General features: G+C 67.4%; 111 protein-coding genes (1 of these 111 running past the window's edge). 48 read left to right on the top strand and 63 right to left on the bottom strand.

Annotation, left to right across the window (positions count from 1 at the left end):
- Window positions 1–14: 14 nt before the first annotated feature.
- Window positions 15–1,040, bottom strand: a complete 1,026-nt coding sequence (locus HQ312_RS18130; protein ID WP_222640097.1) for a hypothetical protein — start codon at window positions 1,038–1,040, stop codon at window positions 15–17.
- A gap of 209 nt (window positions 1,041–1,249) precedes the next feature.
- On the opposite strand from HQ312_RS18130, the gene HQ312_RS18125 reads away from it, so the two are divergent.
- A complete protein-coding gene (locus HQ312_RS18125) occupies window positions 1,250–2,191 on the top strand; it encodes an alpha/beta hydrolase (RefSeq protein WP_222640095.1) in 942 nt (313 codons plus the stop codon).
- A 320-nt stretch (window positions 2,192–2,511) separates the two neighbouring features.
- Here the strand turns inward: HQ312_RS18125 and HQ312_RS18120 are convergent, their stop codons facing one another.
- Window positions 2,512–3,375, bottom strand: coding sequence for an NAD(P)H-binding protein (locus HQ312_RS18120; RefSeq protein WP_222640093.1), 864 nt, complete (start codon window positions 3,373–3,375; stop codon window positions 2,512–2,514).
- A 31-nt stretch (window positions 3,376–3,406) separates the two neighbouring features.
- Between HQ312_RS18120 and HQ312_RS18115 the strand changes: the two genes are divergently transcribed.
- Window positions 3,407–4,378, top strand: coding sequence for a cupin domain-containing protein (locus HQ312_RS18115; RefSeq protein ID WP_374198311.1), 972 nt, complete (start codon window positions 3,407–3,409; stop codon window positions 4,376–4,378).
- Between the two features lie 358 nt (window positions 4,379–4,736).
- On the opposite strand, the gene HQ312_RS18110 is transcribed toward HQ312_RS18115, so the two are convergent.
- On the bottom strand, window positions 4,737–5,585 hold the full coding sequence (locus HQ312_RS18110; protein ID WP_222640091.1) for an NAD(P)H-binding protein: 849 nt from the start codon (window positions 5,583–5,585) through the stop codon (window positions 4,737–4,739).
- Window positions 5,586–5,665: 80 nt separating this feature from the next.
- Between HQ312_RS18110 and HQ312_RS18105 the strand changes: the two genes are divergently transcribed.
- The 4 genes from HQ312_RS18105 (at window position 5,666) to HQ312_RS18090 (ending at window position 8,298) form a co-directional block, all read left to right on the top strand.
- Window positions 5,666–6,382, top strand: a complete 717-nt coding sequence (locus HQ312_RS18105) for a TetR/AcrR family transcriptional regulator (RefSeq protein ID WP_222640089.1) — start codon at window positions 5,666–5,668, stop codon at window positions 6,380–6,382.
- Between the two features lie 99 nt (window positions 6,383–6,481).
- Window positions 6,482–6,928, top strand: coding sequence for a hypothetical protein (locus tag HQ312_RS18100; RefSeq protein WP_222640082.1), 447 nt, complete (start codon window positions 6,482–6,484; stop codon window positions 6,926–6,928).
- A 27-nt stretch (window positions 6,929–6,955) separates the two neighbouring features.
- Complete coding sequence (locus tag HQ312_RS18095) at window positions 6,956–7,108, top strand: hypothetical protein (RefSeq protein ID WP_222640080.1); 153 nt, start codon at window positions 6,956–6,958, stop codon at window positions 7,106–7,108.
- Window positions 7,105–8,298: a PrsW family intramembrane metalloprotease gene (locus HQ312_RS18090; protein ID WP_222640078.1), complete on the top strand. Its 1,194-nt coding sequence runs from the start codon at window positions 7,105–7,107 to the stop codon at window positions 8,296–8,298. Before HQ312_RS18095 ends, HQ312_RS18090 begins: the two co-directional genes overlap by 4 nt.
- Before the next feature lie 41 nt (window positions 8,299–8,339).
- Here HQ312_RS18090 and HQ312_RS18085 read toward each other — a convergent pair whose 3' ends face one another.
- The 6 genes from HQ312_RS18085 to HQ312_RS18060 are packed head-to-tail and all read right to left on the bottom strand — an operon-like array spanning window position 8,340 to window position 15,331.
- Complete coding sequence (locus HQ312_RS18085; RefSeq protein ID WP_222640076.1) at window positions 8,340–9,116, bottom strand: hypothetical protein; 777 nt, start codon at window positions 9,114–9,116, stop codon at window positions 8,340–8,342.
- A gap of 27 nt (window positions 9,117–9,143) precedes the next feature.
- The gene (locus tag HQ312_RS18080) at window positions 9,144–10,214 is read right to left on the bottom strand and encodes a lipocalin-like domain-containing protein (protein ID WP_222640074.1); all 1,071 of its coding nucleotides are present in this window, start codon (window positions 10,212–10,214) and stop codon (window positions 9,144–9,146) included.
- Window positions 10,211–11,692: an aldehyde dehydrogenase family protein gene (locus HQ312_RS18075; RefSeq protein WP_222640072.1), complete on the bottom strand. Its 1,482-nt coding sequence runs from the start codon at window positions 11,690–11,692 to the stop codon at window positions 10,211–10,213. The genes HQ312_RS18080 and HQ312_RS18075 overlap by 4 nt, the downstream gene beginning before the upstream one ends.
- Window positions 11,689–13,002, bottom strand: a complete 1,314-nt coding sequence (gene hmgA / locus HQ312_RS18070) for a homogentisate 1,2-dioxygenase (protein ID WP_222640064.1) — start codon at window positions 13,000–13,002, stop codon at window positions 11,689–11,691. The genes HQ312_RS18075 and hmgA overlap by 4 nt, the downstream gene beginning before the upstream one ends.
- Window positions 12,999–14,243, bottom strand: a complete 1,245-nt coding sequence (locus tag HQ312_RS18065) for an oxygenase MpaB family protein (RefSeq protein WP_222640062.1) — start codon at window positions 14,241–14,243, stop codon at window positions 12,999–13,001. Before HQ312_RS18065 ends, hmgA begins: the two co-directional genes overlap by 4 nt.
- Entirely contained in the window at window positions 14,240–15,331 is a 1,092-nt protein-coding gene (locus HQ312_RS18060) for an alpha/beta hydrolase (protein ID WP_261782460.1), read from the bottom strand. Before HQ312_RS18060 ends, HQ312_RS18065 begins: the two co-directional genes overlap by 4 nt.
- A gap of 251 nt (window positions 15,332–15,582) precedes the next feature.
- Here HQ312_RS18060 and HQ312_RS18055 point away from each other — a divergent pair, with 251 nt between their 5' ends.
- The gene (locus tag HQ312_RS18055; RefSeq protein ID WP_222640059.1) at window positions 15,583–16,071 is read left to right on the top strand and encodes a hypothetical protein; all 489 of its coding nucleotides are present in this window, start codon (window positions 15,583–15,585) and stop codon (window positions 16,069–16,071) included.
- Window positions 16,068–16,640, top strand: a complete 573-nt coding sequence (locus tag HQ312_RS18050; RefSeq protein WP_222640057.1) for a hypothetical protein — start codon at window positions 16,068–16,070, stop codon at window positions 16,638–16,640. Before HQ312_RS18055 ends, HQ312_RS18050 begins: the two co-directional genes overlap by 4 nt.
- Before the next feature lie 9 nt (window positions 16,641–16,649).
- On the opposite strand, the gene HQ312_RS18045 is transcribed toward HQ312_RS18050, so the two are convergent.
- Genes HQ312_RS18045 through HQ312_RS18010 form a run of 8 tightly spaced genes read right to left on the bottom strand, consistent with a single transcriptional unit; the run spans window position 16,650 to window position 25,161 of the window.
- Window positions 16,650–17,936: an MCE family protein gene (locus HQ312_RS18045; RefSeq protein ID WP_222640055.1), complete on the bottom strand. Its 1,287-nt coding sequence runs from the start codon at window positions 17,934–17,936 to the stop codon at window positions 16,650–16,652.
- Window positions 17,933–19,075 (bottom strand): MCE family protein, encoded by a 1,143-nt coding sequence (locus HQ312_RS18040; RefSeq protein ID WP_222640053.1) that lies wholly within the window; start codon window positions 19,073–19,075, stop codon window positions 17,933–17,935. Before HQ312_RS18040 ends, HQ312_RS18045 begins: the two co-directional genes overlap by 4 nt.
- On the bottom strand, window positions 19,072–20,229 hold the full coding sequence (locus HQ312_RS18035) for an MCE family protein (RefSeq protein WP_222640051.1): 1,158 nt from the start codon (window positions 20,227–20,229) through the stop codon (window positions 19,072–19,074). Before HQ312_RS18035 ends, HQ312_RS18040 begins: the two co-directional genes overlap by 4 nt.
- On the bottom strand, window positions 20,226–21,281 hold the full coding sequence (locus HQ312_RS18030) for an MCE family protein (RefSeq protein ID WP_222640049.1): 1,056 nt from the start codon (window positions 21,279–21,281) through the stop codon (window positions 20,226–20,228). Before HQ312_RS18030 ends, HQ312_RS18035 begins: the two co-directional genes overlap by 4 nt.
- Window positions 21,278–22,261, bottom strand: a complete 984-nt coding sequence (locus HQ312_RS18025) for an MCE family protein (protein WP_308123924.1) — start codon at window positions 22,259–22,261, stop codon at window positions 21,278–21,280. Before HQ312_RS18025 ends, HQ312_RS18030 begins: the two co-directional genes overlap by 4 nt.
- A 35-nt stretch (window positions 22,262–22,296) precedes the next feature.
- The gene (locus tag HQ312_RS18020) at window positions 22,297–23,490 is read right to left on the bottom strand and encodes an MCE family protein (protein ID WP_222640044.1); all 1,194 of its coding nucleotides are present in this window, start codon (window positions 23,488–23,490) and stop codon (window positions 22,297–22,299) included.
- Between the two features lies 1 nt (window position 23,491).
- A complete protein-coding gene (locus HQ312_RS18015) occupies window positions 23,492–24,343 on the bottom strand; it encodes an ABC transporter permease (protein WP_374198309.1) in 852 nt (283 codons plus the stop codon).
- Entirely contained in the window at window positions 24,343–25,161 is an 819-nt protein-coding gene (locus tag HQ312_RS18010; protein ID WP_222640031.1) for an ABC transporter permease, read from the bottom strand. The genes HQ312_RS18015 and HQ312_RS18010 overlap by 1 nt, the downstream gene beginning before the upstream one ends.
- A 132-nt stretch (window positions 25,162–25,293) precedes the next feature.
- Between HQ312_RS18010 and HQ312_RS18005 the strand changes: the two genes are divergently transcribed.
- From HQ312_RS18005 to HQ312_RS17995, 3 genes are all read left to right on the top strand, one after another.
- A complete protein-coding gene (locus HQ312_RS18005) occupies window positions 25,294–26,088 on the top strand; it encodes a triacylglycerol lipase (RefSeq protein ID WP_222640028.1) in 795 nt (264 codons plus the stop codon).
- A 60-nt stretch (window positions 26,089–26,148) separates the two neighbouring features.
- Entirely contained in the window at window positions 26,149–26,787 is a 639-nt protein-coding gene (locus HQ312_RS18000; RefSeq protein ID WP_222640025.1) for a TetR/AcrR family transcriptional regulator, read from the top strand.
- 128 nt (window positions 26,788–26,915) lie between these two features.
- A complete protein-coding gene (locus tag HQ312_RS17995; protein WP_222640454.1) occupies window positions 26,916–28,703 on the top strand; it encodes a multicopper oxidase family protein in 1,788 nt (595 codons plus the stop codon).
- Window positions 28,704–28,731: 28 nt separating this feature from the next.
- On the opposite strand, the gene HQ312_RS17990 is transcribed toward HQ312_RS17995, so the two are convergent.
- The 4 genes from HQ312_RS17990 to HQ312_RS17975 form a co-directional block, all read right to left on the bottom strand.
- On the bottom strand, window positions 28,732–29,457 hold the full coding sequence (locus HQ312_RS17990; RefSeq protein WP_222640023.1) for a TetR family transcriptional regulator: 726 nt from the start codon (window positions 29,455–29,457) through the stop codon (window positions 28,732–28,734).
- 52 nt (window positions 29,458–29,509) lie between these two features.
- Window positions 29,510–30,295, bottom strand: coding sequence for an SDR family oxidoreductase (locus HQ312_RS17985; RefSeq protein ID WP_222640021.1), 786 nt, complete (start codon window positions 30,293–30,295; stop codon window positions 29,510–29,512).
- The gene (locus HQ312_RS17980; RefSeq protein ID WP_222640019.1) at window positions 30,292–31,284 is read right to left on the bottom strand and encodes an SDR family oxidoreductase; all 993 of its coding nucleotides are present in this window, start codon (window positions 31,282–31,284) and stop codon (window positions 30,292–30,294) included. The genes HQ312_RS17985 and HQ312_RS17980 overlap by 4 nt, the downstream gene beginning before the upstream one ends.
- 188 nt (window positions 31,285–31,472) lie before the next feature.
- Window positions 31,473–32,207 carry a GAF and ANTAR domain-containing protein gene (locus HQ312_RS17975; protein WP_051613020.1) on the bottom strand — a complete coding sequence of 245 codons (735 nt, stop codon included), beginning with the start codon at window positions 32,205–32,207 and terminating at the stop codon, window positions 31,473–31,475.
- A 363-nt stretch (window positions 32,208–32,570) separates the two neighbouring features.
- Here HQ312_RS17975 and HQ312_RS17970 point away from each other — a divergent pair, with 363 nt between their 5' ends.
- Window positions 32,571–32,945: an Lsr2 family protein gene (locus tag HQ312_RS17970; protein WP_081821111.1), complete on the top strand. Its 375-nt coding sequence runs from the start codon at window positions 32,571–32,573 to the stop codon at window positions 32,943–32,945.
- A gap of 49 nt (window positions 32,946–32,994) precedes the next feature.
- Window positions 32,995–33,678, top strand: coding sequence for a hypothetical protein (locus HQ312_RS17965; protein ID WP_222640011.1), 684 nt, complete (start codon window positions 32,995–32,997; stop codon window positions 33,676–33,678).
- 39 nt (window positions 33,679–33,717) lie between these two features.
- On the opposite strand, the gene HQ312_RS17960 is transcribed toward HQ312_RS17965, so the two are convergent.
- The 4 genes from HQ312_RS17960 to HQ312_RS17945 form a co-directional block, all read right to left on the bottom strand.
- Window positions 33,718–35,040, bottom strand: coding sequence for an FAD-binding protein (locus HQ312_RS17960; protein WP_222640009.1), 1,323 nt, complete (start codon window positions 35,038–35,040; stop codon window positions 33,718–33,720).
- A gap of 37 nt (window positions 35,041–35,077) precedes the next feature.
- The gene (locus HQ312_RS17955; protein ID WP_222640446.1) at window positions 35,078–36,076 is read right to left on the bottom strand and encodes a phosphotransferase family protein; all 999 of its coding nucleotides are present in this window, start codon (window positions 36,074–36,076) and stop codon (window positions 35,078–35,080) included.
- Between the two features lie 17 nt (window positions 36,077–36,093).
- Window positions 36,094–37,305: an acyl-CoA dehydrogenase family protein gene (locus HQ312_RS17950; protein WP_222640001.1), complete on the bottom strand. Its 1,212-nt coding sequence runs from the start codon at window positions 37,303–37,305 to the stop codon at window positions 36,094–36,096.
- 68 nt (window positions 37,306–37,373) lie between these two features.
- Complete coding sequence (locus HQ312_RS17945) at window positions 37,374–38,795, bottom strand: DUF1254 domain-containing protein (RefSeq protein ID WP_222639999.1); 1,422 nt, start codon at window positions 38,793–38,795, stop codon at window positions 37,374–37,376.
- 108 nt (window positions 38,796–38,903) lie between these two features.
- Between HQ312_RS17945 and HQ312_RS17940 the strand changes: the two genes are divergently transcribed.
- Window positions 38,904–39,953 carry an extracellular solute-binding protein gene (locus tag HQ312_RS17940; protein WP_222639997.1) on the top strand — a complete coding sequence of 350 codons (1,050 nt, stop codon included), beginning with the start codon at window positions 38,904–38,906 and terminating at the stop codon, window positions 39,951–39,953.
- A gap of 24 nt (window positions 39,954–39,977) precedes the next feature.
- Here HQ312_RS17940 and HQ312_RS17935 read toward each other — a convergent pair whose 3' ends face one another.
- Both HQ312_RS17935 and HQ312_RS17930 read right to left on the bottom strand, forming a co-directional pair.
- On the bottom strand, window positions 39,978–40,346 hold the full coding sequence (locus HQ312_RS17935) for a DUF202 domain-containing protein (RefSeq protein WP_222639995.1): 369 nt from the start codon (window positions 40,344–40,346) through the stop codon (window positions 39,978–39,980).
- Window positions 40,343–40,717 (bottom strand): YidH family protein, encoded by a 375-nt coding sequence (locus HQ312_RS17930; protein WP_222639993.1) that lies wholly within the window; start codon window positions 40,715–40,717, stop codon window positions 40,343–40,345. Before HQ312_RS17930 ends, HQ312_RS17935 begins: the two co-directional genes overlap by 4 nt.
- Before the next feature lie 81 nt (window positions 40,718–40,798).
- On the opposite strand from HQ312_RS17930, the gene HQ312_RS17925 reads away from it, so the two are divergent.
- From HQ312_RS17925 to HQ312_RS17915, 3 genes are read left to right on the top strand one after another with little or no spacing between them, the layout of a single operon-like run.
- Window positions 40,799–42,145, top strand: a complete 1,347-nt coding sequence (locus HQ312_RS17925; RefSeq protein WP_222639990.1) for a DUF1254 domain-containing protein — start codon at window positions 40,799–40,801, stop codon at window positions 42,143–42,145.
- Complete coding sequence (locus HQ312_RS17920; RefSeq protein ID WP_222639982.1) at window positions 42,142–42,483, top strand: helix-turn-helix domain-containing protein; 342 nt, start codon at window positions 42,142–42,144, stop codon at window positions 42,481–42,483. Before HQ312_RS17925 ends, HQ312_RS17920 begins: the two co-directional genes overlap by 4 nt.
- Entirely contained in the window at window positions 42,480–43,514 is a 1,035-nt protein-coding gene (locus tag HQ312_RS17915) for an NADP-dependent oxidoreductase (protein WP_222639975.1), read from the top strand. The genes HQ312_RS17920 and HQ312_RS17915 overlap by 4 nt, the downstream gene beginning before the upstream one ends.
- 24 nt (window positions 43,515–43,538) lie before the next feature.
- Here the strand turns inward: HQ312_RS17915 and HQ312_RS17910 are convergent, their stop codons facing one another.
- The 6 genes from HQ312_RS17910 to HQ312_RS17885 are packed head-to-tail and all read right to left on the bottom strand — an operon-like array spanning window position 43,539 to window position 49,725.
- Complete coding sequence (locus tag HQ312_RS17910; protein ID WP_222639968.1) at window positions 43,539–44,252, bottom strand: alpha/beta fold hydrolase; 714 nt, start codon at window positions 44,250–44,252, stop codon at window positions 43,539–43,541.
- Window positions 44,253–44,310: 58 nt separating this feature from the next.
- On the bottom strand, window positions 44,311–46,242 hold the full coding sequence (locus tag HQ312_RS17905; protein ID WP_222639966.1) for an FAD-dependent oxidoreductase: 1,932 nt from the start codon (window positions 46,240–46,242) through the stop codon (window positions 44,311–44,313).
- Window positions 46,239–47,840: an MFS transporter gene (locus tag HQ312_RS17900; protein ID WP_222639958.1), complete on the bottom strand. Its 1,602-nt coding sequence runs from the start codon at window positions 47,838–47,840 to the stop codon at window positions 46,239–46,241. The genes HQ312_RS17905 and HQ312_RS17900 overlap by 4 nt, the downstream gene beginning before the upstream one ends.
- Before the next feature lie 49 nt (window positions 47,841–47,889).
- Window positions 47,890–48,927 carry an ABC transporter substrate-binding protein gene (locus HQ312_RS17895; RefSeq protein ID WP_222639949.1) on the bottom strand — a complete coding sequence of 346 codons (1,038 nt, stop codon included), beginning with the start codon at window positions 48,925–48,927 and terminating at the stop codon, window positions 47,890–47,892.
- A 31-nt stretch (window positions 48,928–48,958) separates the two neighbouring features.
- On the bottom strand, window positions 48,959–49,330 hold the full coding sequence (locus HQ312_RS17890) for a hypothetical protein (RefSeq protein WP_222639947.1): 372 nt from the start codon (window positions 49,328–49,330) through the stop codon (window positions 48,959–48,961).
- Window positions 49,327–49,725, bottom strand: a complete 399-nt coding sequence (locus HQ312_RS17885; RefSeq protein ID WP_222639945.1) for a nuclear transport factor 2 family protein — start codon at window positions 49,723–49,725, stop codon at window positions 49,327–49,329. The genes HQ312_RS17890 and HQ312_RS17885 overlap by 4 nt, the downstream gene beginning before the upstream one ends.
- Window positions 49,726–49,811: 86 nt before the next feature.
- Between HQ312_RS17885 and HQ312_RS17880 the strand changes: the two genes are divergently transcribed.
- From HQ312_RS17880 to HQ312_RS17815, 14 genes are all read left to right on the top strand, one after another.
- The gene (locus HQ312_RS17880; RefSeq protein WP_222639943.1) at window positions 49,812–50,966 is read left to right on the top strand and encodes an acyl-CoA dehydrogenase family protein; all 1,155 of its coding nucleotides are present in this window, start codon (window positions 49,812–49,814) and stop codon (window positions 50,964–50,966) included.
- Window positions 50,967–51,035: 69 nt separating this feature from the next.
- Complete coding sequence (locus HQ312_RS17875; protein ID WP_042575769.1) at window positions 51,036–51,824, top strand: enoyl-CoA hydratase/isomerase family protein; 789 nt, start codon at window positions 51,036–51,038, stop codon at window positions 51,822–51,824.
- Between the two features lie 55 nt (window positions 51,825–51,879).
- Window positions 51,880–52,284, top strand: a complete 405-nt coding sequence (locus tag HQ312_RS17870; RefSeq protein ID WP_222639936.1) for a Zn-ribbon domain-containing OB-fold protein — start codon at window positions 51,880–51,882, stop codon at window positions 52,282–52,284.
- Entirely contained in the window at window positions 52,281–53,432 is a 1,152-nt protein-coding gene (locus tag HQ312_RS17865; protein WP_027504433.1) for a thiolase family protein, read from the top strand. The genes HQ312_RS17870 and HQ312_RS17865 overlap by 4 nt, the downstream gene beginning before the upstream one ends.
- Window positions 53,433–53,463: 31 nt before the next feature.
- Window positions 53,464–54,672, top strand: a complete 1,209-nt coding sequence (locus HQ312_RS17860) for an acyl-CoA dehydrogenase family protein (RefSeq protein ID WP_222639930.1) — start codon at window positions 53,464–53,466, stop codon at window positions 54,670–54,672.
- Window positions 54,669–55,640, top strand: a complete 972-nt coding sequence (locus HQ312_RS17855; RefSeq protein WP_222639922.1) for a phosphotransferase family protein — start codon at window positions 54,669–54,671, stop codon at window positions 55,638–55,640. Before HQ312_RS17860 ends, HQ312_RS17855 begins: the two co-directional genes overlap by 4 nt.
- 52 nt (window positions 55,641–55,692) lie before the next feature.
- Complete coding sequence (locus tag HQ312_RS17850; protein WP_042575773.1) at window positions 55,693–56,895, top strand: acyl-CoA dehydrogenase family protein; 1,203 nt, start codon at window positions 55,693–55,695, stop codon at window positions 56,893–56,895.
- Window positions 56,892–57,653, top strand: coding sequence for an SDR family NAD(P)-dependent oxidoreductase (locus tag HQ312_RS17845; protein WP_374198308.1), 762 nt, complete (start codon window positions 56,892–56,894; stop codon window positions 57,651–57,653). The genes HQ312_RS17850 and HQ312_RS17845 overlap by 4 nt, the downstream gene beginning before the upstream one ends.
- Before the next feature lie 13 nt (window positions 57,654–57,666).
- The gene (locus HQ312_RS17840) at window positions 57,667–58,449 is read left to right on the top strand and encodes an SDR family NAD(P)-dependent oxidoreductase (protein ID WP_222639919.1); all 783 of its coding nucleotides are present in this window, start codon (window positions 57,667–57,669) and stop codon (window positions 58,447–58,449) included.
- Window positions 58,449–59,543: an alcohol dehydrogenase catalytic domain-containing protein gene (locus HQ312_RS17835; protein WP_222639916.1), complete on the top strand. Its 1,095-nt coding sequence runs from the start codon at window positions 58,449–58,451 to the stop codon at window positions 59,541–59,543. Before HQ312_RS17840 ends, HQ312_RS17835 begins: the two co-directional genes overlap by 1 nt.
- Window positions 59,540–61,057 carry a class I adenylate-forming enzyme family protein gene (locus HQ312_RS17830; protein ID WP_222639905.1) on the top strand — a complete coding sequence of 506 codons (1,518 nt, stop codon included), beginning with the start codon at window positions 59,540–59,542 and terminating at the stop codon, window positions 61,055–61,057. Before HQ312_RS17835 ends, HQ312_RS17830 begins: the two co-directional genes overlap by 4 nt.
- 69 nt (window positions 61,058–61,126) lie before the next feature.
- Window positions 61,127–61,750, top strand: coding sequence for a TetR/AcrR family transcriptional regulator (locus HQ312_RS17825; RefSeq protein WP_027504426.1), 624 nt, complete (start codon window positions 61,127–61,129; stop codon window positions 61,748–61,750).
- A gap of 92 nt (window positions 61,751–61,842) precedes the next feature.
- Window positions 61,843–62,178 carry an EthD family reductase gene (locus HQ312_RS17820; RefSeq protein WP_027504425.1) on the top strand — a complete coding sequence of 112 codons (336 nt, stop codon included), beginning with the start codon at window positions 61,843–61,845 and terminating at the stop codon, window positions 62,176–62,178.
- Window positions 62,175–63,191 (top strand): MBL fold metallo-hydrolase, encoded by a 1,017-nt coding sequence (locus HQ312_RS17815; protein WP_374198307.1) that lies wholly within the window; start codon window positions 62,175–62,177, stop codon window positions 63,189–63,191. The genes HQ312_RS17820 and HQ312_RS17815 overlap by 4 nt, the downstream gene beginning before the upstream one ends.
- A gap of 3 nt (window positions 63,192–63,194) precedes the next feature.
- Here the strand turns inward: HQ312_RS17815 and HQ312_RS17810 are convergent, their stop codons facing one another.
- The 6 genes from HQ312_RS17810 to HQ312_RS17785 all read right to left on the bottom strand — a co-directional run bounded on the left by HQ312_RS17810 (window position 63,195) and on the right by HQ312_RS17785 (window position 69,658).
- Window positions 63,195–63,959: an SDR family NAD(P)-dependent oxidoreductase gene (locus HQ312_RS17810; protein WP_222626941.1), complete on the bottom strand. Its 765-nt coding sequence runs from the start codon at window positions 63,957–63,959 to the stop codon at window positions 63,195–63,197.
- A 10-nt stretch (window positions 63,960–63,969) separates the two neighbouring features.
- On the bottom strand, window positions 63,970–65,628 hold the full coding sequence (locus HQ312_RS17805) for an iron ABC transporter permease (protein WP_027504422.1): 1,659 nt from the start codon (window positions 65,626–65,628) through the stop codon (window positions 63,970–63,972).
- Between the two features lie 62 nt (window positions 65,629–65,690).
- The gene (locus HQ312_RS17800; protein WP_222639902.1) at window positions 65,691–66,857 is read right to left on the bottom strand and encodes an ABC transporter ATP-binding protein; all 1,167 of its coding nucleotides are present in this window, start codon (window positions 66,855–66,857) and stop codon (window positions 65,691–65,693) included.
- Between the two features lies 1 nt (window position 66,858).
- Window positions 66,859–67,644 carry an SDR family NAD(P)-dependent oxidoreductase gene (locus HQ312_RS17795; protein WP_222639900.1) on the bottom strand — a complete coding sequence of 262 codons (786 nt, stop codon included), beginning with the start codon at window positions 67,642–67,644 and terminating at the stop codon, window positions 66,859–66,861.
- A 52-nt stretch (window positions 67,645–67,696) separates the two neighbouring features.
- A complete protein-coding gene (locus HQ312_RS17790) occupies window positions 67,697–68,731 on the bottom strand; it encodes an ABC transporter substrate-binding protein (RefSeq protein ID WP_222639898.1) in 1,035 nt (344 codons plus the stop codon).
- A 240-nt stretch (window positions 68,732–68,971) separates the two neighbouring features.
- Window positions 68,972–69,658, bottom strand: coding sequence for a TetR/AcrR family transcriptional regulator (locus HQ312_RS17785; protein WP_222639896.1), 687 nt, complete (start codon window positions 69,656–69,658; stop codon window positions 68,972–68,974).
- 64 nt (window positions 69,659–69,722) lie between these two features.
- On the opposite strand from HQ312_RS17785, the gene HQ312_RS17780 reads away from it, so the two are divergent.
- Together HQ312_RS17780 and HQ312_RS17775 are read left to right on the top strand one after the other, a co-directional pair.
- Window positions 69,723–71,309, top strand: a complete 1,587-nt coding sequence (locus HQ312_RS17780) for an MFS transporter (protein ID WP_222639894.1) — start codon at window positions 69,723–69,725, stop codon at window positions 71,307–71,309.
- A gap of 14 nt (window positions 71,310–71,323) precedes the next feature.
- Entirely contained in the window at window positions 71,324–72,208 is an 885-nt protein-coding gene (locus HQ312_RS17775) for a LysR family transcriptional regulator (RefSeq protein WP_222639891.1), read from the top strand.
- A 19-nt stretch (window positions 72,209–72,227) separates the two neighbouring features.
- Here HQ312_RS17775 and HQ312_RS17770 read toward each other — a convergent pair whose 3' ends face one another.
- A complete protein-coding gene (locus HQ312_RS17770) occupies window positions 72,228–73,055 on the bottom strand; it encodes a helix-turn-helix transcriptional regulator (RefSeq protein WP_261781852.1) in 828 nt (275 codons plus the stop codon).
- Window positions 73,056–73,141: 86 nt separating this feature from the next.
- On the opposite strand from HQ312_RS17770, the gene HQ312_RS17765 reads away from it, so the two are divergent.
- The gene (locus HQ312_RS17765) at window positions 73,142–73,822 is read left to right on the top strand and encodes an SDR family NAD(P)-dependent oxidoreductase (protein ID WP_222639886.1); all 681 of its coding nucleotides are present in this window, start codon (window positions 73,142–73,144) and stop codon (window positions 73,820–73,822) included.
- Window positions 73,823–73,875: 53 nt separating this feature from the next.
- Here the strand turns inward: HQ312_RS17765 and HQ312_RS17760 are convergent, their stop codons facing one another.
- A complete protein-coding gene (locus tag HQ312_RS17760; protein WP_027504415.1) occupies window positions 73,876–74,730 on the bottom strand; it encodes a helix-turn-helix transcriptional regulator in 855 nt (284 codons plus the stop codon).
- 175 nt (window positions 74,731–74,905) lie between these two features.
- On the opposite strand from HQ312_RS17760, the gene HQ312_RS17755 reads away from it, so the two are divergent.
- The 5 genes from HQ312_RS17755 to HQ312_RS17735 all read left to right on the top strand — a co-directional run bounded on the left by HQ312_RS17755 (window position 74,906) and on the right by HQ312_RS17735 (window position 79,764).
- Complete coding sequence (locus HQ312_RS17755) at window positions 74,906–75,844, top strand: SDR family oxidoreductase (RefSeq protein ID WP_222639871.1); 939 nt, start codon at window positions 74,906–74,908, stop codon at window positions 75,842–75,844.
- 79 nt (window positions 75,845–75,923) lie between these two features.
- Entirely contained in the window at window positions 75,924–76,388 is a 465-nt protein-coding gene (locus HQ312_RS17750) for a hypothetical protein (protein ID WP_222639868.1), read from the top strand.
- A 113-nt stretch (window positions 76,389–76,501) separates the two neighbouring features.
- On the top strand, window positions 76,502–78,397 hold the full coding sequence (locus tag HQ312_RS17745) for a bifunctional diguanylate cyclase/phosphodiesterase (RefSeq protein ID WP_222639865.1): 1,896 nt from the start codon (window positions 76,502–76,504) through the stop codon (window positions 78,395–78,397).
- A 99-nt stretch (window positions 78,398–78,496) separates the two neighbouring features.
- Window positions 78,497–78,877, top strand: a complete 381-nt coding sequence (locus tag HQ312_RS17740) for a BlaI/MecI/CopY family transcriptional regulator (protein ID WP_222639852.1) — start codon at window positions 78,497–78,499, stop codon at window positions 78,875–78,877.
- A complete protein-coding gene (locus HQ312_RS17735) occupies window positions 78,874–79,764 on the top strand; it encodes a M56 family metallopeptidase (RefSeq protein ID WP_222639849.1) in 891 nt (296 codons plus the stop codon). Before HQ312_RS17740 ends, HQ312_RS17735 begins: the two co-directional genes overlap by 4 nt.
- A gap of 23 nt (window positions 79,765–79,787) precedes the next feature.
- Here HQ312_RS17735 and HQ312_RS17730 read toward each other — a convergent pair whose 3' ends face one another.
- The 4 genes from HQ312_RS17730 to HQ312_RS17715 form a co-directional block, all read right to left on the bottom strand.
- Complete coding sequence (locus HQ312_RS17730; RefSeq protein ID WP_222639846.1) at window positions 79,788–80,270, bottom strand: DUF2231 domain-containing protein; 483 nt, start codon at window positions 80,268–80,270, stop codon at window positions 79,788–79,790.
- Between the two features lie 48 nt (window positions 80,271–80,318).
- Window positions 80,319–84,731, bottom strand: coding sequence for a non-ribosomal peptide synthetase (locus HQ312_RS17725; RefSeq protein WP_222639830.1), 4,413 nt, complete (start codon window positions 84,729–84,731; stop codon window positions 80,319–80,321).
- Between the two features lie 117 nt (window positions 84,732–84,848).
- On the bottom strand, window positions 84,849–86,192 hold the full coding sequence (locus HQ312_RS17720; protein ID WP_222639811.1) for an MFS transporter: 1,344 nt from the start codon (window positions 86,190–86,192) through the stop codon (window positions 84,849–84,851).
- A 153-nt stretch (window positions 86,193–86,345) separates the two neighbouring features.
- Window positions 86,346–86,696: a VOC family protein gene (locus tag HQ312_RS17715; RefSeq protein WP_222639808.1), complete on the bottom strand. Its 351-nt coding sequence runs from the start codon at window positions 86,694–86,696 to the stop codon at window positions 86,346–86,348.
- Window positions 86,697–86,922: 226 nt separating this feature from the next.
- On the opposite strand from HQ312_RS17715, the gene HQ312_RS17710 reads away from it, so the two are divergent.
- A complete protein-coding gene (locus tag HQ312_RS17710) occupies window positions 86,923–87,159 on the top strand; it encodes a hypothetical protein (protein WP_222639806.1) in 237 nt (78 codons plus the stop codon).
- Between the two features lie 327 nt (window positions 87,160–87,486).
- Window positions 87,487–88,440 (top strand): ABC transporter substrate-binding protein, encoded by a 954-nt coding sequence (locus HQ312_RS17705; protein ID WP_222639803.1) that lies wholly within the window; start codon window positions 87,487–87,489, stop codon window positions 88,438–88,440.
- Window positions 88,441–88,493: 53 nt separating this feature from the next.
- Here HQ312_RS17705 and HQ312_RS17700 read toward each other — a convergent pair whose 3' ends face one another.
- The 4 genes from HQ312_RS17700 to HQ312_RS17690 form a co-directional block, all read right to left on the bottom strand.
- On the bottom strand, window positions 88,494–89,330 hold the full coding sequence (locus HQ312_RS17700; RefSeq protein ID WP_261782431.1) for a phosphoglycerate dehydrogenase: 837 nt from the start codon (window positions 89,328–89,330) through the stop codon (window positions 88,494–88,496).
- Window position 89,331: 1 nt separating this feature from the next.
- Complete coding sequence (locus HQ312_RS22045; protein WP_261782430.1) at window positions 89,332–89,493, bottom strand: hypothetical protein; 162 nt, start codon at window positions 89,491–89,493, stop codon at window positions 89,332–89,334.
- A gap of 6 nt (window positions 89,494–89,499) precedes the next feature.
- Entirely contained in the window at window positions 89,500–91,026 is a 1,527-nt protein-coding gene (locus HQ312_RS17695) for a DASS family sodium-coupled anion symporter (protein ID WP_222639788.1), read from the bottom strand.
- Between the two features lie 476 nt (window positions 91,027–91,502).
- The gene (locus HQ312_RS17690; protein ID WP_222639785.1) at window positions 91,503–92,666 is read right to left on the bottom strand and encodes a mandelate racemase/muconate lactonizing enzyme family protein; all 1,164 of its coding nucleotides are present in this window, start codon (window positions 92,664–92,666) and stop codon (window positions 91,503–91,505) included.
- Between the two features lie 98 nt (window positions 92,667–92,764).
- On the opposite strand from HQ312_RS17690, the gene HQ312_RS17685 reads away from it, so the two are divergent.
- Both HQ312_RS17685 and HQ312_RS17680 read left to right on the top strand, forming a co-directional pair.
- Window positions 92,765–93,460 (top strand): GntR family transcriptional regulator, encoded by a 696-nt coding sequence (locus HQ312_RS17685; protein ID WP_056443060.1) that lies wholly within the window; start codon window positions 92,765–92,767, stop codon window positions 93,458–93,460.
- A gap of 43 nt (window positions 93,461–93,503) precedes the next feature.
- Entirely contained in the window at window positions 93,504–94,577 is a 1,074-nt protein-coding gene (locus HQ312_RS17680; RefSeq protein WP_222639782.1) for a tartrate dehydrogenase, read from the top strand.
- 36 nt (window positions 94,578–94,613) lie between these two features.
- Here the strand turns inward: HQ312_RS17680 and HQ312_RS17675 are convergent, their stop codons facing one another.
- Window positions 94,614–95,450 (bottom strand): helix-turn-helix transcriptional regulator, encoded by an 837-nt coding sequence (locus HQ312_RS17675; protein WP_051613009.1) that lies wholly within the window; start codon window positions 95,448–95,450, stop codon window positions 94,614–94,616.
- 99 nt (window positions 95,451–95,549) lie between these two features.
- On the opposite strand from HQ312_RS17675, the gene ilvD reads away from it, so the two are divergent.
- Window positions 95,550–97,388, top strand: a complete 1,839-nt coding sequence (gene ilvD, locus HQ312_RS17670) for a dihydroxy-acid dehydratase (RefSeq protein WP_222639769.1) — start codon at window positions 95,550–95,552, stop codon at window positions 97,386–97,388.
- 13 nt (window positions 97,389–97,401) lie between these two features.
- On the opposite strand, the gene HQ312_RS17665 is transcribed toward ilvD, so the two are convergent.
- The 7 genes from HQ312_RS17665 to HQ312_RS17635 all read right to left on the bottom strand — a co-directional run bounded on the left by HQ312_RS17665 (window position 97,402) and on the right by HQ312_RS17635 (window position 104,325).
- On the bottom strand, window positions 97,402–98,451 hold the full coding sequence (locus tag HQ312_RS17665; protein ID WP_261782429.1) for an ABC transporter substrate-binding protein: 1,050 nt from the start codon (window positions 98,449–98,451) through the stop codon (window positions 97,402–97,404).
- A gap of 46 nt (window positions 98,452–98,497) precedes the next feature.
- Window positions 98,498–99,172 carry a hypothetical protein gene (locus HQ312_RS17660; RefSeq protein WP_222639761.1) on the bottom strand — a complete coding sequence of 225 codons (675 nt, stop codon included), beginning with the start codon at window positions 99,170–99,172 and terminating at the stop codon, window positions 98,498–98,500.
- Between the two features lie 150 nt (window positions 99,173–99,322).
- Window positions 99,323–100,510: an SGNH/GDSL hydrolase family protein gene (locus HQ312_RS17655; RefSeq protein WP_222639757.1), complete on the bottom strand. Its 1,188-nt coding sequence runs from the start codon at window positions 100,508–100,510 to the stop codon at window positions 99,323–99,325.
- A 53-nt stretch (window positions 100,511–100,563) separates the two neighbouring features.
- The gene (gene bla, locus HQ312_RS17650; RefSeq protein WP_222639754.1) at window positions 100,564–101,487 is read right to left on the bottom strand and encodes a class A beta-lactamase; all 924 of its coding nucleotides are present in this window, start codon (window positions 101,485–101,487) and stop codon (window positions 100,564–100,566) included.
- Window positions 101,484–101,753 carry a metal-sensitive transcriptional regulator gene (locus tag HQ312_RS17645; RefSeq protein ID WP_027504397.1) on the bottom strand — a complete coding sequence of 90 codons (270 nt, stop codon included), beginning with the start codon at window positions 101,751–101,753 and terminating at the stop codon, window positions 101,484–101,486. Before HQ312_RS17645 ends, bla begins: the two co-directional genes overlap by 4 nt.
- Before the next feature lie 60 nt (window positions 101,754–101,813).
- Window positions 101,814–102,233, bottom strand: a complete 420-nt coding sequence (locus HQ312_RS17640) for a DUF302 domain-containing protein (RefSeq protein ID WP_027504396.1) — start codon at window positions 102,231–102,233, stop codon at window positions 101,814–101,816.
- A 25-nt stretch (window positions 102,234–102,258) separates the two neighbouring features.
- Window positions 102,259–104,325: an MMPL family transporter gene (locus HQ312_RS17635; RefSeq protein ID WP_222640433.1), complete on the bottom strand. Its 2,067-nt coding sequence runs from the start codon at window positions 104,323–104,325 to the stop codon at window positions 102,259–102,261.
- A gap of 363 nt (window positions 104,326–104,688) precedes the next feature.
- Here HQ312_RS17635 and HQ312_RS17630 point away from each other — a divergent pair, with 363 nt between their 5' ends.
- Both HQ312_RS17630 and HQ312_RS17625 read left to right on the top strand, forming a co-directional pair.
- On the top strand, window positions 104,689–105,120 hold the full coding sequence (locus HQ312_RS17630) for a DUF6153 family protein (protein WP_222639751.1): 432 nt from the start codon (window positions 104,689–104,691) through the stop codon (window positions 105,118–105,120).
- An 85-nt stretch (window positions 105,121–105,205) separates the two neighbouring features.
- The gene (locus HQ312_RS17625; RefSeq protein WP_222639748.1) at window positions 105,206–105,832 is read left to right on the top strand and encodes a DUF305 domain-containing protein; all 627 of its coding nucleotides are present in this window, start codon (window positions 105,206–105,208) and stop codon (window positions 105,830–105,832) included.
- Window positions 105,833–105,889: 57 nt separating this feature from the next.
- Here HQ312_RS17625 and HQ312_RS17620 read toward each other — a convergent pair whose 3' ends face one another.
- The 3 genes from HQ312_RS17620 to HQ312_RS17610 are packed head-to-tail and all read right to left on the bottom strand — an operon-like array spanning window position 105,890 to window position 107,747.
- A complete protein-coding gene (locus tag HQ312_RS17620; protein WP_222639744.1) occupies window positions 105,890–106,300 on the bottom strand; it encodes a low molecular weight phosphatase family protein in 411 nt (136 codons plus the stop codon).
- Window positions 106,300–107,388 (bottom strand): ACR3 family arsenite efflux transporter, encoded by a 1,089-nt coding sequence (arsB, locus tag HQ312_RS17615; RefSeq protein ID WP_222639741.1) that lies wholly within the window; start codon window positions 107,386–107,388, stop codon window positions 106,300–106,302. Before arsB ends, HQ312_RS17620 begins: the two co-directional genes overlap by 1 nt.
- Window positions 107,385–107,747: a helix-turn-helix transcriptional regulator gene (locus tag HQ312_RS17610; RefSeq protein ID WP_222639738.1), complete on the bottom strand. Its 363-nt coding sequence runs from the start codon at window positions 107,745–107,747 to the stop codon at window positions 107,385–107,387. Before HQ312_RS17610 ends, arsB begins: the two co-directional genes overlap by 4 nt.
- 128 nt (window positions 107,748–107,875) lie before the next feature.
- Here HQ312_RS17610 and HQ312_RS17605 point away from each other — a divergent pair, with 128 nt between their 5' ends.
- Together HQ312_RS17605 and HQ312_RS17600 are read left to right on the top strand one after the other, a co-directional pair.
- Complete coding sequence (locus tag HQ312_RS17605) at window positions 107,876–109,381, top strand: SulP family inorganic anion transporter (protein WP_222639735.1); 1,506 nt, start codon at window positions 107,876–107,878, stop codon at window positions 109,379–109,381.
- A 79-nt stretch (window positions 109,382–109,460) separates the two neighbouring features.
- Window positions 109,461–109,844 carry a MerR family transcriptional regulator gene (locus HQ312_RS17600; protein ID WP_222640431.1) on the top strand — a complete coding sequence of 128 codons (384 nt, stop codon included), beginning with the start codon at window positions 109,461–109,463 and terminating at the stop codon, window positions 109,842–109,844.
- 1 nt (window position 109,845) lies between these two features.
- Here the strand turns inward: HQ312_RS17600 and nhaA are convergent, their stop codons facing one another.
- From nhaA to HQ312_RS17585, 3 genes are all read right to left on the bottom strand, one after another.
- The gene (gene nhaA / locus HQ312_RS17595; RefSeq protein WP_222639732.1) at window positions 109,846–111,168 is read right to left on the bottom strand and encodes a Na+/H+ antiporter NhaA; all 1,323 of its coding nucleotides are present in this window, start codon (window positions 111,166–111,168) and stop codon (window positions 109,846–109,848) included.
- Between the two features lie 25 nt (window positions 111,169–111,193).
- On the bottom strand, window positions 111,194–112,981 hold the full coding sequence (locus HQ312_RS17590; RefSeq protein WP_374198306.1) for a BCCT family transporter: 1,788 nt from the start codon (window positions 112,979–112,981) through the stop codon (window positions 111,194–111,196).
- A 147-nt stretch (window positions 112,982–113,128) separates the two neighbouring features.
- Window positions 113,129–113,949, bottom strand: the 3' portion of a protein-coding gene (locus tag HQ312_RS17585; RefSeq protein ID WP_222639726.1) for an alpha/beta fold hydrolase. 52 nt of this gene lie beyond the right edge of the window; the window shows 821 of its 873 coding nt (coding positions 53–873); its start codon lies off the right edge, out of view — the gene reads right to left on this strand; it ends in the stop codon at window positions 113,129–113,131.

The raw sequence follows: 113,949 nt of genomic DNA, 5'->3' as shown, positions 1-113,949 counted from the left end.
CGCGCAGGCACGTGTCACGACGCGTCGACACTGTCGGCCGGGATGATCTGCAGGCTCGAGTCCGCGCCGGGGTCACTGCCTGTCACCAACACGTTTCCCGTTTGTGGATCCACGGCAACGGAATTGGCCTGACGAACCGTCGGCAAGTCAACCACGATCCGCGGCGATGCCGGCTCGGCCACATCGACGACACGAAGGATGTTGCTCTCGGTCAGCGTGATCAGAAGGAGCTTCCGATCGGCGTCGTAGGCGAGCCCGTAAGGATTGCCGGGTGCGTCGATGCGAGCGACCTCGCTGATGTCGGGAGTGATGCGTTCGAGGTATACCGCGCCACCGTCGGTGTCGGCGAAGGCAGCGAGGTCGGGGCCGAGCGATGTCGCATGCGTCAGTTTGGTCCCCAACGGTCCCTGCGCGACGAGCTTCTGGTCCGGCCCGCTGTAGATCCAGATCCCGTTGCCCTGCACGTCTGCGACAGCTGCGTAATTGCCGACGGCTGCAACGCCGCCCGGTTGCACGGGACCGGCGGGGAGAGATGCGGTCACGACACCGTTGCGTACGAAGACGACTCCGCCGCCCATCTCGTTGGTCACGACGGTCGCGCCGTCGGCGGTTACCACGGCATCGTGCGGTTGCCGTCCGACGCCCCGGATGGTGGAGAGCGTCGCTCCGTTCGCCGGATCGACCAGGAGCAGTTCGTCACTGGACTCGAGGGGCGCGAGTATCGGTCCGTCCGGGCCGGCGAGGGAGAGGTGTCGCGGCGCACCGACCGTCGGCACGAACGATCGCTCGACTCCGGTCGCCGCGTCGAGCAGCCTCAGGCCATCGGGTTCACGCACTGCGGCGACAGCGATGCCGGACGACGTGACGACGATTCCCTCGGGTGCGCCCGGAAGCGGAATGACGGTGCCGATCGGATCCTGCGCCGCGGGCGCCCTAGCCGGTTCGGCGGCGGGCGTCTGCGTCGGCGCAGGTGCAGTGTCGTCGGTGGAACAGCCGGCGACGAGAGCCAGTACCGACAAGGCGACGACGATGCGTTTCACGGTGAACCACCGAACTTCTCTAGTGCGTCCAGGCACGTTCTGCGTCCAGGCACGTTCGTCGTATACGTACCCAGCACGTTCACGCGGGAAACCCGAGCCGAGCTCCCACGAGCACAGCCGAGCTCGAGTCTGTCGGAATCGGTGCACGGAGCCGGGCTGATAGCGTCGATCGTCTCCACGCTTCATCGCACGAGGGGAATGACGAGACGATGACGGGCACACTCACCTGGCACGACGACGTCAGTCCGCAGGCACGCGTCCTGTCGGCGGCGATGAAGGCGGTCCTCAAGCCCACCCTGAGTATGTGGCCGCTCACCGACGGCGGCATCAAGGCCATCGGGCACCTCGATCGCGTCGTCGACCGACTGCCGAAGCCGCCTCGCGTCACCATCGACCAGGTGGTTCTCGGTGGTGTGCCCTGCGAGAAGACGACACATCCTCGGACGGCCACCGGCTCTCTTACCAGTGCGACGGTTCTCTACTTTCACGGCGGCGGCTTCGTCTTCTGCGGACTGGCGACCCATCGCGGTGCGTGTGCCATGATCGCCGCCCGTGCGGGTATTCCGGTGTACTCCGTGGAGTACCGGCAGATTCCGTACGGCGGCATCGGCACGTCGATCTTCGATGCCATGGCCGCCTACCGCGCCGCGTCGGCGACGGTGGCCGATCCGTCCAAGATCATCGTGGCGGGAGACTCGGCCGGCGGTTACCTCGCGATGAAGGTCGCCGAACTGGCTGTGCTGGAGGGGTTGACACCACCCGCAGCCGTTCTGGGATTCTCGCCGTTGCTCAATCTGGACCTGAGGAGCCATTCCCGTACGTTCATGAAGCGGGACGCGTATCTGCCGATGAAACAGGTTCTCGCGCTGGAGGATCGCTGGATGAACGGGCCGGACGCCATCCCTGGCGCAGCGTCTCCGATCAACGCCGATCCGTCGGTGTTTCCGCCGGTGTTCCTGTCCTCGGCGCAGTACGAGTTGATGCGCCCGGACGTGGAGGCGATGACGCGCAAGCTCGAGGACGCCGGCCGGATTGTCGAGACCCATGTGTGGCGGGGTCAGGTGCACGCATTTCCCGTGTTGGCAGGCGTACTTCCGGAGGGCCGCGAGACGCTGCGGAGCGCGGTGGACTTCGCTGCGCGCCACCTCTGAGCCGTTCAGACGACTGATTCGAGCGGGTCGTCGCTCCCGCGTGAGCGCACCTGCCCGGCTCGGTTGTCTAATGCCGGCGACGCATCACACGGAGACTGGCCACACTCATCGCGCGCGCCGCGAGCTGCGCGACGATCTCGACAGCGAGAACGTGGTGGATCAGTTGTGGCGTGCGTGTACCACCGGCTGCTGCTCCCTGATCAACCGATCACACCCGACTTCGCCGACCGCCTGATCGACAATCTCTTCGCCGGCATCGGACGCGGCCCGCCCTCGTGAGTACGTGACCCGTCGAGAACCGTTCTGCGCTCACACGGCGCTCACGCCCGCGACGCCAGGTAGTCGTCCACCGTCGTCGGGGCGCGGGGGTCGTCCCCCGTCGCGGCGACGCGTCCTGCAGAGAACGCGCGGTGCATCTCGACCTGCAATCTCGCTGCATCGTCGGAGAATCCGACCTGGAGTAGCTGGGTGATCGTCTCCTCGTCGGGGAGCTGCTGGTAGGGGAGATGGCCGATGCCCTGTGCTCGGCCGACCGCGGCGGCGACGTCCATCAGGGTGAGATCGACTGCGGTCCTGATCTCGCGGATGGTGGTGCCCTGGTGGTCGGGTTCCTCGACTGCGTCGGCCGCGGCTGCGCCGACGTCTCCGGCCGCCACCATCGGCAGGGGCACGTCGGGGGCGATGGAGTCCTGGAGTGCCCCGATGTGGCGGAGGTGGGGCAGGACGGGTTCGAGATTGTCGAAGAAGTAGCCGGGTCGGAGAAGGACGAGATCGGTCTCGAGGGCGGTGAGTCGCTGCTCCTGAGCGTGCAGTGCGGTGAGGAATCCGGTCCCGTGCTCGAGTTCGGCGCCCAGGGAACTGAGTGCGACGACGCGTGGCACCCGTGCTCGTCGGAGTGCGTCGGTGATGGAGGACCCGATGTCGTTCATGTGTGCTCGGACGTCGGGTGCCGTGGGGTCGAATGGGACGAGGACGTAGGCCGCGTCCACGCCGGTGAACGCGGTGGTGAGGAAGTCGGTGTCGGTCAGGTCGCCCGTGTGCGTGGTGGCAGCCGGGTGTGCGTGGGGCCGTGCGGTGCGCGCGACACGGCGTACTTTCCATCCGCGGCCGAGGAGCGTGTCGGTGAGGCGTCGTCCGGTTCGGCCGGTGGCGCCGAGAACAGTGATGGTTCGTTGTGTGGTCACGATGTTCACGGTGCCGGGTTCGTGGTGGACAATGAATACCGTGGAGTCCACCGTTGATGATCGATCGTCCAGGATGTGGCGCGGTGACGATGCGCTCGGCGACGCCCTGCACTCGCTGCGGATGCGTGGGGTGTTCTACGTTCGATCGGAACTGACGGCTCCCTGGGGTCTCGACATCCCCGCGATGGAGGACTGCCTGTGGTTTCACGCACCGGTGGTGGGATCGTGCCTGCTCGACCTGCCGGGGACGGACCCTCGGCTGGTGGGCGAGGGTGAGTGCGTGCTGGTCCCGCACGGTCGAGGCCACCGAGTGGTGGACGATCCGTCATCCCTGTCGGTGTCGATGTACGACCCGGAGCCCGAGTGGATCTCGGACCGCTTCATCGTTCTCGAGCACGGCGGCGGGGGCGAGCGGGCCGTGTTGATCTGTGGCGCCGTGAAGTTCGATCATCCGACTGCCCGCTCACTCCTCGACGTGCTGCCCGACGTGCTGGTGGGTGATCGCGGGTCTGCGGTCTCGGCCGCGGTACTGGAACTGCTCGCGAACGAGGCCGCTGCCCGCCGGCCGGGTGGGGAGGCCGTGGTGACGCGGCTTGCCGACATCCTGATCATCGATCTCGTCCGAGCGTGGCTCCGAGAGGAGGGCGCTGAGATCGGCGGCTGGCTGGGGGCGTTGCGCGACAGACAGATCGGTGCCGCGGTCATCGCGATGCACCGGCATCCGGAGCGGCCGTGGACGGTGGCGGATCTGGCTCGGACGGCGGCGATGTCTCGATCCGCCTTCGCCGCGCGCTTCACCGCGCTGGTGGGTGAGGCCCCGCTGGTCCACCTGACCCGTCGGCGCATGCAGCTCGCGGCGGCGGAGCTCATGAGATCGAACGCCACCATCTCCTCGGTCGCGGCCTCGTTCGGATACGGGTCCGACGCGGCGTTCTCACGAGCATTCACCCGCATCATGGGTCGGTCCCCGTCGTCGATGCGGCACTCAGGGTCGGCGTCGTAGGGGCATCCTGTTGTCCGACAACCCCTCACATCGGACGAAGACTCGGAGCGGGACGAACGGAGGCTATGCCTCAGCCTTCCGCGCTGCCACACGGTGGGCGGCATCCTGCACGAACCAGTAGGCCACCAGGCCGACGTACACGCCGACGAGCCCGCCGGTCACCCGTAGGCCGCGCCGACGAGACAGAGACTCCCACGACACAGACATCGCACACCCTCTCACCGAACACGTCACCGATCCGACGATTGTCCTCCGAACATGCCGATCAGCACAACGGCTGCGAGTGACGGCGGAACGATCGGCCTGAGTCTCGCTGTCCTGGAGTGCCACCCTCGGGCTCTGACGGGCGCCGTGGAGGCTACGCGACAGTCAGCGCGTCGCGCACTGTCGCAGGCGACCTGCCGAGCAACTGTCCCAGCAGGGGATCGATGCCGGCGAACCAACCGCCGGCTGCAGCGTCGAACATCCCGAGTGTGAAGCGAGCCGCGAATTCCGGCTGTCCCGAAGCGACCCGGGCTGCGATCCAGTCCTCAGGGTCCATCAGGACTCGCCGTACCGTCCGCCCGGCCACGTCGGAGGCGATCGCCGCCACCTCCTCGAAGGTGGGTGCGGACTCGGCGGTCACCGTGACTGGTCCGTCGTACGCGCCGTTCGATGCGATGATCGCCGCCGCAGCCTCCGCCGAATCCGCTCGGGACGTCCACGACACCGGACCGTCGGCCGGAACGGTGATGACGCCGGACTCGCGCCAGGGGCCAGTCGACCAGGCCAGGCTGTGGGCGTAGAAGCCGTTGCGCAGCGAGGTCCACGGCAGGCCGGAACCCGCCAGCAGCCGCTCCGTCGCCGCGTGGTCTCGACCCGGACCGAACGGTGTGTCGTCCGCGGCCCCCTGATGACTCGTGTACAGGATTCGCCCCACGCCCGCGGTGACGGCCGCGTCGATCGCGTTGCGGTGCAGGGAGACTGCGTCGGCCCTCGGATCACTGGACGAGACGAGCAGCAGCTGATCGGCATTCGCGAACGCGTCCGGCAGCGACGCCGGGTCTGCGTAGTCGCCGTGGCGCACCTCGATGCCGAGATCGGCGAAGCGTCGGGCCCTGGACGCGTCTCTGACCGCCACCGCGATCTCCGAAGCGGGGCGATGTCTGAGCAGGTGGTCGACAGTGGCGCCGTTCAGCGCGCCGGTGGCGCCGGTGATGACGATCATGAGTGCCTCAGTTTCGTTGGTATCGCACCGTTGTTATCGATGGAAACACGACGGTATCACGAGACTGTTATCGTTGGAACGTGATCAAGCCGACCAGCACTCGAGACGACGTCCGGGCGCGGATCATCGAGGTCGCGGCCGCCCTGCTGCGCGATCACGGCGTGGCCGCAGTGACCACTCGTGGGGTTGCCGAGGGTGCCGACGTACAGCCCCCGACCATCTATCGACTGTTCGGTGACAAGGACGGTCTCCTGGAATCCGTCGCAGAACATGTTCTGGCCGAGCATGTCTCGATGAAGAGACGCATCACCGAGACGGCCGCGTCGCAGGGCGTGGATCCCCTCGTGGACCTGCACGACGGGTGGCTGACGCAGGTCGAGTTCGGCATCGCCAACCCGGAACTGTTCCGGATGATGAACGGCCCGCAGCACCTGACACGATCTCGCGCGGCGCAGGCCGGCATGGACGTCCTCCGGGCTCGGATACACAGGGTCGCCGAGACGGGCCGACTGCGGGTCAGCGAACAACGCGCGCTCGGACTCGTCCAAGCGGCGGGTGTGGGCGCGATCTCGGTGCTTCTCGCGACTCCGGCCGAGGACCGCGACGACGAGTTGGCCGACGCGATGTTCGATGCCGTCATGCGGCAGATCCTCACCGACCCGCCCGACCGCGAGCAGGACGACCACGCCGCCGCCGCGGTCGCTTTTCGTGCGATCACGCCGACGTTGACCATGTTGAGCGTCGCCGAGCGCGCGATCATGGTCGAGTGGCTCGATCGGATGATCGCCGGACTCTGACACTCGACTCGCCGTTCTCGTCGAGGTCGTTCACAGCGGACTGCACGGACCGCGTGGTTTGTGACAAAGTACGAACAACGACGAGTTCGAGGGGTGTCCGTGACACCACTGCTGGACGCTGCACCACATCGACATCGAGTACCTGCCGACCATCGCGTGCTGGGTCTCGACCGTCGAACGTGCCCACCGGCGCTCGTCGTGCTCGCCGTGTTCCTCGTCTTCACCGTGGTGGTTCCGCGCATCGACGCTGCCCTCGACTGGGACGACCCCGTTCTGGCAGGGCAGCAGCTTGCACTCACCGACACCCTCGTCTTCACCCCCGTCGCCGGTTACGACGTCGAGTCCGGCTTCCGCGTAGGAGACGGAGGCACGTTCGGCGATGCCACCCTCGCCGGGGCCGGAATCACCTTCCAGGTGTCGACAGACTCGTACGACGGCACTCCCGATCAGCTGCTCGACCAGGTCCAGAAGGTCACGTCCCGGACGGACGACCCCACCTTCCGGGTCGACGGGAACAGGGCCACTCTCACCACGGCGGCCGGCTAGACCGGAGTCGCGCAGCCCTACAACAGCGTGCGAAGCGACGGGGTGATCGCGGCCTTCGTTCTCGGCGGCACAGGGGTCGACATCACTGCCTACGGGCCACCCACCCAGATGACCGCAGCCCTCGACGACGTCCGAGCGATGATCGCGAGCATCCGTACCGTGGACGGGGACGACGCATGAGCACTGTCGACCCCCGCACGTTTCCCGAGACGGTCGGCACGGAAGCTGGTCAGCGCCGAGCGGAAGCAGTCGAGATCTCCGGGTGGGGTGCGAGATTCCACTTCGTGCAGCCTCACAACCTCTCCTTCTGGGTCTACCTGGCGCTGACCGCCATAGGTGCGTTCCAGGCGTGGGCGTTCTTCGCACCCGACGCCGGGTTCTACGCCGAAGGGTTCGCGGTCGCAGCGGTGCTGTGCGGGTTGTGCGGACTCGCGTGGCTCGCCTGGTTCCATCACATCGACCGATGGGAGCGGCAACCAGGCGGGCTCGTGGTCGCTGCCCTCGTGTGGGGCGCTGTCCCGGCAACGTTCGCCTTTGCGATGACCGTCAACACGGCGATGCTCGGCATATACCCCAAGCTGTTCGGTCAGGAATGGAGCGCGAACTGGGCGGCAGGTGCGACGGCACCGTTCACCGAGGAGGCGGCCAAACTCTGTGGTTTCCTGCTCCTGATGAGCCTCGCCCCGCGTCTCATCCGCACCGCGAACGACGGCCTCATCGTCGGAGCGTTCATCGGGCTCGGATTCGCCGTGTTCGAGGACTTCCTCTACGCGGCGAGTTCCACTGCTCGGGCATTCGGCACCGATCCCGTGGGCAACGCGGTGCACATGTCCGTCGTACGCATCGCCGTCAGTTTCGCCTCCCACCCTCTCTTCAGTGCTCTCGTCTGCACCGGAGCCGTCTATCTGATCGGGACGGCAGCGCAACCCCGGCGAGTCGGGCGTGGTGCGGCCTTCGTCGTCGCCGGCATGTTCCTCCACTTCACATGGGACGACGCCGGCGGTCTCGGTGGCGGCGGTCTGAGAAACTTCGTGGTCCTCCTGGCGTCGGTCGTCATCGGGTTCACGGTGCTGACCATCGCGTTCCGACGGGCCGCACCGCGTGAGTATCAGTTCGTGCGCGACATCCTCGCCCCGGAAGTCGAGGCCGGTGTCGTCACCGATGCCGAGGTCGACGGTGTGCTGGACACGAAGGCCCGCAAGGCATTCGTGAAGTCCGCGCCCACTCGGAAGGCCCGACGAGCCCGCAAGCATCTGCGTCGCGCCGTTCTGGACCTGGCGCACGACGTCGCCCGCGAGAAGGGGGAGGACACCGAGTCCGTACGCCACTCTTGTAGCGAGGTCGAGCGGTTACGAGCAGTGGCCGGGTGATCGACAGCCGACCTTCTGGACCACGACTGTTCCCGTGTGGGTCAGCGCACCACCTCCACCCGAGCATCGAAGTCGAACCTGTTGATCGCTCCGATTCCCGTTGCCGTCTCGGTGCCCATCAGGAACGCGATGGGTGAATTCGGCTCGGCGGTCACGTGCCCGATCCCGGCCTGCGCCGTCGGCCGATGGACCGTCAAGCGGAGAGCACTTCTGCTGTTCTCGGTGTCCTTCCAGATGCTGACCTGCCCGAGAGGCGACGGCACGCGTGGAACGGGCGCCTCGTCCACGATCCGTACGGAGCTGCCCTCCGAGATTCCTCCGACTGCGTCGGCAGTGGCGCCGACTCCCGGCACCAATGCGATGTCGAATCCGGCCTCCCGCATCAAGTCGTAGATCTGTTGGTTGTCTGTGACCTGCTCGACGGCGTAGAAGTGGTATCCCGGCCGAGCATCCTTGCGGTCGACGGAGAGGACGCGCTCACCGAAGGCGACGGGACCGTCGACGGGGACGCCGTCGATGATCCCGCTCTGGCAGGTCTCGACACCCATCAGGAGCGATGAATTACCCGGAATGCCGGGGCCACCGGGCAATCCGATGAACGACGAGGAGGTGTAGCCGTCCGGCAGTGCGGCGGCTGCGCGCTCGGGTAGCACTGAGACGATGGCGGACACCTCGACGCAGTCTCGAAGCTGGAAGCTGCCCAGAACATCGCTCGGTGCGGCGAAGGCAGACGGCGCGACCGCAGAGATCACCGCGAGCGCGAGTCCCGCAGTGAACGTGACGGCGGCGGGTCGCACGCCCTTCGAGTGTGTGTGCATCAGATGTCTCCCCTGGAATCGTAGGCGTCAGTTCAAGGCGACGAGCTCGTGCAGCGTTCGCCCCGTCCGGGTCTCGGTCACCCCGTCGCGTACGACGGTCAGTTCGAACGTCGAGTCGAAGCGGAAGTATCCGGGGTGACCGACGAGGCTGTAGAGCAACGGTCGGAACACGCGATGTCCGGCGACGGGAACGTCGTCGAGCAGGTCGTGGGCGTGCACGACGTTCTGGACAGTCAGCAGGAGGGACACCTGTCCCGGTACCTCGATGCGGAGCCACGCGGGGTACGACCGGTTCGCGATCTCGTTGAACACCATCGGCCCCTCGGTGACGTCCGCCTCGCCGGAGCTCAGGATGATCTTGCCCTTGTACGCCAACATCAGTGGGCGACTCTCGTGGGCACCGAGCCGAGGCTGCGTCTTGACCAAGGCATAGAGCAAGGAATAGTCGTCGTCGTACAGTCGGCCCCAGTGCCAGCGGTCGATGACGCGCTTCATGTCGCCCGCACCCCAGTTGTGGTCCGCGTAGCCGCGCCCGGTGACGGCAGTGGTTCGTCCGGCGATGGTGATGGATCCCTCGACGCGCGCACGCGGCGCGGCGACGACCCAGCCGAAGACGTCGGTGCCTCCGAACAACGTCTCTCCCTCGCCGGGCATCCAGCTCGGAAGTTCGTTGTGAAAGCGGAGATCGAAGGTGACGTCCTCCTCGGAAAGGAAGAGATGATGGATGGGAAGCCCGTCCGCAGGGAACTCCGCCCATGCGTGGTTCGGCCCCACGACGACGTCACAGGCGGCGATCGACGCGGTGGCGTCCTTCTTGGAGTGGCGGACGAAAATTTGTCGGCGTGAGCCGTCGGGTGCGTAGATCAGGATCTCCACGCTCGGTTTCGCCACCAGCGCAGGCTCTTCGGGCCGGCGCAGGTTGAGGAACCCGATGATGGTGTGACCGTCGTCGAGGTGGGCGTCGAAGTACCAGTGCTCGAAGCCCGATCGGCTCCCCGGCACGGGATGGGCCGCGTTGTGCCGCGGGTGCACCTCTGTCAGCCGAGCGTCGCGTCGGCCGGGGCCGTTCCAGGTCTCGACGATCTCCGGCGCGCTCATGCGGAGAATCCGATGTGGACGGTCTTCTCTTCGGTGTCTCCGTCGAGTCCGGTGCGGCCGAGTTCGCGGCCGACTCCGCTCGCGCCGCGTCCGCCCCACGGCAGAGCCGGGTCCGGCACACCCCACCCGTTCACCCACACGGTGCCCACGCGAAGTTGCTCGACGACGGAGTGCACTCGGGAGATGTTCTGCGAGTACACCATCGCGTTGAGTCCGTATTGCGTGTCGTTGGCGATCGCGACGGCCTCCTCGGTGGACGAGAAGCTGATGACGGTGGCGACGGGACCGAAGATCTCCTCCCTGGCGATGGTGAGGTCGTTGTGTCCGCGGAAGACGGTGGGCTGCACGAACTGTCCCGGTCCCTCGATCCGCCGCCCACCGGTGATCAGCTCTGCGCCCTCGCTGACACCGGAGTCGATGTATCCCATGATGCGATCGAGCTGACGTCCGTTGACGATGGTGCCCATCGTGCTGGTGTCGTCGAACGGGTCGCCGATCACGGCAGCGTCGGCCGCCGCGACCAGTCCCTCGACGACACGATCGACGACGGACTCGTGTGCGAGGACGCGCGTGCCCGCGGCACACACCTGGCCCTGGTGATAGAAGTTGCCCATCGCGATCCACGGCATCGCCGCGTCGAGGTCGGCGTCCTCGAAGATCAGTTGCGGTGCCTTACCCCCCAGTTCGAGGACGATCTTGCGGAACGTGCTGCCCGCGAGCGCCTGGATCTGCCGGCCGACACGGGGACTGCCGGTGAAGGACACCTTGTCCACACCGGGATGGCCGGCCAAGGCCGCACCGGCGGTCACGCCCAGACCGGTGACCACGTTGAGCACACCCGGCGGTAGACCGGCTTCGGCACACAGATCCGCGAGGTGCAGCGTGGACAGGGACGCGTCCTCCGCGGGCTTGATCACCACCGTGTTCCCTGCGGCGAGTGCGGGTGCCAGCTTCCACGCGGCGATCAACAGCGGGTTGTTCCACGGCGTGATCGCGGCGACGACACCGAGAGGCTGCCGGACGGTGTAGCCGAACCGGCGTTGCGGGCCGAAGTCCGGCAACATGACGGTGGTTCCGGAGATCTTGTCCGCCCACCCAGCGAAGTGCCGGAACACCGCGGCAGCGGCCGGGATGTCGCCGTTCACGGAGTCGCGGAACAACTTGCCCATCTCGACTGCTTCGAGTGCGGCGAGGGTCTCGCAGTCGCGATCGATCAGATCCGCGATCGTGAGAAGGATCCTCGTACGTTCCGGGCCGCTGACGCGTGACCAGTCACCGTCGAACTGCGCACGTGCAGCGCGGACGGCCCGGTCGACGTCGGCCTCGGCGCCGGCAGCGACGGAGGTGACGAGAGCACCCGTGGTCGGATCGATGCTGTCGTAGGTCTGCCCACCGGAGGCAGCCTGCGAGACGCCGCCGATACGCAGCAGCGGATCGGGCAGGGCGACAGAGGGACGGGTGGTGGTGCTCGCGGTCATGGCTGCTCCGGGTTGCTGGGAGTGAGGGGAGACGTGAAATGGCGCTGCAGTCCGGCCCACGAAGAGTCGTAGTCCGGCTGGCGATGCGGCGCGTCGTGGGCGAGTGGGGTGACGAGCAGGGGCAGCCGCGTCTCGAACATGAACGGCAACGATCCTTCGAGCTTCTGCGGTGCCAGGTCGGCCGCGGTGGCGAGGTCGAAGGTCTCCTGGTCCGGTCCGTGCGCACCCCACATGTTGTGCAGACTTGCACCCCCGGGCAGGAAGCCTTCCGCCTTGGAATCATGTTGCCCCCGGACCAGTCCCATGAACTCGGTCATGACGTTGCGATGGAAGTGCGGGGGCCGGAACGTGTGCTCGGCGACGTTCCAGCGCGGCGGGAAGATGGCGAGATCCACATTCGCCTGTCCCGGCCGTTCGGAGGGCGACGTCAGGAGCGTGAAGATCGACGGGTCGGGGTGGTCCCACCCGAGTGTCCCCATGACGTTGAAATCGGCAGTGTCGTACTTGTACACACCGTGATTGCCGTGCCAGGCCACCACGTCGAGAGGTGAATGGTCCAGCTCGGTCGAGAACAGTCGGCCGCCGAACTTCTGGATCTTCTCGACGGGCCGATCGTCGTCCTCGAATGCTGCGACGGTGTAGTGGAAGTCCCGCGCGTGGGCGAGACCGTTCGCGCCGATGGGTCCGAGTTCGGGGAGGGTGAAGTAGGAGCCGTAGTTCTCGCACACATAGCCCGCGGCATCGTCGTCGAGCAGCACGACTCGGAACGTGATGGCCCGTCCGACGACGGCGATCTCGCCGGGAGCGACGTCGACGATTCCGACCTCGGTGTGTATCCGCAGACGACCGGACTGGGGAACGATCAGCAACTCTCCGTCCAGGTCCGCGACGTAGCGATCGGTCATCGAACTCGTCGCGTGGTACAGGTGGATCGCGATGCCGTCACGCTGCAGCGCATCACCGTTGGCAGCGATGGTCGTGAGGCCGTCGAGAAAGTCGGCCGTCTCGAAGGGTCGGGCCACGGGATTCCACCGAAGCCGGTTCACATCGAGAACTCCGTCACTTAGCGGCGCGGATCGGAGCGTCGGGTGGTCGATGGGGTGATACCGCCGGTGCGCTGCACTGGGGCGGATCCGGTACGTCCAGGTGCGACGGTTGACCTCTCGCGGCTCGGTGAACGCCGTCGCGGACAGTTGCTCCGCGTAGAGGCCATGGGGCGCTCGCTGCGGTGAATTCTGACCTCGGGGGAGTGCACCGTCGAGGGCTTCGGACTGGTGTTGGTTGCCGAAGCCGGAAAGATACTCGGTCATCGTCGCAGTGCTCCGTTCGCGTCGAATTCGGCCTCGCGGCCGTTCATCTGGTCCCGGTACCACCGGAGTCGTTGTGCCACAGCGACCTTCTCGACGACGGGCGCCACTCCGGGTAGGAATCTTCGGGAGAGCTCGATCGCTGTCAGGAGGGGGAAGCGCAGGAGGATGATCAGGATCCACGGGAACGCACGAGGCATCGTGTAGTCCGACCGTGTCAGCGGACTCATGAAGAGAGCGGTGTAAGCGCCGTGAATGCCGTAGGTGTACCGCGCGCGGAGACGCGCGAGGCCTCGCTGCTCGGGGCGCGGTGCGAAGCCTGCGGGGAAGGACTCGATGAGTTCCTTGCCGTGTGGTCCGGCGTCGTGACTGCGGGCGGCCGACACCATCGCCGTCATGCGGAGCGAGTCGGCGATGGTGGTGGGGAAGTTCGACACGTCGACACCCAGCAGGTGGCCCATGTACTTCTGGAAATGGAGCAACGCCCGGATCTCGTCGGCGGTGGTCTGCAGACCCACCAGCCGCAGAGCAAGTGCCGGAACGGTGCTGCCACCGAGGAGGGTCAGCATCTGATACCCCTGGCTGATGGGGTAGCCCCACTTCTCGCGATCCCACTCCGGGTGTCCGTCGACCTTGCGGCGTACGGCGACGTGCATGACGCGGACCTTCATCGCGGTGGCTCGGCCTTCCGACCCGATGCGGGACAGGGCGCCCGGCTCGGAGGTGTCGATCCAGAATTTGCAGGTCTCGAGGAATCGGCGCATCGCGTTGTCGCCGGCGTACCCGCCTGCCAGTGAGAGCGGGGTGGCGACGGCAGCCTCGGTGTACATCTCGAGCGTGATGCCGCCGGCAACGGTGAACAGCATCGTGCCCCACCGTCGCCACACCGCGGCCCCGCGCTCTACCAGATCGGTGTCGAGCCAGTCCGGTTCGGTCTCGAACTCGTCGAACAGGACGCGCATGCTCTCGGGAACGTCAGGAAGAGAATCGATCCCGTGAGCGAGTGCACGGTCGAGGAGGGCGCGTGTTCCGGTCGGGTCTGCCGCGTACACCTCGTCGACGAAGTTCTCGGCCACTGTGTCGCCGAGGAACAGACTCTCGCAGAACTCCCGCGCGACGTCATCGCTGGGGAACGGTGACGACCGGAACACTCGCTCGAACAACGCTTCAGCGCGCTGGATACCGGGACTCTGCCGGTTCTCCCAGTAGGTGAACGCGGTGGGAGTGCGGGTAGCGCTGGTCATCTCGGTGTCCTTTCCGGCAGAGCGGTGGTCAGCCATGCCAGCGCTGCGGTGGTGACTCGGTCGACTCCGTCGGGTTGATCGACCAGGTAGTGATTCAGGTGGGGCATCTCGACGACCGTCGCGTCACCGCGAGCTGCGGCCATCGCACGCGCATCGTCGGCGAAGGCGGCTTGGTCGCCGAGCAGAGGCATGACGAGGGTGGGAACCCTCACGTCGGTCAGGTTGCGCACGGCATCCGCGTTCGTGTGGTCCAGGCTCCATGTGCTGAGCCAGCTGCGGACCGAGACGAAGCGCGCGAGTCCGCCGGCGGCGGAATTGGCCGCGACCGGATTCCCGTACATGCTGCCCGGAACCCGATCGCTCGGGTCCAGCGTGATGTCGACGAAGCGTGGATCCGCGACGGTGCGGTGAACGACGAAGGCTCGGTCCGACGCCCCGCCCCGAGTGAGATCCTCCAGTTCTCTCCACGCCCACGTGTCGATCCTGCGCATGCGGGAGAGCTGCGCCGCCCGGTACTCCTCGACCCACGTGCGGTCGAGTGGCGTCGTACGTCCAGGTGCGTAGAGGTCGAGGTCGGGGGCGACCGAGGACGGGTCGGACTCGTCCACGACTGCTCCGTCGATCCAGTGGCGCAGGACGCGGGCGCGTCCGGAATGCGCTCCGACGAGCATGAGGGCATCCGCAGGAACGAGCTCCGCCGACGTGAGATCGACCGGATCACCGGCGGGAGTCGTCGTGATCGTCGGAGTCTCTGCCTGCGACTGGTAGAACGCGGACAGCGAACCGCCGCCGCTGAATCCGAGGAGAACGACCTTCTCGAACCGGAGCTCGTCCTTCATCCACCGCACACCGGCGCCCACGTCCAGGGCCGCGCGTTCCATGATCAGTGCCGGCTCGTTGGAGGAGTAGCGGGTGTTGAGACCCATCGTGGGGATGCCGGCGGCCGCGAATCCGCGGAGCAGGAAGTGCGACAGGAAGTCGCTCGACGGGTGCGCCATCAGGATGCCGACGCGTCGATCAGGCCTGCCGATGGGCGACACCAGATTCGCATGCAACGTCGGGTAGTGCCTGGAGAGTCCGGAATGCATCTCCACGCGCCCGTCCCGCGCCGGTTCGTACGGTATTCGCTGGAACTCGTCGACTGTCTCCGGCACCTGCCCCCTGCTTTCGATCGGTGAAATCCGGTCGTTCGTGTGGAGCGAACGTACCGTACTACCGGGTATGGAGAAAGCGTTTCGAGCAACGAAATCTGTTCCGCTGTTTCGGAAACAGCATCCGTACTCTGTAGTACGGTCGGACCTGAGGGCCGCGCTGGAGGTGGCCCGGGACAGGAGGGGCTGTGCGCACACGAACGCGGGTGATCGTCGGTGTACTCGCTGTCGCCGCGGTGGCCACCTCGGTCACTGTCTCGGCCACGACGTGGACGCGATCTCAGGAGGCTCGGGAGCGCACCACGCTCGAGCAGCAGTACCTGCAGGTCGCACGGCAGGGCGTTCTCGACCTCACGACCATCTCCGCAGACACGGTCGATGCGGACGTCGAGCGGGTGACGTCGGCGTCCACCGGTCGCTTCCGCGACGAGTTCTCAGAGCGCGCTGCGGATTTCGTGTCCGTCGTCCGGGATGTAGACGTCACTGCCACCGGAGCGGTGAGCGAGGCGGGAATCGAGTCGATGACCGATTCCGACGCGCAGGTGCTCGTGGCGGCGACATCGACGGTCACCAATGCCTCGGGAGCCACGGACGAGCCGCGTGTCTGGCGCCTGCGCGTCTCGGTCGCACGCGACGGTGACCGCCTCGCGTTGTCCGACGTGCAGTTCGTGCCGTGAGCGACGATGTGGCGGTCACGCTGGACGCCGACACGGAACCTGAGGATGCGGTCGACGACAACGCGGCGACCGACCGACGACGAGGCCTGCGCCGGAGGGGTGCGCAGATCTCGATCGTCGTCGGAATCGTTGCGCTGGTTGCTGTCCCGGTCGGGATCGAACTGACGGTCCCGGATCGGGCGGTATCCGATGCCGTCGAGTCGGACGTCGTCCGGGCGGCGACGGAGGGGACCGTCGCCGTCCTGTCCTACCGAGCCGACAGCGTGCAGTCCGACGTCGACGGCGCGAAGGCACGCCTCACCGGCGATTTCCTCACTTACTATTCCGGTTTCGCCGAGCAGTCCGTCGTTCCGGGAGCGATCGAGCGCGGGCTCACCTCCAGCGCGGTCGTGTCCGGTGCCGCGCTCGTCTCGATGGACGACGCCGACGCCGTCGCGCTGCTGTTCGTCAACCAGACCGTCACTGCGGCAGACACTCCAGACCCGCGTGCCACCTCGACCAGCCTCCGCGTAGAGATGGCGCAGGTGGACGGCCGATGGCTCGTCTCCGCGCTGGATCCTGTGCGGTAGATCGCCGGGTCACTCGTCCGGCAGCATCATCTGTTCCACCGTTGCGGGCGGCGCGTCGGACAGCGTCGACTCGACCCAGCGCGACCCGTCATCGGTGATGTACGACCCGTTGTTCGGGTCGTAGGCACCCTGTCGGCACAACTGCACCGTCGCCGCCCGCCGGCCCGGGAACTCCTGGCACGGCAGGTTGCGTGCACCGCGGATCGCGCTCGGGTCGTCCGGCGCAACCTTGCAGTACAGGTCGGTCGGCGTCGGCACGGTGTCGACCTCGACGGGTGACCTGCGTTGGTCGGCGGGGAGGAAACCTTCCGTGCACGGCGGCGGGTCGTTGAGTTGTGCGGCGAAGTAGGTGTTCTGGCCGGGGTCACCGGCATCGGCATTCGCTTTACCGGTGCCCTGCGTGGCAGCGATGAGAGGGGGATACAGAACCAGGATCTGTTCCAGCGCAGCGTTGTAGGTGACGGCCACCTGCTCGACGCTGATCAGGTTCGACAACAACAGGGGGAGCGTGGGGCGCAGGTCCTGGAACAGGCCCGACACCGCAGCGCCCAGGGGTTCACCACCGTCGATGACGGATCGTAGGTTGCCGTCGCGCGCCGACACCTGACCGGTGACGGTGGCCAGCGACGCGGCCCACGACCGGATGGCGTCACTGCTCGCGGCGGTTGCACCGAGCACCGGGTCGAGATCGGTGACGAGGGCCGCGATCGGGTCGATGTTCTCCCGCGTCGCCGTGGTGACGGACCCGAGCGAGTCGAGCAGCTCGCCGAGGGTGTCACCGTCGGCACCCAGCGCGAGGGAGCTGTCGTCGAGAACGCGGCCGAGAGTCACCGGGTCGACCGAGCGAAACGCGGCGTCGAGCCGGTCGATCGTCGGGGCCACCGCGGTGGGGATCGTGGTGCGGTCGATCGGGATGACCGACCCGTCTTCCAGAAGGGGCCCATCGTCCGTGTCGGGCAGGAGATCGATGAACTGTTCGCCGATGGCCGACATGCTGTGCACCTCGGCGCGTGTCGACGCAGGAACCGACACGTCCGAGGACAGGGAGACGACGGCCGACGCACCGGTGGGAGTGACGCGCAGGGCACTGACCTTGCCGATCTCGCTGCCGCGGTACGTGACGTTGGCGTTGGTGTACAGGCCGGCGCCCCCCGCGAGCTCCACAGTCACGCTGTACCGGCCCAGCCCGAGCTCTTGCGGAATGCGTGCGTAGTGGACACCCGTGATCCCCACCGACAGCACTGCCACCACGGCGATGACCGTCAGCTGAACAAGGAGTCGGACAGTCGGAGTCATGGTGTCCCGTTCTGTGGCAGAAGGTTCGGGGGCAGTAGCAAGTCGTTCACGGTGGGAAGCGTGGGCGTCGGCGTGGGTGCCATGGCGCCCACGGCTCCCTCGAGCCCGGCGAGCATCCCTTCGAACGGTGTGCCGAGGAGAAGTGCGTTGTCCAGCGTGGCCATCCGGAGATCGAGCGTCACCTCGCCATTGGCGTAGTCGCCGCGCACCGCGTTCTTGTAGACGTCGATGGGGAACGGATAGGTGAGGAGATACCGGAACGACTCGGTGAGTGATGTTCCCGAATCCGCGAGAGACTTCAAGACCGGGCCCAGATCGTCCAGTGCTGTGACGAGGTCGTCGCCGGTGTCGTTCACGATGGCCTCCGCCGTCGTGCCGAGGCGTCCGAGGGAGTCGAGGGCCGAGACCAGATCCCCCCGGCGATCCGACAACACGGTCAGAGCCGGAGCCAGCGCGGTGACCGCGTCGCCCAGGACCGCGTCGTTCGCGGCGACCGTCCCGGCGAATCGGTCCAGATCCACGATGGCGTTCTGGATGTCGCTCTTCTGATCGTCGAGTCCGACGAGCAGTGTCTCCAGACCCGCGAGGACCGAGCGCAGCGACTCCTCGTTGCCGTCCAGTGCCGCGTCCACCTCGGTCGTGATGTCGTTGATGCGCGCGAGCCCACCCCCGTTCAGTACCAGGGACAACGACGACAACGTCTGCTCTGTCGTGGGGTACGCGCCCGCTCGGTCGAGGGGGATCACATCGCCATCGGAGAGTCGACCCTGTGCGTCTCCCGATGTCGAAGCGGCCAATTCGATGTGGGTCGATCCGAGGAGGCTCGTCTGCCCCACCGACGCGACGGCATCGGCCGGGAGTGTGGTGCTGCCGTCGAGATGCACCGTCACCTCGGCGTGTCCGTCGACGAGCGCCAGATCGGCCACACGTCCGACGGTGACGTCGCCGACGAGGACTCGCGCGTTGCGTTCGATCGTGGACACGTCGGGCATCTCGATGACCACCTCGTACGATCCGGGACCGTCGCCCGCCGTGCCCGGCAGCGGAAGCGAGTTCAGGCCCTGCCATCCGCACGCCGACAGCAGTGCCGACGAGCACAGAACGAGTGCTACCGACGTTGCGGCCCTCCGTGTCGTCATCGCCCACCCTCGCTGTCGACGATCTGGCCCGGCAGAGCGCCGACACCCGTGATGGGGTTCGCCTGCAGGGGCAGGTAGTCGAACGCGAGAGTCTTCAGCAACGGACCCAGGTACCGGACACACGACTCTGCTCCCTCCTGCGCTCCCACCTGCTCGGCGGCGGCGATGGCCGAACAGACGAAGTCCATCGGATTCGCGAAGTTGTTCGGCGCCAACGACGACACGATCGCGTTGTGCGCGGGCTGGTAGATGTTGTTCAGATTCGACAGCGCCGTGGGCGCGACGTGGAGGATCTGCGCGATGCCGTCCCGCTGGGACGCCAGCTCGGCCGTGAGCTCTTCCAGGCTGCCCAGCGTGGTTGCGACGCCCGTCCTGTTCTCGCGGACGAAGCGCTCCACGTCCGACACCGCGCCGTCCAATGATGCCAGCGCGCTGCCGATCTCGTCCTGATCGTCGGCCAGCACGGAGGTGACCGAGGCCATCGTCTCGTTGAATGTCACGATCTGCTGATCACTCGCAGCGAGTGCCGACACGAAGACCTGGAGGTTGCGCACGAGGGAGTAGAGGTCGGTTCTGCCGTCCGAGAGCGTGCGCATCGCGTCGGACAGCTGGGTCAGCGTGGTACGGATGTCCTGCCCACGCCCGCCGATATTGGCGTCCACCGCATCGACGAGCGCTCCGAGGGGCCTGGCGGCGTCGACCGAGCCGGGCCCGGTGGGGCCCTGCGGCGCGAGCGTGTCGGACACGCGTGCGAGTTGTTCGGTGATGCGGTCCCACTCGACGGGCACTGCTGTCCGATCGAGCGGGATGGTGTCGGCGGATCGGAGGGTGTCGCCGCCGTCGTACGCCGGGGCGAGTTGAACGAAGCGCGACGCGACCACACTCTGCGAGACGATGACCGCTTTCGCGTCGGCCGGAATGGGATACGACGAGTCGTAGCGCAGTCCCACCTCCGCGTGGTCGCCGCGTGGCTCGATCGAGGTCACCGAGCCGATGGTCACTCCCATCAGGCGCACGTCGTCACCGACGTAGAGACCGGTGGTGTTCGCGAACTCCGCCGTCACCGCGACCGAGGTGAACCGCGGCACGATCGCATAGGACGCGGTCGCAGCGACGACGAGGAACAGCACGACGCCGACGAGCCTCGCGGTCATCGAGGTGCCCCGTTCAAGGCCGTCAGCGGATTGACGGAGGTGGAATCGGCCGGAGCCGGGCCCAGTCCGAGGGCCGCCCGGATGAACGGGCTGATGACCTGGCCGGGGATCAGGTTCTGGATGTACGAGTTGAAGAACGGTCCGCTGGACACCGCCTCGCCGAGTTGCGTCACGTACGGCCCCAGGTTCTCGATCGCGGCGGAGATGTCCGCCTTGTTGTCGGTCAGGACGGTGAGGACGGAGTCGAGCGAGGCCAGTGTCGGCGCAAGCTCGGCCTCGTTGTCGGCCACCAGTCCGCGCAGTTGGTCCGCCAACCGCGTCACGGTTCCGAAGAGTGTGTCCACGGCGCCGCGTCGTCGGTCGAGTTCGGCGAGAACCGTGGCCGCATCGACAATGAGCGTGTCGACCTGCGCACTGCGGTCGGCAAGGACGCCGGTGACCTTCTCGGCCGACGCCAGGAGGTCACGCAAGCTCTCGTCCCGCGACGCGACCGTCGCGGACAAACGACCCACCCCGTCGATGGCGCGGCCCAGGTCGTCCGGTGTGCGATCGAGCATCTCGGTGGTGGCGGCGAGTGAGTCGGTGAGCTGCTCGGTGTCGATACCGGCCGCGTCGTCGGTGAGGTCGCCCAGAGCGTCCGTGAGCTGATACGGGCTGGTGGTGCGGTCGAGTCCGACGGGTTCCGTCGTCGACAGGCGGCCGGCGCCACGCGGATCCATCCGGAGGTTCTTGGTGCCGAGGACGGTTTCGGTGGCGATGGCGAGACGGGTATCGACGCCGGGCAGCACCTTTCCCTCGACCGAGAACGTCACCAGGACGGCCTGTCCCGCGACCGCGATGTCGGTGACCGTCCCTACCCGCACCCCCGCGACCTCCACGGCGGCGCCCGTCTCGAGTCCTCCGGTGTCGAGGAACAATCCGCTGTACGACGTTCCGGCGGAGACGATCGGCAGTGCGGCCGCGTTCATCGCTGCTGCTGCAGCGATCACCACGAGGAAGGTGCCGACGATGCCGGTGCGGACGGTGTCGACCGTACGGAAGCGTTCCATCATGCCGGGGCACACCTTCCCGTGTTCTGACCGATGAGCGGTGTCGTCAGGCCCTGCCCGTCGGGCGTGTCGATCTTCAACCTGATGCCGCACAGGTAGTAGTTGAAGAAGTTCCCGTACGCGCCGAGGCGGCTGAGGGAGGCGTACGTGTCCGGCAGGCGAGTGGTGATGCTCGCGATGGTGTCCTTGCCGGCATCGAGTTGTGCTGCCGTGCGCTGCAACTGGTCGACGGTGGTGTCCAACGGCGGACGTGCGTCGACGAGCAGATCGCCGATCGTGGCGGCCGAACTGTCGATGCTCGTCAGTGCCTCACCCCAGGTCCGGGTGTCGGCAGCGAGGCCGGACACCAGCGTCTGAGCACTGTCGATCGCGAGGGACACCTCGTCCTGCCGCCCGGCCAGTGTCGCCAGGGTGGTCCGCAGATTCGTGATCAGCTGTCCGATCACCTCGTCACGGTCTGCCAACGACGACGTCAGACTCGCGAGCCGCGCCAGCACAGAGGCGACGGTGCCGCCCTGCCCCTGGAAGACGTCGACGAGTTCGCCGGTCACTCTGTTCACGGTGCTGGGGTCCAGGCCGGAGAACAAGGGTTGGAATCCGCCCAGGAGTCGGTCCAGATCCAGTGCAGGAGAGGTCCGGTCGACCGGGATGGTGGCGCCGGCAGCGAGAGGCGCGGCGTCACCGGCAGTGTCGGCCAATTCGAGGTAACGATCGCCGACCAGGTTCTGGTAGCGGATCGTGGCCGTGGTGGACTCGGTCACGGTGTACGCATCGGTCACGTCGAACTCCACCACGGCGTGGTCGTTGTCGACGACGTCCACCGCGCCCACCGATCCGACCTCCACACCCGCCACTCGGACGAATTCACCACTGCGCAAACCGGACGCGCTGGTGAAGAGCGCCCGGTGGGTGGAGGTCGAGTCGAAGCGGACCTGGCCGAAGACGACCACCAGCGCGGCGAGCACCAGTGTCATGGTGACCACGAAGCTCGTGAGCCGAACAAGTTTGCCCCGGTGACTCATCGAGTCGTGCTCGGTGCTGCGAGACCGCCGGGCAGGAAGTCGATGATGGACGCCGGGTCGAGGACGGGAGCGGTGAGACCGGCGCGGAACGGGTTCGATCCGGTGTCGGCGCGGACGTAGGGTGCCGGAATGTCGCTGTCGGACAGCAGCGGCAGCGCACCGCACCGAGGCCCGCCGGTGGCAGCGACCTTCGGCAGGTCGGTGGCGTACTCGTACGCCGGCACCCCGAACAGCACGGTGCTGTTCAGCAACATCGTGCGGCCGTTTCCGCCGGAGACCTTCTCTGCGGCCTGCCGTGCGACGTCGGCGCCCTGAAGGAAGCACGTGAACTCGGGGGAGTACTCCCGCAGCAACCCGGTCGTCGGGACGAGGTCGGCCACCGTGGCTGTCACTCCGTCGGCGTTCTCCGCGAGAACGGTGCGAGCGTCGGTCGCCGCTTCCGTCAGCGACGTCAGGGCGGGGCCGAGCGCATCGGTGCTGTCGGTGACCGTGCGCGCGGTGGTGGTCAGCGAGGCCAGAGTGCTGACCAGATCCGGTGCGCTGTCACCCAGTGCACTGGATGTGACAGCAGCGGAACGCAGGTCGCCTCGGAGAGTGGGAACGAGCGGGGTGACCGCCCCGAGCACGATGTCCAGGTTCTCGATGGTCGTGCCCAGCGCACGGCCGCGACCGTTCAGGGCGGTCGAGAGTGCTCCCAGGGTGGTATTCAGCTTCTCTGGTTGCGACGCGACGAGAACGGACGTGAGGGATTCGAACACGGAGTTCACCTCCACAGTGACGGAGGAGGCGGCGATGACGGCGCCGTCGGCGATGGGCACGGCGGACGGTGCCGGAGGAGCGGTGAGGGTGACCATCTTCGATCCGAAGATGGTGGTGGCGGCGATGGTGGCCACGACATCGGAGGGCACCGAACCCGCGATGTCGGCGCGGAGGCGGAGGTCGATCACGGCTCCGCGGATCGACGGGCGGACCTGCGAGACGGTCCCGATCTCGACACCGTTCATCTTGACTAGGGCGCCCCGCTGCATCACCAGCCCGGCGCGATCGGACTGCACCGACACCGAGACCGATGGCGCGATCGCGTCGGTGACGGTGCCCCGATAGGCGAGGTAGGCCGCCGCGACGACTCCGACGATCAACAGAATCGACAGGAGCGCAGCACCTTTGAGGCGGGCGGAGGGTCGTGTCATGTCACCCTGCCAGATGCACGGATCGTGCGCTGCCGTACAGCGCGAGCGAGATCAGCAGCGTGACGCTGACGACCGTGATGAGGGACAGGCGCACGGCGCGTCCGGTGGCTGTGCCGACGCCGGCAGGACCCCCGGAGGCGGTGTAGCCGTAGTAGGTGTGGATGACCATGACCGCGACGGCCATGACGATGACTTGGACGAACGACCACAGAACGTCCGTCGGGACGAGGAACGTGGAGAAGTAGTGGTCGTAGACCCCGCCGGACTGGCCCAGCACCACGACGGTCGCGACCCGGCTCGCGAGGAACGACGTGATCAGCGACAGTGCGTAGAGCGGAACCACGGCGACGATGCCCGCGACGATGCGGGTGCCGACGAGGTACGGGAGCGACTTGATCGCCATGACCTCGAGCGCGTCGATCTCCTCACTGATCCGCATGGCGCCGAGGGCGGCGGTGGTCCCGGCACCGATGGTCGCGGCCAGTCCGACTCCCGCGGTGACCGGTGCGACCACCCGGACGTTGACGTAGGCGGCGAGGAACCCGGTCAACGCGTCGACCCCGATGCTCCCGAGCGAGTCGAAACCCTGCACCGCGACGGTGGCTCCGGCGAACAACGTGAGGAAGCCGAGGATGACGATGCTGCCACCGATCGCGGCGAGAACCCCGGTGCCGAGGGATATCTCGGCGATGACGCGCATCGTCTCCCCGCGGTACGACCGCACGGCACGGCCGGTGGACGCGAGTGCACGCGTGAAGAAGATCGCGCGTTCGCCGAGCACGTCCACAGCTCGGGAGGCGGCGTTCGCCCGGCGTCGCATCGCATCGGCGGCATCGCTCATCTCGAGCACCATCAGCGGCCGCTCACGGCGAGGCCCACGGAGGTGAGGACGAGGTTGGCCAGGAACAGGGCGACGAACGAGAACACGACAGTCTCGTTGACCGCCTCCCCGACGCTCTTCGGCCCACCCCGCACGGACAGTCCGCGGTAGCAGGCGACCAGCGCGGCGAGGAGACCGAACAATGCTGCCTTCACCTCGGAGAGCAGAAGTTCCGGAAGTCCCACCAGCAGTGTGACTCCGGCGGCATAGGCACCCGGCGTGACGTCCTGGAGGTACACGGAGAAGAAGAAACCGCCCACCAGTCCGATGGTGCATACGGCGCCGTTCAGGAGGGCTGCGACAAGGGTGCAGGCGAGGACGCGAGGCAGGACGAGGCGGTGCACCGGATCGATACCCAGCACCTCCATGGCGTCCACCTCCTCGCGGATGGTGCGCGATCCGAGATCTGCGGCGATCGCAGTGGCCGCAGCGCCGGCCACGACGAGCACGGTGACCAGCGGCCCGATTTGGGTAACGGCGCCCAGGCCTGCGCCCGCACCGCTCAGATCGGATGCACCGATCTCGATGAGCAACGAGTTCAGAGTGAAGACGACCAGCACCGTGAAGGGGACCGACATCAGGATCGTCGGAAGTAGGGAGACCCGGGCGATGAACCAGCTCTGATCGACGAACTCCCGCCACTGGAACGGCCGCGTCGCGAGTGCTCGGGCGGTGTCGAGTGCCAGGGAGTAGGACTCGCCGAGTGACGACACCGCGCCGCGTGCTGCCGACGTGACTGCTCGCGAGGTGGAGACGCTCACCGGCCGACCCCGTGTCCGTGCGTGGTCCATGCGGCATACCCTTCCGGTGACAATCAGCAACAGCGGCTGTGACTCAGACCACCATACCGCACTGTATGGTGTGTTCGAACGGTTTCGATGATACGACCTCGGGAGAGATGAATGTCGTTGTGCAGCAGGCTCATGTCCGTCGTGCTCATCGCGACCGGAGTCCAGGCGTGTGTCGTGGCTCCGGCCACGGCCGGCCCGGCGGATCCGTGCGTCGACACTGTTCTGCTGGTGCACGATCTGGGTTCCTCCGCGGCGGAGTGGGACGGGTGGACCAACGATCTGACGAGTCGGGGGTGGTGTCCGGTTGCACTGACCTACGGTGAATCGGCCCTCACGGAAGCGCTGCGGCCGGTCGCCACCGTCGGCGGTCTGGCTGCACTCGAGGACTCCGCATCGCAGGTGCGGTCGGCGATCGACGGGATCCTCTCTCGCACCGGGGAGTCGCGGATCCGCGTCATGGCACGCGGCGCGGGAGCGCTGGCCGTGCAGTACGCACTGACCCACCCCGTGGACGACGGACTTGCCCCCGTGTCCACTCTGGTCACGCTCGGACCGCTCTGGCACGGGACGAACCTCGCCGGAGCGGGCACGATCGCCGCGTTCAATCGCGGTATCGGAATCTACGACGAGCTGGCCCGTCTGGAGAAGCCCCTGGTGGGTCCGTGGTGCGGGGCGTGCGGCCAGATCGTCGCGGGGTCGTCGTTTCTCACGACTCCGCCCGTCGACGTACCGGTCGCTGGGGTGCGGTACGTGGACCTCGTCACGGCGACCGACGGACTCGTGACCGATCCGCTCACGAGTGCGATGCCGGGTGGCGAGGCAATCGTCGTGCAGTCCGTCGATCCGACGAGCACGGTCGACCACACCCGGCTCTCGGGAGACGAGCAGGTACGGCGACTCGCGCTGGATGCACTCGGTCGGACCTGAGCCGACGAGGTGATCGTACGATCGACGGATCAGTCGAGCCCGATGACACGAAGGAGAGCGATGGCACCCGAGGCCGCGTCCGGCGATGCCCGCACCCGGAGTGGCGCTCCCGCACGTCGACGGCGTGGCAGCGAGAAGAAGTCGGCGCCCGCGCCACGGGCTCCGCGACTCACCGTCGACGACTGGATCGACGCCGCCTTCGCACTACTGGTGAGCGAGGGCGTGTCGGAAGTGAAGATCACGACGCTGTGCGAGCGGTTGAAGGTGACCAAGGGCAGCTTCTACTGGCACTTCGCCGACATCGACGAGCTGATGACCGCCATCGCCGACAAGTGGTGCGACGAGCAGAACGACACGCTTCGCGGGCTGGCGCAGGTGGACACCGTACCCGTGGACACGCGACTGCAGGTGATGGCGGAACTGCTTCTGCAGGAACGTACCTGGGCTGTCGAAGCGGCAGTGCGGGACTGGGCTCGGACCTACGACAAGATTGCCGTGGTCGTCCGGGAGCTCGATCAACGCATCTTCGACGTGGTTCAGAACTCGATGCGCGAACTGGGGTTCGACGAGGCCGAGGCACGGTTGCGGGCAGGCTTTCTCGTGTACGCGGGAATCGGTTTCGTGCATGCCCGCGACAACCTTCCCACGCCGACCCCGGACGAGGTGCGGGCGATGTTCGCCCTGCTGACCGCGCGGTAGCTGCCCGTCACTCCGCCGAAACGGGCCTGACACACCATACGGTGCGGTACGGTCAGCTCGGCGCACTCGCGCCGCGGGCATGGGGGTGCGAAGTGGCGGAGGAGTTCTCGGTCGGTCGTGACGGTGCGATGGCGCGCCGGCGGTTCCTGCGCAATCTGGGCTTGGCGGTGACAGTGGGTGCGACGGGGGGTGTTGCCACCCGCGCTCAGGCTCAGCCGACCCTCTCGAGTCCGCTGTTGTTCCACTCGCCGGCACTGACGCCGTACATCGACGAGGTGGCTCCGCTACCTACTGTGCGCGGGGCCGACCACGTTGTCCGAACCGTGTCCACGATGCATCGGTATCACTCGGGAGTGTCTGCGGCGCCGGCGATGGCGTACGAGGTGGACGGGGTGGCGACCACGGTGCTCGGCCCCACCCTCGAAGCGGTGTCCGGTCAACGGATGTCGCTCACGCTCACCAACGACCTCGGCCCGCATCCGTTCGCGCGCGATCTCGACACGAGTCTCCACGGGGTTTCGCCTCTCTTCCGGACCAGTCCGCCGACGGTGCTGCATCTGCACGGTGGGCTGACTCCGCCGGACAGCGACGGGCACGCCGAGCAACTCGTGCATTACGGTCGCACCCTGCGCTACGAGTTCCCGTTCCGCCAGGAAGCTGCGCACTTCTGGTACCACGACCACGCCATGGGAATCACCCGCGCGAACGTGTACGGCGGACTCGCCGGGAACGTTCTGCTTCGCGACCGCTTCGACACCGGCGAGCCGAGCAATCCGCTGGGTCTGCCCGCAGGTGAGTTCGAGATGCCGCTCGTACTGCAGGAGAAGATCCTGAATCCTGATGGCAGAGCGAGTCTGCGATCCACCCCCGTGGTGCCCGAGGGGTCCTGGGAAGGTGGAGCCGTCGGCGATCTCGGAGTGGTGAACGGTGTTGTGTGGCCGCGTGTCCCGGTCGCTCGTGGGCTGTATCGCTTCCGCATGATCAACGCCGGATCCTACAGTGTCTGGAATCTCTACCTCGATCACGAGATTCCGTTCCTGGTCATCGGCAACGACGGCGGACTGCTCGATGCCCCGATCGAGACCCGACACCTCCGGATCGCCCCGGGTGAGCGCTACGACGTGCTCGTGGACTTCGGTGCAGTCGAACCCGGCACGGCGGTGCGGCTTCTCAACGACGAGGCACCTCCACTGCAGGCCGCGCAACTGGGCGCCGTCGCCATGACGCACTTCTGCCGCTTCGACGTCACCGCGGCTCGCGGCCACACGGGCGCGATTCCGAACCGTCTGCGCGACGGCGGATCACGACCGGAACCCCTACCGCCGATCGCAACTCCCGACCGCCACCGTGTCGTCACCGTCAGTCAGCCGTACGCGCTACGGCTTCCGCCGGCGTACATGGCTCTCAACAACCTCCGCTACACCGACGGGGACATCGAGTCGCCCCGCGCCGGGACCACCGAGCGGTGGGACATCGTGAACATCACCGCGGATCCGCATCCGATCCATCTGCACCTGGTGCACTTCCGCATTCTCGAGCGCGTCCCGCTGCGCACCGTGGAGTTGCAACTCGCTCATCCGCAACCCGCCGTCGGCACGAAGTGGACGCCGTCACCGGAACCCTTCCTCGCCGGCCCGGGTCTCCCTCCCGCGCCATGGGAGAGCGGGTGGAAGGACACGGTGCGACTCGATCCCGGCACCGTGACTCGCATCGTCGTGCGATTCCCCACCGCCGAGGAACTCGACTTCGATCCCGACGCCGTGTTCCCCCGGCCGCCCGAACCGGGTGCCCTGGCGTCCTACGACCATGCAGCTCACAGCGCACCGGCCGGAGATCTGCAGGGCTACATGTGGCACTGCCACATCCTCGACCACGAGGATCACGAGATGATGTTGCGGTACCGCGTGATCGGGTGAGGTGCGGGGTGCCTCGACGCTGCGAATCTCACGTTCGACGGGGGCCAGGTATCAGCAGGGGAACGCGGTCCACCAGGTCGAGTGCGACATCGGGAGAGGCGCCGTCGAACACGGCGGTGTGGATCCCGCGCATGGCGCCGGTCACGAGTTGCGCTGCCGCGGCCACGTCGGTGTGGCGGTCGATCTGACCGGCATCGGCCGCTCTGTGCAGCAGTTGTTCGATCGCGACGACGAAGTCGGTGTGCCACCCCTCGGCGGTTCCTTCGCTGCGGGGAACACCGATGTTGCGGAACAGCACGTGGGTCGCCGGAGTGTCGTAGATGGTGGCCGCGGCGATGTGCAGGAACGATCGCAGCTGTCCCAGAGGATCGTCCGGCCACGTCGCCTGCTCGGAACGCGTTGCCATGCGGTCGATCAGCGTGGTGGCGGCATCGTTGACGGCTGCGTGGAACAGGTCGCGTTTGGTGGGGAAGTGGTGGAATGCGGTCCGGGCCGCGAGTCCGCAGTGCTGCGCCACGGCCTCCACGGTGATGTCGCCGTAGTCGGAGTGTTCGAGCAGCGTCTGGGTGGCGTGGACGAGCCGAGTCGGCGCCGGCCCCGGGTCGTCCGTGGTGTCGGACGCGGCCCACCGATAGAGAGTGGTCGGGTGGACACCCAGATCGGATGCGACGGCGGTGGGACTCTCTGTTCCCTCGAAGGCACGCTCCACAGCGGCGCGACGGTCGGCCGCAGTGAACTTCGAGGCCCTGGCCATGATCGTGACACTACAGTCCGAGTCGGCCGAGCGGGGAGGGCAACTCGGAAGATCAGCGCAGCAGCCGCGCCACCGCCGGAAGCAGTACCCGAGGTGGCGTCAGCGCTGCCGTGGCGGCCGCGATGGTGTTTCTCCGTCCTGAGATGACTTGTGGACGTGAGGTTCTGGCGTCGAGGGCGCGCATCGCGGTGGCGACGACCTCGGCGGGTGACTGGTACGAGCCGGTCGTCGCGGCGGACTCGCCGATGACATCGAAGAACTCGGTGCGCGTCGGACCCGGGGCGAGTGCGAACACTCGGACACCGTGGCGCCTGGACTCGAACCACAACGACTGCGTGAAGCTCAGGACGAACGCCTTGGCTGCGGCGTAGACGGCGAGGGTGGGAACGGGTTGGAACGCCGTCGTGCTGGCGACGTTGACGACGGATCCGGTGCCGCGGGAGATCATGTCGGGGAGGAAGGCAGAGCAGATGTCCACCACTGCAGCGACATCGACCGCCAGGAGCCGCGCGAGGTCGTCGGCATCGTTGTCGACGAACGGGCCCTGTACTGCGAAGCCGGCATTGTTGACGACGAGGTCCAGTTTCTCGGGAACCAGGGTCCGCAGTCGACGTCCGGCTGCGGGTTCCGACAGATCATGGGAGACCGTACGGCAGTGGATGCCGTGTGCACGTTCGAGTTCGGCTGCGAGAGCGGTCAACCGGTCCTCCCGTCGTGCCACCAACACCAGGTCGGAGCCGCGCGCGGCCAGGGCTCGGGCGAACTCGGCCCCGATGCCGGAACTCGCCCCGGTCACCATGGACCGCGCCGGTCGGAATGGATCCTGCGAGCGACTCATCCTCGGGAGTCCTTCGACCGATGCCCACGCTCGGAGGCGGACCGGCGGGCGAACTCCTCGTAGGAGGTGGGTTCGCGTCCGAGCAGTGCGGGAAGCACGGTCAGATCACCGGCGGGAAGTCCGTGCCGGTCGTAATGCGACATCATCGTGCGGTACGCCTCGCGCGCATCGTGCGGCCATTCGTTCATGCCGCGGGGATTGGCGGCCGCGCCGATTCCCCGCACGAGGTGGCTCGCGGAGTGCATTCCGGTCGCCCGGACGGCCTCGACGAGGATCGGTCCCAGCGCGGGCAGGGCGGCTGTCCTGTGTCTGAGCGATGACGGCGGGATGCGGAGAGCAGTCACGCGATGGCCCAACACCGTCGACCAGATCGCCGCCATCTGGTGGCGAGTCAGTTCGACGGTGGACAGGTCGTAGGTACGCCCGGTGTGTGGGTCCGGATCGAGTGCGATGGTGGCGGCCACCTCGGCGACATCGGCGACGTCGACCACTCCCATGACGCTGTCCGGTGAGACCGGGTACGGCATGACGCCCGCGTGCAGAAGGTCCCACACCTCGAGGTAGTTCTGCATGTAGTGCGACGGTCTCAGGACGGTGGTGGGGATCGCGCTGCCGAGCAGCATCCCCTCCGCGATGTCCTTCTGCCGATGATGGGTCAGCTGGTGCAGTTCGGGGTGGATCACCGAGTGGAACACGATGTGCTGCAGACCATGTGATGGTCCTGAAGCGATGAGGTGATCGATGATGGGTCGCTCGTCGATGATCTGCGTCGGAGCCGCGTGGTACAGGACGGTCGTGCCGGCGAGGGCCGTGTCGAGTGTCTGCGGGGCTCTCAGATCGCCCACGACGACCTCGGTGGCCCCGTCCCGCCGAGTCGTACGGGCCTGGTCGTCGTTCTTCACCACCGCTCGTATCGGAACACCCCGTGATGCCAGCTGTCGGACGAGCAGCCGTCCGACACCGCCTGCGGCACTGGTCACTGTGATCATGGAACCCCCTCCGGTCTCCGCACCCGGACCCTCCCACGTGCGTACTGCGAATATTGCATATGTGATGCATATTCTGCAAGGAGTGCGGACTGCTCGCGCGTCGCGAGCAACTCCGCTGCTGCTCTCGCTCGGACGTCGGGGCGGTCCCACCGACTTTGTCTGCACCGCGACGGTGCCTCCGCCGGTGGTCAGAGATCGCCGGTCGGCGCGGCGGCGCTGACGGACTCGACGAACTCGGTGGCGATGTCGCGCACCTTGCGATTGAGATGTTGGGAGCGGGTGGACAGCACAGTGAAGGCCGCATCCTCGTCGATGCCACGCAGTGCCATCAGAATGCCCTTGGCCTGTTCGATGGGAGCCCTGTGCACCAGCGCGTCCCGTAGTCCGGCGATGGTTCCGTGTAGTTCGCGGCGACGTCGAGCCCTCTCGAGAGCATCCGCTGTCACTCCCGTGAGCAGCTCGACGAGGCGGTGATCGAGATCGTCGAAACCCTGTGGTGCACGGGCGAACAGGGTCAGCGATCCGACCGGCCGATCGTCGCAGACGATCGGCGCACACAGCATGGTGTTGATGCCGACGCGGCGAGCAGCAGGTCCGAGATGCGGCCATCGATCGTCGTCGACCGTGCAATCGACGACGATGGTGGCGGCCGTGCGAGCCGCGTGCAGACAGGGACCGTCGTCGGCGGAGTACTGCTGGTCGTTGATCGGCGCGATCTCCGTGCTCGAGGCTGCGGCGGTGAAGGTGACATCGCCGATCGACAGCGTGATGCCGCAGTGGTCGGCGGCATCGACGAGGGTGCAGGCGACGTCGGTCAGTCGATCGAGCAGCTCGGCGACGTGGTCGTCGTCGGCGAGTGCGGCAACTGCCCGGACGGCCAGAGCGAGCCGCAGCTCGGGCGGTGTGGGGTCCGACGTGGTCACGGCGCTCTTTCCATCACTGTCTCAGGTCGCGCCGACCGGTGACGGGCCTCGCGAACTCGGGAAGTCGGTGCCGACCGCCGTCGGTTTCGACAGTCGAGCACCGAACTCCGGGTGCAGCGGGGCACCTGCGGAGAATTGTGCCCAGTGGGGGACCACCCTGAAACACCGCTCGAAGATCACATGGAGTCGAGAGAGAAAATTTCCCCTCACGGAAGGTTGAGTGGCACCGGACAGGGTATGGACACGCACAGACAGCGGCGTCCAGAGTGTGGCGGCTTCCTACTACCTACCGATACAACGGCAGATCGGCCCGTGCGGGGTCACCCTGCGTGGTCGTTCGTACGTGTGTCCGAGGAGCTCCGCGTGGTTCGCAAGGTTGACGTGACGCTGATCGACGACCTGGACGGGATGTCCGCGGACGACACCGTCGTGTTCGGTTACCGGGGAACATGGTTCGAGATCGACCTGTCGTCCGAGAACGCAGCGCAGATCCACGGCCTGCTCACGGAGTGGAGCACCCGAGGACGTCGGTCGGAGGACATCTCGACGGTGCGGCGTCGGACGGCAGCGGACCGCGCGGAGACCGCGGCGATCCGCACGTGGGCGCGTGGACATGGTTTCGCCATCGCCGACCGCGGGCGCATCGCCGATTCTGTCGTGGCGGCGTATCGGACGCGAGCACGTCCGCCGTCTCGTGAGGATGCGACCTGCCCCCGTCGTCGCGGACGGGAAAGCTGAACGAGGCGTACGCGAGTCGATCTGCGAACGCCTGGTGGAGGGATGGACCATGAACGACCCCGGTGACGCGACCGCGTCCGACGGGCCTCGACTCGGCCCGGGGGAGCGGTTGTCGGATTTCGTCGACGTGTGTGTCGGGGTCGCCGGCGCGGACGGTGGCGCGGTGGTCGTGTCGTCCCCGCGTCACCCCGATACGCGACGCGTGCTGCACACCACCGACTCGTCGGCGGAGAGGATCGCCGACCTGCTGTACCTGCACGGCGCGGATGTCGATCTCGTGTCGAGTGACCGTGCGGTGGGCCGGACGATCATCGTGGACGACCGCCACGACGGGGCGCGGTGGCCGTTGCTGATCGACGACCTGGTGGCATTGGATGTCGGGTGGGTGAGGGTGCTCCCACTGGGCGCGGTGGACGCCCCCCTCGGGTGCGTGCAACTGCACCGGCGCTCGGTGTGGAGCGGGCCGTTGCCGGCAGGAACGGACGTCTTGATCGGACACCTGGTGCGGGTCATCGGGCCCGTGGTCGCAGGCGACGCCGCGCTGGCGACCGTGGACGGGGACGAGGCAACCGATCTCACGAGCGTGGCCATCGGCATCCTGGTCGCGCGGCATGCCGTGGCGGTCGATGTCGCGTCGGCGATGTTGCGGGCCGGAGCGGTCACTCGGGAGCATTCGTCGGTGGAGGAGGCGCAGCGCATCATCGCCACCCTCCACGGCCGCGAGGGGCCGTGACACGCGCAGCGCGGCGGCGGCATCATCCTTCCCGAGGGGTCACCCGGCAGTCTCCGCGGCGACGAGTCCGAGCACCAGAGCGGCCGCCAGACCGCCTGCGTACGCGCGGTTCCACAGGCCGCCCGTGTCGGAACCGGCTGCCAGCAGGCCCGGAATCGGCTCGCCGTTCGGTGTCAGAACACGGGCGTCGCCGTCGACTCTGACGCCGTGAAACGGGAAAGTGACGGCCGGGACGGCTTCGATGACGTAGTAAGGCGGTTCGCTCAGCGGGCTCGCATCCAGCGCTCGGCCCGGCACAGGGCCCTCCGCCGACGTGGTGGACTCGTTGAAGTCGGCGATCGCGGCCGCGATGGCGGCTCCGTCGTATCCCCAGTCCTCCGGTAGGTATTCGAGCTCCTCGAGCGTGTCTGCTCGTCCGACCCGACCCCCGCGCTTGCTCGCCAGTGCGAACTTGTCGACGGCCACGGCGCCCTCGACGTACGACGCCAGGACCCAGTCCCGGTGCACGCGAGCGTCCGCCACGAGAAGCCCGCGTGCCTCGCGCCGGTCGAGCAGAGCCATCGTCGTCAGGTGATCACCGAGTGTCTCGTCGACGAAGCGCGTCCCGTCGAGATCGAACAGGAGCGCGTGTTCGCTGTAGTACAGCGACATGTCGACGAAATCGGACGGGTCCGTCAGGGTCACCCCGCTGGGAATCAGGTGCCCGTAGAAGCCGGCGTTCATCGCACCGGCGGCAGCGCCGACGCTCTCGGCGAGTGTCAGGCCCACGCCCGTGCTGTGGGGGTTCGAGCGCAGTTGCATGCGCCCTGCATTCGGATGAACGTGCTTCTCGAGCAGCGCTGCGGACCCTTGGAAACCGCCCGTGGCGAGCACGGTGTGCGCCGCCCGCACGTCCTGTGGTTCCGCGGTGCCGGTCCGGATCACCGCGCCGGTGACGACGCCGTTCTCGAACGTCAGGCTCTCGGTGCACGTGTTCAGAAGGACCGATCCGCCGGACTCGAGGACGATCCGCCTGCACAGATCGACGTACTGGTTGGTGTCGAACTTGTGTCCTCGCCCGAAGGACAGGATTCGCTGCGCATCGCCCACCTCCACACCGGTGTCACGTAACCACTGCACGCCGTCCTGGAACCGGTCCACCAGCAGTCGCCTCAGGGCAGCGTTGCCGTGCGGGTTCTGTGCGTCCATGACGGTGTGATCCGGTGCCGTCCAGACGTATCCGGCATAGCGCGCGGATCCGCCGACATCCGCACCGACCTCCACCACGACGACGGATCTGCCTGCGGACGCGGCGCGGGCTCCGGCGGTCAGACCGGCCATCCCGCCGCCGATGACCAGTACGTCGCACTCGATGTCGTTCATTGCTGTCGGCCTCTCGATCAGAAGTGGTGTCTGCGGGTCACCGTGAGAACGCGCGCAGCCCGGCTGCGGCGAATTCGGCTGTGGCGTGGGCGGCTGCTGCGGCGGTGCCGTCCGTGTCGTCGGAGGTGGCGGCGCGGTGTGCGATGCCTTCGGCGATGACGGCGATCTTGAAGTCGGCGAGGGCGCGGTAGAAGTTCCAGTGGGCGAGGTCGCGTCCGGATACGGCGGCGTAGTGCTGGGCGAGGTCGTCGGCGTCGGGGTAGCGGGGGGAGGTCCAGGCGGCGTCGACGCCGAGGACGGTGTCGAACATGGGTTGCCGGTAGGCGCACATGAGGGCGATGTCGGTGAGGGGGTCGCCGAGAGTGGACATCTCCCAGTCGACGAGTGCGGCAACGGTTCCGGGTTCACCGTGGGTGAGGATGGTGTTGTCGACGCGGTAGTCGCCGTGCACGATGGCGGCGGCGCAGTGGGTGGGGACGGCGTCGGTGAGGGCCCGGTGGAGTCGGTCGATGTCGTTGAGGTCGCGGGTCTTGACGCGGTGCCATTGCCGTCCCCAGGTGGCGACCTGTCGGGCGGTGAATCCGTCGGGCCGACCGAAGTCGGCGAGTCCGACCTCGTGGTGGTCGACGGCGTGCAGCGCGGCGAGGACACGGACGAGTTCGCTGGTGTTGGCGGCGATGTCGTCGTCGGTGAGGGCGTCGAGGTCGGTGCGGGTGCGCACGACCTGTCCGTGGACGAACTCGACGACGGTCATCGGAGCTCCGAGGGTGGCGCCGTCGGCGTCGAAGGCGACGGCGGTGGCGACGGGGACGTCGGTGCCGGCGAGGGCGCGGGTGACGGTCCACTCGCGGGCCATGTCGTGGGCGGAGGGGGTGAGTCCGCTGACCGGGGGGCGTCGCACGATCCACGAGGTGGTGTCGTCGTGGGCGCGGTAGGTGAGGTTGGACCGGCCTCCGGCGATGCGGTCGACGCGCAGGTGCCCGGTGATGTCGATGCCGTTGTCGCGCAGGAACGTCTCGAGTGCGGCGATGTTCATGCCGGGGAGCGTGGTGGTCACGGCTGTTCCTTGGCGGCGGCGCGGCGGGCGGCGCCGACGGCGCGTTTGGCGATGGCCCACCGGTGCACTTCGGAGGGGCCGTCGTAGACGCGGAAGGGGCGGACCTCGCGGGAGAGTCGGGCGAGGGGCAGGTCGTCGGAGACACCGAGTCCGCCGCACATCTGCACGCCGCGGTCGACGATGCGGAAGATGGCTTCGGCGGCGAAGGTCTTGGCGATGGAGGTCTCGTTGCTCGCGGGGTCGCCGCGGTCGAGTGCGTGGCAGGCGGTGACGAGCAGGGCGCGGGTGGCGGCGATGTCGATCTCGTTGTCGGCGATCATCTTCTGCACCATGCCGAGGTCGCCGAGGCGGCTGCCGAACCCTTCGCGGTGGGCGACGTGGGCGACGGCGACGTCGTGTCCGCGTCGGGCGGCGCCGAGCCAGCGCATGACGTGGGTCATGCGGGCGGGTCCGAGGCGGACCTGGGCGTAGGTGAATCCTTCGTCGACGGCGCCGAGGACGTTGTCCTCGGGCACGACGACGCGGTCGAAGGTGACTTCGCAGTGCCCGCCGATCATGGCGCGGTCGAGGGTGCTGATGTGGCGGCCGACGGTGATGCCGGCGGTGTCGGCGGGGACGAGGAACATCGTGGCGCCGCCGCGGTCGCCGGGGGTGCCGGAGGTGCGGGCCATGACGATGAAGAATCCGGCGCCGTCGGCGCCGGTGATGAACCATTTGTGGCCGTCGATGCGCCAGCCGCCGTCGGTGCGGGTGGCGGTGGTGGTGAGGGCGGAGGGGTCCGAGCCGGCGCCGGGTGCGGGTTCGGTCATCGCGAACGCGGACCGCACGTCGCCGCGGGCGAGGGGGGCGAGGAACTGTTCCTTCTGGGCGGGGGAGGCGACGTGGGCGAGCAGGTGGACGTTGCCTTCGTCGGGTGCGCCGATGTTCGTCGCGATCGGTCCGAAGAGGGAGTAGCCGGCTTCCTCGAACACGGGGGCGCGGTCGCTCATGGACAGTCCGCCGCCGCCGTACTCGCGGGGCGCGTGGGGAGCGAAGACTGCTGCGTCCTTCGCCGCGGCCTGCAGTTCCCGGCGTAGGTCGTCGCCGCCCGCGGCGGTCACGTCACCGAGGAACTTGTCCTCGATGGGCAGGACGTGCTCGCGGGTGAACGTGCGGGTGCGCTCGATCCACTCGCGGACGACGGGGTCGTAGGTCAGATCGATCGCCATGGTGGTTCCCTTTCACATGGTCCAGGAGCGTTCGCTCGGTGGGGTCGTGCTGAGACGTGGTTCGAGGCTCACGGGCCCGTAGGTGACGGAACCCTCGACGGATCGACAGGCGGCGGTGACCAACGTTCGGTCACCGCGTCTTCGTGAGGTCGATACATGCGTAGTACCAGGAAGAACGGACGTGGTGGGGCGGGAAGCCAACATTCCCGACTATCGAGGTCATCGGGTCTCGCGTACCCGACCACGATTCGAGAGGGAGTGGACACCACACCGTCCGGCGAGGTGGTCGATCCGACGGAGAACACGTCGCCGGGTGCGTCGTACAGCCAGCCGGTATCGGCCTCGTACAAGGTGAAGCTCCAGAACGCTTCTGCGGGTGGGGGTTCGGAGAAAGTGATCTCGTAGGTGCGGCCTCCGAGGCCCGTCAGTGCGGTTCCGTCCGAGTCGACGTACGTGTTGTACGAGCAGTTCTCCTCGACGACGTTGGCTCCGAGTCCCACGAAGTTCATGACGGCGCGTGCCACGAAGTTGTGTCCGTGTGCGCCCTTGTCGAGTACCCGCGTCCACCCGGACGCCGTGCGCCGCCCGAGGCGGGATCGGGACGTGTCGAGCAGGGACATGGCGCGTGTGAAGCCGAGATCGGCGCCTCGTGACACCACCTCGTCGAGATCGCCGACCTCCGGCGTACCGGGACCGACGTTCAGCTGACGGAACTGGTGAACGTGCGACACATCCTGCACCGGAACACCGTTGACGGCCACCACGGCATCGAGGGCCGTCAGGAACGCGGCGGCGGACGACTCCACCTCCTCCCGGAGCAGAACGGGCCACGAACGGGACCGGGGAGGTGGACCGGTGAGGACGACCGAGTCCTGCAGTGTCCTGACCGTGTCGATGTCGTCGGGAGCGCCGTGAACCTGGATGCGCATGAGCAGCCACATCAGCGGCGTGGACACGGGAAAGGACACGACGTCGGACGACCGCGCGGTGTCGGGGCCGTCCTGGCCCGGCGCGATCACCATGATCCTGCGTGGACCGTCCGGATGCGTCCGCGCGCTGACGTTGCTCACGTTGCTGTGGGCGTCCAGGAATTCGAGGGTGTAGTACCTGCCACCGAAGTCGGGTAGCTCGATGGTCACCGGTCCGTCGGTCAGATCCAGCCAGGCATTGGAGTAGACCGTGTCGACGTTCGGAACCCGGAACTGGCGGAAATCCGAACCGGCCGTGCTTCTCTCGTGGACCAAGGTGTTGACGGACCACGGTGCACCGTCGGCATCCGGAGCGCACTGTGCACACATATTCGCGTACTGGTAGACGGCGGGCACGCCGTACAGCACTGCCTGCTGCGCGAGCACGGACGCGAGTGTGAGCGCCTCGTCGGCGGCCGCGGGTCGGACGTCGTCGGACGTCGATTCCTGGTACTGGTCGGTTCGAGCAGGGTCGTACGGCGTCGGGCCACTCACGGTGGCCGCATCTCGTCCTCGAGTCATCCGACACTCCTTCACCCAGCGCACCGACCTGTACGCGACCCCGCCACCGCTCTTGACTCTGCCCACCCTACTTGGTGAACTGAGGTCAGTTCAACAAAGGAGATGGACATGAGTGTTCTCGGTAGATCGATCCGGACGACCACGATCGCTGTGGTCGGGGTGGTGGCGCTGACGATGACGGCGTGCGGCAGCAGCGGTGGAGGGGGTACCTCTCCCGTGGAGGGGAGCTGGGACGACGTCGTCGCCGCGGCGAAGTCCGAGGGGTCGGTGATGTTGTACTCGAGCCAGAACACCACGATCCTCGACAGCGTGAAGAAGGCCTGGAGTCAGACGTACCCCGAGATCACTCTCGATTTCGTTCGCGGAACGGACGCGGATCTGAATCCTCGTGTCGAGACCGAGAACAAGACCGGTAAGGGCACGGCGGACGTACACGTGGTCACGGACACGGCATGGATCGCGTCGGCGGCGGAGTCCGGCGCGTACTCCCAGTCTCTGAAGGGCGACGCGTTCGACGATCCGGACTACGGACGGGACCGCAGCGTCAAGAACGACAGGTTCTTCCTCGACGTCGCCGCCACCTTCGGCATGGGGTGGAACACGGGAACCGTGCCGGCCGGACTCACCGATCCGCGCGATGTGTTGCGCCCCGAGTACCGAGGCAAGGTGGGCGTGGTCAACCCTGTCGGCATCGCGTCCTACGTGGATCTCTACCGCTTCTACCGCGAGAACTTCGGCGACGATTTCGTGGACCAGCTCGCCGAGCAGCAGCCTCGCATCTACCCGAGCGCGCTTGGGGTCGCGCAGGCACTCACCTCCGGTGAGGTCGTCGTCTCCCCCATGGTCCAGCCTCTCGTGCAGGAGGTCGCGTCCGGCGCTCCGGTGAACTGGGCGCTCCCGACGCCGTCGTGGGGAACACCGTTCTACGGTCACGTCACGTCGGTCGCGCCCCATCCCAACGCTGCGCAGGTTCTGGCCGACTTCCTGGTCAGCCCCGAAGGTCAACGGGCGCAGGCGATCGGGGTCGCGACTGCGCTGCCCGGTATCGACGGCGCGACCGCCGACGCCCATGACATCGCCGGGCCCGATCCGACACAACTCACTCCCGAGTTCATCGAGCGGGAATCACGTGAGTGGGAGCAGAAGTTCCAGGGCTGACCGAGCCACGGAACGGCCCCGGGCTCAGTGCCCGGGGCCGAACGTCACGGTGCGGGCCACGATCAGTGCCAGGACGCCGAGACTCGCAGTGAGGACTGCCAGTACGTGAGCGCGCGCCGGGATTCCTCGCGGCGCGTCCGGGCCGGCGTCCGCGCGCCTGCGCTTCCGTCGCCGAACGATGTCGACGACGAGCGCAGCGACGGCGCCGGTCAGTACGACGCCGGCGGCTACAGCCGTCGGTACGTCACCCTGGTGGGTGGCCAGGCGCAGACCCACCAGGGCGCACACCGCCACCGAGCACTCGGTGCGCCGCCAGGCGAGCGCCGTCCGTTCGACCTGGAGACCACCGTCCCCGAGTGCGCCCGCTGGCCTGTCCTCGGGTGGTCCCGTCACGAGAAGACCGACCAGACGACCAGCGCTGCGGCCACCGCCAGCAGGACGGCCAGGGGTGCTCCGACACGAGGGGACGGAAGCGGCCGATTACGGCGCAGGCTCGATTCGACTGCGCCCCAGGCCCACCACGCGTGCAGCGGCAGAACGACGGAGCATCCGATCAGCAGCACCGATGCGATGCGTGCGGGCGTCGTGTCCCTTCCGACCTCGAACACGTCGAGCGCGACTCCGGCTGCCATGAACGCCAACGATGTTCGAATCCACGCGAGGTACGTCCGCTCGTTCGCCAGGCTGAACCGTGCGTCCGGTTCGGCACCTACGGCGTAGACCCGGCGCGGGCGCCGACGATCGTGCGCCTCCTCCTGGGACATGACTTCTCCTGACGGTCGAGGGCTCGCAATGTCACTGAGAGTCCCTAGCCTAATCGAACTCACTTCAGTTATGGTCGTGGTGTGACTGCACCCGACTGCTCGGATGGTGGCGACGAGCTGTTCCGCGACGCGCGCGCGCTGCAGATCTGGGGATTTCCGCTCGTCTTCGCTCAGCGACTGCGTCTCCGGTTCACATCCCCGCTGGAGCCTGACGTGGACCGGCCGCTCACATCGGCGGGTGCAGCGCTGAACACGATGGGCCATCAGCGCAGGTTGTCCGATCCCACCCTCACCGCAGGAGTGGCTCCCAACGTGGACACGCTCTACTCACTGGCCTTCGTCGACCTCGATGTCGGGTCGTTCACGCTTCGAATGCCCGATCTCGGTGACCGCTACTACTGCATTCAGCTAGGTGAGGCCGACTCGACGACCATCGCGGTACAGGGTCTGCGGACACACGGGAGCCGTTTGCCGACACTGCATATCGTCCGCTCGGGCAGCGAGGTGGTCATGGCGGACGACGAACTACTGGTGGCCTGCCGAACACGTCATGTCATGGTTGCAGTGCGCATCCTGGTGCGACCGGACGATGCCGAGGATCTCCGGCGAGTGATCGCCGTGCAGGACGCCATCGTGCTGGACGGGCCGCGTGCGCCCGGAGCTGCGTGCGACGCTGCCACCCGCACGCTCGTCCTCCGTGAACGCGATGACGAACTACGCGATCCGGAAGCCTTTCTCGACTCGCTGGACCACGCCGTCGCCGGTGTCGCGGCGGCGGACGTGCCACCCGCGGTCCGCGAGAGCATGGCACGACTGCGTAGAGCGCTGCACGCAGGGGAACAGTTCACGCGAGCACGTTCGCAGTTCGCAGCAGGGTTGTCCGACGGCCTGGATGCGATCGCCGACCGGGTGAGGTCGCTGGGCCGGACGACGAACGGCTGGTCGGTCAACGAACTCGGCACGGATTTCGGCGACGACCATCTTCTGCGCGCGGCCGTCGCGTTGTCTCAGATCTACGTCAACCCGGCGGACGAGGCGCTGTACCCGGTGTGTGAGGTGGACGACGGTGGGCGCCCCTTGTCGGGTGCGCATTCCTACGACATCACTTTCGCTGCCGGCGAGGCGCCGCCGGCGCGCTTCTTCTGGTCCCTCACCGTCTACCACAAGCGAGGACTGCTGTGCGAGAACTCGATCGGCCGATATGCAATCACCGACCGGACGCCCGGCGTGACGGTGGCGCACGACGGATCCCTGACCGTTCGACTCGCGTCGACCCCGCCCGCGGAAGGGACGAGCAACTGGCTCCCGACTCCGTCCGGAGACTTCCGGTTGATGCTGCGGCTGTACGGACCCTCGGACCGGGCGTGGAGCCCGCCAGTCGTGCGGCGGACGCCCGCCAGGTCGTCTCGGACCGTGGGGGACCGATGACCGACACGCGATCCGGAGGGATCGAACTCGGACCGGTATCTCGACGGGTGTTGTGCGAGTTCGCATCCTGTGGCCGCGGACCCCTGCCGAGCACCACCGCGGTGGCCCGTGCTCTCCACATCAGCGAGCCGCACCTACGGCGCCTGCTCGCCGGTGAGTCGACCACTCTGGGTGCTCTGCGTGCTCGACACGACGCCGCCCGCGCGGTGGAGGCGCTTCGGCGCGGCGAGGCCCTGGACATCGTGTCGGCCCGATTGGGCTACTCGGAACCACGGGCGTTCCGGCGTGCCTTCCGGCGGTGGACCGGGATGACCCCGAGCGCGGTAGGTGCGGCATGACCGGGGTGACCTCGACCCGTCATGTCGTGTTGCGCTCGTGGCCGAACGGCGCACTGGCGGGTGGCGACCTCGAGGTGGTGGAGGCGCCGGTGCCCGAGCTCCGTTCCGGCGACGTGCTCGTCCGCAACACGTGGCTCTCGATCGATCCGTCGATCCGCATCCGGCTGTCGAGGCAGACGCCGGGAGGCTATCTGCCGCCCTTCGCGCCGGGGCAGGCACTGGAAGGTCTCGCTCTCGGCGTCGTCGAACGATCGGAAAGCTCCGCTTTCGCTGTCGGTGACATCGTCACTCACACACTGGGTTTCCGTGATCACGCCCTCATCTCGGCTGACACCGCGACGATCGGCGGCTACGGGTCGCCCACCGTCGTCCGTCCGGGCGGTCTGCCCGAACAGTGGTTCCTCGGGCCCCTGGGCAGTTCCGGTCTCACCGCGTACGCGGGGATGATCGGCATCCTCGACGTGGGGCCCGCGGACACGGTGTGGGTGTCGTCCGCTGCCGGTGCGGTCGGTGGGCTCGCGGCGGGACTCGCGGTGGCACGAGGGGCCACCGTCATCGGATCGGCAGGGTCAGCGGCCAAGGTGGCCCATTTGCGAGCGTCCGGCCTGGCGGACGCCTTCGATCATCACGAATCTCTGCCCGCGGCGGTGGCCGCCGCGGCTCCCGACGGCATCGACGCGTACTTCGACTGTGTCGGCGGTGATCACCTGACTGCAGCGATCGACGCACTCCGACCGAACGGACGTATCGCGATGTGCGGCCAGATGTCCCAGTACGACGCGGCCGACGCGCCGAGTCTTCCCGGCAACCTGTTCCAGTTCGTGTCGAAGAATCTGTCGATGCGGGGGTACCGGGCCGGATCGTTCCTGCACCTCGAATCCGACATGCGCGCGGAGATCACCTCCCTCATCGACGCGGGCCGTCTCGGGTACGACGAATGGGTGTTCGACGGGCTCGATTCGGCCCCGGCCGCACTGGTCTCGATGCTGGCAGGGGAGAACATAGGTAAGACGCTCGTCCGACTGGGATGACCTCGCGGGCGTCACCGTCGGAACTCAGTCGGCGGAGAGGGAGTCGAGCAGCGTTGCGAGGCGGTCGGGGGCGCTGATCATCGGCATGTGTCCGGAGTCCATGTGCACGACGTGCCCCGACCCGGCTCCGGCGCGGACCAGTGCGGACGAGGCTTCCTGCAGTTCCGGCGGGTAGCACGTGTCCCTCGCCGTCCGGATGTAGGTGCGGGGGACGTCGACCCGGAGGCCGGAGAGATCGACGGTCTCGGTGAGCAGCGCGCCGGAGTCGTCGACGAGCTGCTCGAGAGTCCACGCGGTCTGCTCGTCGTCCATGTCGTTGCACAACATGGCCTGTGCCCCCTCGGGGCCCTGGACGTATCTGCCGTCCACGATGGACGCCTTCACGATGTCGCGAACCGCAGGATCGATCCCGTCGATCACCGCCGTTCCGTCCGGCGGGACCACCGCGGCCAGGAAGACCACGTGCCGGACACGGTCCTGCAGCCTGTCGAGAACGCGCGGGACCGACACTCCGGCGAACGAGTGGGCCACCAGCACGATGTCGGTGACATTTTCACGCTCCACGTCCGCAACGATTGCGTCGGCGCAGTCCTCCAGGGTGACGGTGCGCAGGTCGATGTCTGCGCGTTCACCGCGGCCGGGAAGGTCGACCGCGACCACGCGACCGGTCAAACGCGGTACGAGGCGGTCCCAACACGACGCGCCCATTCCGGCACCGTGCACGAGTACGAACGACATGATGTGTCTCCATTTCTTTCGTGATGTGCCGCTGCTGCGGTTCAGCGGCATCGGGATTCTAGAGTTCTGCGCCTGTTCGATATCCCTCTGCGATCGCGTGACCGATGCGCCGTGGTGTGACGCAATCTCCGATGACGCTGACGGTGGAGCTCGAGTCCAGTCCGAACGACGACAGTGCCACTCGCGGCTGGTGCCACACGATGGCGGCGTCCTCGTAGGGCAGGTCGCCGGCCCCGAAGATCGGGCGCAAGGTCACCGGATCTGCCGGGTCGTCGGGAACGTGAAGGGCATGCGCGACCTTGACGTCGACCCCTGCGTCACCCAGTCGATCGAGCAGCGGTCCTGAACTCTCGGTGGGGATTCGGGACGCGAGAGCCGTGAGCGTCGTGGCCACGGTGACCTCCCAGCCACGCTGCACGAGTGCTTCGGCTGCGCTGTACGCCGGCCAGAAGCCGTCACCGTCGTCGAACACCACCACCCTGCCGGCATCGGCCGAGACGCGGCCGAGCAGAACATCGTCGACGCTGTAGGAGGTCCGCGTCCGGAGCGACGGGGTCACGTCCGCGGGACGCGATCCTGTCGCCACCACGATGTGGTCCGACGCGGAGCGAATCTCGTCCAGGTCGTCCTCGCCGATTCCGGCCGACAGGTGAACCTCGACCTTCAGCCGACGCATCTCACGTTCCAGATAGTCGACGATGTCGATGAGCGTCGCGCGATGGGGCGCCGAGGCAGCGACGCGTACGGATCCTCCGAGGGCACTGCTCTTCTCGAACACGGTGACGCGGTGGCCCCTCCCTGCGGCCACGCGAGCGGCTTCCAGGCCGGCGGGGCCGCCGCCGATCACGATGACGTCCTTCGTCGCGCGGGCTCGTCGACCGACGTCGACGTGTCGACCGCGCCCGATCTCGGCATTGACCGCGCAGTGCAGATGCGGGTCGAAGGCCCTGCAGTCCTGGTTGACGCCGAGGCAACCGCGTATCTCGTCGAGGCGACCGGTTCGGGACTTGTTCGGCAGTTCGGGGTCCGCTATCAGCGCCCGTGCCATGCCGACCATGTCCACCTGTCCGGTCTTGATGGCGTGGTCCGCAACGCCCGCATCGCGTATTCGCTGTCCGACGAGAGTCGGTGTCCCGGTCGCCGATCGGACCCTCGCAGCCGACGGGATCGCGACCGCGTCCGCGCCGGTGGAATCCTTGACGTACTTCCCGCGGGTGCCGTGGGTGATACTGAAGTAGTCGACGCCGACCGCGGCCACGTTCTCGGCGATGCGAACGCAGTCGTCGATCGACATTCCGCCGGGGATCTCCTCCTCCCCGCTCAACCTCACTCCGAGTGCGAGCCCCGCGGGCATCTCCGACCGCATCGCCTCGATCACCATCCGGGTGAAGCGCATTCGGCCGTCGAACGTGCCGCCGAAATCGTCCGTCCGTCGGTTCGTGAGCGGGGACATGAACTGAGCGGGGAGGTACCCGTGCGCAGCATGGAGCTCCACACCGTCGACACCTGCTCGCACCAGGTTTCGCGTCGACGTGCGCCATCCCTCGACGATGTCCTCGATCTCCGCGACCGACAGTTCGTGGGGTGGGTAGGCGTCGCGCGCGGTCTTGATCGCCGAGGGCGCGGAGGGTGGCGCATCCGATTCGCCGCCGATGAACTCACGTCCGAGATGACAGAGTTGGCCGATGAATCGTGCGTCGTGGCGATGCGCGGCAGACACTTTGGCCGCTGTGCTCGGAATGACGTCGACCCGGTAGGCCTCGATCAGCTTGCGCGAGCGCAGCGTCGTCGTCGGGTGCACGACCGTGGCACCCCCGATGATCAAGCCCACTCCACCCGCGGCCAGACGCTCGACGTGCTCGGTGTCCCCGTGGGTGGGCACACCGTCGACCGCCATCGACGTGCCCGCCGGGAGCGCGACCAGTCGGTTCTTCAACGTGAGTCCGCCGATTCGGATCGGTGAGAAGAGGTGGGGAAAGTGGTCGTTCATGCGGACTCGGTTCTGTCGGCGGGTGTTCTGGGGCGGACGAGGACTCGAACACGTGGTTCCTCCGCCAGGTCGAGCGCGAGATCCGTTCGGACGAGCCGTTCCGGAACGGTGAGACGCACGGTCTCCTGGGCGGAGTACTCGGCCCAGTTCCGGAAGGTGCAGAACTCGACGTACGTCGAGGCGGAGTCGCTCACCCTGGTCAGCGCCCATCGCGATGCGCCGAGGCGCAGGCGCGACGACCTCAGACGAGTCATGGCGTGGACGAAGTGGTCCGCCCGCTGCGGACGGACCACGTACGTCGTCTCGACGACGATTGTCGCGCCACGATGACCCGGTTCGAGTTCCGGCGGTCCGGCGGCACCGGACGGGTCGGGCGCGATGGAGTCGCTGGGCAGAATGCCTCGGCGCAGCAGTCCGATCGACGACACCGACATCGCGACGGCGGAGAGTGCGACAGCGGAGACGAGCCCCATCGTGTCGGCGAGGAGCCCCCACAGAAGGGCACCGACCGCTTGGCTGCCCTGGAACGTCAGCATCACGACGGCGATGACTCGGGCCTTGATCCACGGTGGCACGACCGCGTGCGTCGCGATCATCCACGTGCTCTGCACGCCGACCCAGGCCGCGCCGACGATCACCAACAGAGCGACCACGACCGGCATCCACGGCACGAAGGCGAGACCGAGCAGAACCAGTGCGTACGCGGCAGAACCCAGGGCCGCGAACACGTTCCAGCTCAGGCGTCGACGAAGCGGCATCGAGGCGATGGTGCCCGCCACCGCGCCGACACCGATCGCCCCGGACAACACTCCGAACTCGAACGTCGTCACGTGGAGCATCTCGTACGCCACGAGCGGCAGCAGAGCCCACAGGCAGCTCGCCGGCAGGCCGAACATCACGACACGGAACAACAGTCTCCGCGTCCATCGCGAATGACGGATGAACCGCAGACTCGTCGCCACCGATTCGAGAACCGACTCGGTCCTGGGAACTCGCCCGGACCGAGGCGGGATCTGACCGGCCGCCAGGACGACGCAGATCGCGAACACGACCGTGACGAGAGCGAAGGTGGAGGTGGCGCCCCATGCGGCCAGGAGTGCCCCGCCGAGTACCGGACCGATGGCGCGTGCACCGTTGAAGATGGCGCCGTCGATCGCGGGCACGACGGTCATCATCTCGCGGGTCGCCAGCGTCGGCAGCAGCGATTGCCAGACGATCGCCACCGACGCCAGACCGCACCCCGACAGGAACACGGCCGCCATCAGAACCGGCATCGTCGCGAGGTCGAGGGCCTGGAGCGCCGTGAGCACTGCCGACGTGACCAGCAGACCGATCGCCGTGCCGGTCAGCAGAGTTCGATGGCCGGCGTGCTCCGCTATCGCGCCGAGGGGGAGGGAGAGCAGAAAGAAGGGCAGGCTGGCGGCGAACTGGACGCCCGACACTGCGAACGCGGATTCTCCTGCTCGGGTCAGGGTCCACTGGACCGCCAGAACCAGGATCCAGATGCCGATGGCGGCGCCGAGTTCGAAACCCAACATGATGCGTAATCGGCGCACACGCAACGGCGTCAGGAGTGTGACGGTCGGTGGTCGTGTCATGGCCTGTGCCCCTTCGCCGCCCGCCGGCATCACCGGATGAAGCCCGACGTCACCGGATGAAACGCTGTTCCCACTCCGCCTGGTACTCGGTGACCGCTGCGGGGTCGAGGTCCGCGGGGTCGGTCAGTGCGAGGTCCTGTGCGCGTCCGACCGACTCCGGGATGTTCGGCAGCACACTCGCGTACCCCTTCGACAACGCCTGCTGGCCCTCGGGGGAGACGAGGAAGTCGGCCAGAAGTTGCGCTGCATTCGGGTGCGGTGCGGACGCGAGAACATGGGAGTAGTAGGGGGCGCCCCACGCCGGGTCCGGCCTGAACCACCCGACGGGTGCGCCTGCCTCCTGCTCGCGCACGAGGGGTTGGACCATCGGCGTGGCGATGATCTCTCCGGACCCGAGGCCCTGTGCGACGGCCAGAACACCGGGATAGACACGTGGCTCGTTCTGCGCGAGTTCGTCGGTGTAGTCGGGTGACCAGTTGCGGTCGAAAAACCGGAACTGATCGGTCACGGCGGCGAAGCCCGCCGGATTCACGACGCCGATACGTCCACGCAGTTCGGGAGCCAGTAGATCCTCCGGACTGTCGAGACCGTCCGGCAGTGCCGTGGTGTTCCAGCCGAGCCCCAGAACGGCGGCGCTGGTGAGGAAGAGCTTGTCCTCCAGCACGCTGGTGTCTCGACCGTAGTCGGGGTTGTCGAACGAGGGTCCGACGACGTTCACCGAGTACTCGCCCGAGTCGGCGGCCGCGCGGATCCACGCGGGGTCGGTGGTCATGTGGACGTCGCCGATCCCGCGCCCGGACTTGTGCTCCGCGTCCACGCGGGGGTTCAGTTCGACGTCGGAACCCCGCGTGAATTCCAGCGTGATGCCGGGATACGTCGCCTCGAATCCGGTCTTCACCGAGGCGAGGTTCTCGGGATGTTGCGACGAGTACAGGTAGACAGATCCCTCGTCCTTCGCCGCGGCGACCACGTCGTCCCACGTGCCCGACACCGGTCCGGACGCTGTCGCCCCACCGCTGCAGGCCGCCGACAACCCGACTGCGGCTGCCGATGTCAGCGCCGCGAGCGTACGACACCACGTGCTCATGAGGGTCTCCTGTCAGTTGTGGTCGACGGCGTCAGTCGAATGCGAGTTCCGGTGTCCGGCAGATGAGCAACCGGCGTATCGAGCCGGCCGCGTCGACCGACGCGGTCGCGTTGAAGGACGCCTCGAAGTCGCCGTCTCGCGTGGTCCGCCCCAGTACGAGTTCCACGTCGCCCACCCGGGATCCGACGTCGATGTGATGAACGAGGGTGCTCTTCTCACGCTGGGCGAGGTAGAGGACGAGTCCCTCTCTGTCGCCGACGAATTCGGCGGACGCTCCCTCCCCACGGGAGAACTGCACGGACATCCGGAAGTCGTCCGTGATCATGGTCAGCACCCGGTCCGGATCCTCGGAGTCCATGTACGAGAACCATGTTCGTAGGATTGCTGTCGCATCAATCGTCATCGTCGTGCTCCCGTCGGGTCGGTCGAGGGCGCGTCGGAACCGGCCCACGGCACCAGTGCGTGGTCGGGATCGAACGACACCTGGTAGCGGTCGATCAGTCCGTTCTCGTCGAGGTGCATCGCCGCGACGAAATATCCCGTCACGACATCGCCGTGCTCGGTGACGGCTCCCTGGGCGAACTGGACGTCGCCGTCCTGTGCGCGTCGCAGCAGCCGATGCTGCCGGCCGACAGGGGGACGTCCGGTGAGGTAGTCGAGCATCGCGGCGCGACCGGTGCCAGCTCGGGCTCCCGTCGGAACGATCATCACGAAGGCGACGTTCTCCGCCAGCATGTCGGTGGCCCGCTCGAGATCACCGCTGTCGAGGGTGGCGTAATAGGACTCGATTCGAAGCATGAACCGAACTTAGTTCAATAAAAGTCCGCACGTCCTCGATTTCGCCGATACTCTCGAAACAGAACTGAACTCGACTCAGGAGTGTTATGTCTGTAGCGATCGATGACGTCACCTACTCGCCCTGGCCGGAAGCCGAGCCCGCGGGCCTGATTCCCGGGCCGGAGCAGGCCGATCTCCGGTCCGCGATGCGCGCAGTACTTGCACGGCACAGTGGGCGAGACGAGGGGACTCCGACGGCACTGTGGCGGGCCCTCGTGGACGACATGGCCGTGACCATGCTGTCCGTTCCCGAGAATCGCGGCGGCCTCGGGTATGGGATGACGGACATGGCCGTGGTCCTGGAGGAGTGCGGCCGAGCGCTCGTGTCGGAACCGGTGCTGTTCGGGGCGGGTGTCGGCGTGCACGCGCTCCTGCTTGCGCCGGCCGGAACCGTGGACGCGATGGTGTCCGGTGCCCTGGCCGGTGAGCTCCGCGTCGCGGTGCATCTGCCCGTGACGCAGACGGGACGCGCTGCCGCGCAGGTGATCACGGCCGACCATACGGCGGACGGATGGCGTCTGAGCGGTGTCGTGAACGACATCGTTCACGGTGCGTCGGCCGATGTCGTCGTGGTCGGGGCGCACACGGCCGACGGCGCCCGAGTGTTCGCCGTACCACTCTCCGATGCGGTGCGCGTCGTCCCGCGGACGGTCATCGACCCGACGCGGCCGCGCGCCGACGTGCACCTCGACTCGGCAGCGGCGTCCGCGCTCACCGAGGTGGCAGGCACGGTCTCCGCTCTCGACGACCTGAGAGCGCGAGCGACGATCGGGCTGGCGAGCGAGCACACGGGAATCGCCGACCGCATGCTGGAGATGACGGTCCTGTACGTCACCACCAGGCAGCAGTTCGGCCGGCCCGTCGGCTCCTTCCAGGCCGTGAAGCACCGACTTGCCGACCTGCTCCTCTCTCTCGAACGAGCGCGATCGGCATCCCGCTTCGCTGCTGCGCTGTACGACAGCTCCCCGGACCGTGCCGCGCTCGCGGTCGCGATCGCCGGCGCCGTGTGCACGGAGGTCGCGTCCGAGTCGGTTGCCGAGGCGGTGCAGCTGCACGGTGGCGTCGGTTTCACGTGGGAGCACCAGGCGCACAGGTACTTCCGACGAGCGACCGGTGACGAGGCGCTGCTCGGAGATGCGGTGTATCACCGCCGCCGCATTGCCGACCTCATCGGACTGAACTCGGTTCGATTCGAGGCTTGACGCGCTCGACCCCATGCCGTAAAACTGAAGTGAATCCAGTTCAAGTAAGACGCAGCCCAAGGAGATCCCATGATCGACACCGACCACATCCTGCTCGAGAAGGACGGCGAGGTCGCTCGCGTCTGGCTCAACCGCCCGCACAAGAAGAACGCGGTGACTCCGGAACTGCTGTACCGACTCGACGAGATCATCGCCGAGGTCGACGCCGATCCGAACCTCAAGGTTCTGGTCTTGCGCGGAGTGAACAACACCTTCTGCTCGGGGTTCGACCTCGACATCCTGCTGTCCGACTATGTCGGCAGCACCAACGCGATGGACGTCGCCGTGCTCTCGGCCAAGGTCTGTGACCGTCTGTACTCCATGAACACTCCGTCGGTCGCAGTCCTCGAGGGCTACGTCACCGCCGGTGGATTCGAACTCATGATCTCCTGCGACTTCGCCATCGCCGACGACGACGCCAAGATCGGCGACTTCCACATCCGCCGTGCACTGTTCGGCGGCGCAGGCCCCATCTACCGCCTGCCGCGCATGATCGGTATCCGCAAGACGAAGGAACTGATGCTGACCGGCAAGCTGCTCTCCGGTGTCGAGGCTGCCGACTTCGATCTCATCAACGCGTCCGCGCCGGCCGCCGAGCTGGACAAGACCGTCGAGGAGTTCATCGCGCAGCTCACCGACAAGAGCCCGTTCATGATGAAGCTGACCAAAATGACGATCGACCGCGGCCTCGACGCGGACATCCAGTCCCTCATGGTCATGGAGCATCTCGCCGTGGGCAACGCCCTGCAGTCCGAGGACGGACGAGAAGGCGTCACCGCGTTCCTCGAGAAGCGTGAGCCGAAGTGGGTCGGTCGCTGACCCTCGGCGAGACACGACGGACGAACGACGGTCGGCGGGGAGCGGAAGGAACACGATGACGAACAGTCTCGAGGCGCAGCGGATCGTGCTGCAGGGCAGCCGATGCACCGTGTGCGGCACGGTCGCGTTCCCCGCGTCGACTCTCTGCTCCCGGTGCGTCACGCCCACGGCAGAACCCGTCGACCTGAGTACGTCGGGCACCGTGTGGGCCCACACGGTGCAGCGCTTCCCGCCCAAGTCGCCGCCGTACGTGCCACCCGTGGGCGGGTTCACCCCGTTCGCGGTCGGCTGGGTCGAGTTGAGCGAAGGCATCCGGATCGAGGCGATTCTCGACACCGAGAACGTCGACGACCTGCACGGAGCCCTCGTCCACCTCACGGCCGTCGTCCCGGTTCCCCGGTTCGAGGTCGTCGAGGCCGGTCCGTCGTCTGCACCGAGCACAGTGGGAGATACCGCATGAGCGAGTCCGTGGTCATCGTCGGAGTCGGGTTGTCGAAGTTCGGACGCCAACCCGGTGTCAGTGGCCGCGCAATGGCCGTCTCGGCCATCACCGCCGCGCTCGCCGACGCGGGAATCGCCTGGCCGGACGTCGATGTGGCGTTCGGCGGCAGCGACTCCGCCGGCCTCGCCGACACGCTCGTCAGCGAGCTCGGTTTCACCGGACTGCCGTTCACCAACGTGCGGAACGGCTGTGCCACCGGCGGCAGCGCCCTGTTCTCGGCGGTCAACGCCGTACGGGCGGGATCGGCGTCGATCGGCCTGGCCGTGGGCTTCGACAAGCACCCGCGCGGTGCCTTCGATCCCACGCCCGCGGAGTGGGGTCTGTCCGAGGGGTACGGCGAGGCGGGTCTCATGGTGACCACGCAGTTCTTCGGCGCGAAGATCTCCCGGTACATGCGCCAGCACGGCATCACCCCGGACACGCTCGCACGCGTCGCCGAGAAGTCCTACCGCAATGGCGCGCTCAATCCCAATGCGTGGCGCCGCGAACCCATGTCGGCCGAGGCGATCGCCTCCGCGGACATGGTGAACGATCCCCTCACCCGCTACATGTTCTGTTCGCCCGGCGAAGGCGGTGCGGCGGTGATCGTGGCCTCTCCCGAGGTGGCGGAGCGGCTGACGGGCCGGCCGATCCGCTTGCGCGCCATCACACATCGAACCCGGCGATTCGGTTCTTTCGAGGTCTTCAGTCCGTCCGTCCAGGGCGTCGGCGAGCCCACCAGCGTCAGCGCGGATGCTGCCGCGGCCGCCTTCGAACAGGCCGGAATCTCCCCGTCGGATGTCGACGTGGCCCAGCTGCAGGACACCGAGAGCGGCGCCGAACTCATGCACATGGCCGAGTGCGGCTTCTGCGAGCACGGCGAGCAGGAGCAGTGGATCGCCGAGGGAGCCACCGAGATCGGCGGGCGTCTACCCGTCAACACCGACGGTGGGTGCATCGCGAACGGTGAACCGATCGGCGCCTCCGGTCTGCGCCAGGTGCACGAGGTGGTCACCCAGTTGCGCGGCGAGGCCGGCGATCGTCAGGTGCCGGGCGGGCCGTCCATCGGCTTCACCCATGTCTACGGGGCACCGGGCATCAGCGCCTGCACCGTTCTGTCCGTCTGAACCAGTCCGATCCGACCAGCGAGGTCAGTCCATGAGTACCAGCACCGTGTCGTCCGACGTCCGAGCCTTCACCGCCGAGGCGACGGAGTGGCTCAGCAGCGTGGCCGCACTGCGGACCAGCACGACGTGGGGCGAGGGCTCCGACTCGGTGGCCGTCTTCGAGAACTGGACGCCCGAGGAGGAACGACGACACACGGACGTCATCCGCGACTACGAACGGCGGAAGTTCGACGCCGGGTGGGGTCCGCTCGACTGGCCCGCGGAATACGGTGGACGAGATCTTCCGCTCTCCCACGTACTCGCCTTCCGCCGCGCGGAGGACCGGTTCGATGTCCCGCGCCGCACCGAGATGTTCTCCGTGACACAGCAACTGGTGGCGCCCACGATCGAGAAATGGGGCACGCCGGAGCAGCGCGCCACGTACGTGCGAGCGATGCTGCGCACCGACCTCATGGCCTGCCAACTCTTCTCGGAGACCGAGGCCGGTTCCGACCTCGCGGCCGTCCGCACCCGCGCGGTCCGTGACGGCGACGGGTGGGTGCTGAACGGCCACAAGGTCTGGACGTCGGGAGCCACGGTCTCGGACATCGGGGTGGCAGTGTGCCGCACCGATTCCTCGGTGCCTAAGCACAAGGGCCTCACCGTCTTCCTGGTCCCGATGGACGCGGAGGGCGTCTCCGTCCGCCCCATCCGGCAGATGACGGGTGGCAGCTCGTTCAACGAGGTGTACCTCGAGAACGTGCGGCTGACCGATGCGCACCGTCTCGGCCCGGAGGGGCAGGGGTGGCAGGTCGCTCTCACCGTGCTGGCGGCCGAACGACTCGACGGTGGCAACCTCGGACTGGCGAACGCCGACCGTGCCGTGGAACTGGCACGCAATCTGGGTCGGCCCCTCACCGAGATCGAGCTGGATCAGGTTGCCGATCTCGTCGTGCACAGCCATGTTCAGCGCGTCACCGCCATGCGCGTCGCCGGCGTCGTCGTCTCCGGACGCGATCCCGGCCCCGAGGCGTCCGTCGGCAAACTGCTCGCGACCACCACGATGTCCCGGACGTCGGCGGCGGTCCGGCGGATGCTCGGCTCCGATCTGGTGTCCGACACCGGTGAATGGGGCACGTTCGCCTGGACGGAACACGTCCTGGGCGCGCCCGGATACCGCATCGCCGGCGGCACCGACGAGATCCAACACAACATCATCGCCGAGCGCGTTCTCGGCCTTCCCCGAGAGCCGAGGCCGTGACCACCGACGACACGACACACTCCGCACTGCAGCAGCGCGTCGCCGCGAAGCTCGAGACCGGTGGCCTCGGCTCGCTGCGCAGCTTCGATCCACTCCTCGGAGGACACTCCGGCCTGACCTACCGCGTGCGGACCGACGACGCCGACTTGGTGGTCAAGGCCGTGCCCGCAGGGCAGCGCCCCGTCGGGCGCCACGACATGCTGCGGCAGGCGACCATCATGCGGGAACTCGCGGGTACGTCGGTGCCGGTGCCCACGATCGTGATGGTCGACGACACCGAGCCCTCCTGGTACGCCATGACATTCGTCCGCGGTGAGTCGCTCGAGCCTGTTCTGGACGATCCGGCCGTCGACCCGGAGCTCGCAGCAGCGCGCATGCGGCGTGCGGCAGCGGTCCTACCCGAGCTGCACGCGGTCGATCACCGAGCGGTGCCCGACGCCGGCCCCACACTCACACCGGGTGACGAACTCGCCCGGTGGGCTCGCACTCTGGGCGCCGTTCCACCGGAACTGGTGGAGGGCGGAGACAGACTGCTGAGCCTCCTCGGTGCCCGCGTCCCGGACGCGGTCTCGTCGACGCTGGTGCACGGTGACTATCGCCTGGGCAACCTGATCGCGGACGGCACCGAGCCGGTCGCGCTCATCGACTGGGAGATCTGGAGTGTGGGCGACCCCCGTGTCGAGCTGGGGTGGTTCCTCGTCTTCGCCGACGGCGACAACTTCCCCGGTGTCGGGCGGTCCGTCCCCGGTCTGCCGAGCGCCGACGAGTTGGTGGAGATCTACGCCGGTGCGGGACGTGACCTGCCCGACCTGCCGTGGTTCGACGCCCTGGGACGACTCAAGATGGCCGCCATCATGGGGCACAACCTGCGTCGTCACCGGGAGGGCCGTCATCACGATCCGGACCAGGAGAAGCTGCCCGCCACCATCTCTCGGCTGATCGACACCGGCACCGCCCTGCTCGCCTGAGCTCCCTCGCCCTCGTATCCACTCGCCCGATCCGTCCTCCAGGAGGCCAACCGTGGACTTCTCCTACAGTGCTCGTACCGACGCGCTGCTCGAGACCCTCGAGACATTCATGACCGACCATGTTCTGCCCGCCGAGAAGGTGTACGACGCGCAGATCGCGGCGAACACGAACAAGCACGAGCAGCCGGCGGTGATGCGCGAACTGCAGGAGACCGCGCGCTCGCAGGGACTGTGGAACCTGTTCATGACGCACGACGGGCTCGGGGCCGGACTCACCAACCTCGAGTACGCCCCTCTCGCCGAGGTGGTCGGGCGCTCGATCATCGGCAACGAGGCCATCAACTGCTCCGCCCCGGACACCGGCAACATGGAGATCCTCGCCATGTTCGGTACCGAGGAGCAGAAGAAGGACTGGCTCGAGCCGTTGCTCGACTGTCGGATCCGGTCCGCGTTCGCCATGACCGAGCCGGCCGTGGCCAGCTCGGACGCCACCAACATCACCTCGACGATCCGGCGCGACGGTGACGAGTACGTGCTCAACGGCCGAAAGTGGTACACCTCCGGCGTTCTCGACCCGGACTGCAAGCTCATCATCTTCATGGGCAAGTCGGATCCGGACGGTCCGACCTACCGCCAGCAGAGCATGATCCTGGTTCCCGCCGACAGTCCCGGCATCGAGGTCCTGCGCGATCTCCCGATGTTCGGTTTTCACGACCGTCTCGGGCACGGCGACGTCCAGTTCACCGATGTCCGAGTGCCGGCCTCGAACATGCTCGGAGCCGAGGGTGACGGTTTCGCCATCGCGCAGGGTCGTCTCGGCCCGGGCCGGATGCACTACGCCATGCGCGCCGTCGGCATGGCCGAGCGCGCTCTGGAGATGATGTGCCGACGCTCCCTCGACCGAGTCGCCTTCGGTGCCCCGCTCGCCGATCGCGGTGTCGTGCGCGAGTGGATCGCGCGCAGCCGCATCGAGATAGACCAGATCCGACTGCTCGTCCTGAAGTCGTCCTGGATGATGGACACCCGCGGTAACGCCTCGGCGCGCTCCGAGGTCGCCGCGATCAAGGTCGCGGCGATGGAGGTGGCGCACAAGGTGGTCGACCGAGCCGTTCAGACGTTCGGAGCGGCCGGCGTCAGCGACGATTTCGTCCTGGCCCGCCTGCACGCCATCACCCGCGCCCTCCAGATCGCAGACGGACCGAGCGAGGTCCATCTCCGGACCATCGCCCGCCTCGAGACGAAGAAGTACCGATGACCGACATGCATTCCCTCACCGGCAGAGTGGCCCTCGTGACCGGCGCGAGCCGCGGACTCGGCCTCGCCATCGCTCGTGGACTGCGCGACGCGGGCGCCACCGTCGTGGTGTCCAGCCGCAAACTCGAGGCGTGCGAGGAGGCAGTCGCCTCACTCGGACCGTCGACGGTGGGCAGCGCTCACGCCCGCGCTCTGCACGTCGGTCGCTGGGACGAGATCGAGCCCGCGGTCGACGCCATCGTCGACGAGTTCGGCTCGCTCGACATCGTGGTCAACAACGCCGGCATCGCACCGCTGTCCGAGAACCTCGTCGGAGTGACGGAAGGGCTGTGGGACAAGACCATCGAGGTCAATCTCAAGGGTCCGTTCAGGCTGATGGCGGTGGCCGGAGCGCGGATGGCGGCCGCCGGGCGCGGGTCGATCATCAACATCTCGAGCATCGGAGCTGTTCGACCGAGCCCGCCCGAAGCCATGTACGCCGCGGCCAAGAACGGCCTCAATGCGCTGACCATGGCGTTCGCGCAGGAGTATGCGCCGCACGTGCGAGTGAACTGCGTGATGCCCGGGGGATTTGCAACGGACATGGCCGAGCACTGGGACGACGAGTTCGTCGGCAAGATCGTCGACCGGCTGCCATCGGGACGTCTGGGTCGCCCCGAGGAGATCGCCGGTCTCGTCGTACATCTCGCGAGTGACGCCTCGTCGTACACGACGGGTGCCATCATTCCCGTCGACGGCGGCCGCACCGCGGTCTACTGAGGAGGGCGTGGACGTGACAGAAGTGAACGACACCCCGAGCCCTGCCGCCTTGTTCGATCTGACCGGCCGAACAGCGGTGGTGACCGGAGCGTCGTCCGGTCTCGGTCTCGGGTTCGCCCGGACGCTCGCCGCCGCCGGAGCCACGGTGTACGCGGCGGCACGTCGCGCGGATCGTCTGGCCGCGGTGGCGGAGACCGTCCCGGGCCTCGTTCCCGTGCGATGCGATGTGACCTCGGACGAGGACCGTCGAGCGCTGGTGGATCGGTGCCGTGCGGAGACCGGGCGCCTGGACATCCTGATCAACAACGCCGGGATGCCCGGCCCACCGGACGCGGAGCAGGAGACCGCGGAGGGTTTCTCCGCGATCCTCCAGGTGAACCTCCTCGCAGGCTTCCACCTGGCGGTGCACGTCGCCTCGACGACGCCGGACTCCGCCCCGGTGTCGATCGTCAACATCTCGTCGGTCGTCGGTCTCGTCTCGACCGCCCCCATCGGCGGTGCGAGTTACGCGGCGTCCAAGGCCGGTGTGCTCGGCCTGACCCGTGAACTCGCCGGGCAGTGGGGACGACGACGGATCCGCGTGAACGCGGTGGTCCCCGGGTGGTTCGACACCGAGATGACCGACGGGCTCTTCGAGAACGAGAAGTCGGCCGGGTGGGTGCGGCGCAACACGATGCTCGGTCGCGGGGGTACTGCGGGCGAGGTGGACGGCGCGGTGCTGTTCCTCGCCTCCGATGCCTCGTCGTACGTCACCGGGCACACCCTGGTGGTCGACGGCGGCTGGACGGCGCGCTGATGCTGGCCGTGCAACTGCTCGAGTGGGGCTCCGCTCCCGAGCTGCGGGACATTCCCGTTCCCGAACCGACGGGCGAGCAGTTGCTGCTCGAAGTCACGGCGGCAGGTCTGTGTCGTAGCGATCTGTCCGTCTGCGATGCGCCGGCCGGACGGTTCGACTACCCGTTGCCGCTCACACTGGGACACGAGGTGGCCGGACGCGTCGTCGGTGCCGGCCCCGATGCCGACGGGAGCACGGTGGGATCGTCCGTGGTCGTCCACGGCGTGTGGTCCTGCAGGACCTGCCGTAACTGCCGCCGGGGTCGGGAGAACTACTGTCTGGCACTGCGGCCGGTCGACGGCAGGCTCGCCGTGATCGGCAACGGCCTCGGCGCGCCGGGCGGACTGGCCGAGTACATGGTGGTTCCGCACGGCGGGGTGCTGGTCGACACCGGTTCCCTGGCACCGGAACTCGCAGCGCCCCTCGCCGATGCGGGCGCCACCGTGCATCACGCCGTCAGCGGTCAGGCCGACCTCCTCGACTCGAACGCCGTGGTCGTGATCGTCGGTGTCGGCGGTCTCGGTCACCTCGCGGTCCGAATGGCGTCGCTGCTGGGAGCCGGCCACGTGGTGGCCGTCGATCCGCGCGACGCGGCTCGGAGATCCGCGACGACCATGGGCGCCGCCGCGGTGTACTCGTCCATGGCCGAGGCGGCCTCTGCCACGAGAGATCTCGGGGGCGTCGACGTGGTGTTCGACTTCGTGGGCAGCGACGACACGATGGCCGAAGGGCTGGCCACGCTCGTACCCGGAGGACGCCTCGTCGTGGTGGGGGGCGCCGGAGGGTCCGTGTCGGTGGCCAAGAACCGGGGGATCGCCGCCGGGTGGCAGGTCTCGGCCCCCTTCTGGGGCAGTCGCGCGGATCTGGTGGAGGTGGTGGCGCTCGCGGAGTCCGGGGCGCTGCTGCCCGAGGTGACCACGCGACCTCTCGACGAGGCGATCGACGCCTATGCGCGTCTGCGTGCCGGGGAGGACGCCGGCCGAACCGTGCTCCTGCCCACCACGTCCGACGAGCCCACCCCAGAACGTGATGCCGGAAAGGACCACCGTCAGTGAAGACTCTCGCGCTCGAACTGCGAGACCGCGTCCGGGAACACCCCGACGCGATCGCCGTGATCGACCTGCACGGCACCCATCGACTGGCCGACGTGATGGCTGCCGCCGAACGCGGAGCCGAGCACATGGCACAGCACGACCCCACACCTCCCACGGTGCTGATCCAGGCGGACAACACCTGGCAGACGGTGGCCACCGCACTGTCGGTCGGTCTGCGCGGAGGCGTGGTCGCCGTGCTCAGCCCGCATGCCACAGCATCGGAATTCGTGCTCGCCGTCGAGGACGTCGACCCCGACATGGTGGTGGCCGACCTCCGCACACTCGAACAGTGGGGGGTGTCCGACCAGGACTTCCCGTCGGGCGACGCGGCGGTCGGTGACCGTCATCTGCGTGCTCGCCGTGGTGATCCGCGAGGTGTGTCGCGCTGGAACGGAGGCAGTGTCATCGCGATGACCTCCGGATCCACCGGTCGCCCGAAGTGCGTCGTCCAGTCCGAGGACGCACTGCGCTACGCCTGTTCGTGCACGAGGGACGCCGTGGGTCTGCGACCGGGCGACGCGGTGGGCGCCTTCGTCCCCCTGTCCTCCGTCGCCGCAGCATGTTTCGGGATGTATCTGCCGCTGTTCGTGGGCGGACCGATGGTGTCGATCGGCAAGTGGTCACCGGTGGCCGCACTCGACGCGATGGCCGCCCACGACGTCCGCTGGACGATGCTGGTGCCGACGATGGCGCTGCAGTTGTCCCTCGTCGAGAACGGGGCCGGTCGACTCGCGGGGATGCGGGCGATGACGGTCGGCGGCGGGCCCATGAACGCGTCGGCTCTCGAACGGGCCGAGCAGTTCCTGGGAACGACGTTCCTCCGGGTGTTCGGCATGTCGGAGTGCCTCGGTCACACGACCGCGACCCCGGACGACGATCCTCGACTTCGCCTCGGTACGGACGGACGGCCGTTCCCCGGCACGATCGTGCGGGCCGTGAACGGTGCGGGGGAGGACGTGGGCACCGGGGAGATCGGTGACGCGCAGGTCCGCGGACCCTCGATGTTCGTCGGGTATGCACGGGGAGGACAGGTCGCGGCACCGACACTGACCGACGACGGATACCTGCCGACCGGTGACCTCGTCGAGGTGGCGACCGACGGCACCATCACCGTGATGGGCAGGCAGAAGCAGATCATCATCCGTGGTGGTCGCAACATCGACATCAACGAGGTCGAGGCGGCGGTGGCCGGCGTCCCCGGCATCGTGCAGGTCTGCGTGGTGCCGATCCCGGACGAGCTGCTGTCCGAGCGCGCCGGAGCCCTCGTGGTGACCGACGGACGCGCTCTCGGTCTGGCCGAGGTGACGGACGGATTGTCCCGTCGCGGCGTGCCACGACACAACTGGCCGGAGTACGTCTTCGCTGTGGACGATCTGCCGCAGAACCGTGTCGGGAAGCTCTCCCGACCCGATGCCGTGCGGATGGCAGCGCGTCTCGCCGGTGTTCCCGATCCGAATTCACCTCGGGACGAGTAACATGAGCACGATGCTGACACGTTGCGGGGAGGCCGGAGGCCGGCCGGGCCAGTCTTCGAGGGTGCCGCGATGAGCGTCGGAACGACGGCACGCCGCGAGAGCCCGCGCTCCAAGCGGTCTCGTATTCTCACCGTCGCCATCGAGCAGTTCGGCAGGGTGGGCTACGACCACACCAAGTGGGCGTCGGTGGCGGACGAGGTCGGAATAGGCCAGACCGCGCTCTACCACTACTTCGAATCCAAAGCGCACTGTCTGCTCACCATCATGCGTCTGGAACTGGCGGATTCCGTCGAGCGCTTCGACGCGGCCACGGCCGACCGGAGCGACCCGGAGGCGGCACTGCGAGCCGCCGTCGCGGGAGCTCTCCAGGCCTCGCCGCTGGACGCTCTGCAGCGCCGGATCCTGCAGAACCACATGGACCTTCTGGCGACGGAGCGGCAGTCGGGGAAGGAGGAGGCCGAGCGTCTCCAGTCCCGAGAGCTGGTCCAGGAGATCGAGCGTCGGTGGACGAGATTGATCGCCAGTGGCATGGACGACGGGGTCTTCGCCGAGGGAGATCCGAAGACGGTGGGACGCCTGGTCCTCGCCCTCGTCATCAGCGTGTGGCGGTGGTACCGGCCGAACGGCCCCGCCACCCTCGACGAGATCGCCGAGACCGTCACCACCGCGGTGCTCAAGATGGTGCGCCCCTGACCGCTGGGCGCTGAGCCCGGCTCGGTCATTCGTGTCGATCACGTCCACCCATACCGAACCGAATTCATGTTGACCACACCCTGGAGGAAATCATGTTCGATCTGATGGTTCTCGCCGCCCGTCCGAACGACTGGACGCACGAGCAGTTCATGACGTGGTGGCGCGGTGAGCACGCGGAGGTGACCTACCCTCTCCCGGGCCTGCTGCGGTGGCAGCACATCGACATCGTCCACTCGATAGACGAGCGCAGCGCCGGGTGGGACGGACTGTCCATTCTGAGCTTCGCCTCGCGCGACGATCTCGAGACCGCGCTCGCCAGTCCGGAGTGGAAGGTCGCCGTCGAGCACGTCGGAACCATGCGTGGGCGACGGATGATCTGGTACGGCGACGAGCGGACCATGGTCGCCGACACGTCGACCACCTCGTGACCGCCCGGTGGTCCGATCCGGGATCCGTTCGGATCGCGGACGGCATCCACCGGGTGCCACTGCAGATGCCGTCCGACGGACTCCGTGCCATCAACGTCTATGCCCTGGAGACCGACAGGGGCCTGGCGCTGATCGACGGCGGATGGCGACGGCCGGGTACGTACGACGAGTTCTCCACCGCGCTGGCCGAATTCGGTTGCCGACCGGACGACGTACACGACGTGTTCGTCACTCACGTCCACCGTGACCACTACACCTTCGCCGTCGACCTCCGCCGTCGACACGGTTGCCGCATCCACCTCGGGTCGGCCGAGGCGCCGGGGATCGTCGCCATCGGGGAGCTTGCCTCCAACATGCCGACATCGTCACTGCGTGAGCTGGAACGGGCCGGCGCCGAGGACATCGCGCGAGCTGTTCGCCTGGACACCAGCGACGAGGACTTCGACTCGGACGACTGGGAGCCGCCGGACGCGTGGCTCACCGAGGGCGCCCTCGACATCCCCGGACACCGGTTGACCGCGGTGCACACGCCCGGCCACACCAAGGGCCACATGGTATTCCACGATCTCGACCGAGACATCAGCTACACGGGCGACCACGTTCTGCCGACCATCACCCCGTCGATCGGATTCGAACTCGGTGAGTGGGACCTGCCCCTGGGGCACTACCTGCAGTCGTTGGAGATGATGCTCGACGATCGGGATCGCACCGTGCTGCCCGCTCACGGGGACACCGGTGTCGGTCTGCACGCGCGCGTGCGCGAACTCCTCGATCACCACGCCCGCCGCTTGGCGGCGACCCGTGCGGTCGTCGCCGACCTGACCCGGGCGACCGGCCTCGATGTCGCCGAGCGCCTTCCGTGGACCCGTCGTGATCGCCCGTTCGCGGATCTCGGAACGTTCGATCGCATGGTCGCGGTCTGCGAGACCCTGGCCCACCTCGATCTGGACGTCCACCGGGGCGTGCTGCGTGTGGAGAACCAGGACGGCGTCGACGTGTTCAGCGTCGCCTGAGACTCAGGCGGCGGTCCACCCGCCGTCGACGTACAGCTCGGTACCGGTCACGAAGCGTGCATCGTCACCGGCCAGGAACGCCACCGCGGCAGCGACTTCCGCGCCGGAACCCAGTCGTCCCATCGGCGTGCCGGCCAGCATGGCCTCGTGGCGCGGTGTGCCCTCGTAACGCGCGAGCAGTGGCGGGGTCGCGATGAAACCGGGGTGGATCGAGTTGACCCGCACCCCGAGGCGGGCCCAGTGCAGCGCCGCGTTCTTCGTCATGGTCCGCACGGCACCCTTCGCCGCGGCGTAGGCGATGCTGTTGCCCAGTCCGCCGACGCTGCCGAGGATGGAGCAGATGTTGACCACCGATCCGCCGCCGGTCCGCTCGATCAAGGCGCCGGCGTGCTTCATCCCCAGCCACGTACCGGTCTGACTCACCTCGACGACGCGGCGATACTGCTCCACCGTCTCGTCGACGACGGTGGCGAGCGATCCGATCGCACCGTTGTTGACGACGGCGTCGAGCGTGCCGTGACGGTCCTCCACGAGGGCGAGGGTCGCCGCCCACTGCTCCTCGTCGGTGATGTCCAGCGCGCACGCCAGATGCGAGTCCGGGCGTTCCAGCGCGTGCACCGCTGCGTCGCAGGCGCTCTGGTCGACATCGGTGACGATCACGCTGGCTCCCTCGGACGCCAGCCTCGTCACGATGTCGACACCGATCCCGCCGGTGGCGCCGGTCACGAGGACCACCTTGTCGGTCAGACGGGTACTGCCTTCGGGCATGGTGGGCCTTTCAGAGCTTGCTGAGGACGTTGCGACCGCCGACGAGCATGGCGATCGCGACTCCGGTGGTGGTCACCGCGGTCATGAGCAGCGCCATCGCCGCGACGAGCGGGTACGAGCCGTTCTGCCACATGTCGTAGAGCAGGGTGCCCATGACCTGGGTCGTCGAGGCGCGGACGAGCAGCGAGGCGGCGAACTCGTGAGTCAGAAGGATGAACATCAGGGCGACGGCGCCGAAGATGGCTCCTCGCATGAGTGGCAACAGAATCCGAAGATTGGTCACCACGGGCGAGGCGCCGCTGGTGGCCGAGGCCTCGGTGTAGGTGTTGCCCAGCGCGAGCATCGCCGTCATCTGCAGTCGGACCGAGAACGGCAACATCAGCACGATGTAGACGAGCACGATCACCGTGCGAGTGCCGTAGAGGATCAACGGAGGTTCGGTGTACGTGAGCAGGAACCCCACACCGAAGATGACCGCGGGGATACCCAGTGGCAGGGCGGTGATGAAGTCGCCGATCATGCCCAGGACGCGGAAGCGTCGACCGCGGACCAACAGGTTGGCCATGACGTACCCGATGGGGATGCACACGGCCACCGCGGCGAGGGACGTGAGGATGCTGGTGAGTACGGACGAGACGATCGCGTCGTCGGAGATGAGGGCCCGGAAGTTGTCCAGCGTCAACAGATCCAGGGTCAGGGTGTCCGACCAGTACGGGGTCAGCGACACGATGACGAGTCCGACGATGGGGATCAGCAGCGCGAACAGGGCGTACACACTGATGGTGACGGCCGCCCACGTTCCGCGGCCCGAGGGTGCGGAGAACGCCTTGCCGCCGTGAGTGACGAACCGGCTCTGATTGCCCAGCAACATCTTCTGCACCAGAACCAGCGCCAGTCCGAACAGGACGAGGGGTGAACCGGCAGCTGCGGCGGCCGCGAAGTCGGACGGTGATTCCGACACCCGCCGGTACATCTCGGTGGTGAGGACCTTCACTCCGCTGTTCTGACCCAACAGGAGTGGTCCGGTGAACTGGCCGAGCCCGAGGAGGAACGCGATACCACCGCCGTAGATGAGCGACGGACGGAGCAGGGGGAGAACGATACGGAAGAACACACCCATCGAGGACGATCCGCTGATCCGAGCGGCCTCGAGGTGCTCCGAACTGATGTTGTCCATCCCCGAGGACACGAAGAGATAGACGAACGACGTCAGACCGAATCCGGTCAGGATGACGATCCACGGCACCGTGTAGACGTCCACGGGGCCGCTCTCGAGATCGCTCCACCAGGGCAGCGCGCGCAGTACGACATTGAGGTAGCCGGGTCCCGGTGACAGCAGGAAGGCCCAGCCGACGATGTTGGCGACCGCGGGAAGCACGATGGGCAGGATGGGAATCATCTTGAGGAACCCGAGTCGCGCCGGAAGGCGGCTCGCGGCGTAGGCGAGCAGGGTGCCGAGAACGAGCGCGATGACGAGCGATCCCAGCGCCAGAATCACTGTCGTCCACAGTGTCTGGGCGATGTCGAACCGTCCGTACTGGCTGCGGTAGCCCCGCGCTCCGTCCTCGAACGCGAGCATCTGCAGACGCACCATGGGGAGGACGACCAGATAGGCGAGAACGGCGAGAAGAATGCCGTAACCGAGCCGGGCACGCCAGGGGCCGGTCAGCCGTGACCGTCGTCCCGCCGGCGGCGGCGTCGTGTCGGTGTCGGGGGGTGTGAGGGTGGCGGTCACGATGCGCTCCCCACTGCTGCGGCGACGGGTGCGGTGTCCGCGGCGGTCGCGGTGGAGGGCGCCGAGGGGAACACCCGCAGCGCTGCGGGGGAGAAGGAGACGACCACGGCGTCACCCGGCTCGGCCGAACGCAGCGCGAGGCCGTGCTCGGCGGCCGACGCACGCAGGGTGAGTGTCTCGGCGCCGGACCGCACGGTCACATCGAAGTGCCGACCTCCGTACTCGTGATCGACGAGGGCGGCGTGCAGTCCGACGTGGCCGGGCGGAACCTCGGCCATGCTGCGGTGCAGGAGCAGGTCGTCCGGACGCAGCCGTGCGACCGCGGAATCGCCCTCGTCGGCACGATCGCGGACCACCGAGTCGCGGAGATCGATCGCGTCACCCGCGGAGGTCTGCCAGCCGTCGTGCGCCCTGCGCAGTTCGAGCTTGTTGGCCATGCCGATGAATGCCGCGACGTAGTCCGAGCCGGGGTTCTCGAACACGCTCGACGGCGTGTCGAGCTGCTCGATGCGACCCGATTTCATGATGGCCAGACGATCGCCCAGTGCGAATGCCTCGGACTGGTCGTGGGTCACGAACACGGCGGTGAACCCGAGTTCGCGGTGCAGGCGGTGGATCTGGGACCGGACCTGATCGCGCAGCCGGGCATCGAGGTTGCTGAGCGGCTCGTCGAAGAGGATGAGGTCCGGACGCGCGACCAGCCCGCGGGCGACCGCCACGCGCTGCTGTTGGCCACCACTGAGTTGCGACGGATACCGGTCGAGCAGTGCGCCGCAGTCCACCATGTCGGCCGCTGCCTCGACGGCTCCCGGTCCGAAGGACTTGGTGAGTCCGCGGACGTCGAGGGGGTACTTGATGTTGCGGCGCACCGTCATGTGCGGCCACAGGGCGTAGGACTGGAAGACCATGCCGATGTTGCGCTTGTGCGCGGGGACGTCGACTCGCTGGTCCGCGTCGAAGACCGTCCTGTCCTTGAACGAGATACGCCCGCCCTGGGGTGTCTCGAGCCCCGCGAGGCACCGCAGCGTGGTGGTCTTCCCGCAGCCACTCGGGCCGAGAAGAACCAGGAACTCGCCCTGCTCGATGTCGATGTCGAGACCGTCCACGACCTTCGTGCTGCCGTACGTCTTGGTCAGTCCGGAAATGGTGAAGCGATCGGTCATCTCATGCCTTCTGTCCAGAGGTGTGTGTGGGTGTTCGCGCGCCGGCCGCCAGACCACCGTCGACGACGAGGTCGGTTCCCGTGATGTAGCTGCTCTCGGATCCGGCGAGGAACACGACGGCGTCCGCGATGTCGCCGGTGGTGCCCCGCCGCTGCATCGGAATGGTGCGCACATAGCCGGCGACATCGTGGTCGGCGAAGTCCTCGCTACCGGTGATGTCGGTGTCGATGCTTCCGGGGCACACCGAGTTGACTCGGATCCCCCGCTCGGCGAGCTCGAGCGCAGCCACTCGGGTGAGGGCCCGCACACCGAACTTCGAGGCGCCATAGGCGCCGAGCTTTGCTGTCGCGAGGATTCCGCGCAGGGACGACACCGTGATCACGGAACCGCCGGACTTCACGGCGGTGCTCGCCGTCCTGAGGGCGAGGAAGGTGCCGACCAGGTTGATGTCGAGCATGCGGCGGAAGTCGGCCAGAGAGGTATCGGCGATGTCGCCGCGGTGCGCCGCCCCGGCGTTGGCCACCAGCACGTCGAGGCCTCCACCGTCCGCTTCGATTCTCTGCACGCACGCGTCCCACTCGGCTTCCGACGCCACGTCCAGATGCAGGTAGCGAACCGACGGTCCGAGGGTGTCGGCGACCGCGCGACCACCCTCGTCGTCCACGTCCGTGACGTACACGGTCGCTCCGAGAGAGGCGAAGCGCGCGGCACATGCCGCACCGATGCCGCGCGCGGCGCCGGTGACGAGCACACGTGAGCCGTGCGAAGGCGCTGTCCGAGCGTCCATGATCACCTCCCTGGATGACGAGTTCGGATGGTCGAGAGCGGTCGCGTCCCCGTCACTGGAAGAGCTGCGACCATTCCTGCGAGTACCGGTCGACGTTCTCGGGGGTCAGATCGGCGGGATCGGGTGAGGCGATGTTCTGTGCCCGCTCGACGGCGCCCGGAACATCCGGCAGCGCGGCGGCGTAGCCACCGTTCAGCGCGGCCTGTCCCTCGGCGGTCACCATGAAGTCAGCCAGAACCTGAGCCGCGTTCGGATGCGGCGCCGCACTCAGGACCTCGGTGTACCACGGTGTGCCCCAGGGGTTCTCCGGCAGCACCCAGTCGACGGGAGCGCCCGCGTCGACCTCGGTGACGAGCGGCTGGACGCTGGGCGAGACCACCACTTCACCCGACGTCAGGGCCTGCGCGACCGCCAGTGCGCTCGGGTAGACACGCGGCTGCAGTTCGGCCAGCTTGTTCCAGTAGTCCTCGCCGTAGTTCTCGGCGTAGTGCCGATACAGGTCGACGTACGACGCGATGCCCGTCGGATTGACGATGCCGATGCGGCCGCGGTAGGCCGGGTCCAGAATGTCCTGCGGGGTCTCGAGACCGTCGGGCACCGCGGCGGTGTTCCACCCGAGGCCGAAGACAGCGGCGGACGAGAGGAAGAAGCGGTCGTTCTTCACGCTGGCCGCGCGGTCGTAGTCGGGTGCGTCGAAGTCCGGACCCACGATCTCGGTGGAGAAGGTGCCGGACTCGGACGCGCTGGCGATCCACGACGCGTCGGTCACCATGTGGACGTCGGCAATGCCTGTACCCGTGCGGTTCTCGGTCTCGACACGGGGATTGATCTCGGAATCCGTTCCGCGCACGAAGTCCATGGAGATCTCCGGGTACTTCTGCGTGAACGCGGCCTTCAGCGCGTCGAGGTTCGCAGGCTTCTGGCTGGAGTAGAGCATCACGCTGCCCTCCGTCTTCGCCGCGGTGACGACGTCGTCCCAGCTGCCCTCGACGGGCCCGGACGGGGTGGTGGTGCCGCCGCACGCTGTGAGCGCGAACGCCGACGCTGCCACGGCAACGGTGGCGATGGCTCGGGGAATCCTCCGCATGGTCAGACCTCTCTCGGACTCACAGGGCCGCTCGGCTGTCGGTGCGAGTGGACTTCCTGAACTGATGTCAGTTTGAAAGTAGTATGACGTCCTTGTGATGTCAATCACGCAGGTGAGGGCAGTGCGACGGCGGGCACGACGGGGTCGCCGGGCCTGCGCCCATCTCCGCGCGCCGCGATCCGGGGTTGCGAGGTTGTCGCAGTCGCGATCGGCGAGCTCTCGACCGGGCAGGGCGTTCTCTTACTCGACTGCCGTCGCGGTCCAGGTCGCGTAGGCGGTGAGTGCTCCGCGGGTGGCCCGAGCGCGGTCGTCGCCGATACCGACGAGCTGGGCGACGGCCATGGGCGCGAGGACGCTCGCGACTGCGTCGCTGTGATCGGCGAAGTGGCCGGCCGCTTCGAGCGAGACGAACCCGTGTACCAGGCTCCACAACTGGGCGGCGATCTGTTCCGGGTCGTCGATGTCGACGCGACCGGCCGCCACCAGTCGGTGGCAGCTGCGTACCAGAACGGCGTAGGCCTCGCGGAAATGCTGTTGTGGCACAAGGGGAGCGGACGCGCGGTAGGTTCCGCGCGGCGAGAGTCCGAACATCAGGTCGTAGAGGTGCGGGTTGCGCTGCGCGAAACCTCTGGTTCCCAGGGCCATGGCGAAGAGCTGCACACCGGGATCCTCGTTCGACGCGGCCGCGTCCTCGAGAGTCCCTGTCAGCGTCGCGTATCCCCGCGCCACGACGGCGTCGAGCAGTCCGCCCACGTTCCCGAAGTGGTGGTAGACCGTGATCGTCGAGGAGCCTGCCTTGTCGCTGATGCGACGGACTTTCATCTCGGCAGGGCCTTCCTCTGCCAGGACAGCGACGGCGGCGTCGACGAGGCGCTCGCGGGTGGATCCGTCGTCCGCTGTGCGGTCGGTGTCTCGTCGAGCGGCCATGACGTCATGGTCCCACGGTGACGTCCTGATGCGACGGGCCCGCCGCGCCTGCTATAACTTTGTTATGACGCTCCTCGCCGCGGTGCCGGCCCTCCGCTCGCGCAAGATGGCCGCCCTGGTGACGCTGTGCTGCGCGGTGTTCGTGGTCAACGTGTCCACCACGATCGTCAACATCGCGCTGCCCACCCTCGTCGAGGACCTGGGGGCGTCCACGCGCGATCTGCTGTGGGTGGTCGATGCCTTCAACCTGGCATTCGCTGCGTTGGTGCTGGCCGGGGGATCGCTCAGCGACCGGTTCGGTCGCCGTCCCTTCCTCGTGGGCGGGCTCGTGCTCTTCGCGGTCGCATCCGTGGGTGGGGCGTGGAGTGGTGAGCCCGCCCAGCTGATCGCGTGGCGGGCGCTGGCCGGTGTCGCGGCTGCCGTGGTGTACCCGGTGACGCTGTCGATTCTGACCAACGTGTTCCAGGAGCGGTCCGAACGCGTCATGGCCATCGGACTGTGGGGCGCGGCGACCGGCGTCTCGGTCGCGGTCGGACCCGTGGTGGGTGGGGCGTTGATCGAACATTTCTGGTGGGGATCGATCTTCGTCTTCAACGGCCTCGCTGCTGTCGCAACCATCGCTCTCGCAGTGCGTTTCGTGCCGAACTCCCGTGATCCGTCGACCCCGCCGCTGGACAAGTCGGGCTTGCTTCTGTCCGTGCTGGCCCTGGGTTCACTGGTGCACGCCATCATCGAAGGCCCCGACCGCGGGTGGTCCTCGGCGTCGACGGCGCTCGGATTCGGTGTGGCCGCCGCAGTGCTGGTCACCTTCGTTCTCCGGGAGTCGCGCGCTCGCCACCCGATGCTGGACGTGCGGCTGTTCACGAACATGCGCTTCACGGCTGCCAGTGGGGCGGTCACCAGTGCGTTCTTCGCGCTGTTCGGGTTCATCTTCCTCGTCACCCAGTACTTCCAGTCCGTGCGCGGCTTCGGTGCCCTCGAGACCGGCGTGCGCATGCTGCCCGTCGCGGGATCGCTGGCAGTGTTCTCGCTGGTGGGTCCTCGCCTGGCAGTACTGGTCGGTTCCAAGATCGTGGTGGCCGCCGGCCTGGCATCGTTGACGGCTGCGTTCCTGTGGATCTCGCAGATCGACACGGGCACGTCCTACCTGCAGATCGCGGGTCAGATGGTGCTGCTGGGCGCAGGCCTGGGTCTGACGAGTGCCCCTGCGACGGAAGCGATCATGGGAGTCGTTCCGACCGACAAGGCCGGGATGGGATCAGCGGTCAACGATGCCACCCGCGAACTCGGCGGAACACTCGGTGTCGCCGTGATCGGGTCGGTCGCACTGTCGGTGTACCGAGACGGGCTGGACACGACCGAATTGCCTACCGTCCTGATGGACCCCGCGCAGGAGTCGGTGGGCGCCGCGCTCGAAGCCGCACGCCAGGCGGCGGACTCGCTGGGTGCCACCGGGGCACTGCTCGGGTCGCAACTGTCCGATCTCGCACGCGAACGCTTCGTCGACGGCTTCACCACCGGCAGTCTCGTCGCCGGGATGGTCACCGCCGTGGCCGGTGTGTTGACGCTGGTCTTTCTCCCCTCGCATCCCCTCCCTCCGCATTCCGACGACGAGTCGCACGATCACCCCGACGTGAGCGTGCGCCGCTGACATACGCTCCATCGGTGCCGACTCTGCGAGCCCTGGAATGCTTCGTGGCCGTCGTCGACGCCGGCTCTGTCACCGCGGGAGCAGCCCAGCTGCATCTGTCGCAGCCCGCGCTCTCCCATCACCTCGCGTCGTTGGAGACGGAGATCGGGAGTCCTCTGCTGGAGCGGCTTCCGCGAGGCGTGCGTCCCACGCCCACCGGCCGTGCCGTTCTCGTCGATGCGCGGATCGCGTTGGCAGCGGCCGAGCGCGTTCTGCGAACCGGACACGCTGCGGCACAGGGTGAAGCGGGCCGGCTACGCCTGGGGTGCGCGGAGAGCATGACCGTCCCGATCCTGGCGCCGACGTTGCGCACCTGGACCCGGAAGCATCCGGACATCGGTCTGGATCTGACCGAGTACACCAGCGCCGACGCGATGGCGACGGCGATCACGGACGGCGACCTCGACATCGCAGTGGGGCCGGCGCCGTCGCGCGGGTCCGCAGCGATGACCGAGATCGGGACCGAGGAGATCCTGGTCGTGATTCCGGAAGGTCTCGATCTCGCCGACGAGGACGCCGTCTCCTGGCCGAACCTCGCCGGCAGGCCGATCGTGCACTACCACCCGTCGAACGGCCTTCGTGGATGGTTCGACACCGTGGCTGCGACGCACGGAGTCCAGCTCGACGCTGTCACGCACACTCGACATGCCACGACGGCAGCACAACTCGCTCACGCAGGGTTGGGGGTCGCGCTCGTGCCGGCCACCGCCGTTCCCGCTCGCTTCGCCGGGATCGTCAAGTCGATGACACCTCCACTGACGAGGTCGGTCGTCGTGATGGTCGGGGCGGAATCGGACGCGCTGACACAAAGATTCGTGGCCGATCTCGTGTCGCGGGGCATCGGTACTCGCCGCTCCTGACCCGCTCCGCGCGACCGGCTCACACCAGAGTCTGCGTGCCGACGACGCGCAGCAACTCCAGACGTTGCTCGTCCTCGGAGCCGGGAACGGTGGTGTAGACCACGATGCGCAGATCGCTGCCCGGTGCCGTGAGCACATCGCAGTCGACGGCGATCGGTCCCACCGGCGTCGTCATCACCTTGCGGCTTGCCTTGTGCACCGACATGGTGGCGCGACCCCAGCGAGCGTCGAAGTCCGCACTCCTCGCCCGGAGTCGGGTGACGAGGGTGGTCAGATACGGGTCGTCGGGATAGCGGGCGTGTGCCGCTCGAAGATCGGCGACGAGGTCCTCGCCGAATTCCTCGTGATGGCGGTCGTCGTACCCGACGCCGGTGAAATCGTCGGTGAAATGGCGCCACACCACATTGCGGTCGACACCGTGTCGCAGTGCGGGGTCCCCGCTGATGGCTGCCCAGAGGCCGTTGTGATGGACGATGTCCCACGCTGCCGTGAAGACCGCCAGTGGCACGTCGTCCAGGCGGTCGACCATGCGCCGCACGCCGGGCCCGATGTGGTGCGGGACGAGGCGCCCGTTCGGTGATGCCAGTCCGGCCACCCGATACAGGTGATCCACTTCCTCGTCGTTCAGTCGCAGCGCTCGCGCCAACGCGGCGATGGTCTGCGCCGACGGGTGCCGCGCCCGCCCCTGCTCGAGGCGGACGATGTAGTCGACGCTGATGGACGCCAACGTGGCGAGTTCCTCACGGCGCAGTCCGGGTGCTCGTCTGCCGGGGACGGCGGGCAGGCCGACCTCCTCCGGTCGAGTCCGGTCCCGCCAAGCCCGGAGCACCGTCGACAGTTCACTCATGCACACCATCGTGCACCGCGTCGCCGGAGCGCGGGTGGTACCGGCAGTACCTGGACCTGCACGTCACCGGGCCACAGGATCGAGACATGACAACAGCACTCATCACGGGAGCGAACAAGGGCCTCGGACTCGAGACGGCGCGACGACTCGTCGACTCCGGTGTCGACGTGTACGCCGGCGTCCGCGACCCCGACAGGGCAGACGACGTCCGCGCACTCGGCGCACACGTACTACGACTGGACGTGACGGACACCGACTCGGTCACCGCGTCGGTGTCGTCACTTCCCCGACTGGACGTCCTGATCAACAACGCCGGCGTCATCGGACACGGCGGCGGTGTCGACGACCTGGACGCCGACTCCATGGCGGACACCCTCGACACCAACGTCGTCGGCATCGTCCGGGTGACGCAAGCAGCGCTGCCGCTGCTGCGGCAGTCGTCGAATCCGGTGATCGTCAACGTGGCCTCGGGTGTGGGAATGGGCCGCTTCCTCCAGGATCCCGGCCGGGACGAGTTCCCTGTCGCCGCCATCCCGTACGCCGCCTCGAAGGCGGCCGTCATCACTCTCACCGTGCAGTACGCCAAGAACCTCCCCGAGATACGAATCAACGCCTCCGACCCCGGCTACACGGCCACCGACCTCAACGGGAACACCGGGCATCAGACTGTCGCGGAGGGAACCGACGCCACCGTTCGCCTGGCCCTGCTCGGCAGCGACGGACCCACGGGGGAGTTCCACGACCGCACCGGGCGGATCGAGTTGTGAGCAGGCGGTCGTTCGGCTGATGGCATCGATTCCTCGACGTGACTGTGTGTTCGTCACGGGCCCGGTGTCGTGGACGTTCGTGTTCCCAGTGCGGGGAGCAGCTGAAGCTTCTCGTGACTCGGGCTGCCGGGAACTGCGGTGTAGACCAGAAGGAAATGGGACTGCAGCGGATCGACGAGCGTCTGGCAGGACAGTTCGAGGCGGCCGAGATCCGGGTGGACGAATCGCTTCGTCTCGGCCGGCCGCACTCCCACTTCGTGCCGCTCCCAGACGGTGCGGAACTCGTCGCTCTCCTGAAGCAGCGTCGCCGCGAGACGCGCAGCGCGCGAGTCGGGTCCGCGAAGGGTGGCGACCTCGCGTAGGCCGGACACCCATGTTCGGGTGAGGTGCGCGTGATCCTCGGGGGCGTACAGGTTCCTGCTCGCCGGGTCGGCGAACCACCGATACCCGATGCTGCGTGAGGGCCCGGTCCGGCCGGACTGATCACCGGTGAGCGCGACACCGAGTGCCGTCTGCCGCAGCGTCTCTCCCAACTCTGTGACGATCTCGGCGGGAGTGTCGTGCAGTCGGTCGAATATGCGCAGCAGGCCCGGACCGATGTGATCGCCGACGGCCCCGCGTGTCGGTGGGGTGTGGCCGGCGAGCCGGAACAAGTGGTCGCGTTCGGGTAGCGAGAGATGCAGTCCCTGTGCGATCGAGGCGACCATCTGTTCGGACGGTTGGGGTCCTCGCTCCCGCTCGATACGGGCGTAGTAGTCGGTCGACATGTGGCTCAGTGCCGCGACCTCTTCGCGCCTCAGCCCGTCGGTCCGACGTCGCAGCCCTCGTGGAAGACCCACGTCCTCGGGTTGCAGTGCGCTGCGGCGACCCCGGAGAAACTGGGCCAGCCCTGCTCTGTCGATCTCCATTGCTTCTTCCTATCGCGTGGCGCGTGCGCCGACCAGGGTCTGTCGATCCCCCTCTCACGCGCAAGGGGCGACCCGCCATCGGGGGATCGACGAGTCCTGGTTGTCGGGGGAGGACCCCGGCACGGTGAGGTCACACGTCGTCGACACGACACCTCACACCCATCAGGAGCGACCCATGAGACACACCATCGACATCGCCGTCCCCGATCTCTCCGGTATCCGAGCTGTCGTCACCGGCGGCAGTGACGGCATCGGCCTCGTCCTCTCCCGTCGCCTCGCGGCAGCAGGGGCGGAGGTGGTCCTGCCCGTTCGCTCGCAGAGCAAGGGGAAGGCGGCGATCGACGCGATCAGGCAGGCTCATCCCAGCGCCGACGTCTCACTCCGGCGCCTCGATCTCTCGTCGCTCGACTCCGTGTCCGCACTCGCGGACACGCTGTCGTCGGAGGGCAGACCGATCGGCATCCTCGTGAACAATGCCGGCGTGATGACTCCACCGTCGCGACGGACGACGTCGGACGGATTCGAGCTGCAGTTCGGTACGAACCACCTCGGCCACGTCGCGCTCGTGAGCCGTCTGCTTCCCCTGCTGCGAGCAGGGCGCGCCCGCGTCGTCTCACAGATCAGCATTGCCGCGAACAGCGGATCGATCAACTGGGACGACCTGAACTGGGAACGGTCGTACGACGGAATGCGCGCCTACAGCCAGTCGAAGATCGCCTTCGGACTGTTCGGCCTCGAACTGGGACGGCTCAGCGCGCAGCGTGGCTGGGGTATCTCGAGTCATCTGTCGCACCCCGGAATCGCGCCGACAGGTCTGCTCGCCGCGCGACCCGAGCTCGACCGGACCTCGCAGACGACGAGCCGTCGCGTGATCGAGGCCCTGTCCCGTCGCGGATTACTGGTCGGCACCACCGAGACCGCTGCGCTGCCGGCTCTGTACGCGGCGACCGCCGTCGACGTGACGTCCGGAAGTTTCCACGGGCCGGCGGGACTCGGGCACCTCGGTGGGCGTCCCGGACCGCAGAAGCTGTACTCGCGGCTGCGCGATCGTGCGGAGGCGCGACGGGTCTGGGAACTGTCGACCGAGCTCGCCGGAGTCGGGTTCCAGGACTGACTACCGGGCGCCGGACCCTCACCACGCGTGGTGAGGAAGAGCACGCATCCCGATCGGCGATCGTGTGCGAATGTGTTTCATGGGTCATCGCACTCAACCGACGCCGCGCTCGTGTGACTTCCTCGAGGTGATGGGCACGTCCGACATCGAACCCTCGAGTCGGTTCCTGGTGTGGTTGATCGACGACCGCGACACCGTGGTGGTGCGGGCAGCGGCCGACGTGTCGTCGGCGGTGCGGACGGCTCGCGCGTACTGCGCGGCCTGGGGAGCACGGGTGCAGTACATCGAGGGTCCGGACGGCCGGATAGTCGACCGCGCGGACTGGGAACCATCGATGACCGGCCCCCATCCGTTGCCGTACGTGTACACGGTGGAACTGCGATCGCCGCGCGCGACGGGACGTGACGAACTGGTGTCGGCTCTGTGGACCAGTACCGACCTCGACGAGGCGCTGCGATGGCGTGACATGCTCCCCGACGACCTTCGGGGTCGCAGCCTGGTGGTCAGCAACGCACCCGACGGTCACTATCCGACCGCCCCCTGACACGAGTGCATTCGGCTCCGTCGGCGTTCGCACGGCCACGGAACGATCGACGTGCGATGCTGGACGGGTCATAAGCCGTGAATGTCGGGGTTTGTCGCTCGTGACGTGTGCCCGTGGTCGAACCGACCATCGACTCACAGACGCCGAACGGAGTGATGGTGACGATCCCCGCCCGTGTCCTCGCGGACGTTCGTGCATCCCGACGCTTCGCGCTGGCGCAGACCGCGCTCGCCAGGCTCAGTGGGCTCGCCGTCTCCGCCGACCTGGACGAGGTGTCCGCCGCAGCGACCTCCACCGCGGCGACCCTGGTGGGGGTGGCGTCCGCGGCGCTCGCTCGGCACGAGAGTCCGGAGGATCCGTTTCTGCGCATCGACGCGGTCACCCATGTGCTGCGCACCGATGTCGAGGTGCGGTCCGGCGCCGGCTCCCTGGCCGGATTCGCTCTGGCGCACGGTCGATTGACCGTCTGCTCGGACGGCGAGACAGAGACACGGTTCGACACGTCCACCATGTCGTCGGTCGGCTTTCGCAGCGGCGCCGCTGTGCCGATCACGACGAGCGCCGGGGTGTGGGGCGCGCTGATCGTGTTCGGGGCGGAACCGAATCTGTTCGACGACACGGACATCGCGTTCCTGTCGGCGGTGGCCGGAGTGTTCTCCGCAGCGCTCGAACGCGTCGACCTCTCGCGGCTTCTCCGGGAACAGACCGATCACGATCCACTCACGGGACTTCCGGACCGCACGCGGGCCTACTCGGCGGTGGGCGATGCGTTGACTCGCGCGCGTGCGCATGGCGACGAGGTGGCGTTGCTCCTCCTCGACGTCGACGATTTCGCGATCATCAACGACAGCCTCGGACACGACACCGGCGACCGCGCGTTGGTCCGGTTCGCCGAGCGTCTCGTCGCCGCGGTCCGAACGCGGGACGCGGTGTATCGCTTCGGAGGTGACGAGTTTCTCGTCGTCTGCGGGGGCTTCGACGACGCCCGGAACGCCGAGGATCTCGCGTTCCGTGTCACCGCTGCGCTGGCCGCGCCGCCGTCCGCGGCCGATGCCCCCATTCCGATGAGTGCCTCGATAGGTATCGCGGTGTCCGAGCCCGGCGTCACGGTGCGGGAGTTGCTGCGGCGCGTCGATCTGGCGCTGCACCGCGCCAAGGACGGCGGCGGCGGAGCGCATGCCGTCTTCGACGCCGAGGACGATCACTACGACGCCGACCGCGTCCGCTCCCTGTCGGTCGACCTGCGGGCTGCCCTGGCCGAGGACGAGTTGACCCTCGCGTACCAACCCTTGGTGCACATCGCGACAGGGGAGGTGGTGTCCGTCGAAGCACTCGCACGCTGGAATCACCCGACGCTCGGGCAGATCGAGCCGTCCGAGTTCGTAGCGGTGGCCGAGCGCACCGGTCTGGCTGCGGTACTGGGGGATTGGGCGCTACGCACTGCGTGCCGCCAGGCGGCGACATGGCGCAGGGACTTCTCGATCACCGTGCGGGTCAACGTCAGCGCGCTCCAGTTGCGAGATCCGGCGTTCCCCGGCCGGGTCGCGTCGGTGCTCCGGGAGACCGGCCTACCGCCACAGGCCCTGGGGCTCGAGGTGACCGAGACGGTGTGGCTCGCCGACACCGGACGCGTCGCCCGGAACCTCAGCGCGGTGACCGAGATGGGCGTCGCGCTGCTCCTCGACGACGTCGGCGCCGGTCACAGCAGCCTGGCCTACCTCGAACGGTTTCCGGTGTTCGAGTGCTTCAAGATCGACAAGGGATACATCGACGCACTCGACACCCGGCGGGGCCGTGCGGTCGTCACCGCCATCGTCGCGTTGGCCAAGGCGTACGAGATGACCGTCGTGGGGGAAGGCGTCGAGACCCGCGCGCAACTCGATGCACTCGCCGAGACGGGATGCGATCTGGCGCAGGGGTTCCTGCTCGGCAGACCCGTCGACGCCGAGCGCACCACCGCCGTGCTGGAGCTCCGTGCGCCACGGGCGGAGACGGTTCGCGAGGTCTGACAGTCGCCGCGAGCCGAACTCGGACGGCCATGCGTCGGCAGTCGGAAACGCGAGGTGCCCACTACACTCGCTGTATGTCGAGGCAACGCACCCGGGCCGATGCGTAGGGAACCCGGTGCATTGGAGAAGGCGGTCCTCCGGCTTCTCGGTCAGCACGACGAACTCTCGGTGTCCGCAGTACGCACACTCCTCGAGGACGATCTGGCCCACACGACGGTGATGACCGCGTTGGTCCGACTTCACGGGAAGGGTCTCGTGACCAGGGAGCGACAGGGTCGATCGTTCGTCTACCGCCTGACCGCGCCGTACGAAGATCTGCCGGCTCTGCGTGCAGCGATGCGGATGCGTTCGGAACTCGACGCCGGTGAGGCTCGGGCGGATGTTCTCGCCAGTTTCGTGTCCGGTCTCGACCCCGACGACGAGCTCGTGTTACGCGAACTGCTGTCTCGTCACGGTTCCCCGGACACGAACGAATCGTGATCGGGTTCGTCGTGGTCGCGGCAGCACCGTGGACACTGTCGGTGATGGTGAGGCTCTGGTGCCGCAGGGTCGATCGTGACGTGTCCCCGGCCCGGGCGGTCGTGGTGCTCGCATCGTTGACGACCGTGGCGGCGTGTTCGGTGACCGCGTCACTGGTCGCTGTCGCCGCTGTTCTCCTCTCGTCGTCGACGTGGCCGGCGACCGTGATCGGTGCAGCCGTGATCCTGTGGTCGGCGTGGCGAGCAGTGCTCGTCGTGCGCCATCTTCGTCGGGTCGTCGCCAGTGCCCGTCGCACCGCACGGTTCGGCAGGGTCGCTGCGCGCTCCGACGGAGTGGTCGTGGTCGAGACGTCCGAGCCGGATGCTTTCGCGGTCCCCTCGGGTGGGGGTGCCGTGGTGGTGACGACCGGTCTACTGGACGCCCTGTCGGATGCAGAGGTCCGCGCAGTCCTGGACCACGAGCGGGCACATCTACGTTGTCGCCACGCTCTGTGGACCCAGGCGGTCGAGGTGTCCGCACTGCTCGACCCCGTTCTGTGTCCGTCCGTGGCACGGGTGCGACATGCCGTCGAACGGCACGCGGACGAATGTGCGGCAGAGGCCTCCGACAGGGTCACCGTCATGACAGCACTCGCCCGAGCGGCGCTGTTGCGTGGCGGCGTCGATCGGGAGACGGTCTCCTACACGGTGCCCGGCGCCGGCGGCGATGTCGTCGCCCGGGCTCTAGCTCTCAGCGCCCCTGCTCCCCGCCCGCGGAACGCGCCCGTCATCGCTGCGGTGGCCGTCGTCGTCGTGGTGATGGCCATGGTGATCGGCATTCTCGCGGACGTCACACAGGACGTCGTGGCGCCCGAGAGTGGAGAGACAGCCACCTCGGTCCTGCACTGAGTCAGGGGCGACGGACCTGTCTGTCACTCGCTGCTCTCGACCCCTGCTGCGGGCACGTCGCTCCACGTCGCGCGGGCGCCCGACTCACCGATCCGGTACACCTGGACGATGGTCGCGCCGCCCACGACGATCGCCAGGACCGCCACGGCGATCGTGAAGGGGTGTCGCACGGACCCGCCCCGGCGTTCCCTCAGATGGACGGCGACCACCAGGGCCGCCACGACGGCGAGGGCGACCGAGAAATAGATCATCGCGTCACCCAGCTCTGTGTGCGCGTGCACCTCCGGTGATCGCGGCACCCGCTTCTCGAGCCACTCGCCGGCGTCGGTGGTCAGGGGCGTCAGGATCAGGGTGAGGGCGGCCGACACAGCGATCAGCCACACCAGGCGTGATCGGACGGGTCGTGCGACAGCGGCGAGAATGGCGAGCACGGCAGTCAGCGGCGCGAGAACGACGATGAAGTGGACCAGCAGGATGTGGGCGGGCAGACCGTTGATCGTCGACACTGGAGCTCCGATGGTCGGATGCGCGGCGCCGTGCCGCACGAACACATACTACAGATCGTGTAGTAACTGGTCGGTCCGCTGGTCGACCATGGTCTCCCGGCGCCACGACGCTCCCGGCTCGTCGATCAGGTCCCGCAGTGCGCGGGCGAGTTCCCGGCCGAAATCCTCGATCGTCGAGGCGTCGTACACCGCGGTGGGATACACGATGGCCACCTCCAGTCGATCGCCAGGCGACTCGCGATGCTCGACGACGTGAACGTGCAGATCGCATTTCGCGGTGTCGAGGGGGCGAGGCTCAACCGTGGCTCTGGTCGGCGTCCCGTCCGGTGTGGTGTCCAGCGTGACGACGTCCGCCTGCATCACGTCGTAGGAGAGTGCGATCTGAAAGAGAGGGTGCCGCAACGGGTGTGGTCCTGGATCGAGTTGCGCTGCGATGGCGTGGAGAGGTACCGACGTGTGGTCGAGCGCCCGTGTCTCGCTCGCGTGCGCGGACCGCACGACATCGGACATCGAGAACGTCGACGTCAGATCGGTACGAACGGGCACCGTGGTGGTGAACGTGCCCACGATCTGTTCGAGCGCCGGATCGTTCCGTTCGGCGACCGGCGTGCCGACGACGATGTCCTCGGCTCCCGTCGCTCTGCTCAGTGCGACGAGTAGTGCGGTTCTGAGAACCGTGAAACGTCCGACGCCGCACTGTCGCGCCACGGCGTCGATGTGTCGGACGGTCTCGCTGTCGACGTGGGTGGTGTCTCGCGCCGCGGTGTAGGACCAGACGCAGGGCAGGGGGCGGCCGGCGGGCAGAGTCGCGGTGAAACACGCTCCGCGTAGTTCGTCGGACCAGAAACTGAGATCTCCGCTCGTCGGACGGGCCGCCGCCCAGACGCTGTAATCGCCATAGCTCAGAGGTATCGACACGAGATCCGGTGAACGACCTCGGGTTCGAGCGCGATAGGCAATGGTGAAATCGGCCGCGAGGATCCCGAGTGACCACCCGTCCGCAGCGATGTGGTGCACGACGCACGCGAGTACCGCATGGTCCGGCGCGACGTGAAGAATCGCAACTCGGAAGGGGCGTCGGTACCGGACGTCGAAGGGAGCGGCGAGAATGTCGCGCATGGTCGTCTCGGTGAAGGGAAGCGCGTCGATCGTGACAGGCTCCGGGTCTCGCTCGACGACCTGACGGGGCCCGTCCGGTGAATCCGGGTACGTCGTCCGCAACGTCGGGTGTCTCTCGATCAGATCGTCGAACGCTCGCGATGCGGCATCGACGTCGAAAGGTCCTGTGATGTCGAGGGTGAACGGCAGATTGTAGAGGGGGAGTGGCGAATCGCGATCGATGTCCCGTTGCTGTGGAGCCAGGGGAACTCCGTGCGCAGCGTTCGCGAGACCTTCTCGTGCACGGGTCACGCGCTCTTCCGGTGAGCCTGAGACTCTGGAGTCCAGGACTGCAGCGAGCGCACGGACTGTCGGCGCGTCGACGATGTCCCGTACCCCGACGTCCGTCCCGGTGGCGGTGCGCAGACGCGACACCACGCGCGTGGCTGCCAGTGAGTCCCCACCCATGTCGAAGAACGAGAGTGCGACATCGACCGTCGTCGACTCCAGTACCTCGCAGAATGCTCGAGCGACGAGCGTCTGCATCGCGCCGGACGGCGCGGAGGTCGAGCTCACGGGAACCTCGGGTTCGGGAAGGGCCTCCCTGTTCACCTTGCGATTGGCGGTGAGGGGCATGGCCTCGACGACAGTGATGGTGCTCGGAATCATGTGTGCAGGGAGACTGCGTGACAGGAACCGACGCATGTCGTCGACATCGACGCCGGCACCCACCGGAACGAGATAACCGTCCAGTCGAGCAGTGCCGTCGGACCTCCGGCCGACCCGTACCGCGGCAGCGGACACGGCGGTGTGCCGACGCATCGCGCTCTCCATCTCACCGAGTTCGACTCTGTTGCCGCGGATCTGGACCTGATCGTCCGTTCTACCGTGGTATTCGAGAGTGCCGTCCACGAGACACCGCGCGAGATCGCCGCTTCGGAAGAGACGTGAGTCGGACGAGAACGGATCGGCTACGAAGCGAGCCGAGGTCATCGCAGATCGTCCGAGATAGCCGCGTGCCAGACCAGCCGCCTCGATGTAGATCTCACCGATCGCGCCGGGAGTGACGGGTCGAAGCTGTGCATCCAGCAGATGAATGCGTACACCGGTCATGGCGCGCCCGATTCCAGATGGATCCCCGTCGGCGAGGGGCCCGGTCATCGTGACACTGCACGTGGTCTCGGTCGGGCCGTATGCATCGAGAAGCACTCGACCTGAACACCATCGGGTCATGAGGTCATCCGGCGCGTCCTCTCCGCCGACGATGACGGTACCGATGGACCCAGCCCGGTCGATGTCGAGTGTGGCGAGAGCGGAGGGGGTGACGAAGAGATGCGTGACGCCGGCACGCACTGCGAAGTCGGTGAGTTCCGGTCCACCGAACACGTTCGGCGGCGCGACCGCCAGGGCACATCCGGTCGCGGCGGCTGCCAGGAGTTCGACCACCGCGGTGTCGAATCCCGGCGCGGCCGACAGGCAGACACGCGAGGAGGTGTCGAGGCCGTAGTGCGATCGGATGTGATCCACCAACGACCCGATACCGCTGTGTGTCACGACGACTCCCTTGGGGGCGCCGGTCGAACCGGAGGTGTAGATGATGTACGCGGCGGTCCTCGGATCTCGGCGGATCGACCCGACCAGGGCACCCGATCTGGGTGTCGCGGCACGGTCGACGAGTGGAATCCACACCGGGCCGACGCCGTTGCCGACGTGTGGCCCGGCGTCTCCGAGTGCCGTCGTCGCCCGGCTGTCCTCGAGAAGAAACCGGGCGCGCGCGACCGGGAGGTCCGGATCGATCGGCACGTACGCGGCGCCGACACGAATGACTGCCCAGAAGGCCACGACCGCCTCGACCGAGCGCGGAACCCGAACAGCCACAGGATCTTCGGGTCCGAGCCCGCGTTCGCGCAGTATGCGCGCGAGCGCATCGACGTGGGTGGCCAGTTCCGCATACGTGACGACTCGGCCGTCTCCCGTGATGGCCGGCGAGTTCCCGTGATGCAGGACGGCGGCATCGAACACGTCGGCCAGTGTCGTCGGCGCGCTCGCGGTCGGTCCGACCGATGCGGGTGCCGAGTCCATCTCTCCGGGAAGTCGGATGTCGAGTGCGGAGACGAGGGTGTCGGAGGTTTCCGGGCGAGTGAACTCTGCCGACAGTCGGAGGTAGCGACGACGCAGCCTGTCGAGATCCGCGGCGGTGTGGGCAGCGGGATTGCCTTCGATGTCGACGCGGGGTGCGCCACCGGAGACGGCGGGATGAATGTTGACCGCGAGGTCCGACACCGGACCCGTCGTCAGAATCTCCAATTTGCCGCACAGGTCGCCGATGGGCAGGTCCTCGGCGAACATCATGATGTTGACCGTCGGACCGAAACTTTCGTGCCCCGGGGCGCCTGCCGCGGCGACTCGTCGGGCCGTCACAGCGGTCCTGGACCGCCGCAACACGGCGCTGAGTGACTTCTCCGTGAGAGCGATCGCGTCGCCGACTGTCCCGTCACCGATACCTGTGAGAACGAGCGGTGCGACTGCCGACATCGTGGACCCCGCGCGCCTACTGATCGCATCGGCGCGCACCGAGATCGGGAGGGACAACCGGATGTCGCGAGCACCGGTCATGTGGCAGAGCAGGACGGCGAAGGCGGCGATCATCGTCGCCGTGGTCGCATATGACGTCGAGGGGCCGGCAGCCTCGGGCGTGTCGGTAGGAACTGCCGACCCTGGTCCCGTCCGGACCGAGACCGGGCGCGGACGATGGACGCGCCCGAGTCGAACGGCGGATCGCGCGGACACCGCGTCCAGTTCGGCCCAGAATGTCTCGTCGCGTGTCGAGCGGGCCGACGCGCGAAACCGAGTGTCCTCGTCGAGCAGCATCTCCGGTGTGGGAATGTCGATCGGGGGAACGGCTTTTCCGTGCACGCTCGCCGCGTAGAGGTCGGCGGTGCGCGCCAGCACCAACATGCTGGTGTGTCCGTCCTGGGCGATGTGGTGCGCGCGGGTGAACCAGAGGACGCGGTCGTCCTGCACGCGGAACACGGTCGAGGTCACGAGGGGCCCGTCGAACGGGAGGAGGTCGTCACAGGCGCTGCGCATCGCATAGCGGGCGGCGTCGGCGGCGTCGTCGAGTTCTCGGAGATCACGCACGTCGACGTCGGGCGTCGCTTCCACGAAGGTCTGACACGGCCGGCCGTCGATGTCCCGGACGCGCAGGGTGGACGACCGATACTCGGCCAGGGCGGTGGTGGCGCTGAGGCGCAGCGCGTCGACATCGAGGTCACCCGTGATCTCGACGCAGTAGGCGATCGTGAACGGCAGATCGGGGGTCACGTGCTGGGCGTACCAGACGGCAGCTTGCGCCGATGTCAAGGGCAGGGGTCCGTCGATGTCCCCTCACCCCCCGTCCCACTCGTGACTACTACTCATCAAGTAGTACCACGAGCGGCGGCTCCGACGGCGGCACGGAATGCGCGATGGGGTACTGATTCACGTCCTCCCCACGACCGACGTCGCGGACAGATGCAGGTCTTCCTCGCGAATGAGCGCCGTGGCGATGACGCTGATCACCGACGTGCCGACGAGGAAGCCGCACGCGAGCCAGGGTGACCCGCTCGCCGCGGCGATCAGAGCGGTGAGAACGAGGGGCGTCACGCCCGAGGCGTAGATCCCGGAGAACTGGTAGACCACGGACAGGCCGGTGTAGCGGATCTCGGTCGGATAGAGGCTCGCGTACAGCGTGCCCTGCGCTCCGTAGAAGGTGGCGTGGACGATGCCGAACACCAGGACCAGTCCGAGTCCGAAGAGCCACAAGCTGCCCGTGTCGAAAAGGGCGAACACGGGAAACACGGCCAGCCCGTATGCCGCGATGCCGGTGACGTACACACGCTTGGCGCCCACCCTGTCCACGAGCACCCCGGACACCGGGATGAGCACCGCCATCACCACTGCCGCCACGGTGACCACGAGCAGGACCGAGACCTTGTCGAACTTCAGTTGTGTCGTCGCGTAGGTGATGGCGAAGACACCCCACGTGTTGAAGGCGGCACCCTCGCCCCATCGCGACAGCAGTCCGAGGACGGTGCTTCGCGCATGGCGCCGTGCGAACACCTCCTTGATCGGTGCGCTCGATCGCTGCTGGAGTTCCGACACCTCGCGGAACGCCGGCGTCTCCTCCACCTTCAGGCGCACGACCAGACCGACGATCACCAGAACGAGACTGACGAGGAACGCGATGCGCCAGCCGTAGGAGAGGAATTGCTCTTCGTCGAAGATCACCTGCAGCAGGGCGAACATTCCGGTGCCCAACGCGAGGCCGAGCGCGAGACCCACCTGCGGGATGCTTCCGAACAATCCACGCCGACGCGCCGGGCTGTGCTCGACGGCCAGAAGCACGGCACCGGCCCACTCGCCGCCGAGAGCGAAACCCTGTGCGATGCGCAACAGCAACAACAGAATCGGAGCCAGCAGACCGACGTCCTCGGTCGTCGGCAGGACGCCCATCAGGGTGGTCGCCACACCCATGATCAGCATCGACAACGCCAGTGTCTTCTTGCGGCCGATACGGTCTCCGAAGTATCCGAAGACGACTCCACCGATGGGGCGCACCACGAATCCGACGGCGAAGGTGGCGAAAGACAGCATGGTGCCGACGAAGGACGACTGATCCGGGAAGAACAGGCGACTGAACACCACACTCGCCGCCGTGGCGTAGAGGAAGAAGTCGTACCACTCGACGGTGGTGCCGAGGAGGCTCGACGCCACGACCGTGCGAAGGCGCTTGCGCCGGTCGGCATCGGGTTCGAACGAGGCCGAGTCGGTGAGGGCAGTCATGTACTCCGACACTGGCGTACGAGCTGTCCCGCGGTCACCCGTTGTGCTCGAGCTGATCCGAACGTCCACAGGACATGGGCACCGTGGATGACTCTGACTTTCGATCGCATCGTGTGACTCGGCTGCACACATTCGTCGCGATCGTCGGGTCGGTCAGTACACCGTCCGGAAACCGCCTATCAGGGTGATGACGTTGCCGTCGGGATCGGTGATCGGCGCGAGCCGAACTCCGTTGGTGGCGTCCGTGGTGTCGCCGACGGCGAGTCCGCGGCCCGCGAGCTCGGTGGTGTGAGCGTCGAGGTCGTCGACGGCGAGGTTCGACCGCGTCCCGCCGGCCCGGTCGGCATCGAGGAACACCTGCATCCACGCCCCCGGCACGATCTGCCACTCGATCAGACCCGGCATGGGGTTGTTGTCGGGTTCGCGTCCCAGCAGGCGCGCATACCACTCGCGTGCGACATCGATGTCGCGCACGGGTACGACGGTCAGTACGTGGTCGATCATGGGCTCGTCCTCTCGTCGGATGTCACTGATGTGGACCGGCGCGAGGTCGGGAACTCATCGACCACGCGCCCGCTGTGCGTGATCCGGTGCAGCTGACCGTGCTGTACACGGTTCACTGCACCGGATCGTCGGCCACACGGGAGTTGTGAGGGGTGTGGCAGCAGGGTCGGCTCGCTATCGTGAATGACTGGACCGGCACGGTCGATGACGATGGAGGCGAACCGGGGTGGCGGACGATTCGGACGTGGCGCAGGCGCGGGTGTTTCTCGCGGCGCTGGACGACGAGATCGCGACCGTATCGGTTCAACTCGAGGACGCGCGTCGGCTCGCCGCAGAAGCTCGGGCCAGGGGGGACGCGCCCACCGGTACGTGGCACGAGCAGCAGGCCGCGACACACAAGCGGACTCTGCGAGAGCTGCACCGGCAGACGCAAAATTTGCGCACCCGGTTCGCGCTGGCCTGAGATCCGAACTCTGGAACCTCCGCGAACGGGATCGACGCGATCCGGTGCGGTGGACTCGACGTCGTAGGGTCGACGTGTGAGGACACGACTCGGTGCTCTGGACCGTCGCACCCGCACAGCGCTCGGCGGCCCCGGGCTCGGGGTGGTCGCGCTTGCTGCGCTCGTCGTTCTCGGTGCCGTTATCCTCGTCCACGCGGTGGACCCGGATGGGTGGGTCGTGGCGGTAGTGCTGGCGCTCGTTGCGCTGGTCGTCAATCTCGGAGGGGCCCGCCGTTCACGCAGACGGTGACTCACCGAAGTGAGGTAAGCCTGCGCTAACATTCGGACATGTCGACCATTTCCGCCGGGCGCGCCGGCGCTCTCCTCGCTGCCCTCGCTCTGGCTGTCGCCGGGTGTTCCACCGAGTCCGGGAGCAGTTCCGGTGGGGAAGAGTGGTCTCACACCACTGCCTTCGGCAACACCGTGTCGCTGGACGCACCGCCGGACACGGTGGTCGTCGACGCGTACTCGGCTGCCGCACTGTGGGACTACGGTGTTCGCCCTGCCGGGGTCTACGGCTACGGCATCACCAACGGGCTGGGTCTCGGTGACGCGGACCTCGATTCCATGACCGTCGTGGGTACGGATGCGGTGTTCGAGACGGAGGTGGCGGCGAATATGGGCGCCGACCTCGTCGTCGGCTATTCCGCCGAGACCGATCCCACGTCCTGGATCTGGTGGGAGGCAGCGCAGGCCGAGCAGATCAACGTCGTCGCTCCCTTCCTGGGCATCGACCCGTCCTCGTCGCTCGACGGAACGCTGGATCAATACCGTTCGCTCGCAGCATCACTGGGCGCCGACGTGGACTCCCCGGAGATCGCATCCGACCGTGCGGACTACGACGCGGCGAAACTGCGGGTGCGCGATGCTGTCGCCGCGAGTCCCGGCGTGACGGTGCTGCCCGTCAACGCGGCCGCCGACGCCGTGTACATCGGAACGGAACAGTTGTCGGTGCTGGGACTGCTCTCGGACCTCGGCGTGGGTCTCGCGGGTCCGGGATTCGACGGACCGTGGGCGACGGTGAGCTGGGAGAACGTGGCTCAGTACCCTGCCGACATCGTTCTCGAGTACCCCGCGAGCCGCGAGGTGCTGGACGCCTCACCCGTCTACGGTTCCATTCCTGCGGTCACCTCGGGCGATGTTCTGGACTGGGACGACAAGCGTCCCACCACCTATACCGAGTACGCGGACTGGCTCGACCGCCTTGCGGACGCCGTCGACCGCTCGAGCTCGTCGACCTGACGCCGACCGGGGGGGTACTCCTGCATGGTCCAGGGGCCCCGTCCGGCGGCGGCTCAGGGTCGTCTCGTCGCCACCGCCGACTCGTTGATCGCACCCGCGGCCGGCCGACCGGCCAGTGCTGCGACGACGGACTCGGCGGCCGCGGTACCCGCATCGGTGCGCGCCTCGCGGGTCTGACCGGCCAGGTGTGAGGTGGCCACGACCGTGGGCATGGCCAGGAGCGGGTTGTCCGGGTTCGGTGGTTCGGTGGCGAAGACGTCGAGCGCCGCTCCCGCGATGGTGTGGTCGCGGAGCGCGTCGACGAGGGCATCCTCGTCGACCATCGATCCGCGGGCCGTGTTGACCAGGTAGGCAGAGGGTTTCATCTGGGCCAGTGCCGCGGCGTCGATGACTGGTGCGCCGCCGGCACGGGCGTGGAGGCTGACGAAATCGGACTCGCGGAGCAGAGTGGTTCTGTCGACGTAGGTGACCTCGAGTGCGGGGTCGGGATGGCCGGTGGAGATCAGGACGGTCATGCCGAACGCGTGAGCGAGGTCCACGACGGCCCGTCCGCTCGGCCCGAGGCCGATGATGCCGAGAGTCGCGCCCCGTAGCTGTCGAGTGTCGTGGCGTGGCCACTCTCCGCGCCGCACGCCGTCGGTGGTCTCGCCGATCCGCCTCGCGCACATCAGGAGCAGAGCGAGGGTCATCTCGGCCACCGCATGGCGGTTGGCTCCGGGGGTGTTGCAGACGAGGACGCCGTGAGCGGTGGCGGCCTCGATGTCGATCGAGTCGTATCCGACTCCGCTGCGCGCGATCACGCTGAGGGACGGGGCCGCGCGCAGCATGGCGGCGGTGACGGGTTCGCTGGCGATGATGGCAGCGTCACTCGCGGCGAGGAGCGCGGCCATCTCACCGTCGGGGCGAGGCCCGACGGCGGGGGGAGTGGACGGTCTCGTGACCGTGCGCACGGAGCAGGGTGTCGACGTCGTCGCCGGGGTGGAGGTAATCGGTGGTGATGAGGACAGTGGACACGGTGTTGCCTTCCTCGAGAACGGTCGTGGTGTCGTGCACTCGCGGCTACTGGTTGAAGTCCGCGGGCACGACGGACAGGTCGAGTCCCCAGATGTGCGGGAGGTAGAGGAACGTCGCAGCGACGAGGAGGACGAGTGCGGCGATGTTGAGCCAGAAACCGAGTCGCACCATGTCCATGATCGCGATCTTGCCGGTTCCGAACATCACCGCGTTCGGCGGTGTTCCCACGGGCAACATAAAAGCGCAGTTCGCTGCCATCGCGGTGGGAATCATCAAAGCGTAGGGGTGGACTCCCAGTGCCACTCCGAAAGCTGCCATCACCGGAAGGATCATGGTCGCCGTCGCGGCATTCGACGTGATCTCGGTGAGGAACAGGACGAGCGCGGCAGCCACGAGCACAGTCAGCACGATGTGAACTCCATCGAGGACCAGCAGGCGGTCGCCGACCCATTCCGACAGTCCTGACTCCACGAACCCTGCGGCGATGGCCAGACCGCCGCCGAAGAGAACCAGAATTCCCCACGGAATCTTCTTGGAGTCCTCCCATTCCAGAATTCGGCTCTGGTCACCGCGCCGAGTCGGCACCATGAACAACAGGATCGCCGCGACGACGGCGATCACTCCGTCGCTGATACCCGGCAGGAGGTCGTCCCAGATGAAGCCTCGGGTGATCCACATGAACGCGGTGCCGACGAAGATCGCCAGGACGATCTTCTCCTCGTAGCTGAGAACTCCGAGCTGTCGTCGTTCTTCCAGGATCACGTTCTTCCCACCGGGAAGCTCGGTGAACCCGAATCGATAGGTGACGAACGTCAGGTAGAACCACGCGAACGCCAGGAGTAAAACGACGATCGGCACTCCGAACAGCATCCACGAGCCGAAACTGATGGTCTGCCCGAACAGTTCGCCCGACACTGCGGCGAGTACGGCGAGCGGAGGAGTTCCGATGAGCGTGCCGAGCCCGCCGATCGTCGCGGCGTACCCGATGCAGAAGACGATGCACTTCTCGAATTTCGGGATCTCGTCAACATGCTCGCCGTCGCGGAGCGCCTGCGCAGCCTGATAGGCCACAGCGAGACCGACTGGGATCATCATCATCGTGGCCGCGGTGTTGGAGACCCACATCGACAGGAACGCGGTGGCGATCATGAACCCGAGAATGATGCGCCGCGGGCTGGTTCCGATCATCGCCACGATGGTCAGCGCGATCCGCTTGTGGAGGTCCCATTTCTCCATGGCAATGGCCAAGGAGAAACCACCAAGGAACAGAAAGATGATGTCGTTCCCGTACGACGAGACGACGAGGTCGCCGTCCACCGCGCCGGTGAGAGGAAGCAGCACGACCGGGAGCAAGGACGTGACAGGAATCGGGATGGCTTCGGTGATCCACCAGGTACCGATCCACAGGGTTGCCGCGAGCACGGCCACGCCGTCGCGGGACAGGCCTTCCGACTGGAAGAACAGCAGAGTCACTGCGAACAACAAGGGGCCGAGAGCAAGGCCGACCAGTCGGGGAGTCGTGTAACCACCCGGTGGTCCGCTACGGGGCTGATCGTCCTCGTTCGGCGCCATGTCCGGTCGATACGTCGTTGTGGACGAGTTCCTGGTCGTACGGACGCCGACCGACTCGGATCTGGGCGAGCCTTTCCCGACGGAGTAGAGGACGAATCTCTTGATCTGCCGGTGTGATTCCCACAACTCGTCCCATACCCGGTGGACCGAATAGGCTGACATGACGTACCTTTCTCGAGGTTGCGAGGGTTCGTGAGCTACGTGTGAAGCGCCGGGGTAGTGACCCGGCGTTGACGATCGTGCTGAGGCTGAGTGCCCTGATCGTTGAAATGGACTGTGCCGCAGAGAGTCACGTTTCGTGACTGTCGATCTGCTGGGCAGGGGAGAGTCGCGCACGGAGGCGCCTGAGTGGAACGCCCTGGAGGGTGCGCAGGGTGAAACGTCGGCACGGACTGCGCTACCCGCTCCAGTATCGATCCGCGGGTAGCGCGTCCGCCGGAAAGCTGCGTCGAGCCCTCAGGTTGTCGGAACGGGGATCAGTGCAGCTCGCGCAGCACCTTGTAGAAGGCGGCCTTCTCCTCGAACCCGATGCCGGGGCTCTCGGTGAGTCCCGCCTGGCTCCGTTCGACGACGGCGCCGTCGGCGAATCCGCCGGTGGGTTGGAACTCGCCGGGGTAGGACTCGTTGCCGCCCAGCTTGAGTGCGGCGGCGATGTGCAGGGAGAACTGGTGACCGCCGTGCGGGATGCACTGGCGGGAGGACCAGCCGTGGTCCTTCAGCATCGACTGGATGCGCAGGTACTCGGTCAGGCCGTAGCTCAGTGCGGGGTCGACCTGGATGATGTCGCGGTCCGGACGCATGCCGGCGTACCGCACGAGATTGCGGGCGTCCTGGAGGGAGAACAGATTCTCGCCGGTGGCGATACGGCCCGAGTAGTTCTCGGAGAGAACAGCATTCAGGCGGTAGTCGAGGGGGTCACCGACCTCCTCGTACCAGAAGAGGCCGTAGGGCTCGATGGCCTTGCCGTACTCGAGAGCGGTCGCCAGGTCGAAACGACCGTTGACGTCGACTGCGAGACGTGAACCGTCACCGTCGAGCACCTCGAGGACCGCCTCGATGCGGCGCAGGTCCTCGGCGAGGTCGGCGCCGCCGATCTTCATCTTGACCACGTGGTAACCCTGGTCGAGGAATCCGCGCATCTCGTCCTGTAGATCCGCGAGTGTCTTTCCGGGGGCGTAGTAGCCACCGGCGGCGTAGACGAACACGGAGTCGTCGGGTGCACCGTCACCGTGCTTGTCGGAGAGCCAGCGGTAGAGCGGCTTCTCGGCGATCTTCGACGCGAGGTCGAACAGCGCCATGTCCACCACACCGACGGCGACCGATCGCTCGCCGTGTCCGCCAGGCTTCTCGTTGCTCATCATGGCGTCCCACGCGATGGTGGGATCGAGTTCGCCCTCTGCGTCGAGGAGCGAGTCCGGCGTCGCGTCGAGCAGGCGCGGGATGATGCGGCGCCGCAGGATCTCGCCGGCGCTGTAGCGGCCGTTGGAGTTGAAGCCGTACCCGACGACGGGCTCGCCGTCGCGCACCACGTCACTCACGATGGCGACGATGGAGCAGTCCATCTTGCTGAAATCGATCCAGGCATTGCGGATGGAGGAGCTGATCGGAACGGTGCCCTCGTGGACGGAGGTGATCTTCATGCTGGGGCCTCTCTTGCATCTTGTAAGTCTTATAAGATGTTTCCAAGCTATACTCGCCGTGACCGAGAGCACAACCCCCTGTCGAGAGGCGGACCATCGTGGCCGTTGCGCAGAATGTCTTCTCCAGCAAGGGAGACGTCGCCTACGCCCAGCTCCGCAGCTGGATCCTGCTGGGAACTCTGCCCGCGGGCTCGCGTCTGGCGCAGTACGAACTGGCCGACCGCCTGCAGATGAGCATCACCCCTCTACGGGAGGCGGTGCGGCGCCTGAGCAGTGAGGGGCTGATCGAACTCGACAGCCACAAGAACGTGCGCATCGCACCGATGTCGGCCACTCAGGCGCGACAGCTCTTCGAGGTGCGTCTGTCGCTCGACCCCACCGCTGTGGAACTGGCTGCACAGCGGCGCACCGAACGAGACATCGTCGACATGCGGGCCGCGGCGTCTCGACTGGTCCCGGTGACTCAGAAGTGGGGGGAGGAGGGGCTGATCGCGCACCGCGAGTTCCACCGCACCCTGTACCTCGCGTCCCACAACGACGTACTCATTCACCTGCTGGAAGACCTGTGGGACAAGTCCGACAGGTATCGGCGGGTGGGCCTGGAACTGCCGCCGGGCGCGGAACCCCGCACCATCGATCTCGACGAGCACTTCCAGATCCTCGAACTCGTCGTCTCGGGTGACAGCCACGCGGCGGGAGAGCTGACACGCAAGCACATTCTGAACAGCCTCACCGCCGCAGCGATCGACGCGCTCGAAGGTGACGAGCTCACCCACCATCAGGACTCGGCCTGACGCCTCCGTCAGCGACTCCCACACACCGAAAGGTACGCACCCCATGGGTTCCACTCATCGCATCGCCGTCATTCCCGGAGACGGAATCGGCAAGGAAGTAGTACCCGAGGGCATCAAGGTCCTCGAGGCAGCCGCGAAGGCATTCGACTTCACCCTCGACCACGAACAGTTCGACTACGCCAGTGCCGACTACTACACACGGCACGGAAAGATGATGCCCGACGGCTGGTTCGACGAACTCGTCGGATTCGACTCGATCTTCTTCGGCGCTGTCGGATGGCCCGACACCGTCCCCGATCACGTCTCCCTGTGGGGCAGCCTGCTGCAGTTCCGCCGGCACTTCGACCAGTACGTCAGTCTCCGCCCGGTCAAGCTGCTTCCGGGTGTCACCAGTCCGCTGGCCGGGCGCGAACCCGGTGACATCGACTTCTACGTCGTACGGGAGAACACGGAGGGCGAGTACTCGAGCGTCGGTGGCACGATCTTCGAGGGCACCGACAGGGAGACCGTTCTCCAGGAGACGGTGATGACCCGTGTGGGCGTCGACCGAATTCTGAAGTACGCCTTCGACCTCGCCCGGACCCGGCCGAAGAAGCACCTGACCTCCGCCACCAAGAGCAACGGGATCTCCATCTCGATGCCGTACTGGGACAAGCGGGTCGAGGCCATGGCCGCTCACTACGACGATGTGCGCGTGGACAAGTACCACATCGACATTCTCACCGCGAACTTCGTGCTCCACCCGGACTGGTTCGACGTCGTGGTCGGGAGCAACCTGTTCGGCGACATCCTCTCCGACCTCGGACCGGCGTGCACCGGCACCATCGGAATCGCACCCAGCGGAAATATCAACCCGGAGCGGCGATTCCCCAGTCTGTTCGAGCCTGTGCACGGCTCCGCTCCCGACATCGCCGGCCATGGCATCGCCAATCCGATCGGTCAGATCTGGAGTGCGTCGATGATGCTCGAACACCTCGGTGAGAAGGATGCTGCCGCAGCGATTCTCACCGCCGTCGAAGAGGTCCTCGCACGCGGAGGCGACTCGCTCACGCCCGACATGGGTGGTAACGGCACGACCGGGAGCCTCGGCGACGCGATCGTCCGCTGCATGGGCTGAGGCCAGGTCGGGCCGAGCCGTCGGGGCGTCTGATCGTCACTCGCCGATCAGGCGCTGCACCTTCTCGCGAGTGTCGGTGCCCGCGACAGGAAGGTAGACGACGATGTTCACGTCCTTGTGATCGGTCGGCGCCAACTGGTGGTGCTCGAAGCGCAACTCTCCGACGACAGGGTGCCGGAAGACGCGCTCACGCGAGGCGAATCCCTCGATGTCGCGGTTGTCCCACCCGTCGGCGAACGTGTCACTCGTCGAGCGGAGCCGATCGACCAGGTCCGTGAAGGAGGGAGTGCCGAGGGCGGCGCCTCCGTCCGCCCGGAACTCTGCGAGGAAGCGTCTGCTGTCGGACTCCCAGTGCGGGAGCAACTCGCGCACGTACGGGTCGGTGAAGACCAGCCACAGAAGGTTTCGGTCCGCTGCCTCCACGGTCTCGATGCGGGGGAACAACGCACGGTACGCACGATTCCATCCGGCGATCGTCCACTCCGGACGGAGAGCGAACGCGGGGAAATCGGTGAGGGCATCGAGCAGACGTTGCACGGCCGGAGGCGTCGTCTCCGCGCTCGACGGGGTCGGCGTCGGCGGGTGTCCCGCGAGGTCGAGAACGTAATCGTGCTCGGCAGGCGTGAGGTGGAGCGTCGCGGCGACGGCATCGAGGACTTGGCGTGACGGGTGGATGTCCCGCCCTTGTTCGAGCCAGGTGTACCAGGTGACGCTTACATGGGACAGCGACGAGACGTCCTCTCTACGTAAGCCTGTCGACCGGCCCCGCGGAACGGGCGGCAACCCGAGCCGCGACCGTGGCAGTGCCGAGCGGCGGGCGCGCAGGAAAGCTCCCAGCTCACGGCGCGCGGCGAAGTCCCGGTCGGTGGTCACACGGCAACTCTACGATCGTCCACGCGCGAAGGTGGTGGTGGTGATACCAGTACCGGAGCTGTCTTCCTGCGGCGGCACTCGACCGGCATCGTCGTCCCCATGCCTGCACTTCGATCGAGAACCGTCACGCACGGACGCAACATGGCGGGGGCCCGCGCGCTACTACGCGCCGCGGGGGTGAACGGCGACGATTTCGGTAAGCCGATCATCGCCGTCGCGAACAGCTTCACCGAGTTCGTTCCCGGCCACACCCTTCTCCAGCCGGTCGGCCGCATCGTCTCGGACGCGATCACCGCAGCCGGCGGCATTCCGCGCGAGTTCAACACGATCGCGGTCGACGACGGCATCGCGATGGGACACGGCGGGATGCTCTACTCGCTGCCCTCCCGCGATCTCATCGCCGACTCCGTCGAGTACATGGTGAACGCACACTGCGCGGACGCTCTCGTGTGCATCTCGAACTGCGACAAGATCACCCCCGGGATGCTCATGGCCGCACTGCGACTGAACATCCCGGTGGTGTTCGTCTCGGGCGGTCCGATGGAGGGTGGCACCGCAGTGCTCGTCGACGGCACCGTGCGAACCCGACTCACCCTGGTGTCCGCCATGTCCGATGCCGCCGCCGGTGACGTCTCGGACGAGGACCTGGCACGCGTGGAGGAGTCAGCGTGCCCCACGTGCGGGAGCTGCTCGGGCATGTTCACGGCAAACTCGATGAACTGCCTGACCGAAGCGCTGGGGCTCGCTCTGCCGGGCAACGGAACCACGCTCGCCACGCACACGGCGCGTCGGGACCTCTACGAGAATGCCGGGCGCACCGTGGTCGATCTGTGCCGTCGGTGGTACGACCACGACGACGAGTCGGTCCTTCCTCGGCAGATCGCCTCACGCGCTGCGTTCGACAACGCCATGGCCCTCGACATCGCGATGGGTGGATCGACGAACACGATCCTGCATCTCCTGGCCGCGGCACGCGAGGCTGAACTCGACTACAGCCTCGACGACATCGAGAAGCGTTCGCGGATGGTCCCATGTCTGTGCAAGGTGGCACCCAACGGGCACTACCTCGTCGAGGACGTGCACCGCGCCGGTGGAGTGCCCGCCATTCTCGGTGAGCTCCGCAGGGGCGGGCATCTGCACGATCACGTGCACACGGTGCATTCGGAGTCTCTCGCCGACTGGCTCGACCGGTGGGACGTCCGGTCCGGGTGTGCCGACGAGGCCGCGATCGAGTTGTTCCACGCCGCACCGGGATGCGTGCGTTCCGCCACTGCGTTCTCGCAGTCCGAGCGTTGGGAGACGTTGGATCTCGACTCCGCCGGCGGATGCATCCGCGATGTGGAGCACGCGTACTCGGCCGACGGCGGCCTGGCGGTTCTGCGCGGCAACCTGTCCGCCGACGGGTGTGTGGTGAAGACGGCGGGCGTCGACGACTCCATCCTCACCTTCACCGGCCCGGCCGTGGTCGTGGAGTCGCAGGAGGACGCATGTGACGCCATCCTGTCCGGACGGATCGTGGCCGGCGACGTGCTGGTCGTGCGGTACGAGGGTCCGCGCGGTGGGCCCGGAATGCAGGAGATGCTCTATCCGACAGCATTTCTCAAGGGTCGCGGCCTCGGGGCATCGTGTGCGCTGATCACCGACGGCCGCTTCTCCGGCGGGACATCGGGTCTGTCGATCGGGCACGTGTCTCCGGAGGCGGCCGCGGGTGGCGTGATCGCTCTGGTCGAGGACGGGGACAGCATCACCATCGACATCCCGCACCGCTCGATCACACTGGACGTCGCCGACCGCGTGCTCGCGCAACGACGTTCTGCCCTCGACGGCTTCCGGCCCCGCCACAGGCAGCGCGAGGTGAGCGTCGCTCTCCGTGCGTACGCCGCGCTCGCACTGTCCGCAGACAAGGGTGCGGTGCGCGACGTCGATTCGCTCCGGTGAGTCCCGTGGTTCGTCACCGCTCCGTTGCGTCGACCGCCGTCGCCAAGCCGTCGACGAGAGTCGGGAGGAAGTAGGGAATCGTCAGTGCCGTCGGGCCGATGGCGGCCCCGGCTTCCTGGCCGACGAATCCGGCGACGGCACCTGCCGCCACAGCGGGGATCTGCCGCGACACGTCGGATGACAGGAACTCCCGGAGTGCCGCGTCCGTGTCCACCTGTGTGAAGACGACAGAGGCATCGATTCGGGAGATCTCCTCGGACGACACCGCGGTCGAGAACGTGGAATCACCGGTCGCCAGTTCGGTGACGGACGGATCGGACGTGAATCCCAGGTTTTCGAGCAACTCGACGCGCGGGTCCGAGGAAAGCAGGAGGTAGTAGACGTCCTGCGCCTCGGACACGTAGGCGATGGTTCGGTCTCGGAACTCGGGGTGTCGTGCGCCGGCATCGATGACCTGCTGGTCCAGTTCTGACACGAGTTCCGTTGCCTCGAAGCTCTTTCCGAGAACCTCACCGGTGACACCGATCGTGTCTCGCCACGGAGTCGACCAGAGCTCGGACGGCGGTGCGACCACGGGAATGCCGGCCGATGTGACCGCGTCGTACTCGCTCCGAGTGAGGCCGGAATGTGGTGCCAGCAGGACGTCGGGGTCGGCTGCGACGAGCTTCTCGACCGACAGGGGACCCAAAACGTCGTCCAGGAGAGCCGGTGCCTCACCGCCGTTCCGGGCGATCGACTCGGCGATCCACGGGTACGTCAGGTCGTCACCGCCGCCGTACGTGGTCGACGGCATGGCCACCGGCATCACCCCGAGAGCCAGCACGGCATCGGTGGCGCCGGCACCCCAGGTGGCCACGCGGGCGGGTGTCGAGTCGAGGACGGTCTCGCCGTACATGTGCCGCAACGTCTTCGGGAACGACGCATCGGCGGTCGTCGCCGAACCGTGGTCAGCGGGGTCCGACGAGCTGCAGCCGACGAGGTGCGCGGTCACCGCCACGGCGGCGATGAGAACTGTGATCGAGCGTCTCGTCCATCGGGGAACGCTGCCGGGAATACGCATCATGCCGTAATGCTAAGGGTAGGCTGCCCTTATCACGCAATCAACGATGTCAGGTGCCGGTTTCCCGTCGCCCGACTGAATCGACGATGACCCGTGCCTGCGCCACCGACGAGCGCCCGTGAGAATCAGCGACCGCGCGCAGAAGTGCGGATGCGGCGGATACGGAAAGCTCGTGCCTGGCGGCCATCATTCCGATCGCCGTGTGCACCACGTCGGTGTCGGGGCCGGGCTGTGCACCGTTCTCGGCGGCGAAGTCGGTGGCGCACAGAGTGCCGAGAGAGTGCGCCAGTCGGCCGAGAGGGCCGTCGAGCTCCGTCGACCACCCTCGACCTCTCCAGGTGCGTCGGTGAAGTTGCAAGGTTCCCGACGGTCGGGCGCGGGGGCCCACAGGGAACACCCGTAGCCACCCGACGCCCAGGACGCTCAGGGCGCCGGTCACCTGCGGCCACCGCAGGCGATCGAGTGAATCCTCCACCGCGGCATCGTGGACCGCACCGTCGGCGAGAGCGTCGACGACCGGACCGAGCCCGATTGCCTGGAGTTCCCGTGCGACGCGGGCCGCCGTCGTGTCTGTCACGTGCGCGACATTCTGCACCGACCAGTCGCCGGGCGGGACCAGAACCAGGGCGGCGCCGTCGGCGCCCGTCAGATCGACACAGACATCCACGATGTCGGTGATGATCGACGTGCGAAGCCCGCCGTCGTGGTTCCCCGCGCTCACCATCGAGGGTGGTTGTCCCTTCTGGTTGCGCGAACGACTGCAACGCGCCCACTGGTCATGGTGAACGAGTGATACCCGGGCCGCCGCGACTCCACACACCGTCCGGCAACTCGTCGACGCCCGAGGTGGCGGCGGATCCGGCCGTAGCCACCGTCACCCTCTCGACGCGTCGTCGGGCACGTCGTCTGTCGTCGTCGGCGCGAACGGCCCTGACGGGCCGAAGGCGATGTCCGCGAAACGCTGTCCCATGACGGCGTGGGCGTCGGTGTCGGGATGCAGGTTGTCCGGAAGTGGGTGGCGCCGTTCGTCGTCCTCGCCGAAGAGCAGCAGTCCGTCGAGGTGGTGGAGGTTCGGGTCGTCCGATCGACTGTCGACGATCTGAGCGAGCGCGTCACGGATCACGCGAAGTGTCAGGCGTCCGAGCGCGATGTCGCCCTCCGTGCCCGTCGCGCGAAATCTCGCGGAGCCGGCGGCGAACGAGTCGGGATCGATCGCCCCGGGTCCCGGAGTGTTCTCGTGGATCGCGCAGTGGATCGGCGAGATCAGCAGCAGCGGTGTGGTCGGGTGCCCGTCGCGGACGGTGTCGAGGAACCCGTGAACTGCGGGAACGAACGAACGAAGGCGCATTGCATCGAGGTTGACGACGTTGATGCCCAGCTTGACGCTGATGACGTCCGCGGGGGAGTCCCGCACGACGCGAGCCATGAACGGATCGACGAAGGCGCTGCCCCCGAAACCCAGGTTGCGCAGCCGAACGCCGGCACGACGGGCCGCGACGACAGGCCAGATGCGCGTGGGGCTCGCGGCGTTGGATCCCTGGCTGATCGAGCTGCCGTGGTGCAGCCACCTCGGTCCGCTCGTCGGCGCCGGGTGCAGAACGGCATCAGCGGACAGCGAGACCAGATCCACCTGTTCGTTGTGGGGGAGCCAGATCTCGACCGTCTTCTCCCCGGCCGGCAGATCGGTGAGGGTGATGCGTTCCGTCGTTCCCGGGTGGACCGTGCTCGTCCCGGTGGTCGGATCGATCTCGACGGTGTCACCGCCCGAGAGCACGTGCGACTGAAGAATCGAGTCGTTCACCACCACGTCGACGGCGCCCCGGTCGCGCATCACACCCCGGTAGGTCATGCGCGTGGTGTGGACCTCGAGGACCATCTGGACGGCGGTCGTGCGCGCGGCGATACGCACTCCGGACGGTTGCGCCTCCATCATCGCGAGCTGCGGGTCCGCATCGCGTTGCCGGACGGCACGGGGGAGCCGGTGTGGGCGCACGCCCCGATCCACGCGTTCGAGCTCGGCTGCACCGAGGACGATGTCGTCGTTGAGTGGTGCGGTGATCATACTTTCCGAGACTACCTAACGGTGTTCAGGGGCTACCTAACGGTGTTCAGGGGCTACCGAACGGTGTTCAGGACGACCGCGGCGCTCTCGCTCACCGCGGCGTCCTCGTACGGTGCCGAGGCGTCGTTCTTCCGTGTCAGCACCGTCAGTACCAGCGGGGGACGGCCGGGTGGTGTGACGACGGCGATGTCGTTCCGCACGGCCCCGGCGCCACCCGACTTGTCGGCCACCGTCCATCCGCTCGGCGCCCCCGCGCGGACGAGTGCGTCGCCCGTGGCGTTCCCGCTCATCCACTCGGCCAGGGTCGCTGCGTCGGAATCGGTCGACGAGCCGGCACCCCGCAGTGCGGCCAGACTCGTCGTGAACGCGTCGGCGGTGGTGGTGTTTCCGGTGCTGTCGGGTCCGACCGTGTTGAGGCCCGGCTCCACGTCGACGATGTCCGTGACATCGTCGCCGAGTCGGGACAGAGCCGCATCGAGCTCTGCGGGACCGCCGATTTGGTCGAACACGAGGTTGGTCGCCGTGTTGTCGCTCTCCCGCACGGCCGCTTCCGCCAACTCGGCCGCCGTGAGTCCGGTGTCCAGACGTGCCGTGGTCACCGGTGAATATCCCGCGCGCTCGATGTCGGCCGCGGTCCACCTCACGAGGTCGTCCCGAGCGTCCTCAGGGGTTCGTCGCAGGAACTCGGCTGCCAGGAACACCTTCACTGTCGAAGCGAAACCGAAACGTTCGGCTCCGCGATAGCTGATCGTCTCGCCGGTCCCGGTGTTCAGGAGGCTGACACCCACCGTCACGTCGTAGCGCTCCTCGACAGCCTGCAGTCCGGTCGAGACGTCGTCGCGCTCTGCTCGACTCGACGTGGGAGCCGGCGAGACGGGCACACCGCCCGACGGAGCGCACGCGGTGAGGGCCAGGGCGACGACAGCGAGCGCGACGCGCGGTCGGGCCGCCGTGTGCAGGAGTGCTCGTCTCGTCACGCGAGTGCGAGGAACAGCTTCTCGAGTTCCGCCTCGGTCATGGGTTCCTTGTTGTCGGCGGTGGCACCGGTCATACATTCGCGCAGGCCGGTGGCGACGATCTTGAACCCTGCCCTGTCGAGCGCGCGCGAGACGGCGGCGAGCTGGGTGACGACCTCCTTGCAGTCGCGGCCGTTCTCGATCATCGAGATGACCCCGGTGAGTTGGCCGTTGGCGCGCCGGAGTCGGTTGAGTACCAGTGCGATGCTGTCGTCGTCGCCGACCATGATGAACTCCTGTCAGAACTGCCGTGAGCTGTCGATGGTACCCCCGGGGGCATCAGAGTCTCAGTGTCCGGGTGCCGGTTCGTCGGCGAGCGTGGCGATGGCAGCGCGGAGCTTGGTCGCTGCGTCGTGGGCGACGTCGCCGAGCGCCGGCACTCCGGTCGACTGGACCATGATGTCGGGGTTCATGGCGTCGACGATGATCACGTCGGCGTTGTCCGGGTCCTCGCGGACGACGACGTTGCAGGGGAGCAGCAGGCCGATCTGTCGCATGACGCCGACGGCGCGGTGGGCCAGGGGCGGGTTGCACGCGCCGAGAATCAGGTAGCGCTCCATGTCCTCACCGAGCTTGGCTTTCAGGGTGGCCTGCATGTCGATCTCGGTGAGCACGCCGAAACCCTGCTCTGCCAAGGCGTCTCGGGTGCGCTGGACGGCGGTGTCGAAGTCGGTGTCGGTCAGGGTGGTGGTCAGAGCGATGGTCACGAGTGTCGTCCTTCGGTCGGGGGTGTCAGTGGGAGAAGCTGATGGACGGGAGGGCCTTGCGGAGCCAGGCCGGTGACCACCAGGCGGCGGAGCCGGTCAGTCGGAGCAGGACGGGCAGCAGGATCAACCGAATCAGGATGGCGTCGAGAAGCACGGCGACGCCGAGGATGATGCCCATCTCCTTCGGCGGGAGCGGGTCGGCGAGGGCGAAGGTGAAGAACACCGCCACCATCACCGCGGCCGCGGCGAAGATGACCCGCCCGGAGTGGGCGAGACCGTCGATCATCGCCGTCGTCGCGTCGCCGGTGCGCTCGAAGTGCTCCTTGGCGGTGGCGAGGAGGAACACGGTGTAGTCCATGGCGATGGCGAAGATCATCGCGAAGAAGAACACCGGTCCCCAGCCGTTCAGGAAGCCCTGCGGAGTGAAGCCGAGCAGCGAGGCGCTGTGCCCGTCCTGGAAGATCAGCTTCGCGACGCCGAACGCGGCGGCGGTGGAGAGCAGGCTGACCGCGGTGCCCAGGAACGCGATCAAGGGTGCTTGCAGTGCGACGAGGAGCAGCACGAACCCGAGGATCAGGATGATCGTGACGACGAGCGGCAGGGAGCCGTTCAGGGCCTGCTGCAGGTCGAGGTTCTCCGCGGGGGCGCCGCCGACCAGCGCCGACTCCGGGAGCTCGCCGCGCAGGTCGGCGAGGATGGTGCCCATCGACTCGTCGGAGGGGTCGACCGCCGGAATCGCTTGCAGGAGTGCGTAGCCGGAGCCGTCGGCGGCGGGTTGCGGTGGGGTGACCATGGCGATGCCGGACACCTGCGCCGCGGCGGCGGCCGTGTCTGCGGAGTCGGTGTCAGAGACGACGATCTGCAGTGCGCCGGGGGCTCCGTCGCCGAACTGCTGCTGGACGAGGGCGTAGCCCTGCCGCACGGGCGCGTCCTCGGGGACGACGGAGATCGACGGCATCGCGACCTTCAGGCCGAGAACAGGCAGCGCCAGTGCGACGAGGACGCCGATCGAGGCGAGCGCGAACGGCCACGGGTGCTTGTGCAGGAGTGCGCCCCACGCGGCGAACACCGGTGAGCGGTGCTGCTGACGCTTGGCGTAGGGGAGGGACGCAGCGTCGACCTTCGGTCCGAGCGCGCCGAGGGCGGCGGGGAGCAGGGTGAGGGTGGCGAGCAGGACGAAGGTGACGGCGAGCATGATGCCGACGGCCATGGTCCGCACTGCGGGGGCGGGGACGATCAGCACGGCGGACAGGCTGACGAGGACGGTGAGTCCGGACAGGACCACGGCTTTGCCGGCGGTGTCCATGGTCTCGGCGACGGCCGCGCGGGGATCGCGGGAGCGCAGGGCGTCGCGGAAGCGGGCGACGAGGAACAGTGCGTAGTCGATGCCGAGTGCGAGGGCGAACATCATGGCGAAGTTCATGGCCCACACCGAGATCGGGGTGATCTCGTTGAGCAGGACCAGCCCGCCGGCGGAGGCGACGAGACCGGCGATGGTCAAGAGCAGCGGGAGTCCGGCGGCGACGAGTGAGCCGAACGCGAGAACCATGATGGCGAGGGTGACGGGCCAGGAGATGAGTTCGGCCTGGATCATCGCGTCGTGGTTGGCCTTGTCGAAGTCCGACCACAGCGCCGACGCGCCGGTGGGGTAGACCTCGACACCGTCGCCGGAGAGTGCGGTGAGCTGGTCCTTGACGTCGTCGACGGCGGTGACCATCTCGTCGGTGGTGCCGTCGGCGCCGGCGATCAGGATGCCGGTGCGCCCATCGGGGCTGATCGTCATCCCCGGCTGCGGGGGCACGATCTCACCGAAACGCGGGTCGGCGTTCAGGATGTCGGTCGCGCCGGTGAGAGCGGCAGTCGCTTCCGGGTCCGTCAGCGCACCGGAGTCGCTGTGGACGACGACCTGCACCGCGGCGGAGGAGTTGCCGCCGAAGTGTTCCTCGGCGAGCTCGCGGACCTGCACCGATTCCGATCCGTTCGCCTGCCACCCGGCGCCGGCGAGGGACGAGAACACCGACGGTGCAGCGGATCCGAGGGCGATCAGCAGAATCAGCCAGGTGCCGAAGACCCAGCGGCGGCGGGTGACCATGGCTGCGCCCCACCGGCCGAGGCGGCCGGGGGCACTGTCGTGGTGGTCGCCGGGCCGGGATTCGGCGACGGTGTCGGACTGGGACACGGTGGACTCCTATACGGGTGGGGGTATGTGAAGGGCCTGGATCGGCCATCGTCGAGAAGTGGTGTGAGGGTGTGCTCAGCGGTGGAACTGTGAGCATTCGGCAGGGGGGCCCACTGGACACTCCTTCCGCGTTCGATCCACTGGACTGCGCACACCGTGTCACATACGAGGGGGGGTATGCAAGTACCCCCTGGGGTATCTGACCGAGGTTGCCGGGTGTCGGTGCAACGACCGCCGACGTACCCCCAGGGGGTACTCGTCGGTACACTGGGGCCCGTGTTGCACGGTCTTCGGCAGCGACGTTCGCTGACCCTCGCTGTGCCGATGGCCTGGTGGGCCGTCTCGATCGCACTGGGCGTGGTGCTGATGCACATGGTGGTGCCCGTCCAGACCGCCGCGGCCCATGAAGCGATGCCGAACCACCACGCGTCGATGGACGCGGAGGTCCACGCTGACGCCGCCACGCACACCGCGGAGCCCGGTCCGGCGGCGGAGCGACTGCCGTGCCCCGGCGGTCACGACATGATGCATCCGTGCATCGGGACGGTCACCTCGTTCCCGCCGATGTCGGTCCCGATCGGGGCCGTCGAGTGCCTGCCGGCGCTCGATGACGCATCCGACCGTGTCGTCATGATCGTCGCCCGCGCAGGTCGAGCTCCACCATGGGCGCTGTCCTCGCTGGACGACTCGGTACTTCTGCGGGTGTGACGGGGAGCCCGGGGCAGTGATGCTCCGGCGGATCGCACGTCGATTCAGACCCCTATCCCGTTCGACACACCTCAGGAGTACGCCCATGCATGTCAAGAACACGACAGTCACTACTCTCGCCGCCGCCGCGATCGGAGTCGCCCTCGTCGCCGGTTGTGGCGACGACGGGTCGTCCGCGTCGATGGAGGGCCACTCGATGGGTTCCTCGTCCATGGAGTCCGCGCCGTCTCAGGATCCCGCTGCGGACTTCGCCGACGCCGACGTCGCGTTCGCATCGATGATGTACCCGCACCATGCTCAGGCTGTCGAGATGGCCTCCATGGTCGACGGGCGGTCCACGAACCCGGACGTGGTCACGCTCGCCGACGAGATCGCGGACGCGCAGGGACCCGAGATGGACCAGTTGGCCTCCTGGCTGGCGGAGTGGGGTCAGCCGTCTCCGTCTGCATCGCCCGACGACATGCAGGGCATGGACCACGGGTCGGGGAGCGGAATGATGAGTTCGCAGGACATGGCCTCCCTGACGGCCTTGTCCGGCGACGAGTTCGACCAGCGGTGGCTGACGATGATGATCGACCATCATCGAGGTGCGGTCGCCATGGCGGAGACGGAGATCGAGGAGGGCTCGAACGACGACGCGGTCGCGATGGCCCGCACGATCGTCGAGACGCAGAACGCCGAGATCGCCAGGATGGAACAACTTCTCGGTTGACCTCCGGCCGACGGCCGCCACTCCGACGGGAGTGGCGGCCATCGGGTGCGGCCCGTGTCAGTTCCGGAGGCGCGCCGCGAGTTCGTCGACGCGCGCGGCGATGTCGTCGCGCACCAGGCGCATCCGCTCGATGCCCTCGATACCTCGCGTCGACGGCTCGTCGGTGTCCCAGTTCAGGTAGGTCGGTCCCTCGACCGGGTCGACGGTCGCCTCGGTGCCGAGGGTGACGACGTAGTCCATCCGGGACATCAGATCCGGATCGATCGGCTTGGGGTGCTCACCGGTGAGATCGACTCCGACCTCGCGCAGCGACTCGGCGGACATAGCGTTGACTGCACTGCCGGGGGCAGTCCCGGCGGAATGCACCTCGACATCGTCACCGGCGACCGTGCGCATCAGCCCTGCGGCCATCTGCGACTTGCCGCCGTTCTTCACGCAGACGAACAACACACTCGGCTTGTGGGACATCAGGATTCCTTCGTCTGTCGGGTGGGTGAGAATCGTCTGCGCAGTGACAGCGAGACGTAGACGAGGCCCACGAGCACGGGGACTTCGATCAGGGGTCCCACGACGCCGGCGAGGGCTTGACCGGAGGTGGCTCCGTAGGTGGCGATCGCGACGGCGATGGCGAGTTCGAAGTTGTTGCCCGCCGCGGTGAACGCCAGGGTCGTCGTGCGTTCGTAGCCCAGGCCCATGGCTGCGCCGAGGGCGTATCCGCCGCCCCACATCACCGCGAAGTACACCAGCAGTGGGAGCGCGATGCGGACGACGTCCAGGGGCTGGGAGGTGATGCGGTCGCCCTGCAGGGCGAAGAGGACAACGATGGTGAACAGCAGTCCGTAGAGCGCCCACGGCCCGATCTTGGGGATGAACGATGTCTCGTACCAGTCGCGGCCCTTGGCGCGTTCGCCGAAGTACCGAGAGGCGAATCCGGCGATCAACGGGATGCCCAGGAAAATCAGCACGGACTTCGCGATCTGCCACGGTGATGCCTCGATGGTGGTCTGGTCGAGACCGAGCCAGCCGGGGAGCACGGAGAGGTAGAACCAGCCGAGGACGGCGAACATGATCACCTGGAACACCGAGTTGATCGCCACGAGAACGGCGGCGGCTTCGCGGTCGCCGCAGGCGAGGTCGTTCCAGATGATGACCATCGCGATGCAGCGGGCGAGTCCGACGATGATGAGTCCGGTGCGGTACTCCGGTAGGTCGGGGAGGAACAGCCAGGCCAGCGCGAACATCAAGGCCGGGCCCAGGATCCAGTTGAGAGCGAGAGAACCGAGCAGGAGCTTTTTGTCACCGGTGACGGTGTCGAGGCGGTCGTAGCGGACCTTGGCCAGCACCGGGTACATCATGATCAGCAGGCCGATCGCGATCGGGAGGGAGACGCCGTCGACGGAGATGGACGACAGGACGTCATTCATCCCGGGGATCAGTCGTCCGAGCAGCAGCCCGACGACCATCGCGACGCCGATCCACACCGGCAGAAACCGGTCGAGGGTGGAGAGCTTGCCGACGACGGCGGGGTGGTCGCTGGTGTTCGCCGCGGTGCTCATGCGGTCACCAGCGTCGGGTCGACGGTGGCCATGACGGCCGACAACTGCTGCAGCGCATCGGGAACCACGCGGTAGTAGACCCAGGTTCCGCGCCGCTCGGAGCCGAGCAGGCCGGCCTGGCGAAGCACCTTGAGGTGGTGGGAGATGGTCGGCTGCGACAGGTCGAAGGATCCGGAGATGTCGCACACGCACGCCTCACCACCGTCGTGACTCGCGATGAGACTGAGCAGGCGCAACCGGACCGGGTCGCCCAGCGCCTTGAACATCGACGCGAGGATGTGCGACTGCTGCTCGGTCAGAGGTTCACGAACCAGGGGCGAGCATCGGACACCCGTGGCGGACTCTGACTGATTCGACATTCTTCTATATTGACGGTTGTCGATGGTCTCGGTCAATTCGCACTCTACTCTCCGGTGAGAGTAGGGTTCCGCCCAGCGGAGGGCCGTGCTCGGCCTCCGGCAGTCCCGCACCGTGAAAGAGGCTCGTCATGTCCCACGCCGGCTCGACCGTCGCCCCACCCGAGGACACCTCGGTGCTGGCCGCGCTGCGCTCACCTCGTCGTCTGAAGACCGAGGTGCTGGCGGGCCTGGTCGTCGCGCTGGCGCTGATCCCGGAGGCGATCTCGTTCTCCATCATCGCCGGTGTCGATCCCCGAGTCGGACTGTTCGCGTCCTTCACGATGGCGGTCACCATCTCGATCGTCGGCGGTCGTCCGGCCATGATCTCGGCCGCCACCGGAGCGATCGCCCTCGTCGTCGCGCCACTGTCACGCGAGTACGGCCTCGACTACCTCATCGCCGCCGTGATCCTCGGTGGCGTCCTGCAGATCGTGCTCAGCGTCGTCGGAGTGGCGAAGCTGATGCGCTTCATTCCGCGCAGCGTGATGGTCGGGTTCGTCAACGCGCTCGCCATCCTCATCTTCACGTCGCAGTTGCCGTACCTCATCGACGTGCCCGCCCTGGTGTATCCCCTCGTGGCAGTGGGTCTCGTGGTCATGGTGTTCCTTCCCAAGCTGACGACCGTCGTGCCCGCACCGTTGATCGCCATCGTGATGCTCACCGCCGCCACCCTCGTGTTCGCGCTGCAGGTTCCCGATGTCGGCGACGAGGGCGAGTTGCCGTCCTCGCTTCCGACGCTGCTGCTCCCGAACGTGCCGTTCACCCTCGACACCCTGTCGATCATCGCGCCGTTCTCGCTCGCCATCGCACTGGTGGGTCTGCTCGAATCACTCATGACCGCGAAGCTGGTGGACGACATCACCGATTCGCGCTCGAACAAGACCCGCGAGGGTTGGGGCCAGGGTGTCGCCAACCTCGTCACGGGCTTCACCGGCGGCATGGGCGGCTGCGCGATGATCGGCCAGACCATGATCAACGTGAAGGTCTCCGGCGCACGTACCCGGATCTCGACCTTCCTCGCCGGAACGTTCCTGCTGATCCTCGTGGTGGGACTCGGCGACATCGTGGCACTCATCCCGATGGCCGCGTTGGTCGCGGTCATGATCATGGTCTCGGTGGGCACGTTCGACTGGCACAGCATCCGTCCGTCGACCCTGCGGCGCATGCCCAAGAGCGAGACGCTCGTCATGGTCGCCACAGTGGCCGTGACCGTCGCGACCCACAATCTGGCCTACGGCGTCGTCGTGGGTGTCGTCACCGCGATGGTGCTCTTCGCGCGGCGGGTCGCGCACCTCACCGAGGTGGTCGACGTGGCGCACCCGGACGAGAACACGCGCGTCTACAAGGTCCTGGGAGAGCTGTTCTTCGCCTCCAGCAACGATCTGATCCACCAGTTCGACTACGTCGGTGACCCCGAGAACATCGTCATCGACATGTCGGAGTCCCACATCTGGGACGCCTCCACGGTCGCGACGCTCGATGCCGTCACCACGAAGTACGCGGCGAGGGGCAAGAAGGTCGAGATCGTGGGGCTGAACGCGTCGTCCGTGGAACGACGGGACCGGCTCAGCGGAAACCTCGGCGCAGGACACTGATCGGGCCCGGTCTCCGGGTCGGAACTAGAGTCGACGCACACTCGACGTACGACGAAGGAGCGGGACAGTGGGCGAGAGCATGCAGATCGGTGAGGTCGCCGAGCGCACGGCACTGTCCATTCGCACACTGCGCCACTACGACTCGGTGGGTCTCGTCGTCCCGTCGGCGCGATCGGTCGGCGGATTCCGGCTCTACACCGAGGCCGACGTCGAGCGGTTGTTGGTGATCCGGCGGATGAAGCCGCTGGAGTTCACGCTGGCCGAGATGGGCGAGCTGCTCGCAGCCCTCGACGTCCTCGGGAACGGCGATGCCGACGACGAGGACCGAACTGCCGCAACACAATTCGTTGACCAGTGCCACGACAAGGCGCTGGACCGGTGCGAGACGTTGCGACGCCATCTCGCCTACGGCGAGGAGTTCGCAGCTCTGCTCGCGGCCCGCAGGCCGGTCACCGAACTCTGAGTCAGCTCTCCTCGCGGCGCTGATACACGTCGGGGATGCCGTCGTGATCGTCGTCGCGGGTCTCCTCCTCGTGGATCAGCTTGTACGCGCGGTTGCGGCTGCGCAGAATCGCGGCGGCGATGCACGCCGAGATCACCGATCCGGTCAGAACTCCGACCTTGACGTGATTGTCTCGCTCGGTGCTCTCACCGAAGGCGAGGTCGCCGATCAACAGCGAGACGGTGAAACCGATGCCGGCGAGAACGGCGACGCCGAACACGTCACGCCACGCGAGTCCGGCATCGAGAGTGGCACGGGTGAAGCGGGACACGAGATACGTGGTGCCCAGCACGCCGATGGTCTTGCCGACCACCAGTCCCGCGACGATGCCGATGGCGATCGGGTCGCCGAGCGCCTCGAAGAAGCCCGACACGCCGCCGACGGTCACGCCGGCGGCGCAGAATGCGAAGAGCGGCACCGCGACACCGGCAGAGAGAGGTCGGATGCGATGTTCGAAGTGTTCAGCCATACCGGGTCCGGCTTCCGGACCGCCGGCGGCGCGGCTGCGGATCACCGGCACCGCGAATCCGAGCAGCACGCCGGCGACCGTGGCGTGAACGCCGGACTCGTGCATGAGAACCCAGGTGACGACCGCGAGGGGAATGAGAATCCACCACGACCGGATCCGTCGCTGCACGGCGACGGCGAAGAGGGCGAGCGGGATCATCGCGGCGCCGAGCGCCACGAAGTTCAGGTCGGCGGTGTAGAAGATCGCGATCACCGTCACCGCGAGGAGATCGTCGACGACGGCCAGCGTGAGCAGAAAGGTGCGCAATGCGAGCGGTAGGTGCGTGCTGACGACGGCGAGAACGGCGACCGCGAAGGCGATGTCGGTCGCGGTGGGAATGGCCCACCCCAGCAGTGCGCCGTCACCGGTGCGCAGATTGACGACGACGAAGATCAGTGCGGGCACGGCCATGCCGCCGATCGCGGCCGCGATGGGCAGGGCCGCACGCGCCGGGTCGCGGAGGTCGCCGGCGACGAACTCGCGCTTGAGTTCGAGGCCCACGACGAAGAAGAAGATCGCGAGCAGGCCGTCCGCGGCCCACGTGGAGAGAGTGAGATCGAGGTGGAGCGCGGACGGGCCCACTCGTGTCGCCATGAGCGTGTCGTAGGCGGCCGACCACGGGGAGTTGGCCCAGACGAGAGCGATCACCGTGGCGACCAGCAACAGGGCACCCCCGACGGTCTCCTTGCGCAGCACGTCGGTGATGCGCGAGGCTTCGGACCACGACCCCCGCGAGAGCAGACTGCGACGCGTGGGAGGTGGCGAGGATGACGTCATGGGGTGCCCTTCGGTGCTCTGACGATCAGGAGTTGTCGTACGCGGTGGCGTCGGTACGGCGTTGGTGGGCTTCGCCTTCGGCGGAGTCCGCGAACTCGGGGGTGTCGAAGACCTCGCCGCCGAGCGGATCGACCGGCTCGTCGTGCTCCGAGTACTGGACGGCGCCGGTGTCCGGGTCGATCTGTAGTCGGCTCTGCGGTACCGACTGGACCGCGAGCAGCCCGGACGGAGTGGACAGGCCGTCCTTCGACGGGGACAGACCGGCGAACGTGGTGGAGATACCGCCGCGCTCCGGCCGTCTCGCCGGTGTCGTGCCGTCCACGGGCGGTGCATCTCCGGCAGGGGTGATCCGGACGTAGGACGGCGTGGTGGCCACCTCGTAGCGGAAGGCCTTCAGGAGTGACACGCACGCCAGCACCATGATGATCGAGAACGGCACCGCGGTCGCGATCGACGCCGTCTGCAACGCCGTGAGTGATCCGGATCCACCGATCAGCAGCAGAACAGCGGCAGCGACGCCCTCGAGCACGGTCCAGTAAACGCGGGTGATCTTGGGTGTGTCGAGATCACCACCGGTGGAGAGGATGTCGATGACCAGTGAGCCGGAGTCCGAGGAGGTGACGAAGAAGAACACGATCACCGCGATGGCGAGAACGCTCGTGACGGTCGCGAGCGGAAGACCGTCGAGAAGTTGGAACAGGCTCGTGTCCGTGCCGACGGTTCCGTCTTCGGCGAGCATGGTGCCCTCGTTGCGCTGACGGAGGATTCCGGAGTCACCGAAGATGGTGAACCACAGCGAGCCGACGAGAGTCGGTGCGAGCAGCACGCCGAAGACGAATTCGCGGATCGTGCGGCCGCGCGAGATCCGTGCGATGAACATGCCGACGAACGGTGCCCAGCTCATCCACCATCCCCAGTAGAAGATGGTCCAGGCGCCGGCCCACCCGTCCTCGGCGAAAGGCGATGTACGGAGCATCAATTCCGGCAGCGCCTGGACGTACCCACCGAGGTTCTGCACCCACGACTGCATGAGGAACAGCGTCGGTCCGGCGATCAGGACGAACACAGCCAAGCCGGCGGCGAGTGCCATGTTGATGTTGGAGAGCCATTTCAGGCCCTTCGACACACCCGAGACGACGGAATACGTGGCGAGCAACGTGACGAAGGCAATGAGGGCGATGGTCAGCCAATTGTTCGTCTCCACCCAGCCGAGGTAGGACAGACCGGCGGAGATCTGCTGAACACCGAAACCGAGTGAGGTCGCGACGCCGAACAGCGTTCCGATGATGGCGATCGCGTCGATGGCGTGACCGATACCGCCCTCGATCCGTTGCCGTCCGAGCAGTGGCTCGAGGAGCCAGCGAACCGACAGGGGGCGGCCCTTGCGGTAGGTCATGTACGCGAGTCCGAGACCGACGACGACGTAGATCGCCCATGCGTGCAGACCCCAGTGGTACAGGGTGAGCTCCATGGCCTGGTTGGCGGCCGCGTCGGTCGATCCGTCGACACCCCCGGCAACTGGGGGAGTGATGTAGTGCGACAACGGTTCTGCGACGCCGTAGAACACCAGTCCGATGCCCATACCGGCGCTGAAGAGCATCGCGAACCAGGAGAGGACGCCGAATTCGGGGCTCTCGTCGTCGCGGCCGAGGCGGATGTTGCCGATACGGCTGGCGCCACAGTAGAGGGCGAAGACGACGAATCCCGTCGCCGTCAGGATGTACCACCATCCGACACCGTCGGTGATGGCCCCGTTGAGGGCCTCGAATGCGTCGGCCGCGGTACCCGCGAAAATGACGGAGAAAACGATCATGGCGACGATGATCGCGGACGCGGGAATGAATACCGGTTTGCGTATTCCGCGCCAGGCGGATCGTACTGAATTCACTTGTTCACATCCTGAGAAATAGACGATCGGTCAGTCGATCATGGCGGTGAGGCCGGGGTGGACGCGAATCCGCTACGTCCGGACCAGTCGGTCGACCCGCTCGATCGCGGCGGTGAGCGCCCGCGGGCATTCGTGTTCCGGGAGGTGACCGCAGTCGTCGAGCACCGTCGTGTCCCGACCGGTGATCTCCCACACCTGGTCGTCCAGTCGACGGTGGTCGAGCACCGGATCACACGATCCCGCCACCACTTCGAGCGGCACCGCGCGGCTCCACTCCGCGAGCCGCCGCTCCGAGATGTGGCGATCCGCGCGCGTTCCGGCGCAATGCGTCGACACCAGAAGTCGCCATTCCACCAGGTCGTCGTCCGGACGGAAATGCTGTCCGCAGAGTGCGGCCACCGCCCTGGAGGTGCTGTGCGCTGACGTGCGGCGTCGCAGGAACCGCCCATCGGGGCGAGAGACCGGGACGATGCCTTCGGGACGGACCAGCACCATCGCGCCGACCGACGATCGGCAGGTGGCGGAGAGGGCCGCCGCGGCGCCGCTCCCGATGCCCAGCAGGACCGGCCGCGGGCCGCCGATCTGCGTCAGGGTGTCCTCCAGCCAGCGACCGTAGTCGGCCGAGGCCCGGCCCCGGCGCGGGCGCACCCCCGAACTGAGCCCGGGCTGGCCGGGCATGTCGGCGACGTGCACCGTGGCGTCGGGCATCGCATCGATCAGCGGCGTCAGAAGTGCCGCGCAGGACAGCTCGCCGGGCACCACCACGACGGTGCGCTGCGCGTCGGGTCGAACGACGGTCGTGACGACGGTCGAGCCGAGCGAGGTGTCGATCCGGCGAACGGTGTGCGGCGTGGACCAGTCGGCGAGTCTGCGTCGGCACCATTCCTGCACGG

The organism is Rhodococcus sp. BP-316 (assembly GCF_019836105.1).
Lineage (GTDB): Bacteria > Actinomycetota > Actinomycetes > Mycobacteriales > Mycobacteriaceae > Rhodococcoides.
This window is presented reverse-complemented; position numbering and strand designations above follow the sequence as displayed.

Coding starts and splice junctions, on each gene's coding strand:
- HQ312_RS18125 (WP_222640095.1), top strand. CDS start 1,250: ATGACGGGCACACTCACCTGGCACGACGACGTCAGTCCGCAGGCACGC.
- HQ312_RS18115 (WP_374198311.1), top strand. CDS start 3,407: ATGAATACCGTGGAGTCCACCGTTGATGATCGATCGTCCAGGATGTGG.
- HQ312_RS18110 (WP_222640091.1), bottom strand. CDS start 5,585: ATGATCGTCATCACCGGCGCCACCGGCGCGCTGAACGGCGCCACTGTC.
- HQ312_RS18090 (WP_222640078.1), top strand. CDS start 7,105: ATGAGCACTGTCGACCCCCGCACGTTTCCCGAGACGGTCGGCACGGAA.
- HQ312_RS18085 (WP_222640076.1), bottom strand. CDS start 9,116: ATGCACACACACTCGAAGGGCGTGCGACCCGCCGCCGTCACGTTCACT.
- HQ312_RS18080 (WP_222640074.1), bottom strand. CDS start 10,214: ATGAGCGCGCCGGAGATCGTCGAGACCTGGAACGGCCCCGGCCGACGC.
- HQ312_RS18075 (WP_222640072.1), bottom strand. CDS start 11,692: ATGACCGCGAGCACCACCACCCGTCCCTCTGTCGCCCTGCCCGATCCG.
- hmgA (WP_222640064.1), bottom strand. CDS start 13,002: ATGACCGAGTATCTTTCCGGCTTCGGCAACCAACACCAGTCCGAAGCC.
- HQ312_RS18065 (WP_222640062.1), bottom strand. CDS start 14,243: ATGACCAGCGCTACCCGCACTCCCACCGCGTTCACCTACTGGGAGAAC.
- HQ312_RS18060 (WP_261782460.1), bottom strand. CDS start 15,331: ATGCATTCCGGACTCTCCAGGCACTACCCGACGTTGCATGCGAATCTG.
- HQ312_RS18045 (WP_222640055.1), bottom strand. CDS start 17,936: ATGACTCCGACTGTCCGACTCCTTGTTCAGCTGACGGTCATCGCCGTG.
- HQ312_RS18040 (WP_222640053.1), bottom strand. CDS start 19,075: ATGACGACACGGAGGGCCGCAACGTCGGTAGCACTCGTTCTGTGCTCG.
- HQ312_RS18035 (WP_222640051.1), bottom strand. CDS start 20,229: ATGACCGCGAGGCTCGTCGGCGTCGTGCTGTTCCTCGTCGTCGCTGCG.
- HQ312_RS18030 (WP_222640049.1), bottom strand. CDS start 21,281: ATGATGGAACGCTTCCGTACGGTCGACACCGTCCGCACCGGCATCGTC.
- HQ312_RS18020 (WP_222640044.1), bottom strand. CDS start 23,490: ATGACACGACCCTCCGCCCGCCTCAAAGGTGCTGCGCTCCTGTCGATT.
- HQ312_RS18015 (WP_374198309.1), bottom strand. CDS start 24,343: ATGGTGCTCGAGATGAGCGATGCCGCCGATGCGATGCGACGCCGGGCG.
- HQ312_RS18010 (WP_222640031.1), bottom strand. CDS start 25,161: ATGGACCACGCACGGACACGGGGTCGGCCGGTGAGCGTCTCCACCTCG.
- HQ312_RS18005 (WP_222640028.1), top strand. CDS start 25,294: ATGTCCGTCGTGCTCATCGCGACCGGAGTCCAGGCGTGTGTCGTGGCT.
- HQ312_RS18000 (WP_222640025.1), top strand. CDS start 26,149: ATGGCACCCGAGGCCGCGTCCGGCGATGCCCGCACCCGGAGTGGCGCT.
- HQ312_RS17995 (WP_222640454.1), top strand. CDS start 26,916: ATGGCGCGCCGGCGGTTCCTGCGCAATCTGGGCTTGGCGGTGACAGTG.
- HQ312_RS17990 (WP_222640023.1), bottom strand. CDS start 29,457: ATGGCCAGGGCCTCGAAGTTCACTGCGGCCGACCGTCGCGCCGCTGTG.
- HQ312_RS17985 (WP_222640021.1), bottom strand. CDS start 30,295: ATGAGTCGCTCGCAGGATCCATTCCGACCGGCGCGGTCCATGGTGACC.
- HQ312_RS17980 (WP_222640019.1), bottom strand. CDS start 31,284: ATGATCACAGTGACCAGTGCCGCAGGCGGTGTCGGACGGCTGCTCGTC.
- HQ312_RS17965 (WP_222640011.1), top strand. CDS start 32,995: ATGAACGACCCCGGTGACGCGACCGCGTCCGACGGGCCTCGACTCGGC.
- HQ312_RS17960 (WP_222640009.1), bottom strand. CDS start 35,040: ATGAACGACATCGAGTGCGACGTACTGGTCATCGGCGGCGGGATGGCC.
- HQ312_RS17955 (WP_222640446.1), bottom strand. CDS start 36,076: ATGAACATCGCCGCACTCGAGACGTTCCTGCGCGACAACGGCATCGAC.
- HQ312_RS17950 (WP_222640001.1), bottom strand. CDS start 37,305: ATGGCGATCGATCTGACCTACGACCCCGTCGTCCGCGAGTGGATCGAG.
- HQ312_RS17945 (WP_222639999.1), bottom strand. CDS start 38,795: ATGACTCGAGGACGAGATGCGGCCACCGTGAGTGGCCCGACGCCGTAC.
- HQ312_RS17940 (WP_222639997.1), top strand. CDS start 38,904: ATGAGTGTTCTCGGTAGATCGATCCGGACGACCACGATCGCTGTGGTC.
- HQ312_RS17930 (WP_222639993.1), bottom strand. CDS start 40,717: ATGTCCCAGGAGGAGGCGCACGATCGTCGGCGCCCGCGCCGGGTCTAC.
- HQ312_RS17920 (WP_222639982.1), top strand. CDS start 42,142: ATGACCGACACGCGATCCGGAGGGATCGAACTCGGACCGGTATCTCGA.
- HQ312_RS17915 (WP_222639975.1), top strand. CDS start 42,480: ATGACCGGGGTGACCTCGACCCGTCATGTCGTGTTGCGCTCGTGGCCG.
- HQ312_RS17910 (WP_222639968.1), bottom strand. CDS start 44,252: ATGTCGTTCGTACTCGTGCACGGTGCCGGAATGGGCGCGTCGTGTTGG.
- HQ312_RS17905 (WP_222639966.1), bottom strand. CDS start 46,242: ATGAACGACCACTTTCCCCACCTCTTCTCACCGATCCGAATCGGCGGA.
- HQ312_RS17900 (WP_222639958.1), bottom strand. CDS start 47,840: ATGACACGACCACCGACCGTCACACTCCTGACGCCGTTGCGTGTGCGC.
- HQ312_RS17895 (WP_222639949.1), bottom strand. CDS start 48,927: ATGAGCACGTGGTGTCGTACGCTCGCGGCGCTGACATCGGCAGCCGCA.
- HQ312_RS17890 (WP_222639947.1), bottom strand. CDS start 49,330: ATGACGATTGATGCGACAGCAATCCTACGAACATGGTTCTCGTACATG.
- HQ312_RS17885 (WP_222639945.1), bottom strand. CDS start 49,725: ATGCTTCGAATCGAGTCCTATTACGCCACCCTCGACAGCGGTGATCTC.
- HQ312_RS17880 (WP_222639943.1), top strand. CDS start 49,812: ATGTCTGTAGCGATCGATGACGTCACCTACTCGCCCTGGCCGGAAGCC.
- HQ312_RS17875 (WP_042575769.1), top strand. CDS start 51,036: ATGATCGACACCGACCACATCCTGCTCGAGAAGGACGGCGAGGTCGCT.
- HQ312_RS17870 (WP_222639936.1), top strand. CDS start 51,880: ATGACGAACAGTCTCGAGGCGCAGCGGATCGTGCTGCAGGGCAGCCGA.
- HQ312_RS17865 (WP_027504433.1), top strand. CDS start 52,281: ATGAGCGAGTCCGTGGTCATCGTCGGAGTCGGGTTGTCGAAGTTCGGA.
- HQ312_RS17860 (WP_222639930.1), top strand. CDS start 53,464: ATGAGTACCAGCACCGTGTCGTCCGACGTCCGAGCCTTCACCGCCGAG.
- HQ312_RS17845 (WP_374198308.1), top strand. CDS start 56,892: ATGACCGACATGCATTCCCTCACCGGCAGAGTGGCCCTCGTGACCGGC.
- HQ312_RS17835 (WP_222639916.1), top strand. CDS start 58,449: ATGCTGGCCGTGCAACTGCTCGAGTGGGGCTCCGCTCCCGAGCTGCGG.
- HQ312_RS17825 (WP_027504426.1), top strand. CDS start 61,127: ATGAGCGTCGGAACGACGGCACGCCGCGAGAGCCCGCGCTCCAAGCGG.
- HQ312_RS17820 (WP_027504425.1), top strand. CDS start 61,843: ATGTTCGATCTGATGGTTCTCGCCGCCCGTCCGAACGACTGGACGCAC.
- HQ312_RS17810 (WP_222626941.1), bottom strand. CDS start 63,959: ATGCCCGAAGGCAGTACCCGTCTGACCGACAAGGTGGTCCTCGTGACC.
- HQ312_RS17800 (WP_222639902.1), bottom strand. CDS start 66,857: ATGACCGATCGCTTCACCATTTCCGGACTGACCAAGACGTACGGCAGC.
- HQ312_RS17795 (WP_222639900.1), bottom strand. CDS start 67,644: ATGGACGCTCGGACAGCGCCTTCGCACGGCTCACGTGTGCTCGTCACC.
- HQ312_RS17790 (WP_222639898.1), bottom strand. CDS start 68,731: ATGCGGAGGATTCCCCGAGCCATCGCCACCGTTGCCGTGGCAGCGTCG.
- HQ312_RS17785 (WP_222639896.1), bottom strand. CDS start 69,658: ATGGCCGCTCGACGAGACACCGACCGCACAGCGGACGACGGATCCACC.
- HQ312_RS17780 (WP_222639894.1), top strand. CDS start 69,723: ATGACGCTCCTCGCCGCGGTGCCGGCCCTCCGCTCGCGCAAGATGGCC.
- HQ312_RS17770 (WP_261781852.1), bottom strand. CDS start 73,055: ATGAGTGAACTGTCGACGGTGCTCCGGGCTTGGCGGGACCGGACTCGA.
- HQ312_RS17765 (WP_222639886.1), top strand. CDS start 73,142: ATGACAACAGCACTCATCACGGGAGCGAACAAGGGCCTCGGACTCGAG.
- HQ312_RS17760 (WP_027504415.1), bottom strand. CDS start 74,730: ATGGAGATCGACAGAGCAGGGCTGGCCCAGTTTCTCCGGGGTCGCCGC.
- HQ312_RS17755 (WP_222639871.1), top strand. CDS start 74,906: ATGAGACACACCATCGACATCGCCGTCCCCGATCTCTCCGGTATCCGA.
- HQ312_RS17750 (WP_222639868.1), top strand. CDS start 75,924: ATGGGTCATCGCACTCAACCGACGCCGCGCTCGTGTGACTTCCTCGAG.
- HQ312_RS17740 (WP_222639852.1), top strand. CDS start 78,497: ATGCGTAGGGAACCCGGTGCATTGGAGAAGGCGGTCCTCCGGCTTCTC.
- HQ312_RS17720 (WP_222639811.1), bottom strand. CDS start 86,192: ATGACTGCCCTCACCGACTCGGCCTCGTTCGAACCCGATGCCGACCGG.
- HQ312_RS17715 (WP_222639808.1), bottom strand. CDS start 86,696: ATGATCGACCACGTACTGACCGTCGTACCCGTGCGCGACATCGATGTC.
- HQ312_RS17705 (WP_222639803.1), top strand. CDS start 87,487: ATGTCGACCATTTCCGCCGGGCGCGCCGGCGCTCTCCTCGCTGCCCTC.
- HQ312_RS17700 (WP_261782431.1), bottom strand. CDS start 89,330: ATGGCCGCGCTCCTCGCCGCGAGTGACGCTGCCATCATCGCCAGCGAA.
- HQ312_RS17695 (WP_222639788.1), bottom strand. CDS start 91,026: ATGGCGCCGAACGAGGACGATCAGCCCCGTAGCGGACCACCGGGTGGT.
- HQ312_RS17690 (WP_222639785.1), bottom strand. CDS start 92,666: ATGAAGATCACCTCCGTCCACGAGGGCACCGTTCCGATCAGCTCCTCC.
- HQ312_RS17680 (WP_222639782.1), top strand. CDS start 93,504: ATGGGTTCCACTCATCGCATCGCCGTCATTCCCGGAGACGGAATCGGC.
- ilvD (WP_222639769.1), top strand. CDS start 95,550: ATGCCTGCACTTCGATCGAGAACCGTCACGCACGGACGCAACATGGCG.
- HQ312_RS17665 (WP_261782429.1), bottom strand. CDS start 98,451: ATGATGCGTATTCCCGGCAGCGTTCCCCGATGGACGAGACGCTCGATC.
- HQ312_RS17660 (WP_222639761.1), bottom strand. CDS start 99,172: ATGGTGAGCGCGGGGAACCACGACGGCGGGCTTCGCACGTCGATCATC.
- HQ312_RS17655 (WP_222639757.1), bottom strand. CDS start 100,510: ATGATCACCGCACCACTCAACGACGACATCGTCCTCGGTGCAGCCGAG.
- HQ312_RS17645 (WP_027504397.1), bottom strand. CDS start 101,753: ATGGTCGGCGACGACGACAGCATCGCACTGGTACTCAACCGACTCCGG.
- HQ312_RS17635 (WP_222640433.1), bottom strand. CDS start 104,325: ATGGTCACCCGCCGCCGCTGGGTCTTCGGCACCTGGCTGATTCTGCTG.
- HQ312_RS17625 (WP_222639748.1), top strand. CDS start 105,206: ATGCATGTCAAGAACACGACAGTCACTACTCTCGCCGCCGCCGCGATC.
- HQ312_RS17620 (WP_222639744.1), bottom strand. CDS start 106,300: ATGTCCCACAAGCCGAGTGTGTTGTTCGTCTGCGTGAAGAACGGCGGC.
- arsB (WP_222639741.1), bottom strand. CDS start 107,388: ATGAGCACCGCGGCGAACACCAGCGACCACCCCGCCGTCGTCGGCAAG.
- HQ312_RS17610 (WP_222639738.1), bottom strand. CDS start 107,747: ATGTCGAATCAGTCAGAGTCCGCCACGGGTGTCCGATGCTCGCCCCTG.
- HQ312_RS17605 (WP_222639735.1), top strand. CDS start 107,876: ATGTCCCACGCCGGCTCGACCGTCGCCCCACCCGAGGACACCTCGGTG.
- HQ312_RS17600 (WP_222640431.1), top strand. CDS start 109,461: ATGCAGATCGGTGAGGTCGCCGAGCGCACGGCACTGTCCATTCGCACA.
- nhaA (WP_222639732.1), bottom strand. CDS start 111,168: ATGACGTCATCCTCGCCACCTCCCACGCGTCGCAGTCTGCTCTCGCGG.
- HQ312_RS17590 (WP_374198306.1), bottom strand. CDS start 112,981: ATGATCGTTTTCTCCGTCATTTTCGCGGGTACCGCGGCCGACGCATTC.